Origin of the sequence: Floridaenema flaviceps BLCC-F50, assembly GCF_041929275.2 — a bacterium.
Classification (GTDB): Bacteria; Cyanobacteriota; Cyanobacteriia; order Cyanobacteriales; family Aerosakkonemataceae; genus Floridanema; species Floridanema flaviceps.
This window is the reverse complement of record NZ_JBHFNR020000002.1, coordinates 996,545-1,111,887: the sequence shown is the minus strand read 5'-3', so window position 1 is coordinate 1,111,887 and position 115,343 is coordinate 996,545. Positions and strand designations below refer to the sequence as shown.

General features: G+C 41.2%; 112 protein-coding genes, 1 tRNA gene and 3 pseudogenes (2 of these 116 running past the window's edge). 53 read left to right on the top strand and 63 right to left on the bottom strand.

The window, feature by feature from the left end:
- Window positions 1-185, top strand: the 3' portion of a protein-coding gene (locus ACE1CI_RS25055; protein ID WP_413266262.1) for an RNA-guided endonuclease InsQ/TnpB family protein. 145 nt of this gene lie to the left of the window's left edge; the window shows 185 of its 330 coding nt (coding positions 146-330); the start codon falls outside the window, past its left edge; its stop codon occupies window positions 183-185.
- A gap of 57 nt (window positions 186-242) precedes the next feature.
- On the opposite strand, the gene ACE1CI_RS25050 is transcribed toward ACE1CI_RS25055, so the two are convergent.
- Window positions 243-596: a DUF4058 family protein gene (locus tag ACE1CI_RS25050; protein WP_413266263.1), complete on the bottom strand. Its 354-nt coding sequence runs from the start codon at window positions 594-596 to the stop codon at window positions 243-245.
- A gap of 62 nt (window positions 597-658) precedes the next feature.
- On the opposite strand from ACE1CI_RS25050, the gene ACE1CI_RS25045 reads away from it, so the two are divergent.
- The gene (locus tag ACE1CI_RS25045; protein ID WP_413266264.1) at window positions 659-1,312 is read left to right on the top strand and encodes a Uma2 family endonuclease; all 654 of its coding nucleotides are present in this window, start codon (window positions 659-661) and stop codon (window positions 1,310-1,312) included.
- Between the two features lie 98 nt (window positions 1,313-1,410).
- Here ACE1CI_RS25045 and ACE1CI_RS25040 read toward each other — a convergent pair whose 3' ends face one another.
- From ACE1CI_RS25040 to ACE1CI_RS25030, 3 genes are read right to left on the bottom strand one after another with little or no spacing between them, the layout of a single operon-like run.
- Complete coding sequence (locus tag ACE1CI_RS25040; protein WP_413266265.1) at window positions 1,411-1,767, bottom strand: type II toxin-antitoxin system RelE/ParE family toxin; 357 nt, start codon at window positions 1,765-1,767, stop codon at window positions 1,411-1,413.
- Window positions 1,757-2,002: a type II toxin-antitoxin system RelN family antitoxin gene (locus tag ACE1CI_RS25035; protein WP_413266266.1), complete on the bottom strand. Its 246-nt coding sequence runs from the start codon at window positions 2,000-2,002 to the stop codon at window positions 1,757-1,759. The genes ACE1CI_RS25040 and ACE1CI_RS25035 overlap by 11 nt, the downstream gene beginning before the upstream one ends.
- Complete coding sequence (locus ACE1CI_RS25030; RefSeq protein WP_413266267.1) at window positions 1,999-3,408, bottom strand: ATP-binding protein; 1,410 nt, start codon at window positions 3,406-3,408, stop codon at window positions 1,999-2,001. Before ACE1CI_RS25030 ends, ACE1CI_RS25035 begins: the two co-directional genes overlap by 4 nt.
- A gap of 163 nt (window positions 3,409-3,571) precedes the next feature.
- Here ACE1CI_RS25030 and ACE1CI_RS25025 point away from each other — a divergent pair, with 163 nt between their 5' ends.
- The 5 genes from ACE1CI_RS25025 (at window position 3,572) to ACE1CI_RS25005 (ending at window position 5,825) form a co-directional block, all read left to right on the top strand.
- The gene (locus ACE1CI_RS25025; RefSeq protein ID WP_413266268.1) at window positions 3,572-3,835 is read left to right on the top strand and encodes a hypothetical protein; all 264 of its coding nucleotides are present in this window, start codon (window positions 3,572-3,574) and stop codon (window positions 3,833-3,835) included.
- Window positions 3,836-3,934: 99 nt separating this feature from the next.
- Complete coding sequence (locus tag ACE1CI_RS25020) at window positions 3,935-4,201, top strand: hypothetical protein (protein WP_496615793.1); 267 nt, start codon at window positions 3,935-3,937, stop codon at window positions 4,199-4,201.
- 171 nt (window positions 4,202-4,372) lie between these two features.
- On the top strand, window positions 4,373-4,555 hold the full coding sequence (locus ACE1CI_RS25015; RefSeq protein ID WP_413266270.1) for a hypothetical protein: 183 nt from the start codon (window positions 4,373-4,375) through the stop codon (window positions 4,553-4,555).
- A gap of 170 nt (window positions 4,556-4,725) precedes the next feature.
- The gene (locus ACE1CI_RS25010) at window positions 4,726-5,550 is read left to right on the top strand and encodes a CFI-box-CTERM domain-containing protein (protein ID WP_413266271.1); all 825 of its coding nucleotides are present in this window, start codon (window positions 4,726-4,728) and stop codon (window positions 5,548-5,550) included.
- A 35-nt stretch (window positions 5,551-5,585) separates the two neighbouring features.
- Window positions 5,586-5,825 (top strand): hypothetical protein, encoded by a 240-nt coding sequence (locus ACE1CI_RS25005; protein ID WP_413266272.1) that lies wholly within the window; start codon window positions 5,586-5,588, stop codon window positions 5,823-5,825.
- Window positions 5,826-5,892: 67 nt separating this feature from the next.
- On the opposite strand, the gene ACE1CI_RS25000 is transcribed toward ACE1CI_RS25005, so the two are convergent.
- The 12 genes from ACE1CI_RS25000 to ACE1CI_RS24945 form a co-directional block, all read right to left on the bottom strand.
- Complete coding sequence (locus ACE1CI_RS25000) at window positions 5,893-6,135, bottom strand: type II toxin-antitoxin system RelE family toxin (protein ID WP_413266273.1); 243 nt, start codon at window positions 6,133-6,135, stop codon at window positions 5,893-5,895.
- Window positions 6,136-6,142: 7 nt separating this feature from the next.
- The gene (locus ACE1CI_RS24995; protein ID WP_413266274.1) at window positions 6,143-6,388 is read right to left on the bottom strand and encodes a hypothetical protein; all 246 of its coding nucleotides are present in this window, start codon (window positions 6,386-6,388) and stop codon (window positions 6,143-6,145) included.
- Window positions 6,389-6,422: 34 nt separating this feature from the next.
- Window positions 6,423-6,581 (bottom strand): hypothetical protein, encoded by a 159-nt coding sequence (locus ACE1CI_RS24990; RefSeq protein WP_413266275.1) that lies wholly within the window; start codon window positions 6,579-6,581, stop codon window positions 6,423-6,425.
- Window positions 6,582-6,833: a type II toxin-antitoxin system RelE family toxin gene (locus tag ACE1CI_RS24985; RefSeq protein WP_413266276.1), complete on the bottom strand. Its 252-nt coding sequence runs from the start codon at window positions 6,831-6,833 to the stop codon at window positions 6,582-6,584.
- On the bottom strand, window positions 6,826-7,071 hold the full coding sequence (locus ACE1CI_RS24980; RefSeq protein WP_413266277.1) for a hypothetical protein: 246 nt from the start codon (window positions 7,069-7,071) through the stop codon (window positions 6,826-6,828). The genes ACE1CI_RS24985 and ACE1CI_RS24980 overlap by 8 nt, the downstream gene beginning before the upstream one ends.
- A gap of 583 nt (window positions 7,072-7,654) precedes the next feature.
- Complete coding sequence (gene grxD, locus ACE1CI_RS24975) at window positions 7,655-7,978, bottom strand: Grx4 family monothiol glutaredoxin (protein ID WP_413266278.1); 324 nt, start codon at window positions 7,976-7,978, stop codon at window positions 7,655-7,657.
- Between the two features lie 159 nt (window positions 7,979-8,137).
- On the bottom strand, window positions 8,138-8,374 hold the full coding sequence (locus ACE1CI_RS24970) for a BolA family protein (RefSeq protein WP_413266279.1): 237 nt from the start codon (window positions 8,372-8,374) through the stop codon (window positions 8,138-8,140).
- A gap of 54 nt (window positions 8,375-8,428) precedes the next feature.
- Entirely contained in the window at window positions 8,429-9,052 is a 624-nt protein-coding gene (locus ACE1CI_RS24965) for a hypothetical protein (RefSeq protein WP_413266280.1), read from the bottom strand.
- A 253-nt stretch (window positions 9,053-9,305) separates the two neighbouring features.
- Window positions 9,306-10,031, bottom strand: coding sequence for a lysophospholipid acyltransferase family protein (locus tag ACE1CI_RS24960; protein ID WP_413266281.1), 726 nt, complete (start codon window positions 10,029-10,031; stop codon window positions 9,306-9,308).
- Between the two features lie 179 nt (window positions 10,032-10,210).
- The gene (gene tadA / locus ACE1CI_RS24955) at window positions 10,211-10,696 is read right to left on the bottom strand and encodes a tRNA adenosine(34) deaminase TadA (RefSeq protein WP_413266282.1); all 486 of its coding nucleotides are present in this window, start codon (window positions 10,694-10,696) and stop codon (window positions 10,211-10,213) included.
- 76 nt (window positions 10,697-10,772) lie between these two features.
- Entirely contained in the window at window positions 10,773-11,087 is a 315-nt protein-coding gene (gene grxC, locus ACE1CI_RS24950; RefSeq protein WP_413266283.1) for a glutaredoxin 3, read from the bottom strand.
- A gap of 190 nt (window positions 11,088-11,277) precedes the next feature.
- Window positions 11,278-11,700 carry a VOC family protein gene (locus ACE1CI_RS24945; RefSeq protein ID WP_413266284.1) on the bottom strand — a complete coding sequence of 141 codons (423 nt, stop codon included), beginning with the start codon at window positions 11,698-11,700 and terminating at the stop codon, window positions 11,278-11,280.
- Between the two features lie 138 nt (window positions 11,701-11,838).
- On the opposite strand from ACE1CI_RS24945, the gene ACE1CI_RS24940 reads away from it, so the two are divergent.
- Together ACE1CI_RS24940 and ACE1CI_RS24935 are read left to right on the top strand one after the other, a co-directional pair.
- Entirely contained in the window at window positions 11,839-12,024 is a 186-nt protein-coding gene (locus ACE1CI_RS24940) for a hypothetical protein (RefSeq protein WP_413266285.1), read from the top strand.
- 2 nt (window positions 12,025-12,026) lie between these two features.
- Complete coding sequence (locus ACE1CI_RS24935; protein ID WP_413266286.1) at window positions 12,027-12,284, top strand: hypothetical protein; 258 nt, start codon at window positions 12,027-12,029, stop codon at window positions 12,282-12,284.
- A 231-nt stretch (window positions 12,285-12,515) separates the two neighbouring features.
- Here the strand turns inward: ACE1CI_RS24935 and ACE1CI_RS24930 are convergent, their stop codons facing one another.
- The 3 genes from ACE1CI_RS24930 to ACE1CI_RS24920 all read right to left on the bottom strand — a co-directional run bounded on the left by ACE1CI_RS24930 (window position 12,516) and on the right by ACE1CI_RS24920 (window position 14,072).
- Entirely contained in the window at window positions 12,516-12,815 is a 300-nt protein-coding gene (locus ACE1CI_RS24930) for a PEP-CTERM sorting domain-containing protein (protein WP_413266287.1), read from the bottom strand.
- A 213-nt stretch (window positions 12,816-13,028) separates the two neighbouring features.
- Window positions 13,029-13,703, bottom strand: a complete 675-nt coding sequence (locus ACE1CI_RS24925) for a Uma2 family endonuclease (RefSeq protein WP_413266293.1) — start codon at window positions 13,701-13,703, stop codon at window positions 13,029-13,031.
- Between the two features lie 84 nt (window positions 13,704-13,787).
- Window positions 13,788-14,072 carry a hypothetical protein gene (locus ACE1CI_RS24920; RefSeq protein WP_413266288.1) on the bottom strand — a complete coding sequence of 95 codons (285 nt, stop codon included), beginning with the start codon at window positions 14,070-14,072 and terminating at the stop codon, window positions 13,788-13,790.
- A gap of 251 nt (window positions 14,073-14,323) precedes the next feature.
- On the opposite strand from ACE1CI_RS24920, the gene glpX reads away from it, so the two are divergent.
- From glpX to ACE1CI_RS24905, 3 genes are all read left to right on the top strand, one after another.
- Complete coding sequence (glpX, locus tag ACE1CI_RS24915) at window positions 14,324-15,361, top strand: class II fructose-bisphosphatase (protein ID WP_413266294.1); 1,038 nt, start codon at window positions 14,324-14,326, stop codon at window positions 15,359-15,361.
- A gap of 305 nt (window positions 15,362-15,666) precedes the next feature.
- The gene (locus tag ACE1CI_RS24910) at window positions 15,667-16,962 is read left to right on the top strand and encodes a glutamyl-tRNA reductase (protein ID WP_413266289.1); all 1,296 of its coding nucleotides are present in this window, start codon (window positions 15,667-15,669) and stop codon (window positions 16,960-16,962) included.
- Window positions 16,963-17,597: 635 nt separating this feature from the next.
- The gene (locus ACE1CI_RS24905) at window positions 17,598-20,585 is read left to right on the top strand and encodes a UPF0182 family protein (protein ID WP_413266391.1); all 2,988 of its coding nucleotides are present in this window, start codon (window positions 17,598-17,600) and stop codon (window positions 20,583-20,585) included.
- Between the two features lie 104 nt (window positions 20,586-20,689).
- On the opposite strand, the gene ACE1CI_RS24900 is transcribed toward ACE1CI_RS24905, so the two are convergent.
- The gene (locus tag ACE1CI_RS24900) at window positions 20,690-20,923 is read right to left on the bottom strand and encodes a hypothetical protein (protein WP_413266392.1); all 234 of its coding nucleotides are present in this window, start codon (window positions 20,921-20,923) and stop codon (window positions 20,690-20,692) included.
- 129 nt (window positions 20,924-21,052) lie between these two features.
- Window positions 21,053-22,963, bottom strand: coding sequence for an ATP-binding protein (locus ACE1CI_RS24895; protein ID WP_496615792.1), 1,911 nt, complete (start codon window positions 22,961-22,963; stop codon window positions 21,053-21,055).
- 350 nt (window positions 22,964-23,313) lie between these two features.
- Here ACE1CI_RS24895 and ACE1CI_RS24890 point away from each other — a divergent pair, with 350 nt between their 5' ends.
- Both ACE1CI_RS24890 and ACE1CI_RS24885 read left to right on the top strand, forming a co-directional pair.
- Window positions 23,314-23,511, top strand: a complete 198-nt coding sequence (locus ACE1CI_RS24890) for a hypothetical protein (RefSeq protein WP_413266394.1) — start codon at window positions 23,314-23,316, stop codon at window positions 23,509-23,511.
- Window positions 23,512-23,807: 296 nt separating this feature from the next.
- Window positions 23,808-24,641 carry a cyanophycinase gene (locus ACE1CI_RS24885; protein ID WP_413266395.1) on the top strand — a complete coding sequence of 278 codons (834 nt, stop codon included), beginning with the start codon at window positions 23,808-23,810 and terminating at the stop codon, window positions 24,639-24,641.
- A 51-nt stretch (window positions 24,642-24,692) separates the two neighbouring features.
- On the opposite strand, the gene ACE1CI_RS24880 is transcribed toward ACE1CI_RS24885, so the two are convergent.
- The 6 genes and pseudogenes from ACE1CI_RS24880 to ACE1CI_RS24855 all read right to left on the bottom strand — a co-directional run bounded on the left by ACE1CI_RS24880 (window position 24,693) and on the right by ACE1CI_RS24855 (window position 31,693).
- A complete protein-coding gene (locus ACE1CI_RS24880) occupies window positions 24,693-25,418 on the bottom strand; it encodes an amino acid ABC transporter ATP-binding protein (protein WP_413266453.1) in 726 nt (241 codons plus the stop codon).
- Window positions 25,419-25,452: 34 nt separating this feature from the next.
- Entirely contained in the window at window positions 25,453-26,868 is a 1,416-nt protein-coding gene (locus ACE1CI_RS24875) for an ABC transporter substrate-binding protein/permease (RefSeq protein ID WP_459564118.1), read from the bottom strand.
- 366 nt (window positions 26,869-27,234) lie between these two features.
- A pseudogene (locus ACE1CI_RS24870) lies at window positions 27,235-27,588 on the bottom strand (transporter substrate-binding domain-containing protein); the annotation flags it as partial.
- 285 nt (window positions 27,589-27,873) lie between these two features.
- On the bottom strand, window positions 27,874-29,544 hold the full coding sequence (locus ACE1CI_RS24865; protein ID WP_496615791.1) for an iron uptake porin: 1,671 nt from the start codon (window positions 29,542-29,544) through the stop codon (window positions 27,874-27,876).
- Window positions 29,545-29,694: 150 nt separating this feature from the next.
- Window positions 29,695-30,465, bottom strand: a complete 771-nt coding sequence (locus ACE1CI_RS24860) for an ABC transporter ATP-binding protein (RefSeq protein ID WP_459564119.1) — start codon at window positions 30,463-30,465, stop codon at window positions 29,695-29,697.
- Window positions 30,466-30,556: 91 nt separating this feature from the next.
- Window positions 30,557-31,693 (bottom strand): branched-chain amino acid ABC transporter permease, encoded by a 1,137-nt coding sequence (locus ACE1CI_RS24855; protein ID WP_413266399.1) that lies wholly within the window; start codon window positions 31,691-31,693, stop codon window positions 30,557-30,559.
- Window positions 31,694-31,902: 209 nt separating this feature from the next.
- Here ACE1CI_RS24855 and ACE1CI_RS24850 point away from each other — a divergent pair, with 209 nt between their 5' ends.
- The 3 genes and pseudogenes from ACE1CI_RS24850 to ACE1CI_RS24840 all read left to right on the top strand — a co-directional run.
- On the top strand, window positions 31,903-33,489 hold the full coding sequence (locus ACE1CI_RS24850) for a glucose-6-phosphate isomerase (RefSeq protein ID WP_413266454.1): 1,587 nt from the start codon (window positions 31,903-31,905) through the stop codon (window positions 33,487-33,489).
- Between the two features lie 318 nt (window positions 33,490-33,807).
- A pseudogene (locus ACE1CI_RS24845) lies at window positions 33,808-37,452 on the top strand (DUF4912 domain-containing protein); the annotation flags it as partial.
- A 99-nt stretch (window positions 37,453-37,551) separates the two neighbouring features.
- Window positions 37,552-38,514 (top strand): annotated as a pseudogene (locus ACE1CI_RS24840) (DUF4912 domain-containing protein); the annotation flags it as partial.
- Between the two features lie 151 nt (window positions 38,515-38,665).
- Here ACE1CI_RS24840 and ACE1CI_RS24835 read toward each other — a convergent pair.
- Window positions 38,666-39,337 (bottom strand): 2OG-Fe dioxygenase family protein, encoded by a 672-nt coding sequence (locus ACE1CI_RS24835; RefSeq protein WP_413266401.1) that lies wholly within the window; start codon window positions 39,335-39,337, stop codon window positions 38,666-38,668.
- 154 nt (window positions 39,338-39,491) lie between these two features.
- Window positions 39,492-40,253 (bottom strand): aldolase/citrate lyase family protein, encoded by a 762-nt coding sequence (locus ACE1CI_RS24830; protein ID WP_496615895.1) that lies wholly within the window; start codon window positions 40,251-40,253, stop codon window positions 39,492-39,494.
- Window positions 40,254-40,557: 304 nt separating this feature from the next.
- Between ACE1CI_RS24830 and ACE1CI_RS24825 the strand changes: the two genes are divergently transcribed.
- A complete protein-coding gene (locus ACE1CI_RS24825; protein ID WP_413266402.1) occupies window positions 40,558-41,211 on the top strand; it encodes a response regulator transcription factor in 654 nt (217 codons plus the stop codon).
- A gap of 22 nt (window positions 41,212-41,233) precedes the next feature.
- Here the strand turns inward: ACE1CI_RS24825 and ACE1CI_RS24820 are convergent, their stop codons facing one another.
- The 10 genes from ACE1CI_RS24820 to ffh form a co-directional block, all read right to left on the bottom strand.
- A complete protein-coding gene (locus tag ACE1CI_RS24820; protein ID WP_413266403.1) occupies window positions 41,234-41,719 on the bottom strand; it encodes a low molecular weight protein-tyrosine-phosphatase in 486 nt (161 codons plus the stop codon).
- Between the two features lie 48 nt (window positions 41,720-41,767).
- Window positions 41,768-42,412 (bottom strand): HAD-IA family hydrolase, encoded by a 645-nt coding sequence (locus ACE1CI_RS24815; protein ID WP_413266404.1) that lies wholly within the window; start codon window positions 42,410-42,412, stop codon window positions 41,768-41,770.
- Window positions 42,413-43,033, bottom strand: coding sequence for a serine O-acetyltransferase (locus ACE1CI_RS24810; protein WP_413266405.1), 621 nt, complete (start codon window positions 43,031-43,033; stop codon window positions 42,413-42,415).
- Between the two features lie 28 nt (window positions 43,034-43,061).
- Entirely contained in the window at window positions 43,062-43,871 is an 810-nt protein-coding gene (locus tag ACE1CI_RS24805) for a DUF6816 family protein (RefSeq protein WP_413266406.1), read from the bottom strand.
- Window positions 43,872-43,913: 42 nt separating this feature from the next.
- Window positions 43,914-44,321 carry a ChuX/HutX family heme-like substrate-binding protein gene (locus ACE1CI_RS24800; RefSeq protein ID WP_496615790.1) on the bottom strand — a complete coding sequence of 136 codons (408 nt, stop codon included), beginning with the start codon at window positions 44,319-44,321 and terminating at the stop codon, window positions 43,914-43,916.
- 104 nt (window positions 44,322-44,425) lie between these two features.
- A complete protein-coding gene (locus ACE1CI_RS24795) occupies window positions 44,426-45,382 on the bottom strand; it encodes a PhoH family protein (protein ID WP_413266407.1) in 957 nt (318 codons plus the stop codon).
- 196 nt (window positions 45,383-45,578) lie between these two features.
- Window positions 45,579-45,752, bottom strand: a complete 174-nt coding sequence (rpsU, locus tag ACE1CI_RS24790; RefSeq protein ID WP_496615788.1) for a 30S ribosomal protein S21 — start codon at window positions 45,750-45,752, stop codon at window positions 45,579-45,581.
- A gap of 130 nt (window positions 45,753-45,882) precedes the next feature.
- A complete protein-coding gene (locus tag ACE1CI_RS24785) occupies window positions 45,883-46,311 on the bottom strand; it encodes a KH domain-containing protein (RefSeq protein ID WP_413266408.1) in 429 nt (142 codons plus the stop codon).
- Entirely contained in the window at window positions 46,274-46,534 is a 261-nt protein-coding gene (gene rpsP, locus ACE1CI_RS24780; RefSeq protein ID WP_413266409.1) for a 30S ribosomal protein S16, read from the bottom strand. The genes ACE1CI_RS24785 and rpsP overlap by 38 nt, the downstream gene beginning before the upstream one ends.
- 78 nt (window positions 46,535-46,612) lie before the next feature.
- Window positions 46,613-48,076, bottom strand: coding sequence for a signal recognition particle protein (gene ffh, locus ACE1CI_RS24775; protein ID WP_413266410.1), 1,464 nt, complete (start codon window positions 48,074-48,076; stop codon window positions 46,613-46,615).
- A 222-nt stretch (window positions 48,077-48,298) separates the two neighbouring features.
- Here ffh and hpsL point away from each other — a divergent pair, with 222 nt between their 5' ends.
- The 5 genes from hpsL to hpsP all read left to right on the top strand — a co-directional run bounded on the left by hpsL (window position 48,299) and on the right by hpsP (window position 54,545).
- On the top strand, window positions 48,299-49,966 hold the full coding sequence (hpsL, locus tag ACE1CI_RS24770; RefSeq protein WP_413266411.1) for a hormogonium polysaccharide biosynthesis protein HpsL: 1,668 nt from the start codon (window positions 48,299-48,301) through the stop codon (window positions 49,964-49,966).
- 6 nt (window positions 49,967-49,972) lie between these two features.
- On the top strand, window positions 49,973-51,091 hold the full coding sequence (locus ACE1CI_RS24765) for an acyltransferase family protein (RefSeq protein ID WP_413266412.1): 1,119 nt from the start codon (window positions 49,973-49,975) through the stop codon (window positions 51,089-51,091).
- Window positions 51,092-51,125: 34 nt separating this feature from the next.
- Entirely contained in the window at window positions 51,126-52,121 is a 996-nt protein-coding gene (hpsN, locus tag ACE1CI_RS24760; protein WP_413266413.1) for a hormogonium polysaccharide biosynthesis glycosyltransferase HpsN, read from the top strand.
- 81 nt (window positions 52,122-52,202) lie between these two features.
- Window positions 52,203-53,378 carry a hormogonium polysaccharide biosynthesis glycosyltransferase HpsO gene (gene hpsO, locus ACE1CI_RS24755; protein ID WP_496615786.1) on the top strand — a complete coding sequence of 392 codons (1,176 nt, stop codon included), beginning with the start codon at window positions 52,203-52,205 and terminating at the stop codon, window positions 53,376-53,378.
- Complete coding sequence (gene hpsP / locus ACE1CI_RS24750) at window positions 53,379-54,545, top strand: hormogonium polysaccharide biosynthesis glycosyltransferase HpsP (RefSeq protein WP_413266415.1); 1,167 nt, start codon at window positions 53,379-53,381, stop codon at window positions 54,543-54,545.
- A gap of 137 nt (window positions 54,546-54,682) precedes the next feature.
- Here the strand turns inward: hpsP and ACE1CI_RS24745 are convergent, their stop codons facing one another.
- Window positions 54,683-55,954 (bottom strand): MFS transporter, encoded by a 1,272-nt coding sequence (locus ACE1CI_RS24745; protein ID WP_413266416.1) that lies wholly within the window; start codon window positions 55,952-55,954, stop codon window positions 54,683-54,685.
- A 142-nt stretch (window positions 55,955-56,096) separates the two neighbouring features.
- On the opposite strand from ACE1CI_RS24745, the gene ACE1CI_RS24740 reads away from it, so the two are divergent.
- From ACE1CI_RS24740 to aroF, 7 genes are all read left to right on the top strand, one after another.
- Window positions 56,097-57,092 (top strand): tetratricopeptide repeat protein, encoded by a 996-nt coding sequence (locus ACE1CI_RS24740; RefSeq protein ID WP_496615785.1) that lies wholly within the window; start codon window positions 56,097-56,099, stop codon window positions 57,090-57,092.
- Window positions 57,093-57,199: 107 nt separating this feature from the next.
- On the top strand, window positions 57,200-57,949 hold the full coding sequence (locus ACE1CI_RS24735; RefSeq protein WP_413266418.1) for a sucrose-phosphate phosphatase: 750 nt from the start codon (window positions 57,200-57,202) through the stop codon (window positions 57,947-57,949).
- Window positions 57,946-58,581, top strand: a complete 636-nt coding sequence (gene ruvA, locus ACE1CI_RS24730; RefSeq protein ID WP_413266419.1) for a Holliday junction branch migration protein RuvA — start codon at window positions 57,946-57,948, stop codon at window positions 58,579-58,581. The genes ACE1CI_RS24735 and ruvA overlap by 4 nt, the downstream gene beginning before the upstream one ends.
- Window positions 58,582-58,702: 121 nt before the next feature.
- Window positions 58,703-60,355 (top strand): alpha-amylase family glycosyl hydrolase, encoded by a 1,653-nt coding sequence (locus tag ACE1CI_RS24725; RefSeq protein ID WP_413266420.1) that lies wholly within the window; start codon window positions 58,703-58,705, stop codon window positions 60,353-60,355.
- Between the two features lie 178 nt (window positions 60,356-60,533).
- Window positions 60,534-60,803: a 30S ribosomal protein S15 gene (gene rpsO, locus ACE1CI_RS24720; protein ID WP_413266421.1), complete on the top strand. Its 270-nt coding sequence runs from the start codon at window positions 60,534-60,536 to the stop codon at window positions 60,801-60,803.
- Between the two features lie 5 nt (window positions 60,804-60,808).
- Window positions 60,809-61,318 (top strand): PAM68 family protein, encoded by a 510-nt coding sequence (locus ACE1CI_RS24715; protein ID WP_413266422.1) that lies wholly within the window; start codon window positions 60,809-60,811, stop codon window positions 61,316-61,318.
- A 201-nt stretch (window positions 61,319-61,519) separates the two neighbouring features.
- On the top strand, window positions 61,520-62,578 hold the full coding sequence (aroF, locus tag ACE1CI_RS24710; protein ID WP_413266423.1) for a 3-deoxy-7-phosphoheptulonate synthase: 1,059 nt from the start codon (window positions 61,520-61,522) through the stop codon (window positions 62,576-62,578).
- Between the two features lie 178 nt (window positions 62,579-62,756).
- On the opposite strand, the gene ACE1CI_RS24705 is transcribed toward aroF, so the two are convergent.
- The 3 genes from ACE1CI_RS24705 to ACE1CI_RS24695 all read right to left on the bottom strand — a co-directional run bounded on the left by ACE1CI_RS24705 (window position 62,757) and on the right by ACE1CI_RS24695 (window position 65,197).
- Window positions 62,757-63,110, bottom strand: coding sequence for a DUF1257 domain-containing protein (locus ACE1CI_RS24705; RefSeq protein ID WP_413266424.1), 354 nt, complete (start codon window positions 63,108-63,110; stop codon window positions 62,757-62,759).
- A gap of 107 nt (window positions 63,111-63,217) precedes the next feature.
- Window positions 63,218-64,744, bottom strand: coding sequence for a stress-responsive protein Ycf46 (gene ycf46, locus ACE1CI_RS24700; RefSeq protein WP_413266425.1), 1,527 nt, complete (start codon window positions 64,742-64,744; stop codon window positions 63,218-63,220).
- 96 nt (window positions 64,745-64,840) lie between these two features.
- Window positions 64,841-65,197 (bottom strand): slr0373 family blue light stress response protein, encoded by a 357-nt coding sequence (locus ACE1CI_RS24695; protein WP_413266426.1) that lies wholly within the window; start codon window positions 65,195-65,197, stop codon window positions 64,841-64,843.
- Between the two features lie 355 nt (window positions 65,198-65,552).
- On the opposite strand from ACE1CI_RS24695, the gene ACE1CI_RS24690 reads away from it, so the two are divergent.
- Window positions 65,553-65,624 (top strand) — tRNA-Cys (locus ACE1CI_RS24690).
- Between the two features lie 51 nt (window positions 65,625-65,675).
- Here ACE1CI_RS24690 and ACE1CI_RS24685 read toward each other — a convergent pair.
- Window positions 65,676-66,155 (bottom strand): GNAT family N-acetyltransferase, encoded by a 480-nt coding sequence (locus ACE1CI_RS24685; RefSeq protein WP_413266427.1) that lies wholly within the window; start codon window positions 66,153-66,155, stop codon window positions 65,676-65,678.
- Window positions 66,156-66,349: 194 nt separating this feature from the next.
- Between ACE1CI_RS24685 and rnhA the strand changes: the two genes are divergently transcribed.
- Window positions 66,350-67,204 carry a ribonuclease HI gene (gene rnhA, locus ACE1CI_RS24680; protein ID WP_413266428.1) on the top strand — a complete coding sequence of 285 codons (855 nt, stop codon included), beginning with the start codon at window positions 66,350-66,352 and terminating at the stop codon, window positions 67,202-67,204.
- A gap of 137 nt (window positions 67,205-67,341) precedes the next feature.
- On the opposite strand, the gene ACE1CI_RS24675 is transcribed toward rnhA, so the two are convergent.
- Complete coding sequence (locus ACE1CI_RS24675; protein WP_413266429.1) at window positions 67,342-67,788, bottom strand: DUF29 domain-containing protein; 447 nt, start codon at window positions 67,786-67,788, stop codon at window positions 67,342-67,344.
- 142 nt (window positions 67,789-67,930) lie between these two features.
- On the opposite strand from ACE1CI_RS24675, the gene ACE1CI_RS24670 reads away from it, so the two are divergent.
- On the top strand, window positions 67,931-68,293 hold the full coding sequence (locus ACE1CI_RS24670; protein ID WP_413266430.1) for an SH3 domain-containing protein: 363 nt from the start codon (window positions 67,931-67,933) through the stop codon (window positions 68,291-68,293).
- 223 nt (window positions 68,294-68,516) lie between these two features.
- Here ACE1CI_RS24670 and ACE1CI_RS24665 read toward each other — a convergent pair whose 3' ends face one another.
- The 3 genes from ACE1CI_RS24665 to ACE1CI_RS24655 form a co-directional block, all read right to left on the bottom strand.
- Window positions 68,517-70,445 (bottom strand): alpha-amylase family glycosyl hydrolase, encoded by a 1,929-nt coding sequence (locus tag ACE1CI_RS24665; RefSeq protein WP_413266431.1) that lies wholly within the window; start codon window positions 70,443-70,445, stop codon window positions 68,517-68,519.
- Between the two features lie 384 nt (window positions 70,446-70,829).
- On the bottom strand, window positions 70,830-72,554 hold the full coding sequence (locus ACE1CI_RS24660) for an ABC transporter ATP-binding protein (protein ID WP_413266432.1): 1,725 nt from the start codon (window positions 72,552-72,554) through the stop codon (window positions 70,830-70,832).
- 40 nt (window positions 72,555-72,594) lie between these two features.
- Window positions 72,595-73,644 (bottom strand): YegS/Rv2252/BmrU family lipid kinase, encoded by a 1,050-nt coding sequence (locus tag ACE1CI_RS24655; RefSeq protein WP_459564120.1) that lies wholly within the window; start codon window positions 73,642-73,644, stop codon window positions 72,595-72,597.
- Between the two features lie 298 nt (window positions 73,645-73,942).
- Here ACE1CI_RS24655 and ACE1CI_RS24650 point away from each other — a divergent pair, with 298 nt between their 5' ends.
- Window positions 73,943-74,716, top strand: a complete 774-nt coding sequence (locus tag ACE1CI_RS24650; protein ID WP_413266434.1) for a class II aldolase/adducin family protein — start codon at window positions 73,943-73,945, stop codon at window positions 74,714-74,716.
- A gap of 65 nt (window positions 74,717-74,781) precedes the next feature.
- On the top strand, window positions 74,782-75,435 hold the full coding sequence (locus ACE1CI_RS24645) for a VOC family protein (RefSeq protein ID WP_413266435.1): 654 nt from the start codon (window positions 74,782-74,784) through the stop codon (window positions 75,433-75,435).
- Between the two features lie 173 nt (window positions 75,436-75,608).
- On the opposite strand, the gene ACE1CI_RS24640 is transcribed toward ACE1CI_RS24645, so the two are convergent.
- From ACE1CI_RS24640 to ACE1CI_RS24625, 4 genes are all read right to left on the bottom strand, one after another.
- The gene (locus ACE1CI_RS24640) at window positions 75,609-75,980 is read right to left on the bottom strand and encodes a hypothetical protein (RefSeq protein ID WP_413266436.1); all 372 of its coding nucleotides are present in this window, start codon (window positions 75,978-75,980) and stop codon (window positions 75,609-75,611) included.
- Window positions 75,981-76,189: 209 nt separating this feature from the next.
- The gene (locus ACE1CI_RS24635; protein WP_413266437.1) at window positions 76,190-76,456 is read right to left on the bottom strand and encodes a hypothetical protein; all 267 of its coding nucleotides are present in this window, start codon (window positions 76,454-76,456) and stop codon (window positions 76,190-76,192) included.
- Between the two features lie 291 nt (window positions 76,457-76,747).
- On the bottom strand, window positions 76,748-76,960 hold the full coding sequence (locus ACE1CI_RS24630) for a hypothetical protein (protein WP_413266438.1): 213 nt from the start codon (window positions 76,958-76,960) through the stop codon (window positions 76,748-76,750).
- A 314-nt stretch (window positions 76,961-77,274) separates the two neighbouring features.
- Entirely contained in the window at window positions 77,275-77,877 is a 603-nt protein-coding gene (locus tag ACE1CI_RS24625) for a hypothetical protein (RefSeq protein ID WP_413266439.1), read from the bottom strand.
- A 239-nt stretch (window positions 77,878-78,116) separates the two neighbouring features.
- Between ACE1CI_RS24625 and rpsD the strand changes: the two genes are divergently transcribed.
- Entirely contained in the window at window positions 78,117-78,725 is a 609-nt protein-coding gene (gene rpsD / locus ACE1CI_RS24620; protein ID WP_413266440.1) for a 30S ribosomal protein S4, read from the top strand.
- Between the two features lie 83 nt (window positions 78,726-78,808).
- Here rpsD and moaA read toward each other — a convergent pair whose 3' ends face one another.
- Window positions 78,809-79,795, bottom strand: a complete 987-nt coding sequence (moaA, locus tag ACE1CI_RS24615; protein ID WP_413266441.1) for a GTP 3',8-cyclase MoaA — start codon at window positions 79,793-79,795, stop codon at window positions 78,809-78,811.
- 279 nt (window positions 79,796-80,074) lie between these two features.
- On the opposite strand from moaA, the gene ACE1CI_RS24610 reads away from it, so the two are divergent.
- Together ACE1CI_RS24610 and ACE1CI_RS24605 are read left to right on the top strand one after the other, a co-directional pair.
- On the top strand, window positions 80,075-80,266 hold the full coding sequence (locus tag ACE1CI_RS24610) for a hypothetical protein (RefSeq protein WP_413266442.1): 192 nt from the start codon (window positions 80,075-80,077) through the stop codon (window positions 80,264-80,266).
- Window positions 80,247-80,456: a hypothetical protein gene (locus ACE1CI_RS24605; protein ID WP_496615783.1), complete on the top strand. Its 210-nt coding sequence runs from the start codon at window positions 80,247-80,249 to the stop codon at window positions 80,454-80,456. The genes ACE1CI_RS24610 and ACE1CI_RS24605 overlap by 20 nt, the downstream gene beginning before the upstream one ends.
- A gap of 354 nt (window positions 80,457-80,810) precedes the next feature.
- On the opposite strand, the gene ACE1CI_RS24600 is transcribed toward ACE1CI_RS24605, so the two are convergent.
- Together ACE1CI_RS24600 and ACE1CI_RS24595 are read right to left on the bottom strand one after the other, a co-directional pair.
- Window positions 80,811-82,238, bottom strand: coding sequence for an MFS transporter (locus ACE1CI_RS24600; protein ID WP_413266444.1), 1,428 nt, complete (start codon window positions 82,236-82,238; stop codon window positions 80,811-80,813).
- Window positions 82,239-82,745: 507 nt separating this feature from the next.
- Window positions 82,746-83,081 carry an STAS domain-containing protein gene (locus ACE1CI_RS24595; protein ID WP_413266445.1) on the bottom strand — a complete coding sequence of 112 codons (336 nt, stop codon included), beginning with the start codon at window positions 83,079-83,081 and terminating at the stop codon, window positions 82,746-82,748.
- 497 nt (window positions 83,082-83,578) lie between these two features.
- Here ACE1CI_RS24595 and ACE1CI_RS24590 point away from each other — a divergent pair, with 497 nt between their 5' ends.
- From ACE1CI_RS24590 to guaA, 7 genes are all read left to right on the top strand, one after another.
- Window positions 83,579-83,713, top strand: coding sequence for a hypothetical protein (locus tag ACE1CI_RS24590; RefSeq protein WP_413266446.1), 135 nt, complete (start codon window positions 83,579-83,581; stop codon window positions 83,711-83,713).
- A gap of 153 nt (window positions 83,714-83,866) precedes the next feature.
- Window positions 83,867-88,033: a TIR domain-containing protein gene (locus tag ACE1CI_RS24585; protein WP_413266447.1), complete on the top strand. Its 4,167-nt coding sequence runs from the start codon at window positions 83,867-83,869 to the stop codon at window positions 88,031-88,033.
- Between the two features lie 97 nt (window positions 88,034-88,130).
- Window positions 88,131-89,687: a DUF4231 domain-containing protein gene (locus ACE1CI_RS24580; RefSeq protein ID WP_413266448.1), complete on the top strand. Its 1,557-nt coding sequence runs from the start codon at window positions 88,131-88,133 to the stop codon at window positions 89,685-89,687.
- A gap of 13 nt (window positions 89,688-89,700) precedes the next feature.
- The gene (locus tag ACE1CI_RS24575) at window positions 89,701-90,027 is read left to right on the top strand and encodes a hypothetical protein (RefSeq protein ID WP_413266449.1); all 327 of its coding nucleotides are present in this window, start codon (window positions 89,701-89,703) and stop codon (window positions 90,025-90,027) included.
- A 229-nt stretch (window positions 90,028-90,256) separates the two neighbouring features.
- Entirely contained in the window at window positions 90,257-91,414 is a 1,158-nt protein-coding gene (locus ACE1CI_RS24570; RefSeq protein ID WP_496615781.1) for a hypothetical protein, read from the top strand.
- Window positions 91,415-91,506: 92 nt separating this feature from the next.
- The gene (gene cbiD / locus ACE1CI_RS24565; protein ID WP_413266451.1) at window positions 91,507-92,748 is read left to right on the top strand and encodes a cobalt-precorrin-5B (C(1))-methyltransferase CbiD; all 1,242 of its coding nucleotides are present in this window, start codon (window positions 91,507-91,509) and stop codon (window positions 92,746-92,748) included.
- 235 nt (window positions 92,749-92,983) lie between these two features.
- Window positions 92,984-94,591 (top strand): glutamine-hydrolyzing GMP synthase, encoded by a 1,608-nt coding sequence (gene guaA / locus ACE1CI_RS24560; RefSeq protein WP_413266452.1) that lies wholly within the window; start codon window positions 92,984-92,986, stop codon window positions 94,589-94,591.
- A 163-nt stretch (window positions 94,592-94,754) separates the two neighbouring features.
- Here guaA and ACE1CI_RS24555 read toward each other — a convergent pair whose 3' ends face one another.
- The gene (locus ACE1CI_RS24555) at window positions 94,755-95,120 is read right to left on the bottom strand and encodes a hypothetical protein (RefSeq protein ID WP_413267854.1); all 366 of its coding nucleotides are present in this window, start codon (window positions 95,118-95,120) and stop codon (window positions 94,755-94,757) included.
- A 291-nt stretch (window positions 95,121-95,411) separates the two neighbouring features.
- On the opposite strand from ACE1CI_RS24555, the gene ACE1CI_RS24550 reads away from it, so the two are divergent.
- The 5 genes from ACE1CI_RS24550 to ACE1CI_RS24530 all read left to right on the top strand — a co-directional run bounded on the left by ACE1CI_RS24550 (window position 95,412) and on the right by ACE1CI_RS24530 (window position 101,588).
- Window positions 95,412-96,419, top strand: a complete 1,008-nt coding sequence (locus ACE1CI_RS24550; protein ID WP_413267855.1) for an outer membrane protein — start codon at window positions 95,412-95,414, stop codon at window positions 96,417-96,419.
- Window positions 96,420-96,698: 279 nt separating this feature from the next.
- Complete coding sequence (locus ACE1CI_RS24545; RefSeq protein ID WP_413267856.1) at window positions 96,699-97,457, top strand: MinD/ParA family ATP-binding protein; 759 nt, start codon at window positions 96,699-96,701, stop codon at window positions 97,455-97,457.
- 5 nt (window positions 97,458-97,462) lie between these two features.
- Window positions 97,463-98,494 (top strand): glutaminase A, encoded by a 1,032-nt coding sequence (gene glsA, locus ACE1CI_RS24540; RefSeq protein WP_413267857.1) that lies wholly within the window; start codon window positions 97,463-97,465, stop codon window positions 98,492-98,494.
- Window positions 98,495-98,573: 79 nt separating this feature from the next.
- Window positions 98,574-99,380, top strand: a complete 807-nt coding sequence (locus tag ACE1CI_RS24535; protein WP_413267858.1) for an LCIB family protein — start codon at window positions 98,574-98,576, stop codon at window positions 99,378-99,380.
- Between the two features lie 438 nt (window positions 99,381-99,818).
- Window positions 99,819-101,588: a PAS domain S-box protein gene (locus ACE1CI_RS24530; RefSeq protein WP_413267859.1), complete on the top strand. Its 1,770-nt coding sequence runs from the start codon at window positions 99,819-99,821 to the stop codon at window positions 101,586-101,588.
- 31 nt (window positions 101,589-101,619) lie between these two features.
- On the opposite strand, the gene ACE1CI_RS24525 is transcribed toward ACE1CI_RS24530, so the two are convergent.
- From ACE1CI_RS24525 to sat, 3 genes are all read right to left on the bottom strand, one after another.
- A complete protein-coding gene (locus ACE1CI_RS24525; protein ID WP_413267860.1) occupies window positions 101,620-102,573 on the bottom strand; it encodes a TPR end-of-group domain-containing protein in 954 nt (317 codons plus the stop codon).
- Between the two features lie 4 nt (window positions 102,574-102,577).
- Window positions 102,578-104,848, bottom strand: a complete 2,271-nt coding sequence (locus ACE1CI_RS24520) for a caspase family protein (RefSeq protein WP_413267861.1) — start codon at window positions 104,846-104,848, stop codon at window positions 102,578-102,580.
- 215 nt (window positions 104,849-105,063) lie between these two features.
- Complete coding sequence (gene sat, locus ACE1CI_RS24515; RefSeq protein ID WP_413267862.1) at window positions 105,064-106,242, bottom strand: sulfate adenylyltransferase; 1,179 nt, start codon at window positions 106,240-106,242, stop codon at window positions 105,064-105,066.
- A gap of 198 nt (window positions 106,243-106,440) precedes the next feature.
- Here sat and ACE1CI_RS24510 point away from each other — a divergent pair, with 198 nt between their 5' ends.
- Window positions 106,441-107,271 (top strand): DUF4351 domain-containing protein, encoded by an 831-nt coding sequence (locus ACE1CI_RS24510; RefSeq protein WP_413267863.1) that lies wholly within the window; start codon window positions 106,441-106,443, stop codon window positions 107,269-107,271.
- Between the two features lie 130 nt (window positions 107,272-107,401).
- On the opposite strand, the gene mnmA is transcribed toward ACE1CI_RS24510, so the two are convergent.
- Complete coding sequence (mnmA, locus tag ACE1CI_RS24505; RefSeq protein WP_413267864.1) at window positions 107,402-108,463, bottom strand: tRNA 2-thiouridine(34) synthase MnmA; 1,062 nt, start codon at window positions 108,461-108,463, stop codon at window positions 107,402-107,404.
- Window positions 108,464-108,764: 301 nt separating this feature from the next.
- On the opposite strand from mnmA, the gene ACE1CI_RS24500 reads away from it, so the two are divergent.
- Entirely contained in the window at window positions 108,765-109,931 is a 1,167-nt protein-coding gene (locus tag ACE1CI_RS24500; protein ID WP_413267865.1) for a hypothetical protein, read from the top strand.
- A 27-nt stretch (window positions 109,932-109,958) separates the two neighbouring features.
- Window positions 109,959-111,566, top strand: a complete 1,608-nt coding sequence (locus ACE1CI_RS24495) for an NAD(P)H-hydrate dehydratase (RefSeq protein ID WP_496615780.1) — start codon at window positions 109,959-109,961, stop codon at window positions 111,564-111,566.
- A 352-nt stretch (window positions 111,567-111,918) separates the two neighbouring features.
- On the opposite strand, the gene ACE1CI_RS24490 is transcribed toward ACE1CI_RS24495, so the two are convergent.
- The 3 genes in view from ACE1CI_RS24490 to ACE1CI_RS24480 are tightly spaced (at most 57 nt apart) and all read right to left on the bottom strand, a layout consistent with a single transcriptional unit that may run on beyond the window.
- Window positions 111,919-113,058, bottom strand: coding sequence for a hybrid sensor histidine kinase/response regulator (locus ACE1CI_RS24490; protein WP_413266457.1), 1,140 nt, complete (start codon window positions 113,056-113,058; stop codon window positions 111,919-111,921).
- Window positions 113,059-113,115: 57 nt separating this feature from the next.
- Entirely contained in the window at window positions 113,116-114,924 is a 1,809-nt protein-coding gene (locus ACE1CI_RS24485) for a putative bifunctional diguanylate cyclase/phosphodiesterase (protein WP_413266458.1), read from the bottom strand.
- Window positions 114,857-115,343, bottom strand: the 3' portion of a protein-coding gene (locus ACE1CI_RS24480; protein ID WP_413266459.1) for an ATP-binding response regulator. The gene runs 254 nt beyond the window's last position; the window shows 487 of its 741 coding nt (coding positions 255-741); its start codon lies off the right edge, out of view; its stop codon occupies window positions 114,857-114,859. Before ACE1CI_RS24480 ends, ACE1CI_RS24485 begins: the two co-directional genes overlap by 68 nt.

The window sequence follows — 115,343 nt, the reverse complement described above, 5'->3', positions numbered from 1 at the left end:
GCTGTGGACACATTCAGGAAATGAAACTTTCAGATAGAGTGTTTAATTGCCAGAAATGTGACAGCGTAATAGACAGAGATTTAAACGCCTCAATTAACTTGGAAAATGCCCCACCTGAAAAAGTAAGGTCGGCTCGACCTGAACTTAACGCCTGTGGACAAGTTGGTGCCGACACCCTTGGTTGAAGCAGGAAGAAAACACCAACTCAAATTAACAAGTTTAGTTAGGTTTGGATAGGTTTTTCAGAGCAGTACTTCTACCACCGTTACTACTGTTCCTGTTCCCACTTCTCGAATTTCTAAAAACCGCTCTTGGGTTTCTTCTACAATCGGTACTGTCACAACCAATGGTTCACTCAAAGTGACTACGCTTTGTTGAGGTTCAGTTATCTTAGAGCTTCGCTGAAATACTGCAACATCGGGAATGCCAACCAGCAGCGTATCTGAATAAACTCGTTTTTCCACTGCCGCCCGATATTTAGGTGTAATCACTGCATTTAGCGATCGCGCCAGCACCGAAATCAGCCCGAAATGAACCTCTGACCACAATTGAGGGTTTTCCAGATAGGGATTCATTCCCGGAAATTGGGGCGACATAAACCACACCTCTTGCCGTTAATAAGTCTATTGTAAAAGCAGTCCTGAAAGGAGTTAACTTTATGACGATCGCCACCCCCGTTGTTAAGCCCATTAGCCAGCTTGAATTAGCCCCTGGCAGTATCGCGACGCTCAAAGAGGTGACTTGGCAGGAATTTGAGGAGATTTTGGCGGAGTTAGGTGAACGGCGGAATTCTCGAATTGCTTACAGCGAAGGAAAATTAGAAATCATGGTTCCATTGCCAGAACATGAACGGGCAAAGATCCTGATTGCTGATTTGGTGAAAGCGATATTACGATCGCAGGGACGCAATTGGGAACCTCTGGGATCGAGTACGTTCAAACGGGAAGAAGCAGCGGGAGTTGAGCCTGATGAATGTTTTTATATTCAAAATCAACAGGCAGTAATCGGAAAGGATCGAATTGACTTGACTATCGATCCACCCCCTGATTTAGCGATCGAAAGTGATGTAACCTCTAAAACTCGAACTCAAGCTTATCTTGCTATTAAAGTACCGGAAATTTGGATTTATGATTCCGGCAAACTTATGATTAATTTGTTGCAGGGCGATCGCTATATTGAGTCTGAAACTAGTCCCACAATTCCCAATTTAGCGATTCGAGAGATAATTCCCAAAGCGATAGAACGAGCCAAACAAATTGGCACCAGTCAAGCCTTACTAGAATTTGAAGATTGGCTCAGTCAGCAGAAATAGAGAATAGTTAAACCTGCAATGAGACTGCAAAAACTTAAAATGGAAAGACAGAGAAAGAATGGCACTCAAGTATCTAATGGATGAAAATGTTGAGCCGATTAAATTTCTTGTTCATATTGTGCGATCGCTTCTTCAATTATTTCATTACTCACATCTGAAACATCGGATTTAGAATAAATTGTAGCAAGTATGATTCCTTGCTCAGTTTTCAGATAATACATGACTCGATAGCCTCCACTTTTTCCTTTTTGAATATCGCTATTTTTGAGACGAACTTTGAAAACCTGATATTTAACTCCCGCAATTCTATCTCCAGGGAGTTCACCAGCTTGAAGTTGCTCAATTAATGGTTGGAGATCGCTACGAATTGAACGATAGCGTTTAGCAAGTTCTCGGAGATCCCTTTTAAAGCGAGGAGTAAGAGCAATTTCGATCGCTGATGGTTCACTCTGCATCAATATCTTCCCACATTTCCGATAGGGGTAGAGTTTGTCCTGTTAAAGCTTCATGTAAACCTTGGCGAATTCCTTCTATAACTATTGCTGTTGGTGTTTCATCAGGATCGATTTCGTCTTCTTCGGAAAGTAAAACGATAACACGAACCCGCTGTGGTTTGGTAACTTCTAGGGATTTATCTAGCGTAAGTTCGCCATTTTCATTAATTGTGGCTGTGGTTTCAATTGCTTTCATACATTGGCGATCGGGTTTGGTAGGTAGTTATTGTTTCTTTCAGTATATCGATTTTTAACATACTGTTTCAACACTGGATTTAAACTAAAAAACCTTGTCCGATCGTCTTCTTTCGTATCTAACAACAAACGCATTCCCACTGATTGTATTGCATTTAATAATTCTGAAGTTGGTAAGTTTACATTTTTGATGAGATGTGCTAAAAAAACAGGTTCATTTTCGTTAGATAGCTGAATCATTACGGCGATTTCTGATGATGTTAAACGTTGAAATTGTTGGTCTAATTGTGCTTGCAAAGCTTCGCTTAAAATCAGTGTATCGCATTGCAAAAACTCTGAGACTTTTCCGGCAAATAACTCTTTAATTAGGTTAGCAGTAAATTCTAACCAAAGCGGATTACCTTGATATTGTTCGATCAAAGTTTGCCAACAGTCTTCATCTAATAAGTCTTGTTCTCTAATAATTTCTTTAGCTGCTTCTCCTAAACCTTCTAACAATAAGCAATTTATGGCATTATTTTCTTTTTTTAATTGGACTGCTTCTCTAGGTTTTTCCCAAGTATTTACTATCAAACAACTTTGATGATTAACTTGGGTAATTAGTTGAAAAAATAAGTGATAATTTTCATAACCAGTTTGATATTGTCCGGCAAGTTGTTTGCTGCTGAAAATGGTATGTATATCATCAAGGATAATTAAACAACGATGCTGGCGGAGGTAGTTGATAAGTTGGGAAAGTTGGGTTTCAATGTTTTGGGGAGTTTCTGATTTTGGCGCGAAGATTTGTATTAGGTTGGTGAGGGTTGTTTCTAGGGTTGGGGAAAAGCGCAGACTGCGATAAATTATGTATTCAAAGTTGTGTTTGATTTGTTCAATTAGTTGTAGTGAAAGGGTGGTTTTGCCGATTCCACTAATGCCTAAAATGGCGATGAGGCGAGAGTGTTGTTGTAAGATCCAGGTTTCTAGGGTGGTTAGTTGGGGAGTGCGATCGAAAAAGCTGAAAATTTCCGGTGCGTCGCCTAAGTCGATGTGCGATTTTGGGGTTTGTTGGGGTTGTTGTGTGGGAGTGTGCGATCGGAAATTTTCTGGACAAATGTTAACGTTATTAATTCCTACAAAACTTGTGCCAATAGCTGATGACACATGGTAAGAATTACCTCTTTTCAAGATATAGCGAACATTTGCTTTATTAACATTTTCTCCTAACACATCCGACAGAATTTTCCATAAGTCTGAAGCAACATCCCTGATATGACCTTCACTCAAATGGAATTCTTCCGCAATTTGGGAATATTTCTGATCTTGTATTGCACCCCGGAGTATAGCTTCTTGCAGGTATTCTAAGTGTTTTCCTGTTTTTGCAAAAACTAGCTCGTCAGCAAGTTTTAGAACTGTTTGAATATCCATAGATTAGAGATTTGCTATGGTTTCTGCTATTTTATCCGATCTTTCTGACATTTTCCGATCTTGTCGGGTTGGGAAAGTACCGACAATTCCGACTGACAGAGCTTAATTTGTAAAGATAATCTTGTTGTAGTAGCTACTAATCAACCTAAGTAAGGAATCCTTTATGAGCGGAACGTGGGAGCCAGTAGGAGATGGTGTCCATGAGTACCAACAAGAAACAGGCTCTAAACCGGACGGTACTTACACAATTTCAGTACGTCCAATTGGTCAATCAACTAAATATCCTCATGTAAACTTTGATTACAACCCAATCACTGATGATATAACTTATAACCATAGTTCTATCAGCAAAAGAAAAAGGCTTGGGGGGATGCGAGAAGTTGTACAGATTGCAATAGCATACCTGAAAGATAAGGGATTGCTTTAGTAGAAGTTTGGATTCGTTGATGCAGTTGTGTCCTAAAAGAACAGATTAAAAGTTTTCATCTTTTTAGTTTAAACCTAATTAAAGTAATTAAAGTCTATTATGGCTGATGTAGTAAGATTTAGAACACCTAGTGGTGACGAGATTACAATCAGATTGGTAGATCTTGGCTCAAGTGGAGTCACTATGGAGCTTGTTTCTGGGAATGCTAACCGTGTTCATCATCATGCCTTTGAGGACAAGTACGGAAACTGGAACATATTGATTCGAGATAGCAATAATCAAAACATAGCAGCTTATGTTCTTAACAAAAGATACGGTGGCTGGACTGAAAGACAACTAACAGATGCCGAAAAAAGAGCTAGATAGGCAGGCATCAGAAATCTAACTGTAGGGTGCGTTTAACTTCGTTGACGCACCTCAGTAGACGGAAGTATGGGGAGATGGTTAATAGTGGGCGATCGCTTGATTAAACCTGCTAGTTAGAGTTTAGTTAATCCTGAAATTTAGTTGCATCCTACAAAGATTAAGAGAGTGCTTATGGCTAAAAAGTACATGGGTGAAGTTAAAACGCCAACAGGTTCTGCATACCCTTATTATTGGGACGAAAATACTGGCGAAGTAACTGTTGGCAATGAACCTGCTGGTACAGCCTCTTCCGCTGATGAAGCTTGGCGTAAAGCGAATTTCTATGCAACTACGCTTCAGAAATGGAAGGATTGATGGAGAAAAATTGCGATCGCTTTCTCCAATCGACTATGCAGAAATGTAGGGTGCGTTAAACTTCTTTAACGCACCACAGAAGTGGGAAGGATGGCGAGAGGGTTTAGAGTAGGCGATCGCTTTAGCTCAATCTCTTTGTGCATTTTATACATAAATCAAAGGAGTTTACAATGCCTTCTATATTTGAATTAGAAGAACAGTACAATCAAGGAGCGATTGGGTATTTCCAAAGTGGCGACCGACTTGTAGAACAAGGAAAATTTAAAGCAGCATTGGAAGAATATACCGAATCTCTAGCGTCCATTTGCCTTGCGTGCCACTTTAGTGACTCAATTCAAGAAAAAGGTCTTGGCTACTCATCTGAATTTATAGAAAATCAAATTAGCTATACTATTTTGATTGGCACATTGACTACTCACATAGCGCATTGCTTTAATAAACTTGAAGATTATGATAAAGCCTTAAATTTTCTTGAAAAAAGTCAAAAAGTAGTTGATTCTTTAGCCAATCACGATGCTCTTAAATATTCTACTTATGCACAGTATAAAATTTATTATGAAAAAATTGTTGGAAGTTGCAAAACTTTGGGGGAAACAGCAAGACTAGGAAAACAAATAAATGAAGCTAAGGGGATCGGAAAAGACCTCAGTGAATTGAATGAAGTATTTGAAAAAATGTGTTCTAAGTTTGAAAGATGCTGTTCTAAGAAAAGCTGTCTTGTACCAGGTACAGCCAGTGATACCAAAATTAGTAATAGTAACAGTGATGGCTGTTTCATCACCACAGCAGCTTACTCAACTCCCTTGCACCTAGACTTAGACACATTTCGCAATTTTAGGGATAAAAAACTCTTAACTAATGCTGTTGGTAAAAAGCTAGTTAAGCTCTACTACCAAATCGGCCCTAGCATAGCTAAATATGTGGAAAAACAGCCAGCAATCAAAAGCTTTGTCAGAAAGCAACTAGGACGTTTAGCTGAGTGGATGCGTAAATAAAGAGTTAAAAATTACTAAAGTAGAGAGAAAATAGTATGGAAACTACACCTGTAAAAATGTCAGATATTAGAGTTCCTAAGAGAAGCGAACTCAATGAGGGTAAAATACGCTCAATAGAAAATTCTCCTGACTCTATCGAACGTCTAATTCACAGCAAATCAGATCCGATCGCACTCCGCAAAGGTACACCCCCTTACGAAGTATATAGTGGAAGACACAGAGTTTATGTAGCTGCTCAGAAAGGGATTAAACTAATTCCAGCAGTTTTCACTTGATAAGCGATCGCACACTCCCATCTTTTCTGGAAAAAGCGATAATGCTACGCATCGCTGCGCGATCGCACTATTTATACGCATCACCACGCGGACTAATTTTAGTCACTATATATACTTTGTTTTCATCATCTATCAGAAACAGTATGCGGTAGTCACCCACCCTTAGTCGCCATTCAGGACGACCTTTAAGTGGTTTTATATCTACCATTTGTCGGTCTGCCAATAGTATTTTCAAAGCCCGGACAATACGTTCCTGTTCTGGTAGCGGCAACTTTTTCAAGTAGCGTTTTGGTGAATTTAGAATTGTCAAATTCCATTCAATCAAGTTCCCTCCCAAAAAGTTCTAACTCTAATTCCTTGAGTGAGTTACCGCGATCGCGTCCCGCCAAATAATCTTGCCAAGCAGCTTCGCTTTCGGCTATTTCTTCAGCTGGAATCACTTCCAAATCGCCTTCAACTTCTACCCCCTGATTAAGTATATTTTTCAATTCTTCTGATAACCGCAGTTGCTCAGATATAGAAAGTTGTTGAACTTGATTGAGTACCTCATTATAAGTCAGCATAAATTCGATCTTTAAACATTTAATTTTTGGTCTATTATATACCACTTGAAGCTGCATTCATCCCAAATTCCGCAAATATAAATTTTTGGGTGAAGGGAGTAGCTTTGGCGTAGCCTGCCGGAGGCATATCGCACATCCCCATCTTTTCCCAAAAGCGATCGCACTCTAATTCTCTGCTTTCATGCGATCGCACCTACTTATAAATATCTCCACGAGAACCAATCGCAGTCACAATATATAATTCATTCTCTCTATCTTCTGTAAACAGCACCCGATACTTACCAACTCGCAAACGCGATTCAGTGCGACCTTTAAGTGGCTTGATATCCAGTGCTGTAGGATCTTTAATTAAAGCATCCAAGGCATTAACAATACGCATTTGGTCATCTGGCTGCATCCGTTCTAGATAGCGTTGCGCTGGTTTCAAAAGAATATAATCAGTCAATTTTTTCTCCAAACAGCTTTTGCTTTAGTTCTTTTGAAGATATTCCGCGATCGCGTCCTGCTAAATAATCTTGCCAAGCTGCTTCACTTTCAGCTATTTCTTCAGCTGGAATCACTTCCGAATCGCCTTCAACTTCCACTCCCTGATTAAGTATGTTTTTTAATTCTTCTGATAATCGCAATTTCTCGGATATAGAAAGTTGTTGAACTTGATTGAGTACTTCGTTATAAGTAGGCATAAATTCGCTTTTTAAACATTTAATTTTTGGTCTATTATATACCGCTTTAAGCTCCATTCATAGATCTGCACGGTTAACTAAAGGCATATCGCACTCTAAATTTTCTGCTTTTATGCGTTGGCGTAGCCTGCCAAGATTGCATATCGCACATCTCCATCTTTTTTAGAAAAAGCGTTGGCGTAGCCTGCCAAGATTGCAGCGCGTCCCTATCTTTTCTCAAATGCGATCGCATTTTTAATGTATTTAACACTCAACAAGTCTTCTGAACATTTGATTCGCTGATTTTACCGATTTCTTTTTCACATTAATCGTAGATTACCTTAGCTTGTTCATTGACATCTATTGTTTTTTGAACTGCGGTCATATTAATTTGCTAAAATCAACTACTTATTTATCTAATAGTTAAGATAACATTTTTCCCGATTTTGCAAAAATGCGTTGGTGTAGCCTCCCGGAGACATATCACCTAATAAACGAAATAAAAACGCCTACAACGCAAAAGTTTTAGCAAATGCTTGTAGACGTTTTCATAAGTTAAAACCCAGTTAGTTAAAGGGAATACTGAGTTAATTAATCACAGAATTTACGATGCTAGGGCAACTTCTACCTTTTGTTGTAATTCCCCATTTTGAAAAAGCTCAATCATCACATCTGAACCACCAACGAATTCACCATTGATGTAAACTTGGGGAATAGTAGGCCAGTTAGAATACTCTTTAATTCCTTGACGAATTTCAGGATCGGCTAACACATCTACAGTTTGGTATGGTACTCCCAATGTGTTAAGAATTTGTACTACATTGTTGGAGAAACCGCACTGGGGCATGAGTTTGTTGCCCTTCATGAATACTAAAACCTTATTTTCTTGGATTAACTTATCAATCCGGTCTTTGAGTTCTGGTGTCATAGTTGTTTAGTAAATTCGCGCAACTGACGCTCGCTTGCGATCGCTTTAATTAGAATGTTACAACTTGCTTTGGGTTGCGCCCAAGTGGATGTAAATTCTACTGTAACTTTGTTAGTTTAACGATAACATCCAGCTTGGTCAAGCAAACCAAGCTACAGTTTAAGATTTTGGGGTAGAGGTTTTTAGTGCTAAGGCGTGGATAGCCTCAGTAGACATCGCCTGTTGTAAGGCACCATAAACCATTTGATGCTGTTGAACTAGCCCTTTACCTGCGAACATGGAAGAAACGACACTAACTTGATAGTGATCTCCACCACCAGTCAAGTCTTGCACTTCCACTTTGGCATCAGGCATTTGTGCCACAATCATCGCCTTAACCTGTTCTGGGCTAATCATGCAATTCCTCTCACGTAACAAAGATTTGACAGTTTGTTTTTAGTGTAGATTAAATTATTGGGTTGATGAAGTAGGTTGGCGATCGCTATTACTTCTCGGAAAGGGAGAATCCACAAAACCCAATTCAAATAGTTGCTGATAAGCCTTTTTCCCTAAATCTCGCGTGGGATTTTGCGATCGAATAATTTGCACCAGCAAGGGTACAGCTAATTCTGGCTTATTTTGCGCCCGATGTACCAATGCTAATTGATAGGTTGCTTCATCGCGCATTTGGGCAGTTTCTACCGCTTTTTTTCGTTGACTATCCGCAATGCGGTTGTCTATTCCCGAAAAACTAGCAGCCAGTTCTTGATAAAAATTAGATAACTGGTTAAAAACCTGGCGAGCTTCTTGGAGTTTCTTCACTGCTAAGGCATAATCTTGGGAAGAAACTGCACTACTAGCCTCAGCCATTAGTCGCTGTCCTCCTGGCAAGCTCAGTAAAGTGTTATCTTGATTTAGAGGACGTAGTTGGTTGGCATCTGTCCCTTCCAAAGGCTGAGGTTGGGTGGGAGATGCGGGAGTAGCGGGTGGTTCTGTTTGGGCGCTTACTGATAAAGGCAGACAAAAAGCTGCCATAAGTGCCAGAGAAGTCAAACCGCTAAGGTAAAAGAAGCGAACATTTGCAGGAAACACCATGAACTCAGCTTTTTTTCTTTGCAGAAATCTAGGGTGGATATTAACTTCGGAGTATATTAACATTACCAGGTCGAATAAGGTAGGGCATACGCACTGTAGGCCAAGAAACCCGGTTTTTCGTTACTACCCTGACGCTGAAATAACCCCATTACGTTAAAAAACCGGGAGGCGAGCGTAAGTCGAATAAGGTTGGGATTTGAGTGTAACAGGCTGAACAATTTTTGGTTTGGCGATGAGCAAGCCCTAGTTATGTTTAACTGAGGCTTTGACTCAGAGGGCATTGATAAAGCGAAGTTAGGGAAGCTTGCAAATCTTCTGTTAAACTCTGGGCGCTGCGTTTGACATTATTGCTCCGATAATCAACTACTTTGAGGGGAGAACCGATGTTAATGGCAACGTTGCAACCGCGATGCGGGACTTCTTGACTATACTTGATGGCGATCGGAACTACTTTAATTCCCAAATTACATTTACTAGCTTCTGCTTGCAATGCTATCCGAGCAAAACCAGGTTTGAGTGGTTGAATGCAGTTTTCCCGGAAAATATTGCCTTCGGGAAACATCACCAAAACTTTTTCTTGTTGCAGTAACTCAATGCCGTGACGGATGCTGCTAATTCCGGGATGATCTGTATCTACGGGGAAACCTCCCATGCGACGGATAAACCAGCCTTGAATTCCTAACATTTCATTGGCAGAAACCATAAAATGCAGATCTCGACCTGTAATATCTCGTCCTGCGGCATAGCCTAGCATAAAGGGGTCCCAGCGAGAACGATGGGTAGGAGCAAAAATTAAAGGCCCTTCTTGAGGTAGATTTTCCCGACCTTTTACAGAAATTTGCCCAAAGTAAACCGGAAGAACTATGTATCGTCCGATCGGATAAGCCAAAGATGCTATCCCAGGAGAAACGCTAGAGCTAAGATTTGTCGATGTTATGGTTGCCAATGAACGTGAGGAGGAATCAACTTGAGTCATCATACAAAAGATGGCTAGTAAATATATTTAATCATCCCAATTTTCACCGTAAAGTTTTCTGGCTCAATTGTCTGGTGTGTAGGGACAGTTAAAACGCTGTCATTCGATTTGAAATTTTAGATTTTAGATTTTGGATTGACAATTAAGAGGGAACGGGGAACAGGAGGAGATGGAAAGCTATCTTATCGATCGGCAAAATTCTGTCTTTTTTGCTTAAACCAAGATTGTAGCTGCTGACGACAGGCAGATTCCAAAATTCCGGCAATTACAGTTAAGCGATGATTAGAGCAGGCGCTATCGGGAATGTTGGCTACTGTACGCACTGCGCCTGTTTTGGAATCGTCTGCGCCATAAACTAGCATTCCTAATCTAGCTTGGACGATCGCACCTGCACACATCGGACATGGTTCCAGGGTAACGTAGAGAGTACATTGGTTTAAATGCCAATCTTGCAGAGCTTTTCCCGCTTCTCTCAAAGCCAGAATTTCGGCGTGGGCGGTGGGGTCTTTGTCCCGTTCCTTGCGGTTTTCTGCCTCTGCTAATAAGTTACCATCACCGTCAATAATCACCGCACCTACAGGCACTTCCCCCTCCTCTGCCGCAGTTTGGGCGAGTTCAAGGGCGCGGCTCATCCATTTTTGGTGTGTTTCGTAGGTTAGGGGTATCATTTCGCCGTTAAATACCTCAGACTGAAGTCTGGGGCTATACAAACTAAGTCCGCCTGCGCGGACTAATTTTTTGGTTTTATGTGGCTGATTGGGTTAATAATGGGTCTAGTTTAGCTTCAGTATCTAATTTGTAAATGTCGTCACATCCGCCAATGTGTTGATTGTTAATAAATATTTGGGGAACTGTTCTGCGTCCGTTGGCGCGTTCTGCCATTTTGTTTCTCGCTTCTTCATCCCCATCTATTTTATATTCGGTATAGTTTACGCCTTTCCACCAAAGCAACATTTTGGCACGAATGCAATAAGGGCAAGTTTGCCAGGTGTAAATTTCTACGTTGGCTTTGATCCGTTCTGGATGTCGTCCTAAAATTGGGTTGAGGAAGTCTAACATTTTGGTTTTCCTGAAATTAGAGGGCGTGATTATTTTTTACCACAGATGAACACAGATAAACACGGATGTGGATTTAGATTTATGGTGAGAGATAAGGATTTATGGAATTTAGCGATCGCATTACATTATCGCTGAATTATTAAAGCAAATTTTATGGAAAATATTATCAGGAAAAAACTATCAGTTTGTACTAGACATTCGCTGCTTTTTCCACTGTCAGACCTATTTCTTGCCCGTATGATAGTTCTAGCGTATGACCATCTGGATCTCGCAAGAAAGCCCAATATCCGACAGGATAACCTGAGTCTTTGGGTTCTTCAACTAATATGCCTTCCTGACGAGCTTGGTCACAAAGCACATCCATTGCTTCCCGACTTTTACAGCCTACTCCCAGATGGGCCAATGGAGAGAGAATTGGCTGCACTGAATTGGTTTGAATTAGTACAATTACAAATGGTCGAGTATTGTCACTCAGCCAAGCGACTGCTACCCCTGCGGTTGCATCTATGCGACGGTGAACTACCTGCATTTGAGCATAAGTTGTGTAAAATTCAATACTTTTTTCTATGTTTGAGACGGGAAGTGCAATATGTGTAAATCCAATATCAACCATGTTGGGTTCCTTGCGATCGATTATCTTTATTTAGATTAGATCATCTTTAGGAAGTGGTAAAAATATGGTACTCATTGCCCAGACAAAGTAATTCTCTAAACTGTATAACTGTGGAGTAGAATTTTTAGATTAGTCAATATGGGTAAAAAGAACCATAAAAAGGCAATTCGCAGTTTAAGGCAACGTATTGCTGAACATTTAGAAAAGATTAGAATAGAATCGGAAAAGGATTTTCCCGATCGAGGTTTAATAAGACATTGGGAAAGTGAGATTCGAGCTTTTGAGAAAGGAATTCAGCAAGCTCAAAAACGTTTAGGTAAATAGTTATGCAATTAAGCGATCGCCCCCTTCCAATTAAAAGTCCCACTCTCAACACTTTGATTACGGAGTTGGGTGAAGAATGTACTAAAGTTCAAGCTTTGATTTATCAACTTCAGTTAACTAATCTCAGTGGAAAACAGCAAGCTGAAATTTTGGCGGAGTTGTTGGCTTGTGCTGTACATTTAAATGTTCATTGTGGGGAAGATTTCCAAAATTTGATTGCTGAAGAAATGGAAAGTTTGCCTGATGATGATGAGGCGTGAATGTTTGGCGATCGCACAACATTATCGCAGATTTATAACCTGCTATAATTGGCACTATTTCGCGGGTAATCCTGCCAGTTTTAGCGTTACTAATGTCATCTAACAGTTTAACACTTGCTTATGTGGCAGGATTGCTCTTTGTTATGTAGTTCGCTGTCCGTAATTGGTATGATTATTATCCGTTGAATCAGCAACCTCGTTAATACAATTTTGAGTTATATTTTGATTACTTCATGGTGTTGATTTGGAGGAACCTAGCTTTTTTTGACCTAGCAAAGCAGCACTAAAAATCATGGCTGTCAGCAACCCAACAATCGAAGATGGTTCGGGAACAGATTTACTGGTTGGAACCACTGCTTCTAAACGGATATTGTCGAAGTAAACATCGCCAGCAACTCCCCACGAAGCAACGAAGTCTTCCAAAGTTAACTGAATACTTTTATTCGTAGTAAATGAAATGGAGATGGGTTCCCATTTTCCTGTGTCGGGTAAATCAAAAAAAGTTGATCTTACTACTCTTGCATCTGCCATTTCATCCCGCCCGGAAATCAATTTCCGGGCTAATAGCTCAAGTCCACTTAAGTGGACTAAAAACAAATGAATTGTAAGTTAAATATTCAGTCCTCTTCAGAGGACTTTCGCTATTAGCCTGCGAATTGATAAGGCAGGCGGACGTTGGAACTGGTGGAATATATGAGTACAAAAAATCAGTAGAAGGTAGCATCCGATCGCAAATTTCCCCAATCAAACATCATCAGGATTTATCCCCAAACTTCGCAATCTTTCTGCTAATCTTTCTGCACGTTGGGCTTCTTGTAATGCTCTTTGTTCTGCTAATTCACGTTGTCGATCGATCTCCACATAACTAGCAAACTTTTGCCCATCAGGTCGATAAAGTTGCAACTCATTTTCTACTACTGCAAACCTAATTCCTAAACTAGGACTTACCCAACCTTCCATTGAGTCAATTTCACTTAGTTCTGTACCAGATCGCAACCATCCCTCTAAATTGCCATTCTCAGGGTCATAAACATAGTATTCTTCCACGCCGTAACGTTCGTAAAACCGAAATTTATTTAACATTTTTCCGAAACGATTACCGGGGGAAAGCACTTCAAAAACTACTTGCGGCGCAATATTATTTTCCCGCCATTGTTGATAAGAACCTCGATCGCCTTTTGGTCTACCAAACACTACCATTACATCAGGTGCTTGCCGAATAGTATTATTCCCTTCGACGGGATACCAAAGTAAATCACCAGCAACAAAAACATCGGGATTATCTTTAAATAGCGAGTCTAATCCCCCTTGAATTGTCACGATATAGCGGAATTGTTTAGTATTATCTGCCATTGGCTGACCATCGCTTTCGGGGTAGAAAATCTCTGGCTGACTCAGGGGTTGAATTGGTGCTGTCATGGGATAACGACCAAAAGCCTTACTAAAAATAAAGATAGCAAAATTTACTTGAGATTTATGTTGAGCGATCGCCATCTCTAATTGCTACTCTTTTTCGAGTAGTTCCTCTATAGTTTCCAAATGCCCTGTAATATGAGGAATCGAACCATATTGGAAAGATGCAAAAATTCTTTCTAGCTCTTCTTCTGATTCATTTTGTTCTACGAAACTAATCAATTGACTTGCCAAACGTTCTATGTCTAAATTAATTTCTTCCAAGTTAAACAGTAATTTTTCAAATTGGGTTTTACGCAGTTTAGATTCCAGTTTATCTTGATGTTGCTTAAGAGTATTAATTGCCGATCGCAGAGAGTCTACTTTAGTCTGCATAACTATCACCTAAACAAGTTATTAAAAAGTAACAAAAATATTGGCATTACCTTTTAGAATCAGAAGCCACTACCCAGTCCCCAGTCCCCAGTCCCCAATCCCCAGTCCCCAAGGTCAGGCATTAGCAGCAAAACTTTACAGAGGTATTACAAAGAGGATTCAGCAGAGGTATCCACGCTCTGATAGACTTGAAAACTGTTAGAGCCAGACGAACTATTGCCTAAATAAGCCTTGGGAGGACAGACCCCGTGTTGGAAAGTACGCTCGGATTGGAGATTATTGAAGTTGTGGAACAAGCGGCGATCGCTTCTTCTCACTGGATGGGTAAAGGTGAGAAAAACACCGCTGACGAAGTAGCTGTGGAAGCTATGCGGGAACGGATGAACAAGATACATATGCGGGGTCGCATTGTCATCGGAGAAGGGGAACGTGACGAAGCCCCCATGCTTTACATTGGTGAGGAAGTGGGTATTTGCACCCGTGAAGATGCCAAAGATTTTTGTAACCCTGATGAATTAGTAGAAATTGACATCGCTGTTGACCCCTGCGAAGGCACTAACCTAGTAGCTTATGGGCAACCAGGCTCAATGGCAGTGCTAGCAATTTCGGAAAAAGGTGGTTTATTTGCTGCGCCTGACTTCTACATGAAGAAACTCGCTGCACCTGCGGTAGCGGCTGGTCATGTAGATATTAACAAGTCAGCAACCGAAAACCTCAAGATCCTCTCTGAGTGCATGGATCGGAAGATTGACGAATTGGTAGTGGTAGTGATGGATCGTCCCCGTCACAAGGAGTTAATTCAGGAAATTCGCAACGCAGGCGCAAGAGTTCGTTTAATTAGCGATGGTGACGTTTCTGCTGCTATTTCCTGCGCTTTTGCAGGAACCAATATTCACTGTTTGATGGGTATTGGTGCAGCACCCGAAGGTGTGATCTCTGCGGCTGCTATGCGCTGCTTGGGTGGACACTTCCAAGGACAGCTGATTTACGATCCAGAAGTGGTCAAAACTGGCTTGATTGGCGAAAGCAGAGAAGGCAATATTGCCCGTTTGAAGGAAATGGGAATTACCGATCCTGACAAGGTTTACAATGCCGATGAACTAGCTTCTGGGGACACTGTGTTGTTCGCTGCTTGCGGTATCACTCCCGGAACTTTAATGGAAGGAGTTCGCTTCTTCCACGGCGGCGCAAGAACTCAAAGCTTGGTAATTTCTACTCAGTCGAAGACCGCTCGCTTTGTGGATACAATTCACTTGTTCGACAATCCCAAGAATTTGCAATTGAAATAGTCATCAAGAAAGGGAACAGGGAACAGGGAAGGGGGAACAGTTTTTTCTTTTCCCTGGTTGCCTTTCCTTTATGATGTCTTAGAGGGACAAGGGTGAAGGTAAAGCTAAAAAAGTAAAGATTCTTTTCTAAACTTTACCTATTTCTCTTTTATCTTGTAATATATTTGGGCTTTTGCCTGATTTTCCAGCTGCCTGATTTCAAGATTTATAGGTAATTGGTAATCAGTAATGGATAATAGTAAGAATATCAGCCAATTACCAACTACCAAATTAACAATTAGCCGTTAGCAATTAACCATTAGCAAATGAATATTGCAGTAGTAGGGCTTAGTCACAAAACAGCACCAGTTGAAATTCGTGAAAAACTGAGCATTCCCGAAGCGCAGACGGAAAGTGCGATCGCGCAACTGAAAAATTATCCTCATATTGAAGAAGTTGCCATTCTCAGCACTTGTAACCGTCTGGAAATTTACGTGGTACTCTCAGAAACCGAACAAGGAATCTCTGAAGTACGTCAGTTTCTCTCAGACTACAGCAAGTTACCAATGGGCGAACTTAGGCGACACCTGTTCATTTTGTTGCATGAAGATGCTGTCATGCACTTAATGCGGGTAGCCGCTGGGTTAGATAGCTTAGTCTTGGGAGAAGGACAAATTCTGGCTCAGGTTAAAAACACCCAAAAGGTTTGTCAGCAGTACAAAGGTATCGGACGAATTTTAAATCAATTACTCAAAGCAGCGATCACTGCTGGTAAGCGAGTTCGTACTGAAACTAACATCGGTACTGGCGCTGTTTCCATTAGCTCCGCTGCTGTGGAATTAGCACAAATCAAAGTTTCGGCTTTAACTACCAGTCGGGTAACTATTTTGGGTGCTGGGAAAATGTCGCGCCTTTTGGTACAACATTTGATCGGCAAAGGAGCAACACAAATTTGTATTGTGAATCGCTCTATGCAACGTGCCCAAGAGTTAGCGAGTCAGTTCCAAGAAGTAGAAATTAAGTTACATCCGCTATCAGAAATGATGACGGCAATAGCGTCTGCTGATATCGTTTTTACTAGTACTTCTGCAACTGAGCCAATTTTAAATCGCTCTAAGTTAGAAGCGGTTTTGGATGGTAGTCGCTCTTTGATGTTGTTCGATATTTCTGTACCGCGCAACGTGGCTGCTGATGTTAATGAAATTTCCCATGTTCACGCTTTTAATGTGGATGATTTGAAGGCTGTTGTGGCTCAAAATCAGGAAAGTCGCAGACAAATGGCACAAGAAGCGGAAGCACTTTTAGAGGAAGAAGTTGCAGCTTTTGATATGTGGTGGCGCAGTTTGGAAACTGTTTCTACTATTAGCTGTTTGCGCGATAAAATGGAAACGATTCGCACTCAAGAGTTAGAAAAAGCTCTGTCTCGTTTGGGTACTGAATTCGCAGAAAGACATCAAGAGGTAATTGAAGCGTTGACTAGGGGAATTGTGAATAAAATTCTCCACGATCCAATGGTACAATTACGCGCCCAACAAGATATTGAGGCGAGACGCAGAGCAATGCAATCTTTGCAATTGCTGTTTAATTTGAGTACGGAAGCTCAATCAGGTGAAGCAGTATAATTGAAAACTTCAGTTAGCTGTTTAATAACCAAGTAATTTTAGATTTTGGGTTTCGGGTTTTTGGTTGGAAAATCTGAAATCTGAAATCTAAAATAGTTTTTAGGGGTAGACGGAGATAATTTTAATTAAAATTGGTAGTTACAAAGATTATCGGTTAGATCCCCCCTAACCCCCCTTACCAAGGGGGGAACGAGATTCAAAGTTCCCCTTTGTCAGGTGGGAACGAGATTCAAAGTTCCCCTTTGTCAGGTGGGAACGAGATTCAAAGTCCCCCTTTGTCAGGTGGGAACGAGATTCAAAGTCCCCCTTTGTCAGGTGGGAACGAGATTCAAAGTCCCCCTTTGTCAGGTGGGAACGAGATTCAAAGTCCCCCTTTGTCAGGTGGGAACGAGATTCAAAGTCCCCCTTTGTCAGGTGGGAACGAGATTCAAAGTCCCCCTTTGTCAGGTGGGAACGAGATTCAAAGTCCTCATTAGTAAGGGGGAAAAAGAGATTCAAAGTCCCCCTTTGTCAGGTGGGAACGAGATTCAAAGTCCCCCTTTGTAAGGGGGAAAAAGAGATTCAAAGTCCCCCTTTGTAAGGGGGATTTAGGGGGATCGAAAAGGCTGAAGTTTCATTGATTTGACTGCAATATAATGCAATCTAACATTAAAAAACGAGAGTCGGAACGAGTTTTACCTAGATTTGCCCAAATTATTTTATGGTTATTGGGTTTATGGTTGGGTGTAGAGCTATTATGCCGCTTAATAGCAGAAGCTTTATGGTTTAATGAGGTTAATTATTTATTAGCTTTTTGGGTACGGTTGGGAACTCAGTTAGGTTTATGGACGATCGCACCTTTATCACTAATCTTTTTGCTGTTTAATATAAGTATTGCGGAACGTTATCGTTATCCTGCGCCTAATTCGTCATTTCCTGAACCGAGAAAAACTCCGCTTTTAACTAAAGATAAAACTAAAGATGAGCGGCGAAGTTTTAGTTTCGGTTTATTTTGGCTGTTAACTTGCACAATTGGGTTAAGTTTACTGACAGGATTGCTGGTTTTTCATTATAGTAAAATTGCTTTCACCTATTGGCAGCCAAATGTAGATGTTACAGTTGTATCGAGTACTATTCCCGCGCATTTCGATCCCACATCAATTTGGCAGAACTTGCGAATTTCTCCTATTTGGCAATTAATTTTTATAGCAGTAATTTTCCTAATAGTTCTGATTAAACATAGAGTTGTTTTAAAAGCGATCGCAATTCTAATGAGTCTCTGTTTCGGGCTAGTTTTTTCAGGTGAATGGATCAAATTTTTACAATATTTCCAAGCACAATCTTTTGGAAGTAAAGATCCTTTATTTCATCGAAATATTGGCTTTTATGTTTTTAGTTTACCACTTTGGCAATTATTAGAATTTTGGTTTTTAGGATTATTTTTATTTGCTTTTATAGCTGTAATTTTAATTTATTTACTATCAGGAAATAGCTTAAGTGAAGGGAAATTTTCTGGTTTTAATCAACCGCAGCAAAAGCATTTATTATTACTCGGTGGCGCACTCATGCTGTGCATATCTTATAGCTATTGGTTGCGGCGTTATGAGTTATTATATTCAACTCAAGGCGTAGTTTACGGCGCGAGTTTTACTGATGTTACGGTGCAATTACCAATTTATACTTTGCTCAGTTTGGTGGGATTGGCGATCGCTATTTTACTATTTTGGCGATCGCTTTTTCCTGAATCAGCCACCAAGGGAAAAAAACCACTAGAAAAACGCAGTTTACATTTTTTATTGACTAGCGCTTTTCTGTTACTTTTTTCTAGCTTGTTTGTATTTTCATTTATTCTTCCTCCAGTTGTCCAACAATTAGTTGTTCAACCCAACGAAGTAAGCAGGGAAACTGCTTTTATTGAAAACAGTATTAAATTAACTAGAGAAGCATTTCAACTAGATAAAGTTGAAGTGAAAACTTTTATTCCTCAAGGCGGATTAACTGAGACCGATCTAATCAAGAATAATCAAACTATTCGGAATATTCGCGTTTGGGATACCCAGCCACTTTTAGAAACTAATCGACAATTACAACAGTTTCGACCTTATTATAGATTTCCTAGTGCAGATATAGAGCGCTATACTTTAGCAACTTTAAAGCCTAAAGAAACCGAAAAAAGACAAGTAATTCTAGCTGCTAGAGAGTTAGATTATAATGACGTTCCTGAAGCAGCTAAAACCTGGGTAAACCAACATTTAGTTTATACTCATGGTTATGGATTTACAATGAGTCCAGTAAATATAGCTGCACCAGGAGGATTACCAGATTATTTCGTTAAAGATATAGGCACAGCAACAAATAGTGGTAATTTACAAACATCAAATCCGCTAATTCGCTACAGTATTCCTACTAGTAATCCGCGAATTTATTATGGGGAAATTTCGGATACTTATGTGATGACTAACACCAAAACCAAAGAATTTGATTATCCCAGTGGAGACGATAACGTTTATAACACTTACGATGGTTTTGGGGGAATTAAAATTGGTGCTTGGTGGCGAAAATGGGTGTTTGCCAAATATTTGAATGATTGGCAAATGTTATTAACGGGGAATATTACTGAGCAAACTAAGGTGTTATTTCGTCGCAATATTAACGAAAGAGTTCGAGCGATCGCACCTTTTTTAACTTATGATAAATCTTCTTATTTAGTAGTCACAGATGTTCCTCAAGAATCAGAAATAGCGAAGAATATTAGAAACCATTTGTTCTGGATTATAGATGCTTATACTACTAGCGATCGCTATCCCTATTCTGACCCCGGAAATAATCAATTTAACTATATTAGAAACTCGGTAAAAGTAGTCATTGATGCCTACAACGGCGATGTTGATTTTTATGTTGCTGACCCCAAAGATCCAATTATTAAAAGTTTATCTGCTATCTTTCCGAAGATGTTTCAACCTCTGTCTGCAATGCCAGCTGCACTTCGCAGTCATCTGCGGTATCCGATCGATATTTACAGCATTCAATCGGAAAGATTACTCGCTTATCACATGACAGATCCTAGAGTTTTTTATAATCGAGAAGATTTATGGCAAATTCCTACAGAAATTTATGGGGGTAAACCACAAACAGTCGAACCTTATTATTTAATCATGAAATTGCCTACTGCCAAAGAGGAAGAATTTATTTTATTACTTCCTTTTACACCTAAAGGCAGAACAAATTTAATTGCTTGGTTAGCAGGTCGTTCTGATGGTGCAGAATATGGTAATTTATTACTGTACCAATTCCCTAAACAACAATTAGTTTTTGGGCCAGAACAAATCGAAGCTTTAATTAACCAAGATCCCGTAATTTCTCAGCAAATTTCTCTGTGGAATCGTCAAGGTTCAAAGGCAATTCAAGGTAATTTATTAATTATTCCGATCGAAAAGTCGCTACTTTATGTTGAACCACTTTATTTAGAAGCAGAACAAAATAGCGTGCCAACTTTAGTGCGGGTAATTGTTGCTTATGAAAACCGCATTGTGATGGCAGAAACTTTAGAACAAGCATTAAATGCAATTTTCCAACCTAAACAATCAAATCCCGCACCTATTGTTCGTCCGGTGGAAACTGTACCGTCAGAAAGTGTTCAATAATTAAGTAGGTGTAAATAAATAAAGTAATAATAGTTATTTAAGGATGGGGCAGGCAGGATGCCCGCCCCACAAGAGTTTTCACTTTATTTATATCTACCTACTTATTACTTACTAACAATAATTGTCACGCCACTGACTCCCCAAGCGGTAAAAAATCCGCGAAATAACTCTTCACTAGCAGCACTCATTTCCCCATCTTCACCGATAATTCCTCCGGTAATTAACTTGCCGCGATCGCTCAAAAAAGTCAACCTTTGTTCGCCATTTTCATCCTTCTGGATTAACAAACGACCTTTCGCTAAAATTTGACCAGCACTACTCGAAATTGCACAACGCATTGTTTATTTATTGTTCATAGTTCCTTGCTTATTTTAAATGATTTATGAACCAAGACTAAAGTACGTTGTTGCGCTTTAGCGCTCTTATTTAGCGCTGAAGCGCAACAACGTACCCAGCAACTTGGGTGATTACAAAATAACTCCAATTTGTTTGAGATAAACTGGCGTAAAAGGTTCACCCGATCTCAGTTGGTAATTTTCCATCCAACCTTGACGGCGAATTGAAATATTGTCTCCTTGTTTTTCGACTACGGTAGCATCTTCGTAGGCATTTTGTACCAAAGTTTTTTCCGTTTCAGTGGGGTTATCTAAAACAACGATATCGCTACCTTGGTAAAACATTCCGTCGCTTTCTAAGATATCTCCGCAATATTCAGCTATGAGTAAATCCAGTTTAGGATTACGGAGTAAACTTTGCACGTTAGTATTATAATCCTTGTGCATTACTTTTTCGGAACGGTTCACAAATACCCCTTGCCGACAAACTGCACCGATCGTCCAATTAGGGTATTTTAAGAGGATATGATCGATCGTATCTTCCAATTCTTTCAGCGAAATCCGGTTAAAAGTAATAATCGGAATTTTCGCATCATTTGCAGTTTTAAAGAAAGTTTCAATAATAAAAGATGGCACATCTACACTTTCTCCAAAAGCGGGATTTAAGTGCATATAAATCCCTGGTGCTGCATTAATTTCCAAAATCGCGAAATTTCCTTTTTTCCAAGATTCTGAGAGAGTTTCGCAAATCACATCAATTCCCATGCAAACTAATCGGAAATGCTGGGCAATATCTTGTGCCAAAATGATGTTATCTGGATGAACTGTAGCAGTTGCATCTATACTGACTCCGCCAGCAGAAAGATTCGCAACTTTACGCAAATAAATTGTTTTATCTGCTTCAATTACGCTATCCATCGTCAACTTTTGTTCATCCAAAAACATCTCCATTGCTTCATCAATTTGAATTTTTCCCATTGGTGAAGTCGGAGTATCTAAGCGTTCCGGTTTAGTATTTTCCTTGTCAATTAATTCCGCAATAGTTGAGTGCCCATCACCAACTACCCAAGCGGGACGACGTTCAGTAGCTGCGACAAATTTACCATTGACGCAGAGTAAGCGAAAATCCGATCCGGTGTAACTTTTCTCTACAATAATATCTACAGGTTGGGTTTCGGGAATGGTTTTTAATGCTCGATTAAAAGCGTGTTCTAATTCTTCACCATTCTGCACATTTGCTGTTACTCCAATGCCTTTATGACCCACAACTGGTTTAACTGCTACGGGATAACCAACGATATCCGCTGCATCTAAAGCACCGCTTAAAGTACCAACAATATCACCTTTTGGTACTGGAAAACCAAGGGTGTACAAAAAGTCTTTGCAGTCATCTTTTCGAGTGGTAAAATCAGAGTCTAAATGACTGTCATGGTCAAAGGTTGTAGCCACACCCCGCACTAATTTTTTCCCATAACCATACTGCATTAATCCTTCATCCCACAAGTAAAATACGGGAATGCCTTTTTGGGTTGCGGTGCGGAATAAAGAGTAAACTGTAGGCCCTCCATAAACTGAGGCGCGAAACATTTCTTGCAGGGTTTTAAACTTTTTATAAACCGGGAAATCATCCTTTTGCGTAATCGCTTCTAACCAATCCCAAACAAAGTAAATTACTGCTTTTGTAGTCCGGGCATGGATAGTTTCTACGGCAATTCTATGATAATTTTTATATGGGTTGATGCTCCATTGTTTTGGGTGTAAATTCATTTGGAGTTTTCCCACTTCCATAATTGTTTCAGCTAGTAGATGCCCGTAAGATTCATATTGTCTATCTTTTAATTGGGGGCAAAATTTGCTAATTTCTGTAACATAATCTTCTATAGCCGCTGGTTCGAGATATCCGGTAACTTCAAAATCAAAAACGATCGCAGCTGTGCTTAAATATGGGTTTGGCCCTACATAATGCTGAATGTTAAAGATGTCAAATGCGTCTTCTTCTCTAGCATTAATCCTGGGGTCATCATTAATTTTTTCTCTTATCATCACTATCTCCTTTGGTAGAATGCCTTGAGCGGAGCGATCGCTACTGAAATTACCTAAAATCTTCGCTCACTCTAAGCTTTTCGCACCAATCTACGTTAGTTCGTTTTTGAGAGATTTTCTTCTATCTATAGTTAGTATTCTCTAATCTATCCAACAGCTATTGTTTTTTGCTGTAAAAGTTGTTTGATAAATTATTTTTTATCTCAACATTTAGAATGATTTGATTTTTTACGTCCTACAAAATACTGATAAACTCTGGCTGATAACCTACCCCTTGCGAAAGATGTCTTTAATAACACCACGCCCTAAATTAAATTGTAAATAAGAACACATTTTAGGAGGACAGCAACATGACTGTCACAAAAACTCCTCTAAGAGAAGAAGTTCATCAATTAGCTGAAAAAGCTTTTCATCTTAACTTGATTTCGGGTTATGGAGATGGTGAATATAGCGATGAGTATCAAATTGTTTACCAAGGTAAACCTAGACATCTCCCATTAGAAAAGGCACGTTCTTTTTTAAGCAAATTAATCCAGAAATCACGTTAGAAACTGTTGCTAACATCAAGCATCGAATCTAAATTTCTCTTCTCCTGATTCTCCTCTAGGATTGGGAGGTTTTCTTTTGCAAATAATTTAATAATTCTTGCCAGTAGGACGATATTTTACACTTTTACTGGACAATTGTTTATCTCTCTTAAAGCATAAGCTTTTAGGAGTATACAATATCACAGATGAAAAATTCATTCTGTATTAATATCTACCAAATGACTGTTTAAACTCGATAAACAACCATGCTTTACTTAAATTGCTTACAAATTGAGTAATTTTAAAAGCGAGTTTATATGGCTGACAATCAAGTATCTGGACAATTAATAATTATTGGTGGGGCAGAAGACAGAGAAGGAGATTGTAAAGTACTCCGCGAATTTGTCCGCCGTGCGGGAGGTACAAAAGCTAACATTGTAATTATGACCGCAGCGACAGAATTACCCAGAGAAGTGGGAGAACAATATACAAAAATATTTCAACGTTTTGGGGCAGAAAACGTTCGGATTATTGATACTGTCACCAGAGATGATTCTAGCTCATCGACATATTTAGAAGCTGTAGAAAAGGCTACTGGTATATTTTTTACTGGTGGCGACCAAGCGCGAATTACTAGTATCATTAAAGACACTGAACTTGATGCTTTAATTCACAAACGTTACGCCGAAGGTGCTGTAGTTGGGGGTACTAGTGCAGGGGCAGCAGTTATGCCTGATGTGATGATTGTAGAAGGAGATTCGACGACAAATGCCAGAGCAGAAGTTGTAGAAATGGGTCCCGGAATGGGATTTCTCCCCGGAATTGTCATCGATCAACATTTTTCTCAACGGGGACGTTTAGGACGTTTAGTTGCTGCATTAGCACAGCAACCTGCTGTTTTAGGATTTGGAATTGATGAAGATACAGGGATAATAGTTAGCCAAGATGTAGTTGAAGTAATTGGCAGCGGTTCTGTAACAATTGTCGATGTGGCAGAAATTACTCACAGTAATGTAGATAATCTTTTGAAAGATGAAGTAATGGCAATTTGTAATGCTAGATTGCACCTTCTTCCTGAAGGCTATAGCTACAATTTGAAGAATAGAAAACCAATTTTAGAACGCATTCCTCAAGCAGCGGTAGCAGCATAAACTGAATCTAGATCCCCGACTTCTTCGAGAAGTCGGGGATCTGAATCCTCTTTACAAAATATTATCGAGAAATTGTTTTGCCCGATCGCATTTTGGATTTGAGAAAAACAGTTCCGGGGGAGAATCTTCGGCTAGTTTTCCTTGATCTAAGAATAAAATGCGATCGGCAACTTCTTTGGCAAAACCCATTTCGTGAGTTACAACTGCCATTGTCATGCCAGTTTTTGCTAAGTCTTGCATTACATCTAAAACTTCTTTCACCATTTCTGGATCGAGAGCAGATGTAGGTTCATCAAATAACATGATATCGGGTTTCATTGCTAGGGAACGTGCGATCGCCACCCGTTGTTTTTGTCCTCCCGAAAGTTGAGAAGGATAAGCATTTGCCTTAGCTTCTAAACCCACCTTTTTTAACAAATCCATTCCCACTTTTCGCGCTTCTTCCTCAGAAACGTGCTTCACCTTTAACGGTGCATACATGATATTTTTAATCACCGTCATGTGAGGGAAAAGATTAAAGTGTTGAAACACCATCCCGACATTTTGCCGCACTTTCATAATGTCGGTTCTTGGCGAAGTTATTTCCTTGCCATCAATAAAAACCCTGCCGGAAGTTGGTGTTTCCAGTAAATTCATGCACCGCAAAAAGGTAGATTTTCCCGATCCAGAAGGACCGATTAATGCCACTACTTGCCCTTTATTGATTTCGGTAGAAATCCCTTGCAAAACGTTGAGAGAACCGAAAGATTTATACAGATCTTCAACCTTAATTGCCAAACCTGTTTCCTTGTTTGCTGCCGCAGCATCTTTTTTAAGCGCTACGTTGTAATCGTCGTTCAAGTTTAGAACCTCCCCATGTTAAAAGCATTACCAAAACGTAATAAATTAAACCAGCCACTAACAGTGGTTCAAAATAGATATATTTTTCTGCACCCACAATTTGAGCCCGACGTAGCACATCCACCACACCAATTGTTGATACCAATGATGAATCTTTTAAAAGAGCGATACTTTCATTTACCAAGGAAGGTAAAATATTTTTCACTGCCTGGGGTAGGATAATATCTTTCATCATTGGTTGATAAGGCACTCCTAAAGATAGAGCCGCTTCTCTTTGTCCTTTATCAACTGCGAGAATCCCTCCTCTTATTGTCTCAGAAATATAAGCACCTGAGTTGAGAGTGAAGGTAATTACACCCGCCAACAATGCTGGTATATCGTAACCAGTTAATTGCGGCGTTGCATAATATACTAATGCGATTTGTAGCAGCAATGGTGTACCTCTGAATACAGAAGTATAACCTTTAGCAAACAAATTCAAAGGTTTGATTGTAGAAATCTTAAACAATGCCAGAACAATTCCCCAGAGAAATCCGAAGAATGCAGAAATTAGGGTAAATTGTAATGTGACTATTATTCCTTGAGCGATGAAAGGAATACTAGCCCAAGCTGTTTCAAAACTTGATGGTTTTTTCTGTTCTTCAGCTGCTTGATTTCCGCCTTGGTTTTCAAACCATTTTTTGACTAGTGCATCAATTTCTCCATTTTGTTTCATCTGCTGGAGAACTTTGTTAAATGGTTGCACTAATGGCGAACCTTTGGGAAATGCGATCGCCGATCCCGCTTCTTCCGAACTATTAGGAATAGTCGTAAATTCCAAATCAGGATTATTAGCAATAAATCCCTTGGCAATGGTATCTTCAATGATTGCCGCAACAATGCGATTCGATTTAATCTCTTGAATCAGATCGCCTGTTTTATTCAAAGCAACTATCTTTGCACCTTTGATTTTTTCCTTGGCAAATTTCTCTTGTGTTGAACCCAATTGTACACCGACTTTTTTGCCAGCTAAAGACGCAATTGTTGTCAGATTCGAGCCTTTTTTAGAAACGATCGTGTTTTTTGCTTCGTAGTAAATAGTAGAAAAATCGACATTTTTCAGTCGTTCGGGAGTGGGAGTCATCCCTGCCATTGCAAAATTAGCCCTTCCTGATTGTAAAGCTGGAATAATTCCGCTAAAATCTGTATCTCTAATTTCCAGTTCGTAGCCTAATTCTCTGGTGATATATTTGGCAATATCAACATCAAAACCAATGATTTCACCTCCAGCGCCACCACCCGTTTTTCTAAATTCATAAGGTGGATAGTCTGCGGAAGTCACCATAATTAATTTCCGCCCAGTATTTGGAGCATTTTGGGGATTTGGGGGATTTTGGGCGACTGCGATATTGCTAGGAGTTGCTGCGGTAGCTACATCATTGTTGGCTTGATAACTGCTAAGTTTTTCGCCATCATTCCCAAACCATTTTGTTATCAATTTTTGTAATTCTCCGTTTTGTTTCATTTCCCGGAGAACTTGATTAAAAGAGTTAACTAATGGTGAATTTTTGGGAAATGCGATCGCCGATCCCGCCTCTTCTGAACTAGTAGGAATTGGTTCATAAATCAATTCGGGATTATTAGCAACATATCCCTTGGCAACTGTGTCTTCTAAAATTGCAGCATCCAGGCGTTTTGACTTTAATTCCTGAATGATACTTCCCGGTCTATTTAATGCTACTACTTGGACATCTTTTAGCGATTTAGCCGTTTTTTCTTGAGTCGTTCCTAACTCAACTCCCACTTTTTTACCAGCTAAATCTGCTGGATTTTTCAGGTCACTAGTTTTCTGGGAAACTATGGTATTCTTAGCTTCATAGTAAAGGTCAGAAAAAGCGACATTTTTCTTCCTTTCCGCAGTGGGAGTCATTCCCGACATGGCAAAATCTGCCCTTCCTGACTGCAAAGCGGGAATAATTCCACTAAAATCTACATCCCTAATTTCCAGTTTGTAACCTAATTTTTGAGCGATATATTTGGCAATGTCGATATCAAAACCAACAATTTCGCTGTTTCCGCTATCTGTTTTGCGAAACTGGTAAGGTGGATAGTCGGCTGATGTCACCATGACTAATTTTTTACCAGCATCTTGTGCTGTTACATAGTCACTCCTCAAGTTTCCAACTATCAGAGATATGACTAATGTGGCAATAAATAAAATTGCCATTAACCACTTTTTTCTGAACATGGTTTATGAGTTTCCTCGTTATTTATTCCTAAAAAAAGCCAATTTTTTCAATTTCCGGTTCGATCGGAATTTAATGATATATGGCTTATTATCTGATTTATTGTATTTTTAGTTACAACTTTTTGGAAACCAATCTATCTAAAGATAGATACCAGTTGATTGTAACTAGAATACAAAAGCAGTCCTAATTACGGCGATTACGGCATCAGGATTACGTGCGTCGTGGTTAGGTGCAGTTAGCCACAAAAAGCCGGGAGTAATGGAGATGTAATCATTGAGTTGAATGCGGTAAAATGCTTCAATGTGGTATCCCGTGTCGCGATCGCTTCTCTGCCCTTCTGGTAAACCAATTGCTGCGGCTAAAGCTGCATTACTAGTACTAATTAATTTCGGCTGCATTCCAAACACAATTCCACCATAATTTCCCTTTTTAAGTAAGTCTGGAAAAGCGAAAGTTGCAGCATAATTCAAAACTTCTGCATCCCCTTTTACATCCAAAGCACGCGCTGCTGTATAACCTACCCAGCCGCCTAATTCAAAGCCTTTACTAAAGCGGTAATTAGCTTGAAAACCGTAACTATTGCCCACAACAGGCCCCGCACCAATTACTTTGGCTGCATTGCTACCCGCTAAAGTATCAATACCAAATTCGGGAGAATAGGAATTTAGATAAAGTAAGCCAAACTTTAACCTTTCTCCAAGATAAGTTAACTGTGCCCAAGCACTGTAACCACCATTGAACCAACCTTGTTTATTACCTGGTAAATTGGGAGTTCCACTTTCTCCAAAATAAGCAAAGTCTAAGCTTAAACCTTTAGTAATTAAAACGTTAGCCCCAACTCCTGCTTGATTTCCGATCGGAAAATAAACCGGATTTACTTGACCAAAATTAGTCAAAGCACCAGTAGCAGTGTCAATGAAAGGAATAATTGTATCAGTGACATAAGTGGGATCTGTAGAAGCAGCATCGATAAAGATTTTGATTCTGTCACCAATGGGAAACCGATATTGCAATTGGTTAATTGTTACGTTATTATTCCCAGATAAAGTACTAGGAACAAAACGAGTTTCTCCAGTTTCTCCTGCTGTTTCTGGGGGACCAAAAACTCCCCCATAAATTGCCCCAGTATTAATCAATCTTAAATTAGTCGCTTGCAAACGAGTTCTTAAGCGGTCTTTTCCGGTAAAACTAGTATTAAAATCAATCCTTGTCCGATAACCAAAAGTAGTTTGATTTATGTCATCAGCCCTTTCGCCAAAAGCATCGGAAAGGTAAGTAATAACTTCGACACCGAGTTTAGTAGTTGTGGAAAATTGCTGTGCTTCTACTGTATTTACTCTAGCTTCTAAAGCATCCACACGACCGCGCAAATTACCTAATTCACTGGCAAATTCTTCTTGCAATCTTCGCAAACTGTCTAAATCTTCTTTACTGATTCCTTGAGGTAAAGCGGCGATTAATTCTTGAATTCTATCCAAACAGCTATTTAAACCTGCGGCGAATTCATAGCGAGTCATTGCCCGATTTGGGCGATAAGTTCGGTCTGGATATCCTTCTATACAGCCATATCTTTCCACTAATGATTGTAAAGCTTGAAAAGCCCAATCTGTAGGTTGCACATCTCGTAATTGAGAAACAGATGTTACCTGTTCTGAACTCTGAGAATCTTCCGCTGTTTCTGAAACCGGATTTAACGATTCTGCATATTCAACAATTTGTTCCAGCGAATTAGCATTTTCATTAATTTCTACGCCTAGACAGATGCTAGAAATTAGCCAACCATTAATTAGAAGAGCAATACTTAATGGTAGGGTATTTCCTAAAAGTTTATTCATGATTATCCTCACACCAAAAAATATAGCGTACTCCAGAAACCCGGTTTCTTCAAGAAACCGGGTTTCTGTTTATCTTAGAAAATTTCCAAGCTAATTTGACTTCAATTGTAAAGCCAACATTTTATTTAAATGTTGGCTACGATACAAGTCTTATTGTCCCAGATAAGCTTCTAAAACTTGGGAATTGTTTTGTATTTCTTCGGGAGTACCATTAGCAAGGTTACGTCCTTCAGCTAATACCCAAACCCGATCGCACAAAGACATGATCACATCCATGTTATGCTCAATGATTAAAAAGGTCATGCCTTCGCGATTCCAGGTTAAAATACGATCGCAAATCTGATTAATTAAAGTAGGATTCACCCCCGCCGCAGGTTCATCTAATAAAATTAATTTGGGTTGCGACATTAACGCCCTTCCCATTTCCAAAAGTTTCCGCTGTCCCCCTGATAAAGAACCAGCATAATCATTTGCTTTCTGGGCTAATCCTACTGATTCTAAAATAGCGATCGCCCTTTCTCGCAATTCTTTTTCCTCTTGCTTTACTTCATGGGCGCGAAACCACACATTCCAGAACTTTTCTCCCGTTTGTTTTTGCGCCGCTAACAGCATATTTTCCATTACCGAAAGTCGCGAAAGTACACGCGCCACCTGAAAAGTGCGAATCATTCCCATTTGGGCAATTTGATGAGGTTGTAAACTTTCTACTGGTTCCCCATCAAAAATTACCCGCCCAGAATCAGGGTGAATAAAATTAGAAATTAAATTAAATAAAGTCGTTTTTCCCGCACCATTTGGCCCAATTAATCCAGTAATACTACCTTGACTCACTTCCAAAGTAGCATTTTCCACTGCTTTTAACCCACCAAAACTTTTACTTAAACCATTTGCTGATAACAATAAATTATTACTTGGTTGAATTCGCGGTGGGGCATCTTCTACCTGTTTAAGAATATCTTCTATATCCGTTTCTGGTTCATTCAAAGGTATATTTGAAAGTGAATCTGATGGATTATTTACCAAGGGTTAATTCCTCCTTCTTCCCTAAAATACCTTGCGGTCTAACCATCATCAAAATAATTAGTAAAAAACCAATTACCATAATCCGAAAAGCACCCAAACGGGCATCATCAAAAGGTAATAATCCCGGTAAAACAAACCTGGTTCCTTCAAAATAACCCCAAAAAATTATCGCCCCTAACAAAGTTCCGTAATTATTACCCGCACCGCCTAAAATGATAATTGTCCAAGCATCAAAAGTTATTTGGGGTTGAAAGTTATCTGGGTAAACTGTAGCTAATTGCCAAGCGTAAAAAGCGCCAGCGAATCCAGCGATCGCACCTCCCAACATCAACGATTGTAACTTATACCAAAACACATTTTTTCCCAAAGCTTTTGGTACTTGTTCATCTTCCCGGATTGCCTTTAAAACTCTTCCCCAAGGTGCATTTACTAATCTTTCCCAAGCCCAAAACACTACTGTTAAAACCAACAGTAACACTACCATCAACCCAGTTTTGTAAGTAAAATTATTAGCGTCAATTATGGAGATTAAACCCACAATATAAACAACTAAGCCTAAAATTGCCCCAATAATTCCCATGATTAAAGATGCGATCGGACTAGAACCCCGCATCTTTCCCTGTTGCAATTGTTTTCTCATCCACCGCCACAATTGCCAGCCACCTAACCCAGCAATTCCTGTGAGCACAGCCACCAAAAAAAACTGTAAAAAAGGATTCAAAGTAACATTATTAAATGGTAGAGGAAAACCTTGTAAACCGAACACGCCCGATCGCCATTGACCATTCCCCACAGGCAACTCTTGATTATTCACAATCAAGCGAATCATTTCCGATAAACCAATGGTGACAATTGCCAAATAATCTTCCCGCAATCGTAGGGTTGAAATCCCCACAAACAAACCTAACAACGCAGCCAAAGCCGCACCAACCAAAGCACCAATAAATAGCGGTACTCCCTGTAAACTTAATAATACAGTAGTGTAAGCTCCCACAGCCATGAAAGCCACATGACCAAAGTTAATTAAACCAGTAAAACCCCATTGTAAATTTAGCCCTAAGCCAAATAGAGCATAGATCGATATAAAAATGATTAGCGAAACTAAATAACCGGGAGTAAAATTCATGGGAAGAGGGTTTCTAGAAAACAAGTATCTTACTTTGTTAAGGCATTTTACCCTATAGAGTTCTTAAATGATTCGGAAAATTTCCGCTCGACTGCGACCTGTTCATTAAATCATTGTAAGATTTGCCCAAATTATATAACTAAACTTTCTATCTCCTCTAAACTGTTGGAAGAAAAAGATACTGTTAAACTTTTAGGATGAGAATTGCTATGGATGCAGCGGCGCTCTGGCAACGTTACCAAGACTGGCTTTACTATCACGAAGGGCTAGGATTTTACCTAGATGTGAGTCGGATGGGATTTGATGACAACTTTTTACAAACGTTGCAGCCAAAGTTGGATAAAGCATTTAAAGACCTAGCCGCATTAGAGAATGGTGCGATCGCCAACCCCGACGAAAACCGCATGGTTGGTCACTATTGGCTACGCGATCCAGACAAAGCACCCAGCCTGGAACTCAAACAAGGAATCATCGATACTTTAGAGAAAATCGAAACATTTGTCCACAAAGTTCACGAAGGAGAAATTCGTCCTCCCAAAGCCCCGAAATTTACCGACCTTCTCTCCATTGGCATTGGCGGCTCGGCTTTAGGCCCTGAATTTGTTGCCGAAGCCCTAGCGCCCGATTTTCCCCCGCTGGCGATACATTTTATCGACAATACCGACCCAGCGGGGATCGATCGCATCCTCACCAAAATTAGAGACAGACTCGCCAGCACCTTAGTCTTAGTCATCTCCAAATCAGGAGGTACACCGGAACCGCGCAACGGCATGATTGAAGTGCAAAACGCCTTCGCCGCCCAAGGATTAGACTTTGCCAAACACGCGATCGCCACCACCGGAGTTGGCAGCAACCTCGACAAAACCGCCCATTCCCAAGGTTGGATCGATACCTTCCCGATGGAAGACTGGGTAGGCGGACGCACTTCCGAATTGTCAGCAGTTGGCTTACTCCCCGCAGCATTACAAGGCATCGACATTCGCGCCATGTTAGCAGGTGCCAAAGAAATGGATGCCGCCACCCGCATCCCCGACTTAAAAAATAACCCAGCCGCCTTACTAGCCGTCTCCTGGTACTACGTTGGCAACGGCAAAGGCGAAAAAGACATGGTAATTCTGCCCTACAAAGACAGCTTGCTACTGTTTAGCCGTTACCTACAACAGTTAGTCATGGAATCTTTAGGCAAAGAAAAAGACCTCGACGGCAACATCGTCCATCAAGGCATAGCAGTTTATGGTAACAAAGGCTCAACCGATCAACACGCCTACGTTCAACAGTTACGCGAAGGAGTCGCCAATTTCTTCGCCACTTTCATTGAAGTATTAAAAGACCGCGAAGGTTCATCCCCCGAAATAGATCCCGGAATTACATCAGGAGATTATCTTTCCGGTTTCTTACAAGGAACGCGCAAAGCACTTTACGAAAATAAGCGCCAATCAATCACCGTCACCATTCCCCAAGTCAATCCTTACACAGTCGGAGCCCTAATCGCTCTTTACGAACGCGCCGTCAGTATCTACGGTTTCCTAGTCAACGTTAACGCCTACCATCAACCCGGAGTCGAAGCTGGGAAAAAAGCTGCCGCTGAAATTTTGGATCTGCAAACCAAAGTAGTCCAGTTAATTCAGCAAGAAGGCAAACCCATGTATTTGAGCCAAATTGCCGAAAAATTAGGCGCAACTGAAGATATAGAGGCAATTTATAAGATTGTCCGTCATCTCGCAGCTAACGATCGCGGCATCACCCTACACGGCAACTTAGGCAAACCCAACAGTTTAACCGTTTCCACCACTTAGGGGACTGGGGGCAGAGGGGCAGAGGGGCAGAGGGGCAGAGGGGCAGGGGGGCAGAGGGGCAGGGGGGCAGGGGGGCAGAGGGGCAGAGGGGCAGAGGGGCAGAGGGGCAGAGGGGCAGAGGGGCAGAGGGGCAGAGGGGCAGAGGGGCTCTCGGAGAATTTAAAACTCAAAACTCTCTAACTCTTCCTAACTCAAAACTCAAAACTCAAAACTCAAAACTTCCCCAATCCCCCTATCTTCTTCTCTCCTTGGGAGCTATATAATTAGCTCATATTTGGGAAAAATTAACTTCAATTGAAGCTACTGAGCGATTTTATAATGTTACAAAAAAAAGACACTTCAATAGCTACTTTAGCTTTACTGCTGGCCCTGGCTGTGGTTCCTAAACCCGCGATCGCATCTCAAAAAAACCAGCTTATTTTAGCTCAATCTCCAACTTCTCCTAATACAATTACCCTACCAAAGTCAGTCAAATCTGGCACGAGAGTAAGAATTGATGGCTCTAGTAGTGTAGCTAAATTCAACCAAGCTCTCAAAGAACGTTTTGAAAAAGAATACCCCGGTACAAAAGTAAATGTTGGTTATCGGGGAACAACGGCTGCTTTAAAATCATTACTTAAAGGAAATATAGATATAGCTGCTATTGGTCGTCCTTTAACCGATCATGAAAGATCGCAAGGTTTGGTTGCTGTTGCTCTACCTAGAACTAAAATTGCGGTTATAGTTGGGCCAAAAAATACTTTTAAAGGAAGTCTTACAGACGCTCAATTTGCCAGAATCTTTCGCGGCGAAATTCGCGATTGGTCAAAAGTTGGGGGCAAACGTGGTCGAATTCGCTTGATCGATCGACCCAGAAATAGCGATACTCGTCAAGCTTTACAAAATTACCCAGTTTTCCGCAATCGTCCCTTTCGCTCAGGCTCCAACGCTCTGAGGCTATCACAAGACAGCACCAATGCAGTCATCAATCAATTGGGAACTAATGGCATTGGCTACGCTATTTCTAACCAAGTAGTCGAACGCCCAAATGTGCGGATCGTCTCGATGCACAAAGTTTTACCCAACGATCCCAAGTATCCTTTTTCACAACCAGTTTATTACGTATACAGACGCAAAAACCCGACTCCGGCTGCTTTGGCATTCTTGGGTTTTGCTAGCGCACCCGCAGGTCAACAAGTAGTAAAAGCTGCGACTGGAGTTCCCGTTGCTACCACTGCGCCCTCAGCGATCGCACAAACACCACCACTACCACCCGCACCAAGGCCCACTACCCCAAGCCCAACTCCCGCACCCGTTGCCGAAACACAACCTACAAATACTCGTGGTGGACTTGGTTGGCTGTGGTGGTTGATACCTTTATTAGCTTTGTTAGGAATCCCGATTTGGTGGCTACTGAGAAATCGCCGCACCTCAACAATCGCACCCGGTAGCCAAACACCAACACCACCTTTAGCAGGCGGTACCACTACCGAAGCACCCAGCCAACCTATAGTTCCCCCTGCTACCAGTACTACGGAACAGATCGGAATTCCCCCCACTGCGCCACAAGAAACGATTAACACCACAGAACCACTTTGGGGAGAAGAATTATTACCCACAACAGATACCACTAGCGAAACCGCTACCCCAGCACCAGCTACACCCGATTGGTTAGGAGGTGCTGGTATAGTAGGTGGAGCAGTTTTAGGCGCAGCAGCTGCCATACCAAGAGACTGGGGTAGCAGCATTACCCTAAGAGCAGAAAATAGCCAACAAGTCCTTGCAGCTTGGCAAGTCTCAGAAGCCCACAAGCAAGAAGTGTTAGAACAAGGTGGGAGAGGGCTGGCTATTAGGCTTTATGACATTAGTGACATCGATCAAATCCAAACAGAAGGTTGGCAGATTTTCCAACAGTTTAATGTAGAGGAACAAGCTAACGAGATATTATTGCCGATATTGGTTGGCGATCGCGACTATAACGCAGAAATTGGCTACTTAACAGAAGACGAACGCTGGTTGCCCCTAGCCAAATCTAATCCGATCTACATACCCGCATCTGTACCACCTGTCACGGAAGTTATCCCTCCCGCCCCAGCACCATTAACTCCCACCACACCCGCAGACTGGGGTAGCAGCATCACTTTGACACCAGAACGCAATCAACTCGCCCTTGCAGCTTGGCAAGTATCCCCTAGACACAAACAAGCATTGCAACAACAAGGCGGCAGACAATTAGTATTGCGGCTTCATGATGTCACTGTAGAGACGTTGCCTGCAACGTCTCTACTAGATGAGCAAATACCAGCGAACTTTCCGCAATTTGCTGTAGATGAACAAGCTACTCAAATGTTAGTAGCCATACCGGAAAGTAATCGCGATTATCTCGCAGAAATTGGCTACTTAACTGATGATAATCGCTGGTTATTGTTAGCCAGATCTGCTCGGGTACGCATACTTCCATCCATACCAACCGTTGCCCCAATTGTTGCTACTATTCCTACCCTGACTGTCAGCACAACACCTACTACCAGCAGCATTAACTTGACACCATTTAATAATCATCAAGCTATTGCCGCTTGGCAAATCTCAGAAGAACATAAACAAACACTGCAACAACAAGGCGGTAGGCAGTTAGCATTAAGGATTTATGATGTGACGGAAATCGCTGCCCAACCTGGTACAGAAAATTGGGCAATTTTTCAACAATTTGATCTGGATGAACAAATTAACCAGATGTTAGTGCCGATATTAGTTAGCGATCGCAACTATGCCACAGAAATCGGTTATTTAACAGAAGACGAACGCTGGTTATTATTAGCTAGATCCGCACCAATAACAATTAGTAGCGATACACCGCCCAGCACAGAAATTGACTTAGCCCCCGGAGTCGTCGCCGCACTAGGCTCAACTCCCACTACTAGCACCATTTCCCTAGCACCAGAAACCGCCAACCAAGTAATTGCTAATTGGCAAGTTTCATCTAACCATAAACAAGCACTGCAACAACAGGGCGCAAGACATTTAGTATTGCGCCTTTATGATGTCACCGAAATTGACTTAACTGGGCAAGAACCGCCAATTTTCCAACAATTTGCCGTAGATGAACTGGAAGACCAAAAGTTACTGGAAATACCTGTTGGCGAGCGTAATTACGCCGCAGAAATTGGCTATTTAACAGATGATAATCGCTGGTTATTATTGGCAAGATCGGCACCAATACACATAGTTTCCTCAGTCTCACCAGTAACAGAAATCATCCCGGAAATAGAAGAAGTTCCCCCAGTCTCGCCAGTAGCAGAAATTAGCCCGGAAATAGACGAAGTTCCCTCAGTCTCGCCAGTAGCAGAAATTATCCCGGAAATAGACGAAGTTCCCTCAGTCTCACCAGTAACAGAAGCTATACCGGAAATAGAAGAAGTTCCCCCAGTCTCGCCAGTAGCAGAAATTAGCCCGGAAATAGACGAAGTTCCCTCAGTCTCGCCAGTAGCAGAAATTATCCCGGAAATAGACGAAGTTCCCTCAGTCTCACCAGTAACAGAAGCTATACCGGAAATAGAAGAAGTTCCCCCAGTCTCACCAGTAGCAGAAATTATCCCAGAAATAGACGAAGTTCCCTCAGTCTCACCAGTAAATGAAATTGTCGAAGTTCCGCAACAATTAGATACTACGCTCATAGACCCGAACAGCACGATCGCCCTGACAGTAGAAAATGCTCGTCAAGCCCTTGCTAATTGGCAAGTTTCCGATCGGCATAAACAAGCGTTGCAGCAACAAGGTGGCAGACAATTAGCACTCAGACTTTATGATGTGACCGAAATTGATTTGAGTCAGGACAACCCGCAAATTTTCCAACAATTTTCTATAGACGAACAAGTTAACCAAACATTACTGCCCATACCACTCATTGACCGAGATTATGTGGCAGAAATTGGCTATCTGACTGATGATGAAAATTGGTTAATGGCAGCTAGATCGATACCATTGAGAATTGTCTCTGATGTTTTGCTTTTCACAGAAATTGATTTAGGTAATTTAGGTGCTGTCATTACCGAAGTAAGTGATATCCCGTCAATTGTTGATGATAGCAACCGCACTCAGTCCGAAATAGAAGCCGCTAAATTTAATCTGGGATTAGAAGAATTCACCCCAGAAGTCTTAGCCGCAGTAGACGAAGGACTTCCTGACTTACCATCTGGCTATGATGAAAGTCGCATCGTTTTAATGCCTCGCGATCCTCAATGGGCTTACACTTATTGGGATATCCCTAAACGACATAAAGAAGAATTGCGGCAACAGGGCGGTTCTAAATTAGCTTTGCGATTCTATGATGTCACTGATGTAGATATGGATTACCAAAATCCTCACAGTGTACAGGAATTTGAGTGCGATGAAATGGGGCGGCAATGGTATTTGCCTGTTCCGGTGAGCGATCGCGACTACATCGTAGAAATCGGCTACCTTACTAATGATGGTCGCTGGCTAATGTTAGCTAGATCGAACTCCATCCACGTCCCTCCCCTTTATCCCTCCACTTGGTCAAATGACCAATTCATCACCGTTCGTTGGGAAGAAGAACTAGAAAACAAACAATTTGTAGATTTAGGTTCTCCCACTCCAGAAGCAACTACCACAGCAGGTAACGGCTTCTCTGACTCCTTTTTTGGCGCGATGCCAATTCCAAATTTAGCAGCACAAACAGTTAGCTCTTATATTTTCCCTTCTGGCATCGGTCAATGGGCATCAGGAGTCGGTTTTGCCTCGGAAGTACCAGAACGTTCCCGTCAATTTTGGTTAATGGCAGATGCAGAACTAGTAGTTTATGGTGCAACAGAACCCGATGCAGTAATTACGATCGGAGGTCGTCCGATTAAAGCAAATTCAGACGGCACTTTCCGCTTTCAGCTATCCTTCCAAGATGGGATGCTTGATTTTCCGATCGAAGCTTTTGCACCCGACGGCGAACAAACTCGTTCCATTCACCTACAATTCAACCGCGAAACTCCCCTGCGGAATACCAATACTAAAGAGGAAGCACAGGAGGAGTAAAGCAGAGGGGCAGAGGGGCAGAGGGGCAGAGGGGCAGGGGAGATGCGGGGATGGGGGGATGAGGAGATGGGGAAAGTTTATTAACTCAAAACTTTCTCACTCCCCCCACCTCCCTACCTCCCCACCTCCCCACCTCTTTCTCCCAGTCCCCTCAATCTTCAATCAAACTGGGGCAAGTTAACACAAAGACATCTCTGGTGCCGATGGCTTCGGTTACGGGTTTGATGGGGGTGGTGTAGTGGAAGAATTCGCGATCGTTCACTAGTAGTAATTCACCCGGATTTAAAACTTGTTTGAAAACTGGGTCTTGCCTGCGAGTTTTATATAAATGAGTTTCGCCGCCCTGAACGTTTTCTCTATCTACTGCGAAAATCCCAATTAAATCAGTGCCATCTCTATGAATGCCTTCTGGTGCTGGGTTGCCGAAATTATCTGGGGAACAAGTAGTGCGAATTTGATGCACTCCTACTTCTAAGGCGACTGAGTTTAATTTGCAAAAATCGCTGAAGGCAAATAACAGTTTTTTAAATTCAACTAATTCGATTAACCGATCGTCTAATTCAGCATATTCTCGTTTCACATCGCCTACTAACGGGTTGTAATTTTTACTTTGAAATAAATGACCATGAGGTAGTTTTACTACTTCATCAGAGGAGACTTTAAACCGCGACAATCTTCTTTGGCGGTATTTACCTTTAATGTAAGGATCTACAGGCAGATCGTTAAAGAATGGTTTGAAATCTTCTAAACGGATGCGCTCGACTCTTTGCAATGTAAACATCATTGCATATTGCAATTCCGTAGAACCTAATAACGTTTGCATAGTAATTTCCCTTGCTATGATTGATCCCCTAATATTTTTCGGGGCTTTTTCTTTTCATTATAAAAGCTGCTTAAAAAAATGTTGTCAAATGGACAACAAAAAATCGCAACTTATGATATGAGAAAATTTTGCTAAGTAATCATACTCAATGTAACTAACTTCTGACTGCTTTGACTAGAGCCTGACAAGCGCGAAGGAAGATCGCCACATCCACGCCCAAAGCAATGTACTGCACCCCAGCATCAATCCATAACTTAGCCATCTCTGGGTTATCAGCAAATGTACCCACAGCTTTTTGACTCAGGCGGATTTTGGTGACACATTGTTTCATCAATTCAATTACACGGGCATCGCCCACCTGTCCGGGAATCCCCAAAGACTGCGACAAATCATAAGGGCCAAGAAAAACCACATCAATGTGAGGAACGCTGACAATCTCTTCTAAGTTTTCTACGCCCTTTTTGCCCTCTACATGAACCACCACTAAAGATTCTGCGTTCAATTTGCTGATAATTTCTGTACCTGCGGCAGTGTACATTCCAGCACGGGTATTTAAAGAAAGACCACGAGTACCCAATGGGTAATATTTGGCACTGCGGACAACTGCTTCGGCATCGGATAAGGTTTCAATTTGTGGGACTTGGACACCTGCGCTGCCGATATCGAGGGCGCGTTGAATTTGTGGAGGGTCATTTTTGCGAACTCGGACGATCGCACTAAACCCCACACAATCAGCCGCCCGACAGAGATCTTCTGCTCCCAGAGTGTGTATTGGCCCATGTTCCATGTCAATAATCGCGAAGTCAAAGCCAGCATATCCACAAATTTCGATGAACGCAGGATAAGCACAATTAATAAATGGCCCGATTACCACTTCGCCTTGCTGAAGTTTCCGTTTAACTTGGTTTTCGCCCATTGATTCAGTAGTCAGCAACATATTTAACTAAAATATTAGTAGTGCAGCGGGGCCTAGAGGTAGGGGAGAGGAAAACTCTGTACGGGCAATTCATGAATTACCCCTACAACTCAAAACTTTCCCTGTTCCCTACTCGATCCTTCTGCCCTCTTGCAGTAGTTATAAAAGCTATCTCATTAAGTTTTGCCTAAGCATTTTCTGCAAGGGAGAAACGTTATCCTAGAAAAGAACTGATGATAGCCGTAACTTTTAATTTAGACTTAGCCTATTCTATGGGTTAAGTTTCCTAGCCACCTGTACCCTCATGTCCTTGATAATCGTAGTTGCAGATGACGATCTGCCAATGCGTCTTTTTGTAAGTGAATATTTAGAGATGTGTGGCTACTCAGTAATAGCGGCTGAGGATGGTCAATTGGCGCTGGAGTTGGTGGAAAAGTATCATCCTCATTTATTGGTAACAGATATCATGATGCCGCGAATGGACGGCTATGAATTAGTGCGTCAAGTTCGTCAACGTCCCGAATTTCGTTTGTTGCCAGTGGTATTTTTAAGTGAAAAAAATTCTACTGAAGAACGAATTCGTGGCTATAAGTTGGGTTGTGATTCTTATCTACCCAAACCTTTTGAAATTCACGAATTAGGAGCAATTATTCGCAATTTGCTAGAGCGATCGCAAATCATGCAAACCGAGTGGCATTTACGAATGCACACACCCCCATTATCAGGAAATGTTAACACAACTGCCCAAACAGCCCTGACTATTTTGAATTTGAGTAAAAGAGAGAAAGAAGTCCTAGAATTAATTACTCGTGGGTTATCAAATATAGAAATTGGCGATCGCCTACATTTAAGTGGGAGAACGATCGAAAAATACGTCAGTAATTTGCTCAGAAAAACCGAAACTAGCAACCGAGCGGAGCTAGTACGGATTGCTATTGAACAGCGTTTAATCGATTAATAAATTTCCCGGTTGGTTAACTTTAATTAGCTAAGTTTTGCTGACTAATAACATAGTTAAGCAACCCTTCACAGGCATCTAATAAAAGATCGATTACCTGATTAAATCCTTCTGAGCCACCATAATAAGGATCGGGTACTTCTTTGAGGTTATGCCTGGTACAAAAATCACACATTAGTTTTACTTTATCTTTGTATTGTTGGGAGCGATCGAGCGACAAAATATCCCGATAATTCTCTTTATCCATTGCCAAAATTAAATCGAACTTTTCCAAGTCCGATCGCTGAAACTGACGCGCTTCCCCTACTAATTCAATTCCTCTAAGTTTAGCCGCAGCACTCATCCGCCGATCGGGAGGACTACCAATATGATAACTAGAAGTTCCCGCCGAATCACAAATAATTTCCTTGCTTAAACCAGCTTGGTTAACCAAGTGTTTCATAATGTTTTCTGCCGAAGGAGAACGACAGATATTACCTAAACAAACAAACAGTAATTTGTATGCCATTACTCAATTGATTTACGTTTTAGATTTTCGATGATCTAATTTACACCTTTAGTTGCGATTTAGCCATATCGCTCTTAAACCAGCGGCTTTTGCTCCTTCATAATCTTCTTTAAAACTATCACCAATATGCCAAGCTGCATCAGCAGAGCAATCATGTTTTGCTAAAGCGGCAGAAAAAATTTCCACTTCCGGTTTTGCTGCACCCACTTCCGTAGAAATAGTGACAGAAGATAAAAACTGGGTTAACTCTAAAGCTTCTAAAACCGGGTAAAGACGAGAATCAAAATTAGACAACACGCCTAAAGTGATGCCCAAATTTTGCCAATGTTCCAAAGCGGGAATTACATCAGGATAAATAAACCAAGGTTCAGCTGTGGCAAAATAATCGTAAAGTTCCCCAAAGAAACTCGCAAAATCAGTAAACTTTTCCCAAACTCCTGCTTCTTGAAAAGTGTTAATTGCCACTGCTTCCCACCATTCAAATTCTCGCAAGGGAATTTCTTCTGGGGGTACTCCGGGAAAAGCCATTTTCTCGCTTTTTTTAAAGCTGTTGTAGAAAGCGCGATCTAACTCTTCTAGGGAAACTTCTACACCAAACTTTTGAGCAATTTTCCCGTAGACTTCTCCTACGCTACCTTTGATTCCAAATAAAGTGCCAACGGCATCTAAAAAAATTACTTTTGGTTGCTGCATTTAAACTAATTCTTCTTTTACTTTCAAACCATCTCTTTTAATAATATAAGCAGGAACACCGACAACTACGCAATTATCAGGAACATTTTTAGTGACAACTGCATTTGCTCCTACGGTGACATTATTACCCAAATTGATATTTCCCAATACCTTTGCTCCCGCAGTGATTCTAACATTATTCCCGATTTTCGGACGACCTGTTTTATCTTTGTAACCAATAGAAACTTGTTGATTTACCCAACAATTATCGCCCATATCTGCCATAATAATTGTGCTAAAACCATGTTGAATGAATAATCCTTCCCCAATATTACAAGAGGGATCGATAAACAGCGAGGTACATTCTGGATAAAATATTTTGATGATTTTCATTAAAACTCTAGCTGATAAATTACCTTTGCTTATTCGATAATAATAAAGATTGCGAAACTCTTGATTTCGAGAGATTAAAGTTAGTAAATTTACTAGATTAGACGGTTCTTTCCATTCAAATACACTCACCCATTTTTGGACATCATTAACAATAATTTCCTTTTGCGTACTCAGGTAAAATAAGAGTAATTGGGGAAAGACAAAACTCAATTCTAAAAATGTAAAAACTTGATTTATAATATCTTTCACAATCTCAACTCCTAAAGCTTAAATTCAATTAATTATCATCTTGTTTTTGTGTGGAAAGCTCTAAATGGTAACGATAAAGAGCGACTGGTTTTTCATTAGCCCTAAAATAATTAGGGTCTTGAGGAGATAAATAAATAGCAGTTATTTGGTCTGCTGTAATAGGTGCTTTAGAATTTATTTGCCGTTGATACAAAGTAGTAGTTTCTACTTCATTTAAATAAACTTGTGCTGCACTGCGAAATATTTGTTGAGAGATTTCTGTAGCAATAAATTGCTCTGAATTAGGTTGTTCAGTGGCACGATTAGTAACTAGAGAAATTAGTTGCCGTTCTCCTGGTAAATAAGTAATCTGACGATTTGGGTTATTCCGATCGACATTCACAGAAAGAACAAATCGATCGCCCAAAGTAGCCCTAGCTATATTTAAGCCGTTAAAAGAGCGATCGGCAACCACTGTAACAGTTTTAAGTTTTGAGTTTTGAGTTTTAAGTTGAGAAAAAGGATAACCTATTACTTCCGGTTGTTGTTCATTTACACCGACAAAACGCACTAAAAAATTGATAGGTTTATTTAAAAACTGTCGATTACCCTCAAACCCCGGAGTCACAAAATCAGGAGCCAAAGGTGCTACCATTTCCACCAAAGTACTGCTAACATTCCAAGTACCCATCATCCAATCTGGATAAACCAAATCCTCACTTGCTTTCACCGCCGAAATCACAGGTTTACTATCCCAATTAGGGAATTGTGATAAGCGATCGTTTAGTGTACCCGCCCTCACCTCAGCACACCAAAAAAAACCCAACAAAACCAAACAAAAAACCCAAAAACCTCTCACAACTCCTCTCTGCGTTCTCTGCGTCTCTGCGGTTCAAAAAAATTAAATTGCCTCCACAGGAACAGGTTCCCAAACCTCCCCATACTTCTCTTTTAAACCTTGCCAAGCTTCCACCTGTCCCGGTTCATATTCTCCCGGTTTTCCCCACTGCAAAAAAGCACTAAAAGCAGGTTCTTGCTGTTCATCCAAAAAGCGAATTGCATAAGTAGTAAAATTACCCCGTTTCGACTCAGCAGTTTCAAATTTTACCTGAGTAATTTTGTCCATATTCAAGTGAAATTCAAAATCATCAGCGTGCATATTGGCATACTTACCTTTAGGAAGTTCCGCATAAAAAAGCTTTTTAATCGGACTACGGACTTCCAAAACTCCGGCACTGCTAGTTACAATTAAACGCAGAGTACCTAAATTTTCGCAAGCTTCCAGAAACTCTTTCAAATTAGCAGACATAATGATTTTGGTAGTTGGTAGTTGGTATTAAGTTTGTTGTGACGACTTTAGTCGTTCTTTGCTGAAATTAGGAAACACTAAAGTGTTTACAACGAACCATTTTTTTAACTGTTTTCGTACTTTTCGTAAGCAAAGACGATTCTTTGTACTAAGGGATGGCGCACGACATCTGCTTGGGAGAGATGACAAAAAGCAATTCCTTCTACGTTTTGCAGAATTTTTTGAGCTAATGCTAAACCAGAGGTTTGATTAGCTGGTAAATCTGTTTGGGTAATATCGCCAGTCACCACCATTTTTGAGCGAAAACCTAAGCGTGTCAATACCATTTTCATTTGTGCTGCTGTGGTATTTTGCGCTTCATCGACTATTACGAAAGAGTTGTTGAGAGTGCGTCCCCGCATATAAGCTAAAGGAGCGACTTCTATCACGCCTCTTTCCATTAAATTGGTGATTTTTTCCGGGTCAATTAATTCATGTAATGCGTCATACAAAGGACGTAGGTAAGGGTTAACTTTTTGCTGTAAATCTCCTGGTAAAAATCCTAACTTTTCTCCTGCTTCGACTGCGGGACGAGTTAAGATTAACCGTTCATATTGATTAGCTAAAAGTGCTTGAACTGCTAAAACAGCTGCTAAAAAAGTTTTACCAGTACCAGCAGGCCCTATGCAAATGGTAAGGTCGTGGGTGCGAACAGATTGGATATATTGACGCTGACGAAAAGTTTTAGCGCGTATTTCTTCACCGCGACGAGTTCGGGCGAGGACATCTCGCTGTAAGTCTTGTAACTCTTCAGTGCGCTGAGTGTCTAGGGCGTGACGGGCGGTGAGGATATCGACGTTAGTGATAGTTTTACCATGTTTCCAGAAGTCTTCTAACGATCGCACTAACCTACCACAAAGCTCTACTTGATTCGCCGTTCCCGAAATCAGTAAATCTTGTCCGCGCAACACCACTGTCGCACCAGTTTGTCGCGCCAAAGTCTTCAAATTTTCTTCTTGATTTCCGCTTAATGCGATCGCACTTTCTATTGTAGGTAGCTGAATTGTCGCTGACTCCGGCATTGTGGAAAAATCTTCTAGCAGTTTAAAATCACCTTATCTTTCTACAATACTTAATCCCCAACAAAGCAAAAAGACGCTGCACCCGAAAAGCCAGCCACCACAGATGTCCAATCTGAGATAACTAAAGATGTGGTTGAGCGTCATTTTTGCCTTTCTGGAAATTAAGAATTTATCGTTTTATTTCCGGCAAATATAATTAATATCTGCGCTTGCGTGAAGCTTCAGCTTTCCGCTTACGACGGAGGTCGGGCTTCTCGTACCGTTCACGGCGTTTAACTTCCGATAAAATTCCCGCTTTTTGAATCTTTTTTTTGAAGCGTCTCAACGCCGAGTCAATAGACTCATTTTCTCCCAAACGGACTTCTGCCACTTTTTAAGTTTCACCTCCTTCAGGTTTTCCAATTTACTACTACTAAGGCAATTGTATTCCTTTACTTTTGACAATGCCTCAATATTACATAGTAAGCTTACTCCCGGCTGAAGCGCGGTTCAAGCTAACTTTAGCGCGGTCGGAGTCGATGAGAATTTCTCGACGGACCAGGGGGACGGGGAGAAGGTCTTCGCCCCATATCTCTATCTCTGGTTGGTGGGCCATGATCGTGTTCGGCTGGTGTACCGCCGTAAATATCCAGGTAAACCGATTGTCCGGCTAATTTCGCTGCTGCGGCAATTACCGTTCGGATTGCCTGAATATTACGTCCACCACGACCAAAAACCCGCCCTTTATCTTCCCCTTCAAAAGCCAAGCGAATCCAAACTTTCGGTCTAGTCGCTGAAATTTCGCAGTCTACCTTCAAAGAATTAGGTGACTCCAAAAACGGCAGAAGAAGGAATTTCACAAGTCCGGGATAATCTGGTGGACTTGTGGTGGAAAAGGGCTGGGCAGAACCATTATTCGGTAACTGGGGTACGTAGCTGCTCGAAGACATTAGCTTTTTGGAGGATGCTGCGAACGGTTTCGGTAGGTTGAGCGCCTTCTTTGAGTCGTTTGACGATCGCTTCTACATTCAGCTTAGTTTCGTCGGTACGAGGATTATAAAACCCTAATTCTTCAATGGGACGGCCTTCTCGACGAGATGTACTCAGCGCAGCTACTATCCGATAGCTGGCTTCCCGCTTTTTGCCGTATCGCTTTAATCGCAATTTGATCATTTTGGAAAACTAATTTGCACAATTCTGACTAATCTACAATTGTACTTCTCTAAGCGAGGTAATTGGCTAAATCAATCCTTATAATTGACCAAAACCTTTTTTCTTTTTATCTTTTTTCGGTTTCTTTTTGCCACCGCCCCCACCGTGACCGCGCCAGCCCGGAGGTGGTTGCCGATTTCCGAAAGGACTCATCCCACCGCCCATTCCCGGCATACCCATTCCCGGCATTCCCATTCCGGGCATTCCACCTTGTCCCATTTGCTGCATCAAAGTTCGCATTTTTTGGAAATCAGCTACCAACTTAGAAACTTCTGTTTCTCGATAACCTGAACCTTGAGCAATGCGTTTGCGGCGACTGGGAGAAGAAGCTAATAATTCCGGTTCCCGGCGTTCTTGGGGAGTCATGGAATTAATCATCGCCTCAGTTTGTTTGAGTTTTACCTCAGCTTCCCGCAACTGCTGATCGGAAATTTTCGGCATTCCGGGCAACATTTTTAATAGCCCGCCGAAAGATCCCATATTTTTCATCAACCGCATTTGCTTGAGGAAGTCGGTAAAGTCAAACTTAGCCGAGAGGATTTTTTCCTGCATCTTCTCAGCATCGGTGAAATCGATCGCTTCCTGCGCCTTCTCCACCAACGTCAACACATCACCCATCCCCAAAATCCGGGAAGCCATCCGGTCAGGGTAAAAAGGTTGTAAAGCATCGACTTTCTCGCCCACACCGATAAACTTAATCGGTTGACCGGAAACTTGCCTTACCGAAAGTGCCGCCCCACCTCTAGTATCCCCATCCATTTTGGTGAGAATGGCACCTGTTACCCCAATTTGTTCGTGGAAAGTCCGAGTCAGAGTCGCCGCCTCTTGTCCCGTCATCGCATCCACAACTAGCAGAGTTTCATCAGGTTGGACGGTTTGTTTAATCCGGGCTAACTCCGCCATCATGTCTTGGTCAATTTGTAAGCGTCCGGCAGTATCGATAATTACCGTATCAAAACCTTCCGCTTTCGCCTTTTCCACCCCTTGACGGGCAATTTCTACGGGGTTGGCATCTTTCCCCAGTTCAAAAACTGGGACTTCAATTTGTTGACCTAATGTTACCAACTGATCGATCGCCGCCGGACGATAAACGTCTGTTGCCACCAGCAAAGCAGAACGATTCTCTTTCTTTAAATGTAAAGCTAACTTAGCCGTAGCTGTAGTTTTACCCGTTCCCTGCAACCCCGCCATTAACACAACAGTCGGTTTGGTCTTCGCCTCTGCCAAGGGGACATTGCTTTCCCCCATCACACTTACCAGTTCGTCATAGACGATTTTGATAAACTGTTGGTCAGGGCGTACCCCAGTAATTACTTCTGCGCCTTGGGCTTTGGTTTTTACTTGGGCGACAAAATCTTTGACTACTTGCAGGTTGACATCTGCTTCTAGCAAGGCGCGGCGCACTTCCTGTAAAGCTTCTTGAATGTTGCTTTCGGAAATGCGGTCTTGTCCTCGTAACTTTTTCCAGGCACTCTCTAAACGATCGGCTAGCGCATCAAACATAAATTTATTAATTCTCAGTTATTTATTAGGTTATCAATTGATGATTCTCGATTGTAATTTGGGCAGTCTTAATTAGGGACTGTTGCCAGCATCAGGGTTCCCAATGCTATAACAGTGTCCGCAGGTGCATTGTTCAGCTTATAGGAACTCTTTAACTATTTTGCGATCTTTTGATTAGCGATCGTACTCCCAAGCCAAAAAGCAGTCTATTTCACTGCCATTATGCCCAAGCCCAAATCTAAGCGAAAATCTAAACAAAATACTGCTAATCCTGAAACTCCCCAACTTAGTTTAAAGGAGCAACTAGCACTCAAGCGCCAAGCTGCCAAAGCCAAACAGGAGTTTATTAGTTTTACCAGTTCTGTGCTTGGTGGCTCATTGTTCTTGGGATTGTTACTTTTTCCCGTTGGTGGGATCAAAGCCACTATTAGTGTTCCCGTAGCTATTACCGCTCTTGCCCTGTCCTTTAAATATCCCCTGCAAGCACTTTGGGCTTTCCTGATTTATATGCCTTTTGGCGGTACGGTGGTGTACGCTGTTGCAGGTGGTAATGCGCTCTTTCAATTGGCTAAGGATGTTTTCTTTATTCCCGCAGCCTTCACATTTTTTCAAGAGTATAAGCGCAAAGGAAAGCCTTTCATTTTTCCACCAGCGATCAGATCCGCTTTTTTTGTGGTGTTGGGTGTTGCCATACTCACATTCGTAGCCGTAAACGTTCTTCAGCAATTTGCCATTCCCTGTGAAAAAGTGCCTCGGGGAGCGAATATAAGTTGCAAAAATGGACAACCTATAATTATGGGGTTGTTGGGGCTCAAAGTGCTCATCGGATACATTCCTCTGATTACCTGTGCCTACAAACTGATCCGTACCAAGGGAGAGTTAATCTTTTTTACCAGACTACAGTTAGTTTTAGCACTCATCTGCTGTGTATTAGGTTTAATGCAATACCAATTTCTCAGCAGTGGTAGGTGTGAAGGAACTCGCGGTAAGTCGGGAGATGAATTGTTTAAAGCTACTTTAGACGCTAGGTGTTTAGTCGGTGGTTCGCTGGTTTTTAGCCCCGATGTGGGGATGATTCGCTTGCCCGGTACTTTTGTCTCTCCTTGGCACTGGGCTTGGTTCCTAATTTCTAATGCCTTTTTTACCTACGCCAGTGCTTTTAGTGACCCTTCTCCAATCTGGCGGAGCGCTGGTTTAGTTGGTATGGCACTCGTTTTTATCAATGCGATCATCTCTGGTCAAAGAATTGCCTTGGCGCTGGTTCCGGTGGTAACAATTATCCTGCTGATACTTACTGGTCAAGTAGCTAACCTGAAACGATTTATCCCCATTGCAGCAGGACTGGGTGTAGTGGCAGCTATAGGATCAGCAATGTTCCCTGAACTGGTACAAGAACGGGTAGATAGCTTTGTCGGTCGTTGGAATGCTGCTCCTCCTACCGAATTTATTGCCAATCAAGCCGAGTTTACTTCTAAAGGACAAAGCGGAATTTTCGGTGCTGGTATCGGTCGGGCTACTAACTCCGCCCGCGCCTATGGTGCAGATGCTTTAATCGAAACTTATTACCCAAAATTACTTTTTGAACTGGGGCCATTGGGAGTAGTCGCGTTTTTGGCACTTGTCACCACGATCACTTGGATAACTTTTAAAACTTATCGCTCTGTGAAGGAGCAAAGTTTACGCAGTTTTGCCGCGAGTTTTTGGGTTTTCATTTTGGTGATTAGCTATAACACTTATTGGTATCCATTAGATACAGACCCAGTATCAGTTTATTACTGGTTTCTGATTGGTGTCATTTTAAAATTGCCGGAAATAGAACGTCAGGAACAGGAAAAGCTGCCCCCGGAAGAACGAACTAAAGGTAAAAAGAAAAAACGTAGTAAATCGTAAAATATTATGTCAAATAATGATTCAGCAAAAAAACGATTGGATTGGATCGACTATACGAAAGGGTTAGCTATTCTCGGTATTCTTTTGTTCCATTTCTTTCAAAACTATCCCGATCGCTTCCCTTTAATTTCCCTGTTAGATAAAAGCGGTGCTAAGGTAGGTTATGCGGCTGTTGATATCTTCTTCGTGATGGCTGGCTTTAATACTAGTTATGCCCTAGCGATGAGCGCAAAAAAAAATCAACTAAGTCAAATCACTACTAATTGGATTTCTTGGTTGCAAAAGCGCTTACTCCGACTTTACCCAACCTATATCTTGGCAGTATTAGTTACTTTATTAGTTTATTCTTTGTTTGGCAATATCCATATTAAATCGATCGCCGATGGTATCCTAATTTTTTTGGGAGTAGCCAGCTATAAAATATTTCGGGAATTCAATCCCGGATTTTGGTTTTTCTTTGTGATTTTGCAAGCTTATTTAGTCACGCCGCTCATCTTTAAAGTTTGCCAAAATAACCCAACTATAATCTTAATCCTGGGAATTGGGTTAGGCACATTCTACAAGTTGCTTTGTTTGGTTTTAATCCAAGATCCCGGAACTTTTATGATGTTGCTGCAAAATAACTTCTTAGGTAGTTATTTTTTCCCACTTTGTTTAGGCTTGTATTGGGGATTTATTTACGCTAACCATCACTCCTTTAGGAAGGTAGACTTTACCGTTGCAACAATTACTTTTGCCATTAGCTTAGGTCTTTACGCTGCTTTGACTGTTGCCGGAGTAGATATAATATATATGCTGGGCTTTGATATGTTGTTTACTCCCTTTTTCTTCATTAGCTGCTATTGGTTATTTGACAATTTAAGCCAGCAAAAATTGTTAATGGGAGGGTTATCTTTACTTTCTTTGATGGGAGTGTATTCCTATCAAATTTATCTGGTACACCAACCTTTTTATTTTCTGTTACTGCCTTATTTAACTAAACAAATTCATCTCAGTTATTATCTGCGAATTTTACCAGTAATGCTGATTACGATAACTGGATTAACAGTTTATGTATTTGCCTTTATCCATTTGGATAATTTCTTAAGCAAATTTTCTGGTAAATTGCTGAGTAAAAGAGCTTAAATGAATTATGAAAAACTAAAAGGAAAACAAAAAGATGAATTTACCTTCAATTTCTGTAGTTATTCCTACTTACGAACGTGAAGAAGCTTTGCGGGGAACGATCGCAGATGTACTAAAACAAGATTACCCAAATTTTGAAGTAATTGTAGTCGATCAAACTAAAACCCATCAACCAGAAACTCAAGCTTATTTAGAAGAGTTAGCCACCTCTGGGAAAATTCGCTGGTATCGTTTAGATTGGGCGAGTTTACCAGGGGCAAGAAATTACGCAGTTCGGCGGGCAACTGGAGATATTATTTACTTTATTGATGATGATGTGGAAATGCCCGTTGATTGTTTAAAAAACCATGCCCGTAACTATATGGAAAACCCGGAAGTTGGGGCAGTAGCGGGGAGAGTTTTCGATCGCATGAAATTGGCAGATGCCCAAAGGGAAAAACCGGGGGATAATTACACAATTGAATATTTACCACCACAAGCAATGGACCCTGGAATTGCTTGGTATTACATTGATTTAGTGCATACAACAAAACCGCAACAAGTGATTACGGCGAGAGGTTGTAATATGTCTTTTCGCCGGGAAATTTTCAGCAAACATGGGTTGTATTTTGATGAAAGATTTCGCGGTAGTGCGGTGCGAGAAGAGTCAGATTTTTGTTTAAGATTGCGAAAAACGGGTTATAAAATTTGGTATGACCCAGAGGCTTTTTTGGTACATTTGGGTGAAGAAACGGGTGGGTGTCATGATATCAGTACGCGATCGCTAAAATACCAAATAACCTTCTACCACAATCACTTTTTGATGGGTATGAAAAATCTCACCATTGACCAACAATTGAGATTATTTTACCGTTTATTTGACTGTCACGTACTCGGTCGTCCACCCTGTCACAAAAGCGGTTCACCATTAAAAATTATTACCCGCGCCGGATTTTACAGTTTGGGATTTTTCAAAGCTTTAGGTACAGTAATTCAGTCTAGTTGGAATAATGGGCAAGTTTACACTAAACAAGATTTAGTTAAGGAGTAAGCTGTAAGGGCTTAAGTTTTTTTTGAGGAAAGTACGACTAAAGTCGTCACAACGAACTAATCATAATAATTAGCCAAAAAAATGAGAATTCTAGTTGCTAGTCATACTTATATTGTTGACCTGAACCGCGAGAAATTAAGAGAATTATCTCGATTAGAATCAGGGATTGAAGTTACAGTGGTTACTCCTCGAATTTGGCAACCTGGAGGAGTCCAAAATAAAACAATTGAAACTCAACCTTTACAAGAAGGTTCTTTCCGGGTAGTGCCAGTTTCTAATTTTAGCAAAAACAACCAAGGTTTATTGACTTTTGGCGCAGATTTGATTCCTTTGTTACGCCAGTTTAACCCAGATATTATTCAGGTTGAACAAGGTTCTAAAGCTTTAGCTTATGCCGAATTTATTACTTTGAATAAGCTTTTAGGATTAAAAGCAAAAAATGTCTTTTTTACTTGGTGGAATCTGCCTTATAACTTAAAGTTTCCCATTTCATTACTAGAATCTTACAATCTCAGTAATACTCATGGCATAGTTGTAGGAAATAAAGATGGAGTAGATATATTACGGGAAAGAGGCTACAAAGGGCCAATGGTAATTATGCCGCAATTGGGTGTTGATGAAAGTTTATTTAAGCCGCAAACTCAACCCGAATTAGCTAGGCAATTGGGAATTGGAGAAAGTGATTTTGTTGTGGGTTTTGTGGGCAGATTTGTTGAAGAAAAAGGCTTACTTACTTTGGTGGAAGCTTTGGCAGGTTTAGCAGAGAAGCCTTGTAAATTATTATTATTAGGACGTGGGCTATTGGAGTCAACTTTGTTGGCAATGGCGGCGGAAAAAGGGATTAAAGAAAAGTTGATTTTGGTGGAAAGTGTGCCGCACGATCGCGTATATCAATACATCAATTTAATGCACACTTTGGTATTACCATCACAAACAACTTATCAGTTTAAAACTTTGACTGCGGCTGGTTGGAAAGAACAATTTGGTCATGTTTTAATTGAAGCAATGGTTTGCAGAGTTCCGGTGATTGGTTCTGATTCGGGAGAAATTCCTAATGTAATTGGTGAAGCTGGTTTAGTATTTCCTGAAGGCAATGTAGAGGAGTTGCGAAAATGTTTAATGCAGGTAATGGAAAACCCAGAATTAAAAGATAAATTGGCAAATTTGGGTTATCAAAAAGCAATGAATCAGTACACTAATAAAGCTTTGGCAAAGCAAGTATTAGATTTTTATAAGCAAATTACTGGCAATAATTAAATGCGAATTCTCCAAATTGTTCCCTCTATTTCTCTAGTTTATGGTGGCCCTAGTCAGATGGTCTTGGGGCTGTCTGCTGCTTTAGCAAAAGCAGGAATTGACATCACAATTTTGACTACAAATAGTAATGGAGATGCGGGACAACCGCCTTTAGATGTTCCTTTAAATTGTCCAGTAGAACAAGATGGTTATCAGATTCGTTACTTTCGTTGTTCTCCATTTCGCAGATATAAATTTTCTTTGGATTTGTTGCAATGGTTAAATAATAATGCCAAAAATTATGATTTGGCGCATATTCATGCTTTATTTTCGCCTGTGTCTTCAGTAGCAGCAACCGTTGCCAGATACCAAAAATTACCTTACATTTTGCGTCCTCTGGGAACTCTCGATCCTGCTGATTTACAGAAGAAAAAGTTACTCAAAAAAGTTTATGCAGCTTTGTTAGAAAGACCTAATATAGCTGGGGCATCTGCGATTCATTTTACTAGTTTGGAAGAAGCGAAAGTTTCGGAAAGATTTGGGGCAAAAACTAAAGATTTAGTGATTCCTTTGGGGGTGAGTTTGCCAACGCTGGAGAAGGAAGAAAGCGAATTTGCTAATCTGCCATTTCCAGTAATTTTATTCATGTCCAGAGTCGATCCGAAAAAAGGGTTAGATTTATTGATTCCGGCTTTGCAAAATCTGGCAAACTTAGGGATAGATTTTCATTTTGTGTTAGCGGGATCGAATCCGCAAGATCCAGAATATGAAGAGAAAATCCGATCGCAAATCTCCACCACACTACCAGACAAAGTAACGATAACAGGTTTTGTCAGAGGCGATCGCAAACTTTCCCTCTTACAAAAAGCCGACTTATTCCTATTGCCATCTTATTATGAAAACTTCGGTATTGCTGTAGCCGAAGCAATGGCAGCAGGAACACCAGTTTGTATTACTCGCGGAGTTTATATTTGGGAAGATATTCTGAATGCAGAAGCTGGCTGGGTATGCGATCGAACTGTAGAATCTCTCACAGAAACATTGCGATTAGCACTTCAAGATCCAGCAGAAATTAAACGCAGAGGATTAAACGCAAAAGAATTAACAATCAAAAATTATAGTTGGGAAGCAATAGCCGAACAAACAATCCAAGCTTATCAACAAATAATCTCTGACTCACCCAATTAAATCCTCTATTTCATCTGTGTAAATCTCGTGTTTATCTGTGGTTAAAAAATCCCTGACTTTAACTAAGATCTTACACCTAGAGGCAGAGCCTCTATTTTCGTTCCCAGGTTGAACCTGGGAACGAGATTTGGGAGGTTCTACCTCCTCTCCTGCGTCTGATTATAACGCCTGAATATGTGATTTAAATACTGCAAAATAGCAATTAAACCACTGACACTAAAAGCCAAAACCAACCAAAAACTATTAGTTAATCCGGGGCTTTGATCCATTGCCCAACCGCCTAAAGGGGGGCCGATCGCATAACCGATCGCCCAACAAAGAGAATTAATTGAAAGGTAAACACCTCGTAAAGTGACAGGGGCAATATCAGCCACAAAAGCTGCTGCCGAAGGAGTATAAGAAACCGTAGCGATCGCTAAAATTCCCATCCCCAATATTGCCCAAATTAATTGAAAATTTGGTACACCACCAATAAACCAAATTAAACTAAAACCTATCCCCCAAAGTAAAGCCGAAATCATTAAAGCTTGGGGATGATTGAAGCGTTTGAAAAAACGAGATACAGGAATCATGGTTAAAATAGCTAAAACCATGTGCCAACTGAAAAGGATACTAATTATTTGCGAAGAAAACCTGCTGCTAAAATATAAACCAAGCGTACTGTGTAGCTGGGAAATGTAAGTAGTAAAAATGATATTGATGACCACAAAAACTAAAAGTAAGCGATCGCTTAAAGCAGTTTGCCAGGAATTAGGCAAAAATCCCCTATTTTTCCTGGTGGTAGAGGAAGTTTCGCCATTGCCTTTGTTAGTTTCGGCTATAGCTAAATAAACTACTCCAAAGAAAACTATAAAAGAAATACCATCAATAATAAACAAAGTTCGATAATTACCAGTACTGCTGATTAAAATACCCCCTAAAATAATTCCTAAACCTAAACCAAGGTTATCGGCTAACCTCACTACAGCATAAGCTTCTTGTCTTACTTGACCTTCAGTTAAATCGGCTACGGCTGCTTCTGTAGCAGGCCAATATAAACCAATACCAAATCCCGCCAATAAATTAGCTAAAACAAAGGTAAAAAAGTTATTTGTTGCCGCTAATGCAAAAGAAGCTATTGCCGAAATAGCTGCCGAAAGTAACAAAGTACGACGACGACCCCAAAATTGAGAATCACTAAATGAACCACCAATAATTCGCCCCAAAACGCCAGAAATAGAAGCACTACCTAAACCTAAACCTACTTCCGTAGCAGATAAACCAACACCTTTAGCAAAAAAAATAGGCGCATAAAAAAGCGTGAAACCAGTGCCTACTTCGGATAAAAATCTACCCGTAGCTAGAATCCAAACTTGCGAATTTAAGCGGGGGAACCAAGAAAGTAATTTAGATTGTAAATAAGATTTCATTAGCAAAGCGTCCCAAAAGAGCAAAACTTTTTGGCAAACATTACTAAAATAACGTGCTAAACCCTGATATCCTATTTGGCAACAATGTTAATTTCTTTGAAGTCTAAGCTTATACTGACTACCAAGCCGATTGGTTACACACATGAAAATCATTCACCAATCAATCACAATTTTAAGTATTGTCACTCTACTGGGTAGCGTCTCTGTTTTAGATGTTAACGCACAGTCAAAACCTGGGCAGACAGATTCCAAGCCAACCCAGGAAGAGTCGGAAAAGCCTTCGCCTTCTCCTAGTCCCACACCTGGGGAAACCCAAATTGTTCCCGCAACACCAGAAGTTCCGGCAACTCCGACTCCGAGTGATTCAACTCCGGGTGAAACTCCGTCCACAACTCCTACAGACAAGCCAACTCCGGGTGAAACTCCGGGTACTACTCAGACAACTCCTACGGACAAGCCAACTCCGGGTACTACTCAGACAACTCCTACGGACAAGCCAACTCCGGGTACTACTCAGACAACGCCCAAGCCTGGGGAAAGGCAGTTAACTGCGGAGGAATACTACCGTCAAGGTGCTATTAAGGCGGAACAACGTAATTATGAAGGAGCGATCGCAGATTATACTCAGGCAATTAAGTTAAAACCTGATTATGCCGAAGCTCATCTGAGGCGAGGAATTGCCCGTTACTTTTTAAAAGATTACCAAGGGGCGATCGAAGATAGCACCGCAGCATTAAAGATAGAGCCCAATAATGCTAGGGCTTTGACTAATCGTGGCAATGCTTATGATGATTTAGGTCAACATGAAAAAGCTCTTGCTGATTACAATGAAGCAGCACGCATTGACCCTAAAGATCCTAAAGTCTTTTACAATCGGGGCATTGCTCATAATAAAATGAAAAATGATCAAGCTGCGATTCAAGATTATACTCAGGCAATCCAACTGAGAGCAGATTTTGCAGAAGCATTCTTTAATCGCGGTGTGAGTTATTACAATGTGAAAAATAATCAAGCCGCCATTAAGGATTTTCAACAAGCAGCAGAACTGTTTAAACAACAGGGAAATACTAAATCTGCTAATCAAGCACTAGAGGCAGTGCGATCGCTTCAACAACTGCGTCCCCAAACCCGTAGCTAAAGAAACATGAAAAATCAAAATGAAAAATTAAAAATTGAGGCGGAAAACTCTTTTTTAATTTTTCATTTTGTATGTTTGATTTAGGTAATATTTGCACAGAGGTCTTTATGGCTAAATTTTTATTTGTTACCGATTTGGATAATACTCTAGTCGGTGATGACCAAGCTTTAGAAGAACTTAACCAAAAGTTAAAGCAACATCGTCAAGAATATGATACCAAGATTGTTTACACCACAGGGCGATCGCTTACCCTATACCAACAACTAAGAGACGAAAAGCATTTGTTGACACCAGATGCTTTAGTTACTGCTGTAGGTACAGAAATTTATTACCATGTCGGTGATGACCCAGACCCCACTTGGTCAGAACAAATGGCGATCGGTTGGGATCGGGAAATAGTAATTAACACAGGTTCTCATTTCGCTGATTTAACTCCTCAACCAGAAACCGAACAACGCCCTTTTAAAGTTAGTTATTTTCTCTCGGAAGTTGTAGCAGCAGATGTGCTTTTTGAGCTAGAAGATTTATTACAAAAAAGGGGCTTAAGTGTAAGATTAATTTACAGTGGCAGCAAAGATTTAGACATTATCCCCCGACGTGGCAATAAAGGTGCGGCAATGCAATTCCTCCGGCAAAATTGGGGAATTGAGGCTACCCAAACCGTAGTTTGTGGTGATTCAGGAAACGATATTGCTTTGTTTAGTGTTGATACAGAAAGGGGTATAATCGTCGGTAATGCCCTACCAGAATTGCTGCGCTGGTGTGAAATTAATCCAGCCGATCATCGTTACTTAGCAAAATCACATTACGCTGCCGGAATTTTGGAAGGTTTGTATTATTTTGGTTTCTTTAAATGATTGCCTATCTTAAAGGCACGATCGCAGGCATCTACAAAACTAGTGGTAATCGCTGGACGCTAATATTAGAGGTAAATCAGATCGGTTACGAGTTACAAATTCCGCCTCTGTTAGCCCAGCAATTGCCCGAAATTGGCGCGACAACCCAAGTTTTTACTCATTTCCAAATCAAAGAAGACCAAGCGGTTTTATATGGTTTTGGTTCGACTGCGGAAAGAGATTTGTTTCGCCAATTAATTAGTGTTAGTGGCATTGGTGCAGCTTTAGCGATCGCACTTCTAGATACATTAGGATTACCAGATTTAGTGCAAGCAATTGTCACCGGAAATATTCGCGCCTTAACTAAAACTCCCGGTGTCGGCACGAAAACCGCTGAACGTATCGCCTTAGAATTAAAAACAAAACTATCTCAATGGCGCACAGAAACCGGACTTTCCAAAGCTATTCCATCTAGCCCTGACGCAGCAATCATCGAAGATGTAGAAATGACTTTATTAGCATTAGGATACACTAACAACGAAGTAGCAAAAGCAATCAAAGCTGTCAGTGAAGATGGGTTAATAGCTAAAAGTAAAAATGCCGAAGATTGGATTAGAAGTGCGATTTCTTGGTTAAGTCAAGCAATTGAATAAACAATTAATTCTGTCTTTAGGAAGATGAGCAACAAGCAAACTTATCTCTTACGACCGATCCGAAAAAAGAGATTGTAATTAGAGAATAACCTTGTAAGCATTCTCTAACCAAATAATTACTATGACCAGTTTAATTGAATTTAAATTATTTGCCCCTTATAACAAAGGTGCAGCTTTAATGGGTTCCTTTTCCGACTGGAAAGAAATCCCAATGGAAAAAGGCAAAGATGGATTCTTTCGCACCAAAGTAGAACTAAAAGATGGGACTTATCAGTATAAATTCCGCGTCCAATCTAAATCATGGTTTTTAGAAGAAGACCAATGGGTAGATGTCGTCGATCCTTACGCCACAGACATTGACGACCCTACCCAAAACGGTGTAATTCGGATTAAAGATGGGGAAAAAATTGTTGATACTTATGTTTGGCAACATGATGATAAACCTTTACCCCCAGACCATGCCTTAGTAATTTATGAAATGCACATTGCAGACTTTTCTGGTGGAGAACCCGATCGTTATGTTAGGGGTAAATATAAGCACGTAATTGAGAAATTAGATTACCTTTGTGATTTGGGGATAAATGCGATCGAATTAATGCCAGTTAAAGAATATCCTGGTGATTATAGCTGGGGATACAACCCCCGTTACTTCTTCGCCACAGAATCTAGTTATGGCACAAGCGCAGAACTAAAAGCCTTAATAGATGAATGTCATGCTAGAGGAATTCGAGTATTAATGGACGGGATTTATAATCATTCCGAAGCATCAAGTCCTCTAACACAAATTGACCACGATTATTGGTATCATCATTCACCACGCGACCCCGGTAATAACTGGGGCCCAGAATTTAATTACGAACATTTTGACGAAAATTACCAATCCTATCCCGCCCGTTGGTTCATGGGTGATGTCGTGCGATATTGGGTAAGAGAATATCATCTTGACGGCATTCGTTACGACGCAGCAAGGCAAATTGCCAACTACGATTTCATGCACTGGATTACCCAAGAAGCCAAAAAAACAGCTGGTGCAAAACCATTTATTAACATTGCCGAACACATCCCCGAAACTACCAGCATTACCAACATAGATGGCCCAATGGATTCTTGTTGGCATGATAGTTTTCGCGCTTGTATTGTCGAACATATTTGTGGCGATACCTTCGATTTAGAACGCCTCAAAGATGCCTTAGATGGCAAACGCCAAGGTTTCATGGGTGCAACAAATGTGGTTAATTATCTCACCAATCATGACCACAATCATGTAATGGCAGAGTTAGCAGACAGAGAAATATTTGATGAAGCAGCATTTCAACGCAGAAAGTTAGGTGCAGTTTTGGTAATGACTGCTGTCGGGATACCGATGTTGTGGATGGGAGAAGAATTTGGCGAGTACAAATACAAAACTATTGAACCCGCAAAAATTGAGTGGAGTTTATTGGGTAATGATTTGAACAAAAACCTATTTCATTACATGAAAGGTTTGATTCATTTACGCAAAAATAATCATGCCCTTTACACAGAAAACATCGACTTTTTCTATGAAAATGCTGATGATAAAGTGTTAGCTTACTGTCGTTGGAATGACGAAGGTTCTCGCGTAGTTGTGGTTGCCAATTTCTCTGACAATTTCCTGGGTGGGTATCAAATTCCTAACTTCCCAGCTACCGGAACTTGGCATGAATGGACTTACGACTACGATGTAGAAGTTGGCGAAGAAGGTTTAATTACCGACTTAGGCGAATACGAAGCAAAAGTCTTCGTTTGGCATTAAAGCATTAGGTTCGTTGTAAGCACTTCAGTGCTTTAACGCTAAAGCGTTTACAACGAACCTGCGTCTGTTGTAAGCACTTCAGTGCTTCAGCGCTAAAGCGCTTACAACGAACGTGCGATCGATCGCAAAGCTGTGATAATATAATAGACTGCTGAATTAATAAAAATAGATTTCATTCATGGCCCTGACTCAAGAGCGTAAGCACCAACTAATTACTGATTACCAAGTCCACGAAACTGACACAGGTTCTGCAGAAGTGCAAATTGCTATCATGACGGAACGAATCAACCGTCTTAGCGAACACCTGAAAAGTAATCAGAAAGACCATTCCTCCAGAAGAGGATTGTTAAAACTGATCGGTCAACGCAAACGCCTCCTGTCTTATGTTGCCGAACAGGATCAACAACGCTATCAAGCTTTAATCGGTCGCTTGGGCATTCGTGGTTAAAAAATATGTCTGGGGAATCTAAATCCAATCAAGAATCTGGTCAGAATCCGCAGAATGCTTCATCAGGTAAGGAACGCTTACCTTTTGAGCCGAAAAAGAATCGCAAGAAAACGCCAAAAAAACCACCCGTAAATCCGGTGGAAGCGAAAAGCCAAGCTTCTAAAAAAACTCTTTCTAAAGAGGAAACGGCAATCCCAGCTGTTGTTAGTGAAAGAATGCTGCGGCGGATAGGATTATTTTCTGGCATTCCCGCAGTTTTTGGCATTTCCACGTTCATTATTAGTTATTTTGTGATTACTCATGCTTGGTTCCCACTGCCGAATAGTGCAGTGGTACTGGTTAGCATGGGTTTTTTCGGTTTGAGCGTTTTGGGATTAAGCTATGGGGCAATCTCGGCATCTTGGGATGAAGACAGACCAGGAGGCATTTTCGGTTGGCAAGAGTTTACCACTAATTTTGGACGTTTGACGGAAGCATGGCGATCGGCAAAACAGAAAAACCAATCTGAAAATTAGCCCAGCCAAACGGAAATTTTCCTTAAAATCGAGTAATTTGCAGGATTATAAATGATAAGCCGTACAGTAAGGATGAAGTGTGCTGCTACAGCTTAGTGAGTAAAAACTCGATTTTTCTCTTAACAACTTTAGCCTCTTCATCCAAACTAGCGGCTGCCTAAGTTTAATTAAAACCCAAGTGAGTTAACAGGGAATTTTCAAATGATCGTAGTAATGAAAGTCGGCTCACCAGAAGGTGAAATTGCCCGCATTAGTGAAGAATTACGCAAATCGGGACTGACACCAGAACCAATTTTTGGTAAGCATAAGGTAGTAATTGGTTTAGTTGGTGATACAGCTGACCTAGACCCTTTACAAATGCAGGAACTCAGCCCTTGGATTGAACAAGTCCTGCGGGTAGAACAACCTTTCAAACGGGCTAGTATCGAGTACCGTCACGGAGAGGCTAGTGAAGTACCAGTATCAACTCCCAATGGTGTTGTTTACTTTGGGTTGCAGCATCCTTTGGTAGTGGTGGCTGGGCCTTGCTCGGTAGAAAATGAAGAAATGATTGTTGAAACTGCACGGCGAGTTAAAGCTGCTGGGGCGCAGTTTCTCCGGGGTGGTGCTTATAAACCTCGGACTTCTCCTTATGCTTTCCAAGGTCACGGGGAAAGTGCTTTAGAATTATTGGCACTTGCTAGAAAAGAAACTGGTTTAGGGATCATTACTGAAGTCATGGATGCTGCGGAACTAGACATCATCGCAGAAGTGGCTGATGTGATCCAAATTGGTGCCCGCAATATGCAAAACTTCTCTTTACTCAAGAAAGTGGGGGCTCAAGAAAAACCAGTATTGTTGAAACGGGGAATGTCAGCTACCGTTGAAGATTGGTTAATGGCAGCTGAGTATGTGTTAGCCGCTGGTAATCCGAATGTGATTCTTTGCGAAAGAGGGATTCGGACTTTCGATCGTCAATACACCCGCAATACTTTAGATTTGGCAGTGGTGCCAGTGTTGAGGAAGTTATCTCACTTACCAATTATGGTCGATCCCAGTCATGGTACTGGTTGGGCGGCTTATGTACCGGATACGGCGAAAGCTGCGATCGCGATCGGTGCTGACTCCCTAATGATTGAAGTTCACCCCAACCCCGCCAAAGCTTTATCCGATGGGCCACAATCTCTCACGCCCGATCGTTTTGATTCTTTAATGCAAGAACTCTCCGTTGTTGGCAAAGCAATGGGTCGTTGGCCTCAAGCTGTTGCCGCTGTAGCTTAATAAAGTACGTTGTTGCGCTGTCTTCGCTAAAGCGCAACAACGTACCTTAACGAGAAAGGCCAGCTTTTCGCTGGCCTTTTTAATCCACAATATAATTCCATCTATCCGATAGGCTGTTGAGTAGAGAAACGGGCTAACATCAGCAGTTAACCCGTGAGCTTGGGAACGCGCAGAGCAATTATTTTTGCACTACTAGTTTGACGTTGGCGTTTTGCAAACCACGTTGCTTAACTTCAGCCAAGGTCTTGTTCACAGCATATTTTTGGTTGATAGAATTGATTAGTTCGGTTTGGTTGTGCTTCTTAGCAACGCCCCACAGGTCAGCAATCAGGTCAAAGGTACCATCGCTGTTGCGAGACCAACCAAGGTCATATTCGCCTTCGAGAACTGCAACCAAGTCAGCACGAACACGCTGTCCATTGTAACCACGAACATCTGCATTGCTCTTAACAGAGATGCCCAGGTCGCGCAAAGAAGTTTTCAGGATTTCAGCGTCGGTGATTTTGGTACGCAGTGTGCTAAAGTGAGACATTGGGATTCCTCCTAGAGAAACTAGAAACAAACAACAACATTTTGTTTTTGGTCAGAAACTGCTAGCTTAAGCTAGCCTTTCCTCCTGTTGGGAGCAGGAGAAAGCTTTTAAAACTCCATTCGCTGATATTCAGCAACGGAGGCGGCAGCTGGTCTGGCACGCTGTCTCGCCCAATCTCTCAAGGCTGTAACTTGTTCAGTCATAGTCCGAGATAAGGGTTGCGTAGCCTTAATTGCGGCGATAATGTCCAACTGCGTGAATTCTCTGTCTTGGGCAAACGCTTCATACATTGCAGCGACTAGCGCTTGCTCAATTTCCGCACCGGAAAAACCATCGGAAACTTTTGCCAACTGATCGAGGTCAAAGCGTGCGACTTCTCGACGGCGTTTGGTGAGGTGAATTTTGAAAATCTCTTGACGTTCCTCTGCATTTGGCAGGTCTACAAAGAAAATCTCGTCAAAACGTCCCTTTCTTAAAAACTCTCCCGGTAATCTTTCTACTCGGTTTGCTGTTGCCATCACAAAGACTGGAGAACTTTTCTCTTGCATCCAAGTGAGGAACGAACCAAAAATCCGACTAGAAGTACCACCATCTGAATCAGCAGAACCCGCACTTCCGGCGAAAGCTTTGTCTAATTCATCAATAAATAGAATGGCTGGAGAAACCGATTCTGCGGTCTTTAAAGCGTTCCTGAGATTGGCTTCCGATCGCCCTACCATTGAGCCGTCGTACACTCTACCCATGTCTAGGCGCAATAGTGGCAAACCCCAAAGACGAGAGGTAGTCTTAGCGATTAGGGACTTTCCACAACCGGGTACACCCAGAATTAACATCCCTTTTGGTTGGGGTAAACCATACTCTCTCGCTCTCTCGGTGAAAGCATTAGAGCGCTGCATCAGCCATTTCTTCAGTTCTTCTAAGCCGCCTACCGCATCGATCGTTTCATCTTCTTCGATATACTCCAGAATCCCGTTGCGGCGGATAATTTGCTTTTTCTCAGAGAGTACGATGTCAACTTCGGCTTCGGTCAGGCGACCTGCTGTAACTTGAGCTTTGCGGTAAACTTTTTCGGCTTCGTCTTTAGTCAGACCCAAGGCTGCACGTAATAGCTTTTCTCTGCCTTCCGTACTTACCTTTCTTCCCCGTCCACCTTGCTCTAGCTGCTGGGTTAATACCTGATTCAGTTCTGCCATGTCCGGTAGCGCGAAGTCTAGAACTACAACTTCCTTTTCCAGCTCGAGTGGAATCGTCTGCACCGGGGACATCAGGATGATCGATTTCTGAGTGCCCTTAAAGCTGGCGATCGCATCCCGCAACCATCTGATTGTCTGTGGATCGGTGAAAAACGGATGCAGATCTTTGAAGATGAAAATACTAGAATCTCGCTGGGGGTCTCGCTGCTGCCGATTCATTGCCCACTCAATCGCCGCTTGGGGTGAGACTGTATTGTGTTGCACGCTACGTGGCTGTCCATATTCGACCATACCCTGCGTTACTGTCCACACAAACACCCTTCTTTGGGGTCTCATCTGCGCGATTGTCGAAATCGCCTGCTCTGCCCGCTCTTCCTCGGAGGTTACGAGATAGATCAGAGGATATTGAGCTTGTACTAGGATGCTGAGCTCTTCTTTCATTTCGCCACGACCTACTTATATCAACCGAATTAAAGAGACGATACAGACAGTACCAGAGTTTTCATTTCCTGCTATATCAGTTGCTTACTTATTTAGCTACTTTAGCAAGGGAACTAATTCTTCGGCCTCTCCCTGTTGAGTAGATTCCGTCACCGTTACCTTCTCAACCGATGAAAGCTGCTCTTCTGGCAATATACCTGGCTGCTTTTTCAGGGAAGCTAATTCCCCTTGTTTCATAACCAGCGAACCCGTACACTCCGGACAACTGTAAACCCGATGCGTTTGCCCGTAAGCTGCTTCTATTTCTCCCACAATCTCTGGATTGTCCAGGTAGAAGATAATAGCTCTTTCAGCAATCGCTGACATCGGTTCTGAGTCAATAGCGGCTTTTATTTTGAGTTGACGGTGCAGCTCTGGTGAAAGATACAACGTAACCTTTTGTTTGTCTTGCATAATTGACTCATTTCAGTTGTTCTACCCGGGTATGTGTATCAGACTATCGCTTGATTTTCGGGATGTCAAGACATCAAGCTGCTATGACAGCAATATTGTTACATTTGTTCACAATCATTTGATTAGCTGGTATGGTTACGAGGTAGTTCAACAGCCAGAAGATAGATTCCATATAGTCCTTAAGTGTGATTGAGAAAGGGTTGGGAAAGAGCGATCGGGATTTACAGATTTACCAGATTTCTTGATTAATCCTCTTGATTAATCCTACTCATTATGTAAATCCATAAATCCCGCTCCAGGTTTAATAGAGTTGCTAAAGAAATAGTAGTTTGATAAGATGGTAATTCTGAAAGACGGCGGCATAGCCAAGTGGTAAGGCAGAGGTCTGCAAAACCTTCATCCCCCAGTTCGAATCTGGGTGCCGCCTTTTAAAAGTAACTTACCAATTACTTAACTTTGTTCCGGTACATTGGGATTGTTATACAACAACACTTCTCAGTACCTTGCGGAAAATGATTTTGTCCTCTCCCGCTTTGTAAAATTCTCGAATCCTCGCTTCCTCTTCATAACCGTTCTTTCGGTAAAATGCACGAACGTATTCAAATTCCTCCAGCCCAGAGGTTTCCACTAGTAGAATACGCTCACCATTTTGGGCCAGCATTTGCTCGACGTGACCTAACAAAACGGCTCCGCGTCCCTGCCTTTGCCAGTTGGGATGAATAGCGATTAGATAGAGATTCCATGTCCCCTCGGTCATTCGTTCTGGTGCAACGTAGGCAACACCCACTGGCTCACGATCGTAATCGGTAAACCATACACCTTCGCTGTCTGCTTTGTCACCCAAATGCTGATTGAGCATTTGAGCGAGTTCTTCAATTTGGTTGGACTCGAAAAGTCCTGTCGCTTCTGCCAAAGCAAGTAATGCGTTCGTGTCATCGGGCGTGGTCAAACGAATCATCGCGAGTTACAGTTAAGGCTTGTACATTTGCTTCCATATATTCAAGCACCAACATTAGAATTTCCCATCGCCTGAATAATAAATTCCTGAGATACTTGTAACTAGTGCGATCGCACCAGCTTGAGGAAAACAATTCTCAGTTTTTAGGTATGCTCAAATAGCGATCGCATAGAAGAGAATTACACAAAATTTTGATGTCTTCCTTTCCTCAAATCAAAAGCATATACACTGATGGAGCCTGTAGCGGAAATCCTGGCCCTGGCGGTTGGGGTGTGGTAGTTTATTTTGCAGATGACTCCGTTTACGAAATGGGGGGCGCAGAAGCTCTCACTACTAATAATCGGATGGAATTACAAGCTGCGATCGCAGCCTTAGAATTCCTGAGTAAAACAGGACAAAAAGAACCCGTCACTCTCTACACTGATAGTGAATACGTGAAAAAAGGGATTACCATCTGGGTGAAAGGTTGGAAAAACAAAGGCTGGAAAACCGCTCAAGGTAAAGCTGTCCTCAATCAAGACCTTTGGGAAACACTCGATAAACTAAACTCAGGCAAAATTAACTGGCAGTATGTTCCAGGTCATGCTGGTAACGTGGGTAATGAACGCTGCGACGAAATAGCCCGGAACTTTTCTCTTAGTCGCCCGCAAACACTCAAACAACTGCCAACATTAGAGACATTTAGTTCGGAAACAACAGTCCAATCTGGTTACATAACGTTACAATCCAGTGAAGTACGCTCTGACCTTTCTACATTCAAAATAGCTATGACTGATGCGACTATTTCTTCTTCGGCTGAAACTTTGAATAGTTTGTCTAGTGAAGCTAGGGTGACGCAATTACGTAATTTAGTAGAAGTTCTGCATATTGCTGATGATATTGCCGCCAAAGGCTACCTAATCACCAGTTCTGAATTAGCAGATTTAATGGATATTCATACCAGCGCCGTCACTAGTCGCGGAGACAACTGGGTGTGGCGTAACTGGGTAGTGTCGCGAGTCCGGCGAGAGGGTAATCAAATTCTCTGGCAATTAGAACGGGTAGACTAGTGCGAGAAGGCAGAAGGCTTTTATGGCTTTTTACCTGTTTCAACTGCTCGATCGTTTCTGCTGCACTGCACTAGATTTAAAGAAGTGAAATTGCGGATTTTTTCTGCAATTTCACTTTGGAATGTACACAAAATCAATCATTCCCAATCAAAATCAAGTAAGTTTTCAAGAGTATAATCACTAGGACGCATTTCAGGGAAGTTAACAGAATATCCAGTTTTCCTTTTTACAGACCCAACTGCACGCTCATAAACTAAATCTAAATTTTCTTCTAAATAGTTTCGTAGGTTTGTAGTAAGCTCCCGATCTAATTCATCGCGCCAATTATAAATCTCTTCTCTCCATCCATTAGCATTATATTCTCTTTCGCTCTCCCAATATTGCAGCAGTAACAAATGTGCAACTATATTTTTTAATTTACTAAATACTTTGCTTTTTTCACTCCTGCCCAAATACTCTAACTCCTCAATTAAATTCTCTACATCCAAAGCATTAAATTGACGATTTTTTAGTAATTCTATAGTGGCTGACAACCACTCTAAATCGTCAGTTTCATAGAGAGTTTTTAAGTCAATAACACTCATGTTTCCGCCCTTTAGGTTGTTATGCGAGAGAAACCGGAACCGTTAACTAGATTTGGCTCTTACCTACTACACTAGCATAGCTTTTTTACTGGTAAACTATTAATAGAGTTCCGGGAAAACCCTTGTTATATAAATCATCACTATGAAAATTAATGAGATTGGAATTGCTGCTATTGTCAGTACTCTAATACTCTCAACATCAATTAAAGTTTTGAGTCAGCATAACTTTGGTAATCAACGATCGCAATGTGAAGCAACACTGACTGCTATAGATAAGAATACTCGCATTACTCTGCGTCAAGGGCCAGGAACGAATTACCCCAGTAATGGTTATGGCTTTGTTGGCGATCGCGTTTATATACTAACAGTAATTCCGCCAGATATTGATTACAAAAAAGACAGACAGGGGTACGGTTGGTATCGAGTTGGCTTCCCAAAAAGTGGGTTTTCGGGATGGATTCAGGAAGATTTATTGCGAATGAAATGTTCTCAAATTAATGATTGATATCATGCCCGTTTGATTATCAATAATGTAGAGACGTTATATATAACGTCTCTACATTGTTTTGCAATATGATATGAATTTATACCATTTCTCTGTAACAATGCAATTAATTTTTGCCTCTCATCCCTTATGGTGCTTGGGTTCATCAAGCTGTATTAAGCGCATCTTCACAGAGAATTGGTATTAGATCCCCGACTTCTTGAAGAAGTCGGGGATCTGTGGGCTAAGATTCCCTTCCACTCGCCCACATATCACGCCATTTCACAGTTCCTTCGCTAGCAACTACCCAACGCCGACAAACTAAATTTTCCCGCAAAGGAGATTGACCTTCGCGCAACAATACATACTTGTAACTAATCAATCTGCCAGCACTTTCATCGAAAGGAATTTCGCCAAACCAAGTATTAGTATTGATGTATTCCAAGGGATAACCTTTAGCGATATCCCAATTTCCTAATTCGGGACAATCACCAATTACTACAATTCTTTCACCTGGTTGAGTATTTACGCCGTTAAGTTGGGCGCGAATAATTGTTTGAGCTTTCACTCTTTCGCCAACGTGACTGATAACAATTACATCTCGCGTTTCTAAGGGTAAATCGATTAATTTACCTTCGACAACTTGGAATTTGCGACGAGTGACAACGCAAGTATGTTCGCCATCAGGTAAGTCTGTTAGTACTTCGGGAACTGTGGTTGCTGCGCCACGATTTAAGGCAACAAAACAAATTGAATCCCGATATTTTCGCACGTAACAATATACATCAGGTGTGATGAATCGCTGCCATTGTCCACCCATTGAAACAGCAGGATTTAAGCGTCGCAAACCAGAAAGTAACCGAATATAACGGTAAAGTTCTGATTCTGTATCCCAATTATTCATCATTGGGCGATTATAGGGATCGTTACCGCCATTAGTATCATCATGCAAATATTGTTCTGTACCGTAATAAATGCAAGGAATACCGCGACAAGTCATGACTAAAGAAATTGCCACTTTTAACATTTCAGGATCGGGATTGAAACTTTGAAAGCGTGGCATATCGTGATTATCAATAAATGTTACCAATTCATTGGCACTTTTATATCGATGATCTAGGTCAAAAATATTCTGAATTTCATGGAATCCTCCCTCTGCGCCTTTTCCTAATGCTTGGCGAATTGCTACACAAAGTCCAAAGTCCAGAATTGACATTCCCGACTCGTTGGCAAATTCTACGGATCGATCGTCAAACGGACTACTATAAATCCATTCTCCGAAAATGAAAACATCTGGTCTATGTCTTTGAATATCAGCATTAAATTCTTGCCAAAACCAGATCGGCATGTGTTTAACAGTGTCAACCCGCAAGGCATCTACACCTCGATCTAACCACTGTTTGATCGCAGATTTAATGTAATTGCGATAATCAATATTGTTCTCGTTGAAAGTAGCTAAACCGGAAAGTTCGCAGTTTTGCACTTGCCATTCGTCTTCCCAATTAGTAACTGGGCCATAATGGTGATACCAGTTATTTTTATCATCGTTAAAGTCAGCAATTTTTACTCCATCGTCGTACAATTCGCCTTTTTTACCGCTAAAATCTGGGTTGCTATGATTGCAAACAATGTCGAGAATTAACTTCATGTTTCGCTTGTGCATTTCGGCAATTAAGCGATCGAAAGTTGTATCTCTAGTCTCTTGGGTTTGGTTAAGCGATGGGTTTTCTCCTTGGCGAATAAACCGGGGATTTAAACGTTTAAAATCCTTCGTCCAATAACCGTGAATTGCTGCTTGTTCGACAAATAAATCTTCGACTTGTTCAAACAAAGGAGTTAACCAAATTGCTGTGACTCCCAAGTTTTTTAAATAATCGAGTTTGTCAATTATTCCTTGTAAATCTCCACCCCAATATTTACCCCAATCTTTCGCTTCAGGATCGTATAATTCGGGATTTGGCCCTTCGCTATTTTCAGGATCTCCATCAAAAAAACGGTCTACAACAAGAAAATAAATTGTCTCTTGGCGAAACTCAATATCTCGCGTATAAAGGAACTCTAAATCAATTTCTGTATCCGGTTTTTGTTGGGATACTAATTCAGCAACTTTTGCAGGTGCGTCTGTTACTTCGTACTGTTGCGAAGTAGATTTGGGCGGCGGAGTGGCGACCATAGTTATGTTTTTTAGTTAAGTTTGTGACAAAATAATGTAGCAGTCATATTTGATTTATGAACTCTCGATTTTTTTGAACCGCTCCAGGTGCAGAGGTCACAGAGAGATCAGAAAGAATTTCTTACTCAAATAGGATTGCTATATATTAGACTTTAATCAGTAGAGTCTGCTTTTGTATATCTATCGATGGGTAGAAGCTAGTAAGTGAAGGGATGGGGAATTATTAGTTTAACTTTCAAAATCCAAAATAGTACAAACAATTTCAGCTAAAGATATAGACTTACGTTACTTAATTTCGTAATCCGGGGAATGAATTGTACGCTGTTCTTAGCATACTAGAACGTCTCAGCCAATTAGCATTAACTTAACATGAAAGTTAATCAATTACTGAAATTGTTGGGCGTAAAAGCCTGCATAACGTCCGCCTTTTTTGAGTAATTCTTCGTGAGTTCCTGATTCGACTATTTCCCCATTTTCTAATACTAAAATTCTGGTTGCACGGCGTACAGTGGCTAATCTGTGAGCGATGACAAATACAGTTCGATCGCGCATTACCCTTTCCAATGCTTCCTGTACCAAAGCTTCTGATTCCGAATCTAACGCCGAGGTTGCTTCATCTAAAATCAAAATTCTGGGATTATTAAATACGGCGCGTGCGATCGCAATTCTTTGTCTTTGTCCCCCAGATAAATTAACACCTCGTTCCCCTACCCAAGTTTGATAACCTTGTGGTAACTTAATAATAAACTCATGAGCATTGGCAATTTCTGCGGCTTTTCTTACCGCATTCATATCAAATTCATTGTGTCCATAAGCAATGTTTTCTGCAATGTTTCCTGAAAATAAAACAATATCTTGGGGAACAAGTCCGATTTGCCGACGCAAACTTTTTAATGTTACCTTTTGGATATCAATGGTATCAATAGAAATCTGTCCTCCTTGAGGATCGTAAAAGCGCAACAGCAAATTTATTAAAGTAGTTTTTCCCGCGCCGGAAGTACCAACTAAAGCAATCATTTCTCCCGGTTTAGCAGTTAAACTGAGGTTTTGTAAAACTGGTTTATCTGCCAAATATGCAAAAGAAACATCCTGATATTCCACCTTGCCACGAGTAGAAAATAACTTAATAGCTTGTTGATTTTCCACAATTGATGGTTGAATTGCCATCAGTTCAAAAATGCGCTCCACAGATGCTTCTGTTTGTTTAAATTGGTTGTAATTAGTGGTACTAAAAGATATCGGATCGATTAGCATTGCTACCGCAGCTATATAACTTACAAAACCTGGGCCAGTTAAATTTCCTTGGGAAATTTGCCAACCACCTAACAAAAATAGAATTAATACGCTAATTCCCTGTAAAACACCCACAATAAAAAACTGTAGTGCTCTAATTTGTTCCGATCGATATCGAGCAATTCTATGCTGTTCTGCTTCTACAGAAAACCGTTTGATTTCATAATCTTGAGCGCTAAAAGCTTGCACCAAACGAATACCGCTAAAAACTTCCGTTAGTAATGCAGATAAATTAGAAATTCTGGTTTGACTGCGCCGGGAAAAATACAGCATTTTTTCCCCAAACCAAGCGATTAAAATTGCCATTAAAGGCGCTACAATTAAAGCAGCTAAAGTTAACTGCCAATTCAACCAAATCATGTAACCTAAAACGACGATTAACTGCAAAATGCAGGGAACGAATTCATGAAAGAATTTATTTATTACTTCGCCAATTCGATCGATATCTTCCGTTAACCGATAAGATAAATCTCCGGTTTTCGCTGTTTCAAAGAAATCGAGATTCAAATGTTGTAAATGCGCGTAAACTTGTCTGCGTAATTTCAGAGAAATCTTTAATGCAGCTTTCGCCATTAAAGCATTTTGACCATACTGCACTATTCCCCTAATTAAGAAAATTATCGCACCAACACCCGCGAGTTGGGCGATCGCTCCCAAATTACCCTCACCAATATATTTGGCAAACTGACCAGCCAAACTCGCCAAAATCGGCCAAAATATGGTAAATGCTAGAGTGCAAGCTAACGCTAGTGCGATCGTTTTCCACTCAGGAACAATATAAGGAATCAGTAACTCGTAATTAGAACGCTTTTTCAATCTCAAACTTCCAAAAAATAGCCTGCTGAACTTTAGGTTATCAGCTTTCCGGGTACTCGCTGTCACTATTGGACAAATTGTGATTTTCTTTTGGCTCTATAGTTAGATCGGGTAATCCATCCAACTTCTCAACGGGTGCAGCGGCTTGACTCTGCGGTATCATCACAATTAAACTGTTCGGAATTGCTTCCACAAACACAGGCGTAGTTCCAATCACTTCCCCATCCACCACAACTTTTTGCGGGGGGTCAGTATCAATTAAGGCTTTTTTCACTCGCAAATAACCAATATCGTTGCGTTCTGTTGGCGTACCGCTAAAAGCAGTTTGTAACAAATGGTAGGATGCTGCGATCGCATTTAGCATACTTACCGGAGCAAAAATTGTTACATCCAAAAACTCATCATCAGGAATCAAACTAGCAGGCCCTTGAGCCAAAATAGAAGTAGGCGGCGCAACATTAGCAACCGTCACTCCCACAGCCGAAAAACTAATAACTTCATCTTCCCTTTCTAAGCGAGCATCAAAAGATTTTAAATCTCTTAATTGATTAATTGCTGCTAGAATATAAGCCAAAATTCCTAATCTATTTTTAGCTGTCCTGTCTGCTTTAGCAATAGTTTCTGCCTCCAAACCAATACCTGCCAAAAGTAACATTGGTTGCCCATTACAAAGCGCAGTACTAATTACTCTGGTTTCTCCTTCCAAGATTGCCTGACAAGCAGCTTCAATATTCGTAGGAATTCCCATACTCACAGCAAAAGCATTTGCCGTGCCACGAGGAATTACAGCTAACGGTACATTACTATTAATTAAAGCAGCAGCCACAGCAGAAACAGTGCCATCACCACCAGATGCAATTACTAATTCTGCATCGCCTTCCAAAGCTTCACGCGCCAACTGTGTAGCACTTACTTCTTCGCTAGTTAACTGAATATCTAACTGTAATTCTGGCTCTAAAATTGACTTAATTAATTCTAAGTCTCTTTCATTGTTTCCTCTGCCTGAAACAGGATTGAAAATCAGGCAAGCGGAAGTATATTTTCGTGTTTGTTGAAGGTTCTCTGTTTCAATTAAATTGTTTTTTGACATCATAAGTGGTAGTTGAGGCTTAAAATATATCTTTCGATAGTTGTGGATATTGTCTGAAATTGATTAACACATTGGTGTGATGCAAATAAATTAATCACTTCCTCTAATTCCAATTCTGACAAATTTTTTAATTGTCAATCTGTTTACCAATAGTACCCCATCAAAAATTTCTGGAAGTTATTACCCAAGAGGTATTTAGCTTTTAATTCGCCTACTTGGAAAAATAAAAATCACCTAGTTAAACTAAGTACAGACGTTTCATGAAACGTTTCTACTGTACCCAAAAAAAAGCAAACTTATGGTTAATGTTAGAGTTCCCAAAGTTATCCCTCAACCGCCCACATTTACATCATTTGAAGCAGAACGTTTGTACCGCAAACAACGTCTTGCAGCCGCTTTTCGTCTGTTCGCCAAATTCGGCTTCAGTGAAGGTATCGCCGGACACATTACTGCCCGCGACCCGGAAAACCCGCATCATTTTTGGGTTAACCCTTTTGGAATGCACTTTCGGCTAATTCGCGCCAGCGACTTGATTTTAGTTAACCACCGAGGCGAAGTTATTGCCGGAAATAAACCCGTCAACGAAGCGGCTTTCGCTATTCATTCCCAAGTCCACGCCGCCCGCCCAGATGTGGTAGCTGCCGCCCATGCCCATTCCACTTACGGCAAAGCTTGGTCTAGTTTAGGTCGTCTCCTCGATCCTTTGACTCAGGATGCTTGTTCGTTTTACGGAGATCACGGTTTATTCGATGACTATACCGGGGTAGTGCTGGAAATTGAGGAGGCGCGAAGAATTGCTGGGACGTTAGGCGATCGCAAAGCCCTCATCCTCCGCAATCACGGACTGCTCACAGTAGGTCATACTATAGATGAAGCAGCCTGGTGGTTCATCACAATGGAGCGTTCTTGTCAAGTACAACTAATGGCAGAAGCCGCTGGCAAACCAATCTTGATAGAACCGGAATATGCCAGTTTAACCGCTAAACAAGTTGGGTCACATCGCATGGGTTGGTTTAGTTTCCAACCACTTTACGACCTGATTGTACAAGAACAACCAGACTTACTCGATTAATTTCCCTATTCGTAGGGTGCGTTAGTAACGCACCATTCGATCGCAAATTAACACTAGCGAAAACCATGAAACAACTAGAGACTAGCAAAGGAAAATTTTCCCCTGGGGAATCACCTTTTTGGGAAAAATCAGGCTTACTGGAATTTAAACCCGGTTATGCCACGGCAGAATTTTTTGCTCAGTGGTCTTTTCAGACTAAAATTTATGGCGAAGCAGTAGAAGTAGACCATTTAGTTGTCAGTTTCCCTGACTTCACCAGCTTGGAAAATTACGCCGCTGCTTTGGCTAAATTCCAAGGTAAAATTGTCGAAGGGCCAGGAGTTTTCCCCTTGGAATTCTGTCCCCAAAATTATAGTCTGACCGATGATTTGTGGATACATTTAGAAACCATATTAATGCCTTCCGGTGGTTTAGTTGTTTTACAAGCACCGCACGCGGAAGGCGATCGCACCGATCGCTTTATCCAAGAACGAGGAATAGCAGCTGTGCATCACGTAGCCATTAAAGTTGATGACCTGCAAACAGCAGCTTTAAATTGGCAAGAAAAAGGCTTTATTCCCTTATCTTTAGAACCTGTAATGGGTGACTCTCTCACACAATGGTTCTTAAGAAATTCTGCCGGACAAATCATCGAACTAATTAACCGCAGTCCCGAAAATCAAGCCACTTTCTTCTGCCAAAATATCGGCGGACTTAGGATGTCGGAAACTAAGGTTTAGTAGACTGAGATCTGACACCTTGAGGCAGAGCCTCTGTTTTTCGTTACCAGGTTGAACCTGGTAACGAGACAATATTGTAGAGACGTTGTATACAACGTCTCTACTTTTGCAGATGCAAAAAAAAGTAGGACGAAAAGCCCTACCACCACCCAAAGGAGAAACTTAATTAGTATTTAAAAACCTGCAAATTCTCGTGATTCTAACCCAGAAAGTTGTTGGGCAATCATCAACCTCGCTTCTAGTTTAGCGACACTAAACTGATTTCTCAGATATTCTAAATGAGCAACAGCATTACTTTTTTCGGTTGCTAATTTTGCTGAGAGTTCTTGAGCTTTTTGGTATTCTTGATTAACTTCGAGTAATTCAAATCTTCGGGCTTTCCGTTGGCTATCATTTTTTAGGTTAGAATCAGTTGCAACTATCATCTCTGCTTTGCCTTCAAAAGCAGAAATTACTTGACGTAACGCAGACAATTCATAGTCTAATTCGACGATCGCTTGGTTAGTTCTAGCGATCGCTACCGGATAATCACTCAGCTTGAGCATTAAAACTTATCCTCTCAAACAGTAGCCAGCAAAAATTACATAACTAGCAACAACTAATCTAGTGCAGCGTGGCAGGAGAACAAGGGGAAATTAATTAACTCAAAACTGGAGCAGGATTTATTGATTTACATTCTGGAGCAGGATTTTAATTAAGAAATCTGGTCGATCTGTAAACCCTGGTCAAACTCTCCCCCTTCTGCCGTTTTACACTAAGCAACCAATTCCTGTGGATGAGAATTAACAGAAATTTCCGGCAAACTAAGAGTTAATTGCTCAGATTGTGGCAAACCTGCTTTATCCAAAACTTCAACTTCAATCTGCACAGAAACTAAGTAAGAACCTGGTTTTCCTCCCACCGCTTCTGCAATTAATTTAGCCAAATCTGGACGCTTAGCTGTTAGCGGATCTCTCAAGGTACAACGATCCCACTCCTGCTTCGCGTGAGGATTGAGATTGAGAATATAATGCTTATTCATAAACAAAACCCGCATCCATGCTCTACAACATTTTTCATTAGCCAGTTCCTAGAAAAGGTCGGCTTAATGAATCAACTTCACTATATTATAGTACAAAAGTACTAAAGTGTCTACCCCAATCCTTATAAACACTAAAAAAACCTGTGCTAGTCACTAACTAGACAGGCGGAGAGAGATTGTATATCTTTAGTTTGTCATAGGAATAGCTAATTAGGAAGTAGCTATTTAAATATCTAATACAGGTACAACTAATAATCATTAATTTAGAGCGACTTCAACCCGTAGAAATCACTAATAAGTACTAGAAATTTCATCTACAACCGCTAACTTTTTCCTGTATATGGCACGAATAATCCGATTTACAGCCATTCTTTCTTCTTCATCCAAAGATTCATCTAATACAGCTGCCATTAATCCATAGCGATCGGCCAAAGTAACTTGTCCAGAATTACTGACTTGAGCGTATAACTCAGAAATAGCATTGGGGAGGAGTTGGACTTGCATGATCGACACTTGAACTCGATAGTTATAATATCCTCCAAAAAAATAAGCTTCAGGGTGATTCAACCGAGTAATAAATGTGATTAATGGAAATTAAAGATGGTGAGAAAAAACAATTTTTCACTGTGAGCGAAATGAACCTGAAACTGTGATACATATCACTAAGGTTAATAACTCACAATTCCTAGTTATAAAGATGGCGGTTGGTAATAGGTAGTAGGTAGTAGGAATCGCACTACCCACTACCAAGGAGTAAATATGCGAATAAAAAAGCCGTCCCAAAAATGGAGACGGAGAATCAACAAGTCAAAATTTGGTTATTGCAGCGGAGGAATTGGGGATGGTGGTGGTAGTACGGGATTAGTTGGGATGGGAACAATCAATGGTTGCTGCGGGGGTGCTTCTCGCAACGGAAATCTTCCCGGTGGGTAGAAATCCTGTGGGCGATCGCTACCATCAATGCAATCTGCCATCACCCCACTCACCGCCAAATTTAACGACTGAACTAAACCCACAACACACTTACCAAAACGCACTGGTAACAAACTACGACGGCAATTATCCAAAATTGCGCCTGGATTACCCCCGCGAGTATTCACACTGATATTAACCACACAATTACCTAAATCGCGAGGTCGTCGCACTTGTCTACAAGTAGCCAGCGCAGCACCAGGAGAAATATCCGTTTGCTTGTAAATAGTTAAAACGCAAGTGGTTAAATCTCTGGGATAAAGTGTGGCGGAACAGGAGTCTGCTGCCACAGATGCCGGAATACCCGCACGCGCCAACTCTTGTCCACAAACCTTGAAATCATAATCAAACGCATTCGATTCCACCGCCAGAGATTCACTGGGAATGGCAACCGTCAACAACAACAGGGTAGCCCAAGAAGGGGCAAAAGAACGAAACAGCATTCTCATGCTAGTTCTAGTAAAAAATATAGGTACTTGGAAACATACAGAACTATAGTTAGTCTGCAAGGAATTGACAATCTTTTTTCCCCTATGTGCAAAGAAACTCAAATCAACAGAAACTCGATCTCCGTTTTGTTGGTAAATTACGGTAAAATTTATAAGCGCCCAGTTAAACAAATTGTTAATTTAACTATATACTAGAAATTCTGGGTAAAATTTGATCTGGATACTAGAGAGGAAGCGAGATGTCGCGATACAGAGGCCCACGCCTCAGAGTGGTTCGTCGCCTGGGAGACCTCCCCGGCTTAACTCGTAAGTCAGCGAGAAAAACCAGCCCTCCAGGGCAACACGGTGCAAACCGGAAGAAACGTTCTGAATATGCGATTCGTTTAGAAGAAAAACAAAAACTGCGCTTTAACTATGGTGTGTCGGAAAGGCAACTCCTGCGTTATGTGCGGAAAGCTCGTCGCGCCACTGGTTCCACCGGACAAGTGTTGCTGCAATTACTAGAAATGCGTTTAGACAACACTGTTTTCCGTTTGGGTTTGGCTCCTACCATTCCAGCAGCTAGACAAATGGTAAATCATGGTCACATTACAGTTAATGGTCGGAAAGTTACGATCGCTAGCTATCAGTGCAAACCAGGTGAAGTAATTAGCGTTAGAGACCGGGACAATTCTCGTCAGTTAGCGCAAGCAAACCTGCAATATCCCGGTTTGGCTAACTTACCAAGCCATCTAGAATTCGACAAAACTAAGATGGTTGGTAAAGTTAACGGCGTGGTTGAGCGGGAATGGGTAGCGCTACAGATTAACGAACTACTGGTTGTTGAGTACTACTCACGGCAAGCTTAAGGATTTTAGATTTAGGATTTTAGATTTTGGATTGCAGTTAAAATCTAAAATCTAAAATCTAAAATCTGAAATCTAAAATTGTCTCAGCCGCCAATTTGTGACATAGTGCGCGTATAAACGCCTGTGGTTCCAGAGTTACGTTCTTTAAAGTTAATCTCTGGTTTAATTGTTAGTAATTCTCGGACTCGCTCTCTTAATTGGGCAAGGTTAACACCATTGCGGAGGGCGGTTTTTAAGTCGATTTCTCCGGTTTCATTCAACAGACAAGGGCGCAACCAACCATCAGCAGAAAGCCGCATTCGGTTACACCGATCGCAAAAACACTCCGACATCTGACTGATAAACCCCAGCGTTCCCTTAGATCCCGGAATTTTAAATACATCAGCAGGGCCATTACCACGCACTTGCGATTCTGTCAAGCCCCAACGTAAGCGAATCTGTTGGCGCAACTCTTGGGAAGCCACCCAACCGCGATCGCCAAACAAATCAGAATTCCCGATCGGCATAAACTCAATAAACCGGACGTGCCATTCCCGGTCGATCGACAAAGCAGCTAAATCTAAAACCTCTTGGTCATTTACCCCCGGAATCACCACCACATTAAGTTTGAGGGGATTAAAACCAACCTGGTAAGCAGCTTGAATACCTTGCCAAACTTGTTCCCAGCGAGAACGTCCTCGATTACCAATAATTTTGTCAAAAGTCTCAGGATTGAGAGAATCCAAACTAATATTAATTCGCCGTAGACCTGCATCATAGAGACTTTGCGCCAAGGGTGCGAGTAAAAATCCGTTGGTTGTCATTGATAGATCTTGAGTTTGGGGTAGAGATGCGATCGCCCCCACCAACTCCACCACCCTTGGACGCAACAAAGGTTCACCCCCAGTCAACCGGAAACGAGTAAACCCTACAGGAATGAACACTTCCTCAATCAGCGTCAGCAGTTCCTCATAAGTAAGTAATTGTTGTTGCAAAATATAGTCCAGTTCCGCACCTTCCGGCATACAGTACTGACAACGAAAATTGCAGCGATCGATTAAACTAATCCGCAAATAATCAACTTGGTTCATTCGCCTGTGGGATTTCCAATAGGACTACATCTAGTGTACGAAGGCGAGAGGGAAGTGGTTACTAATGAGATTTTTTTCTTTGTAAGGCTTATATGGCAGGCTTTCCCAACCATTTATTAGGTTTTCTTCTCACCTCAAGTACGGGAAAGCCGTTTTCCTAGACAGCACACAAAACCCAAGCCTTTTGGTTATAATACGGATGTAGCCCCTTACAGCAACAATTTTGGAGAAAACAAATGTTTATACAACAACTACTGTCAATAAACCAAAAATACGCCTATGCCGAACATAAAAATAAACTTAGGGGATAATGAAAACGCTCCTGAGATTATAATGGTCGATCCAGATATTGAAACTAAATTCATAAAAGAAGCATTGCTCTTGATTGCTAATAATCAAGATTTATTACTAGAGAAATGGAGAAGTATACATGACAAAAAAGAAATGGACGATGAAGGAACTGACGGATGAGAAAATAGACGCACAAATTGCTAAAGCTAAAGATGCTTGGATTCAAGCATCTTTAGTCGAACCTCGTGCTAAGTCAGTTGTATACAACCAATCTGAAGATAAAATCGTCATCACACTAACCAATGGTGATTATGTTGGGTTAAGCCCCAAGTTAATTGAGGGGCTGGGGAAGCATCACCTAAAGAATTAGAAAACGTTCATTTATCTGGACGCGGCGATAGTGTTCACTGGGAAGATTTAGATGTTGACTATAGCATTCCTGGGCTTGTATCAGGAATTTTGGGAACAAAAGCTTGGATGGCTGAACTAGGAAGAAAAGGTGGCAAAAAGACCTCTGTTACTAAAGCAGTTGCTGCCAGAGAAAATGGAAAAAAAGGCGGTCGTCCTAGAAAGTCGTCTACATCAACACCTACTTAAATATTGAATAAGTTTGGGAGATGAAGCGACAAAAACCCACCGCTCAACTTTAGTAGCGGTGGGTACTTCATCTGAGCGGAACGGGTAGCAAAAAAGAAATCTAGGTTTTAAGCCATAATCTCTTTTCTCAACCAACCACTTTTGACTGCATTCGCCAACTTTGCAGCATTGCTCTTAAAGAGTGACTGCGTTGTTCCCAAACTAGCACCAAGGGAAGTAAAGCTAATAATCGCAATCCGCTAGTTAGGGCAAACAAACCAGGTAAACCGCCAAAAATTGGTTGTTCGGCTAGAAAACCGCCGACTGTTGCCCCGAAAGCGCCACAGATTCCGGCGACGGCAGAAGCGATCGCAAAATAAGTAGCTTGATTGTGACGAGGTGCTATACTCATTTGGATATTATTGCTGCATAGATCGATCGCCGCCCAAACTCCACCACTGAATAAATGTAAAAGTGGCAATCCCACCCACAGACAAAGCGGATTATAACCAGTTCCCAACCAAAGTAAAGGTATTAACGCCGCTACAACTCCCAGCAAAATTAACAGAGGGCGATTGCCAATTTTGTCTGCTAGTCTTCCCCAGAAAACTAACATGAGTAAATTCGCTCCAGCAGACAAGCTGTTATACACCGTTACCCAAGTAACATTGATATTTAAGTTGTCCAACAGGTAAAGATTGAAAAAGGGATTGCTGATATTAATAGCAAAAGCCCAAAAACCGAAATAAAGTAAGAATCTGAAAAAATTATGGGAAATTAAAGATTGAAAATTGCTAATCAAAGATTGGTTATCTTTCTCTTCTAATGACTCAGCCACCGTGATTAATTCTACTTTTGGGTTAACATCAGCCATAAACTTTTGACAGATTAAGCTGATCGAGCCACAAATCACAGCCAAAAAGATTAGTAAACTATAGCCTTGTAGCATTCCTCCCGGCCAAGCTGATATTATTATACTGATTAATGGGACACCAATTAGTGTCACAAAACTAGCAGCACTATTGCGAATCCCAAAATATCTACCTCGCAATTTTTCGGGAACTAACTTCGCCATCCAGCTTAACCAAGAAGCAGATCCAAATGCGCCTAATAAATTACTGGCAAAAACGATTACCAGTGTCAATTGAACCAAATTGTAATTAATAGTATTGTTTACCTTGGGGAAGGCAATAGCGATCGCTAAAATTAACCACAGCGATCGGGAAATCCCAAACACCCAGAAACCATACCGTTGACGACTAGTAGTGAATCCAGAAAGATATGCTCCCAAAGGTTGTAGTAAATTTACCACCATCGGAACTGAAGACAACATCCCAATTTGTGTTGGAGTAGCACCCAATTGTAGCAGCAAATTACTCAACAAAACTCCACCAGTAATGCTCGAAAAGATTGCAGCAAAAATCCCATCGCAGGTAGATGCTTTTAAACTTGTCCGAATTTCTTCTTTAGTAAACTTAGCCGGAGTCGTTGGTGTTATTACCATTTCTGGTACCATCTGACTCTCGGTAATTACTTCGCTCTCTACCGGACTCAATAAATTGGAATTGGCAACCACTTATTTCCTCATGCTTGTTAAATAAAATCCTGTAGAATTGGCTCTCAGGTTGGTAATAACTGAACAATAAACATCAAGCTGCTCAGCTGACAGCACGCTACAGGAATAAGAATTGTTTAAACTTGCGAGATTTAAATCTCATCTTTAGATAGTTGTCTATCACCTTAAGCAGTTTTTTGGTCAAAGCATAATTACCCAAATAGGTTTCTAATTTAGAGTATTCCCTTCTGACTTCAATATATTAACTCGCTCTATCAATTTTTTTATTACTCGTTATCTACTTAACCACAAAGGTGAGCCATTGACCGGAAACAATATTAACCACTTTTACCAGATTAGGCAACCCACAATAGCTCTATTTTTGACATACTCTCAGGAAAAAACTTAAGTATGAAGCAGAGTTTTTCCAGCTATAAACAATCAGCCTCACCTACTTAAAAGTAGATGAGGTGAAATTGATTACTAGTTAAAAGCTCAGGTGTAGTGGTTATTTAGGGGAGAAAAACTTTAGACGCACTGACGATTGTACGCAGCTTCAACTGCTGCTTGCGTCGTTACATCCATAAATCGCAAAGAGAGAGTTTTACCTAAAGCAGAGGCTTGTTTCAAGCCTGCAATTAAGCAAGAAATTCCCTCAGCTTCCACAAAATCTACCCATAAAAGATCTATAACTACAGTATCAGTAGTTAGCTCTAGAGCTTGTTCGAGAGCCTTAGTGAAAGTTGGACTACTCACACTATCAAGACAACCATTAGGTCTGAGAACAACAGTACGAGGGCGTTTTTCTTCCCAGCTGTTGCCTGAGTGAGAGAAGTTGGGGATCAAGTCCATGAGAGGTTGCATGGGAATCTCCAATGAGTACGCAGAACGAATCAAAGGTAAAATTTATGCCTCGTAAAAAAACAGCTTATTATTCCTTCTACTATACAGCGTGAACTAAAATAACTTTTATGGGTTGCTTTTTAATCACAATAGACCTGTGTTTTGAATCACAATGATGGGCATTTAGAGTTAGCAAAGGTACACTCAATTGATATAGAGAGCGATCGCTGGTATGAGGGATAAAAGTGCTGACCTAATATGTTTGCCAGCTTGTGATCCGATCGCAGCCCAACGCAAACAAGCCTACCAACCTAAAACGGAACTTTCAGTTGCATCTTTTAGTAGAGAGCTTGTATCTAACGTCTGTACAGATAACCGCATAAATTTCTCTGTCTCCTACCCTAACCCAACTGTCTGAGCGCCAGAACGATAGCCGCATACCATCAAAGCTGAGTTTTAGGTATTTGTAACCAGGAGAATGTTTTGCTTTTTCCAATTTATTCGCGATCGTAACCTGATTGCAAAGTAGCCGGAGTGAGAAATATAGCCCCTTTGCGATCGCCTTCCGTAACAATAGCGATCGCCGCAACCGATGGGGCATTCCTGAAATCATCTTGATTTACATAATTATTATGTGGTATCGTTTCAATTAAGACAAATTTAAAATTACATCTATCTAAGGGGTTAATTTTTTAACCTTAGTAAGAAATTCTTTATCGTTTTTGATAGTGCATCTACCCTAATAATGAATATCATGAGCAATATCAGGGTAATTATTCTATCTATATCAACCTCAACAGAGAGTAATGAATAATAATTTTTGTGATGCTTTCATCTCCTACGGTCGAGCCGATAGTAAAGCTTTTGCGACAAAACTGCATTCTCGATTGGTAGAACAAGAGTTAAAAGTCTGGTTTGACCAAAATGATATCCCGCTGGGTGTAGACTTTCAAAATCAAATTGATGATGGTATTGAAAAGGCGCATAACTTTCTATACATCATCGCCCCCCATTCAGTCAACTCCCCCTATTGTGGCAAAGAAATCGAACTCGCCCTCAAGCGCCACAAGCGGATTATCCCCTTGCTGCACGTCGAAAAGATTAGTCGTGACACCTGGCAGGAGCGCTACCCTCAAGGAACAGATGCCGACTGGGAAGCTTATCAAGCTAAGGGACTACATTCGAGTTTTACCAATATGCACCCAGAAATTGGCAAAATTAACTGGGTCTATTTCCGTGAAGGCATTGATGATTTTGATAAGTCACTGGTAGGACTGCTAAGTATTTTAGCAAGGCACAAAGATTATGTAGAAAAACATAGCTTCTTTTTAGCCAAAGCCTTAGACTGGGAGAGAAATCAGAAACAGTCGCGTTACTTGCTAGTAGGGGAAGAACGCCAGCAGGCAGAAGAATGGTTAAAAGTCCGCTTCAAGGGAGAACAAGCGCCCTGCACCCCCACCGACTTACATTGCGAGTACATCACCGAAAGTATTAAGAACGGTCAAAACCTGATGACTCAGGTGTTCCTCGCCTACGCCCACCAAGATAAAGAGGTGATGGAGAAAATTCGCAACAGTTTAAGGCGTGAGAGCATTACAGTCTGGACAAATACCACCGACATCCAAACCGGAGAAGCTTATGATAAAGCCATTCGGCGCGGCATTGAACAAGCTGATAATGTTGTCTATCTGCTATCACCAGAGGCATTAAAGTCAGAATTTTCTGTGCAGGAACTCAACTATGCTCTTTCCCTCAACAAGCGGATCATCCCAGTGTTGGTAAAAGAAACTCCACCAGAAGAGCTCCCAGATACCTTACGTTATTTACAGTATATTAACCTAACGGACAATGTAAAAGAAAACGATTACAAACTTGATGAAAGCCAACTATTGAAGATTCTGCATCAGGATGAAGCTTACTACAACGAGTATAAAATTCTGTTGACGAAAGCGCTGAAGTGGAAGCAGCAAAATGATAACCAAAGTATACTCCTGAGAGGATATAACTTACGCAGTGCGGAAGCATGGTTAAAGATAGCAAACAAGAGAGCGCTACATCCGCCGATACCATTAATAGAAGAATTTATTACCGAAAGTCAGCGGCAACCACCTGTAACCTCGTTAGATGTGTTTGTTTCCTACTCCCGCTCTGACTCGGAGTTTGCCCGCAGGCTGAATGATGCGTTGCAGATGCAAGGGAAAACCACTTGGTTTGACCAGGAAAGCATTGCTTCGGGTACAGACTTTCAGCAGGAAATTTATCGGGGGATTGAAATTTCCGACAACTTTTTATTCATTGTCTCACCTCGATCGATAAATTCCCCCTACTGTGCGGATGAAGTGGAATATGCTGCCAAGCTGAACAAACGGTTTGTGACAGTACTTTACCAACCAGTGAACCCAGCCCAGTTGCATCCAGAATTAGCCAAAATTCAGTGGATCGACTTTAGTCAGAAGACTGCTGATGCCGCTACATTTGGCGAACTGATCAGAACCCTGGATACCGATCGCGAGCACGTCCGCAGTCACACCAAATGGTCGCAGCGGGCAATGGAGTGGGAGGAAAAAGGCAAAAATGACGACTTGCTACTGCGAGGGAGTGAATTTGTCATTGCCCAAAATTGGTTGCAAACTGCATTAGAAGAAAACAAACAACCTCCACCTACCGCCTTACAGCAAACATATATAGAGGAAAGTCAAAAAGCGATCCTCGCTGCCGAGGAAGCTGAAAAGCGGCGACAAGCTGAACTGCTGCGCTTACAGCAAGAAAAGACCAAAGAAGCCGAAGCCAGACTGATAGAAGAGAAAAAAAGCGCCAGACGGCAAAAAATGTTCCTTGGCGCGGTGAGTGTAGGTTTTGTCATTGCTACCATCTTGGGAGTAGTGTCTTTCTTTCTGTTTAATGAAGCCACCAAAAAAGAGCGTGAGGCAAAGATAGCCACAGCTGATGCCTTGGCGGACAATTCGGATGCCCTGTTTGCTGCCAATAAAAAATTAGATGCCCTGGTAGAAGCACTCAAGGCAAAGCGAGTACTACAACAAATTTCCGGGGCAAGTCCTGAACTGAAACAAGATGTTGAGGGCGTACTTCAGCAAGCAGTTTTTGCGGGGAGACAAAAAAACCTCCTTTCTGGACATAAAGCAGCAGTGCTGGCTGTTGCCGTCAGCCCCGATGGGAAAACGATCGCTTCTGGTGGTGAAGATAATACGATAAATCTCTGGAGTCAGGATGGCAAACTCCTGAAAAGTCTCACAGACCATAAAGGTTCAGTCAATCACCTAGCTTTTAGCCCTGATGGGAAACTGATTGCTTCAGCGAGTGTAGACAACACGATCAAACTGTGGCAGCCAGATGGCACTTTACTGAAAACCTTAGCAGGACACGCTAAATCGGTGGAAGCTGTCGCTTTCAGCCCTGACGGTAAGCTGATTGCTTCCGCTAGTAATGATGGAACAGTGAAACTGTGGAATTCAGATGGTGTTCTACTCAAAACCTTGACAGGACACACCGATCAGGTAAAAGCTGTCGCTTTCAGCCCAGATAGTAAAGTGATTGCGTCAGGCAGTAACGATCGAACAGTGAAACTGTGGAGCACAGATGGTACTTTACTCAAAACCTTGACTGGACACACGAATGAATTGAACGCGATCGCTTTGAGTCCCAATGGTCAGCTGATTGCTTCCGCTAGTGATGACAACACCATTAAACTGTGGAAAACAGATGGCACGTTGCTGAAAACCTTCACTGGAAACCGCGACTCAGTAACGGCAGTGGCTTTCAGTCCAGATAGTCAAACGATTGTCTCTGGTAGTGGCGATCGAACTATCAAACTGTGGAACCTGAATGGCGATGTGTTGTTAACTTTGCTCGGACATGGCGATCGAGTCAGAGATGTAGTGTTTAGTCCAGATGGGAATACAATTATTTCCGCCAGCGAAGACAACACGCTGAGACTCTGGAGACGTGACACACCCTTCTTGAAGATCCTCTATGGGCATCAAAAAGCCGTAACCGCAGTTGCTTACAGTCCTGACAAGGACAAGAAAAACCAGTTAATTGCTTCTGCCAGTTACGACAATACTGTAAAACTGTGGTCGCCAGATGGGAGATTGCAAGCGACCATTGAGCAAACTGACAAAGTTAATGATGTATCGTTTAGCCCGGATGGTCAAATGATTGTCACAGGGGGTCGAGACAGGAAAATCACCCTCTGGAATCGCAATGGCATTCGGGTACAAAAACCTTTCATTGACAATGACAAGGTAAATCGGGTGTTATTTAGCCCAGATGGTAAAGAGATTGCCTCAGCAAGCGACGACGGTACTGTTAAACTTTGGCGGCGAGATGGTCAAGGGGTAAAAGTCCTCAAAGGACATACCGATAGAGTGAAAAGTGTTGCCTTTAGCCCAGATGGTAAACTGATTGTTACCGGAAGTGCGGATAATACTATCAAGCTCTGGAATCGGGACGGTGTGTTGCTCTCAAGTATGACCGCCCATAAAGGTACGATTAACTATCTGTCGTTTAGTCCTGATGGGAAACAGATTGTCTCAGGTAGTGTAGACAACTTGATTAAACGCTGGAAACTCGATGGGATTAAACTAATCTTTGTGGACTCTCAGAAACGCGATGAGTCAGTAAATGCTGTGACTTTTAGCCCTGATGGTAAGATGATAGCCTCAGCAAGTGCCGATCAAACTATCTTGCTCCAGACTCTAGATGGCAGCAGACCACCAATTCCTTTTTACGTTCATAACGATGGGGTTAACGATCTCGCTTTCAGTGCAGATAATCAAACCTTCGCCTCAGCTAGCAGCGATCAAACGGTGATAGTGTGGAATTTAGATACAATTCAACAGTCAGATAAGCTAGAGGTTGAGGCGTGTAATTTGCTGGGTGATTATCTACGGACGAGTCCAGATTTAGACGATAAAACTCGCCAGATATGCAATAACATTAGTTCCACTAAATAAGTGATTGAATTGATTATCTGTAAACGCTGCCAGCCAATTATATCCAAATAATTGGCTGGCAGGGAAAAAATATTAGCACAGGGGAAATTTAAAACTCATGGCAAAGAAAAACGACTATCGTCAATACCTGAAACAGACTTTGGGTGGACTGATAGACCAACTGGACTTATCAGAGTTGCGAAAAGACTTTCTCAAGCAGCGCTGGCTTGACCAAGTATTGTGGTTGGAGGGAAGAGCCACGAAAAACCGCGATCGCCATTACGCCCTCAGATTGACTACTATCATTGGTGGGGTAATTATTCCAGCTTTAGTTGGTTTAGGGAAAGGTGATGAGCGCTGGCAAATATATTTGGGTTGGACGGCTTTTGGTGTCAGTCAAGCCGTAGCGATATCCGCTGCATTAGAAGAATTTTTTGGTTATGGTGAGAACTACCGCACCTACCGTAACACTGCCGAAAGCTTAAAAATTGAGGGTTGGGAGTACTTTCAACTAACTGGAAATTATCGTGACTATGAAGACCATACTGATGCTTACAGTACCTTTGCTGAGCGCGTCGAGCAGTATATTAAGCAAGATGTAGAAGGCTTTATAACTAACTTAGAGCAAAGGCAAAAAGATAGCAAAAAGAAAACCGAAGAAGAAGCCGAACAGAATGCCGAAAGAGCCAGGGAATTTCTCAACAAGCAGTTAGAGCTACAGGCGCAGTATGAAGCACAACGTCAACAGATAGAGGCAGAGAAGCGCCGGATCGAAGAAGAAAGGCAGCGGTTGGAACAACAGCAGTTGGAACAACAGCAAGCAGCTCAAGCTCAGAACGCACAGGAGGAAAACCCAGCAGACCAAGTTGTGGAAGTTACAGCAGAAAAGCTACCTGACGCCAATAATTTGCTGATGGATTTCCATGACGGTCAAGAAGATCACGACAGCACGACTGTCAAAGCTGAAACAGTAGAGTACCTCAGCGCTAACGAGATTCTAACTAAGGTGACGAACAATCCCATACGTGCGCTCAATAATTCAAATCAGCCACCGTCAGGTACGACATCAACCACAACGACAACGACAATTAGTACAACAACTACAACAACCAGTACCCCAGCAAACAAAGTAGACCCAGCTAAGGTAGCCGCTGTTTTAAGCGTAGTACCAAAAGAATTAAAGCCTTATGCAGAAAAGTCCGTTCCCCTAATTCTTAAGGAATGTGCGGAGTGTGGAGTTACCGATCCCGGACAAATCGCTTATGTTTTTGCGACATCGGAACATGAGTCGCATTTAGGGCAGTGGATGGTTGAGTTCGCCAGCGGCAAGGCTTACGAAGGACGCAGAGATTTAGGAAACACCCAGCCTGGAGACGGTGTAAGGTTTAAGGGTCGCGGATTCTGTCAAGTCACTGGCAGAGTTAACTACAAGATGTGGTCTCAGAAATTGGGCATTGACTTGGTGAGCAGTCCAGAAAAAGCCGCAGACATGGAGATCGCTGCCAGAATCATGGTCATGGGAATGCGAGATGGCACATTCACTGGGAAGAAGCTATCTCATTACATCTCAGGCAGCACCCGCGACTTTCGCAATGCACGCCGCATTATCAACGCTCTAGACAGAGCTGATAAAATTGCTGGACACGCACAGAGATATTACAGTGCATTAGCATAAGGAAACAAAATTTATGATTCGTAACAACAAAAAGTACTCGATCGAAGTAAACAAAATTGGGCAAGATATTTCGATCAGCATCTCCCTAGAAATGGAACTTAGTCCCGATCTAGCTGAGTTGGTATTGCGTGACCTAAGTACCGATATCAAAGACTTCAATGAAGCGCGTATCCTGGCTGAAATTGTCCGCGATCCCATCATCATCTATAGCCTCTGCCAACAGATAGAAGAAGTTAAAAATCAAGAGGTGCGATATCCAGAATTGCGATCGGACATGAGGCATCAAGATAATAGAAGAGAGGCACCAGACTGGAACTTAGAGCTTGACAGCACAAGCTAACAACATTTCACCTAATTGATAGAGTTGCAAGAGGAACGCAAAAATGACTAATACTGTAACTATTCTGGACAAGTATACCGAATTGTGGCAAAACTGCAAAATCCAGTCCAATCTTATCCCCGACCTAGAGAAAATTGCTGAGAAGCTGTGTTACGATCGCGGCTTTTACGAAAAAATTGAGTGCTACTATCCCAACATACCCTGGTACTGGGTAGGCATCTTGCACGCATTGACGCACTTCGAGGGTTCTAGCCAATTCTTAGAGCAAGTCACCCGCAAGCTGAGTGCGATTCAAGCTGACCAAATATCAGCCAATTCCGCCGCTCGCTTACTCGCCTTCGATAAATTCAACGACTTCAAGGGCAAAGATGACCAGGGAATTACGCCCTTTGTTTGGTCTGGAACTAATCAGACCAAGACTTATGATACCGATCCAGGTTGTGCGGCAATTCTGTACTTTCTAGAAGCACTCGGACTCAAGGACGATCAGACAGAACAGGGTGATTTTAGTCTGACGGTAGCTTCAGACACAGTGTTTAAGAACTGCTCGTTTCCCTCCACCAAGCTGTTAGCAAACGAAAAAATCAGTGTCAAAGCTGGGACGCAGTTGCAGATCACTCAGATAGCGCTTGCAGACTCTCACCACGTCCGAGTCACGCTGAAATCTCCATTCCAGGATAAGCAAGTTTGGTTTATCTATGGTGAGCACGTCCAAATTCAAGGCTCTAAACTCGCAGCTGCCCCAACCAAGCCCAAGACTCTGGTCGAGAAAATCATTGCTTATTGCCAGAAGAAGGGTTACAGAATTGACAGAGAACCTGGACACAAGAATATTGTCTACATTGAAGGCATGAACCCAGACGGAACGCTCAATAACAATGCCCTCAATGTCTGGAACGACCTTCGCACCGTTATTGAGTTCAAAGATGGCAAGCCTGTAATGATCGGCTGTTGGGAAGCGACGACTAACCCCGGTAAGTACTATGTAAAGAATCCCATGAACCCCAAAGGTGCGGCAATTATCGCATTTGGGCAATACACTTCATGGCGCGTCGGAATGCACGGACACGCTAGCCGCCATGAGGCTCTGGTGCAATGCAATCCGGTTACTGTCCATCGTGATACAAATCGTAATGGTTCCCGTGACGCTGGTGAACCGATAGACTCAGGTGTATTCGCCATTAACCAACATTGGGGAGGTGACAACCCTCATTCAGACATCGGAAAATGGAGTGCAGGCTGTCAGGTAGGTAGGACGAAACAGGGACATCGGGAGTTTATGGCGATCGTTAAGTCAGACCCCCGCTATCTAGCCGATCGCAATTTCGTCTTCACTGCCACCATCATTGACGGCAAAGACCTCTTAGCACACTTCCCAGCTAGCTGAGGTTGAGACTTGAGCGGCGCTATTAAACCTTACCTAAAATCTGGGTGTTTTTCGATTATTTTTAGGTAAGGAGTTCTGAGTTTTTGTTAATAATGATTAACGAGAAACCTCGTTCTGGCTATACGTTACCAGTTTTTGCTGCTGCCAGTGCGATCGCTGCTTTGCAATGGTTAAAACAACGCCAAGCGATCGCATCTGTAATGGTAGATTTAATTAATCCTGCCGAAACTGTGGAAATTGCGATCGAACAAGTCAGCGGCATTGGTGAAACAACAGCCTTAGCCATTACTCGCAGCGATCCTGGCGATAATCTCGATCTCACACGCAATACGCCTATTTGGGCAATGGTAGAGTTAAGCAGAGGAGCAGGGGAGATGGGGGGATGGGGGGATGGGGGGATGGGGGGAATCCCAAATCTACATAAACAACTCTCCCCACCTCCCTATCTCCCCACCTCCCTACCTCCCCACCCCCCCAGTCAAGAGTCCCCCATAACTTTGAAAGGTGGCGAAGGAATTGGGAGAATAGTTGAGACTGAGGGAAAGGCGGCGATTTATGCTTATGCAAGGCAGCTTTTACAGGGGAATTTGGCGCGGTTGCTGACTCCAGAGGAGAGAATTACTGTTACGATTATTTTGCCAGAGGGAAGACAATTAGCCCTTCGCACATCAAACGCGGCTTTCGGAGTCGTCGAAGGACTCTCCCTACTTGGCACCAGCGGCATTTCTCAACCCCTGAGTGCCTCCGGTCAACTAGACATCTCCCTCGAAGAACTCAAAGAAAAAATTAAACAACTCAATAACTCACCTGCGATCGTTTTCTGCATTGGGGAAAATGGTTTAAACTTTGCTTTGAAGCTGGGCATTTCACCAGAAAGATTGGTAAAAACTGCCAATTGGTTAGGGCCTATGCTGGTAGAAGCCGGAACACAAGGGTTGAGGGAAATTTTGCTGTTTGGTTATCACGGTAAACTGATCAAGTTAGCGGGGGGAATTTTTCACACTCACCATCACCTCGCTGATGGGAGGCAAGAGATTTTTACGGCGCATTGTGCCAAAGTAGGTTTACCGACTCCGGTGTTACAGCGGGTTTTTGCCCAGTCAACTGCTGATGCAGCTTTAAATTATCTGCGGGCTTTGGACGCGGAAAATGGTAGTAATTGGGTAGAACAGGTTTATGACTCCATTGCTCAAGCAATTGACGATCGCTCCCAAACTTATATCTATAATCAGATTCAACAGCAAGTGAGTGTGGGTTCGGTTTTGTTCGATCGCCAACGCCAAATAATCGTTAAAAGTAAAATTGGTACTAAGCTACTCAATCAGATGTGTTAAATTGGTGAGAATACCTATAAGATATTAGGTAAGATGTAATTCTCTGACATCAAGCTTGTAAAATCTATATACGTTTTTAGGAATTTTTAACAAAAATATAAGAAGACAAACTTTTAGCTTTGTACAAGGGGAAGGGGAAAAGGGGAATGAGCAAAGTTAGATTCAAACCTTTAACCTTGTAACCTTTAACCTTTTCCCTTCTTGACACTCTATCTTTAACTTTTTGGATTTATCAGTGACAGTACAGACATCTCAACCGCTTTCTCCCCAGTCTTTGGGTGAACTGAACCGCCAAATAATCGTGATTTTGGACTTTGGTTCTCAGTACTCCGAGTTAATAGCTCGTCGAATTCGCGAAACTCAAGTTTATTCTGAAGTTCTTTCCTATCGCACTACTGCCGAACAACTTAAACAACTCAATCCCAAAGGGATCATTCTTTCTGGTGGCCCTAATTCAGTTTATGACCCAGGCGCACCCCATTGTGACCCAGAAATTTGGGAGTTAGGCATTCCGATTTTAGGAGTTTGCTACGGAATGCAGTTAATGGTGCAGCAACTTGGCGGCGAAGTTAAACGCGCCGAACGAGGTGAGTATGGCAAAGCATCACTAGTTATTGACGATCCCACAGATTTGTTGACCAATGTGGAAGATGGTTCGACAATGTGGATGAGTCACGGAGATTCTTGCACAGCTTTGCCAGAAGGGTTTGCAATTTTGGCACACACGGCGAATACTCCCGTAGCAGCGATCGCTAATCACCAGAAAAAACTCTACGGTGTACAATTTCACCCAGAAGTAGTTCACTCGGTTTGTGGTTTAGCTTTAATCCGTAATTTTGTTTATCACATTTGCGACTGTGAACCAACCTGGACAACTGCGGCTTTTGTAGAACAATCTGTGCGGGAAATTCGGGCAAAAGTTGGCGATAAACGAGTATTATTGGCGCTTTCGGGCGGTGTAGATTCTTCTACTTTAGCTTTTTTGCTGCACAAAGCGATCGGGGATCAGCTAACTTGTATGTTTATCGACCAAGGCTTTATGCGGAAATATGAGCCAGAACGGTTGGTAAAATTGTTTCACGAACAATTTCATATTCCGGTAGAGTATGTTAACGCACGCGATCGCTTTTTACAAGCAATAGCCGGAGTTACCGATCCCGAAGAAAAGCGCCGTCGCATCGGACACGAGTTTATTCGCGTTTTTGAAGAAGAATCAAGAAGACTTGGGCCTTTTGATTACCTCGCCCAAGGTACACTTTATCCAGACGTAATCGAATCTGCTGATACTAACGTCGATCCCAAAACTGGGGAACGGGTAGCAGTGAAAATTAAGAGTCACCACAACGTTGGGGGTTTACCGAAAGATTTACGATTTAAGTTGATTGAACCGCTGCGGAAACTCTTTAAAGATGAAGTGCGGAAAGTGGGAAGATCGATCGGTCTACCAGAAGAGATCGTCAACAGACATCCTTTTCCAGGTCCGGGACTCGCTATTCGCATTTTAGGCGAAGTTACCGAAGAAAGGTTAGATATTCTCCGCGATGCAGATTTAATCGTGCGTCAAGAAATCAACCGTCACGAAATGTATAGCGAGTTATGGCAAGCTTTCGCCGTTCTCCTACCCATTCGTAGCGTTGGTGTAATGGGCGATCAACGTACTTATGCTTATCCTATTGTCCTCCGCTTCGTGAAAAGCGAAGATGGCATGACAGCAGACTGGGCAAGAGTACCCTACGATTTGTTAGAACTGATTGCTAATCGCATTGTCAATGAAGTTCCTGGAGTTAACCGAGTGGTTTACGATATTACTTCTAAACCACCAGGAACGATCGAATGGGAATAAGCTAGCAGGGGAGCAGGGGAGCAGGGGAGCAGGGGAGCAGGGGAGCAGGGGAGCAGGGGAGCAGGGGAGCAGGGGAGCAGGGGAGCAGGGGAGCAGGGGAGCAGGGGAGTTTTTCCCTACCCCCTACCCCCTAACCCCTAAACCCTCCCTAGTCCCCTAGTCCCTAATACTCCCACTCCAGTTCACCGTTGCTAATTTTGTTGTAAATCATGGTGCGGCATAACTCCAATTCTTCAGGGGTAATTTTGCCATCTGCCCACATAATTCCTTTAATTCTCTCGCACTCTGCCTTACTGACTTTGCCATTAGCAATTACTTGCTCAATAGCTGTTTTGAGTCTTGCTAAATCTTGCAATTCTTCAGGGGTGGGCGAATTTGCGTTTGGTCGTTCTATTTTCATCAGTAACACCTCCTGACAAAGGTTATCACCAAGCAAACTGAAGAGAATATTTGATACCCGGATATTTATCTTTGGCTGACTATTCGTAACTGTATTTACCTTAAAAGTATCACCTATAATTGAAGTCATTAGTTTGCCAATATACAAAATTTAGATAAATATTTAAAATTTATGGATAAACTTTAAATATTATCAGGATATTTGAATTTATTGTAACTTTTGCCTAAAAACATTCCGCAGTGACGAATAGATGTAGAGTTTGTTTGGCGATTATTGAGAATCAGCCAAACTAATTTTTTTGATTAATTATTTCTAGAAAATAGCTTTTTTGCCTTGGTAAACAAATCAAATTTTATCCTTTAATCATCAACAGCTTTTCAACAATTTAAAAAGGCTGAAAAGCTGCTATGGGTATTGACAATGGAATATTTACTGATATATATTCTGCTAGGTGTAGTTATGGTAGTGAGGATGTTTAACTTGAAGCAGAAATTTTACTACAACTTATTACTGGGAATAACTACCTCTTTAGTTGTTCCCACTTTGATAAGAATCCCAGCAGTTCACGCAGAAGAAAATAGCACTAATATTCAAAATTTAGAAGCTATCAATCCGTCATTTTCCTTCATAGATTTAGCAAATTTCAGTGTTAGTCAAGAGCAAAATCAAGAAGATTTCCAAAAGAGAAAGCAGAGAATAACTGAAGTACCAGAACTCAACCTCAGCGGAGCTACTGCTAGGGAATTAAAAGCTAATTCTACGCAAGCTCAGGATTTAAGTGGTACTGAGGCTCAATCATTACCTAATACGCAAAATCAACCAGTATTTTTCAGTCAAGCAACCAAACAAACAATAATTCCCGATCGCGGATTTTATATTTCTATCACCCCCGGACTGATGTTTGGATATAATATTGACACTGTTTCCTCTGTAACAGAACCTAGCACAATTAAAACTGATACAGGATTTAGTGTTAGTGGAGCTTTAGGTTATAAGTTACGGGATTTCCGCGTTGAAGCAGAATTTACTTATGGAAGAAATGATGCGAAGGAAATAGAGTTGGAGAATGGAACTTCTACCAGGATAGGCGGTTATTTTCAAACTTTTGCCTATATGCTGAATGCTTATTATGACATCCCTTTGACTAGGAGGATTCGACCTTACATTGGTGGAGGTTTAGGTGCTGCTACGTTCTCAGCTGAGGATATTGTGCAGGCTAATACACCAACATTATCCGGTTCAAACACCGCTTTTGCTTATCAATTTAAAGTAGGTATTGGCTACCAACTAACTGATAATGTTAATGTTTTTGTGGGATATCGATTACTTGGTATCAGTGGACAAGATTTTGAGCGAGGTACTCAACGGGTTGAAGGTGATAGTTTCACAACTAATTCTTTACAATTTGGGGCGCGGATTGTGTTTTAATGTTGTTTGAATTTTAAGAGATGTGGAGACGTTTCATGAAACGTCTCTACAGTAAATGATGTTTATATCGTCCCTACCCTAACCAACAGACTTATTCAGCAAGCCCTAATTATTTATATCCAAAGTCCAAGCCGATCTTTTAAACTTGCGTCTAAAAGTATACAAACTATACAGTTTGGGACAACCAGACATGGTATCACTAATTGTAATTTTGCTATTGACATAAAGATGCCAGCTGATATATCACTTGTTGTAATTTTGCTATTGACATGAATAAAGATGCCTAAAGTCGTTTCGATTCACTCTTATCGGGGTGGTACGGGCAAGTCTAACTTTACAGCCAACTTAGCAACGACTGTTGCCTTACAAGGGAATCGGGTTGGTGTGGTAGATACAGATGTTCCCTCGCCCGGTATTCATAATCTGTTTTGCTTAGAACCCGAACAGATGGGTAAAACTCTGAATAACTACCTCTGGGGTGATAGTCCGATCGAAGATGCAGCTTACGATGTCAGCGCCAATGTTGGGTTAACCCAATCGGGTAAGCTTTATCTAGTTCCCTCTAGTGTGAAAGCGGATGATATTGCCCGCATTCTCAAAGATGGCTATGATGTCAGGCTGATGAATGATGGGTTTCGCAGCTTAGTTAAGTCGCTGCAATTGGATTATTTGTTTATTGATACTCACCCTGGATTGTCAAAAGAAACGTTTTTGTCGATCGCTATTTCCCACTTTCTCATCTTAATCTTGCGTCCTGACAAGCAAGACTATCAGGGAACTGCTGTAACTGTCGATGTGGCACGGCAATTGAAAGTTCGCAAAATGCTACTAGCTATTAATAAAGTCCATAGTAAGCTCAACCCAGAAGCGTTGAAACAGAAAGTTGAGGAAACTTACCAGGAGAAAGTTGCTGGAGTTTTTCCGCTTTCGGAAGATGTGGTTCAACTAGCGAGTGAAGGTGTTTTTTGTGTAACCTACCCAGAACACCCGATGAGTCAAGAGTTTCGTAAGGTAGCGCAGCAAATCATTGAGGGTTGAGCATCATGTCTAACTTTGGAGATTTACAGTCCCTTGCTAGTTCCATCACAGCCGTCACTTCACCTTTTCGGAATTATTTGACAGACTTGTACCAAAAGTATCGTAAGCTCAACGATGGAGCCGTCGCGGACTACATTCCCGAACTGGCGCTAGCAAAGCCGGAATGGTTTGGCATCTGTGTGGTGACAAAGGATGGACAGGTGTTTGAGGTCGGAGATTGCGACCAGCTATTTACGATTCAATCGATTTCTAAAGCTTTTGTTTTCGGGTTAGCCCTAGAGGATCACGGGCGCGAGTATGTCAACAGCAAGGTGAGTGTGGAACCTACGGGGGAAGCATTTAATTCCATTGTGCTCGATGAAGCAACCAACCGTCCCTATAACCCGATGGTAAATGCGGGAGCCATTGCTACAGCTGACTTGATCGAAGGTCAAAACGGCACTGAGCGCCTGAAACGACTGCTGGAAATGTTTAAACGCTACACTGGGCGGGAGCATGACATCAATGTTCCCGTTTTTTTGTCAGAAAAGGCAACAGGCTTCCGCAATCGCGCAATGGCATACCTAATGCGAAATTTCGGTATGATCAGCGACAAAATTGATGAAACCTTGGATCTCTACTTTCAGCAATGTTCGATTTTGGTGAATGCGAAGGATTTGGCAATGCTGGCGGCAACTCTGGCGAATGGCGGTGTGAATCCCGTTACGGGGGTAAGAGCGATCGATGAACGCTACGTGCAGGATGTGATCAGCGTGATGCTTACCTGTGGAATGTATGACGCATCTGGCGAGTGGTGTTATCGAGTGGGAATGCCTGCCAAGAGTGGTGTAGGCGGTGGGATTACAGCAGTTGTTCCGGGAAAACTGGGTATTGGCACCTTTTCACCCCTCTTAGATGCAAAAGGAAATAGCGTCCGGGGCATCAAAGTTTGTCAAGACTTGTCGCAGGATTTTGGCTTGCACTTGTTTAACGTGGCAAAATCAGAACGGGATTTACAGCAATGGATTGCCGGAGGTAGTGGTATTAATGATTGGTAGACAGAGTGTTTAGCTAAAAATCCTCAATGCTTGAAAGAAAGTAAAAAAACCAACTTTAGTAATTCAAAATTTAACATTTATGGAATTCAATTACTTTGATAAGCTGCGGGATGAAATTTTTCAAGCAATAGATGGATATGCACCTAGCAGTAATCCAGTTTTCTACGAAACTCTGCAAACTCATTTTCCCGGCAGTTTGCCAATGGCAGACTACATTAAAAACACTTACAAAACTCTAAATTCTTATGGCTTTGATAAGGGTAAAACGATCGGAATGGTGGCAATTTGTCGGGACGAAATCACTGACGTTTTAATTGATGAAGTAATTAAATATTGGGGAAAAACATTCAATTGTTGCAGTTTAGCAGGCTTTGTGATGATGGGGAAAACAGGTTTAGCCGCAGCAACAGACCACACTCCGATCGTTGATGGCACAAGGCGATTTACTTTTTATGCAATGCCCCACATTGCTATTTCCCGACATGGTGAAATTGGCAAAGTTTACCGAGATGGTATTCAAAAAGCTTCCCATGCTTGTGGGGCGCTGGAAGCAATAGTTAAAGAACTACAATCTGGTCATGTTCAGCTAATGACCGATATGCAGGATATTGAACAATCAATTATCCGCCAAAAAATTCTTTCAACAATTAAATATGGCGATAAACCCGATTTGGTGGAAATCACTAAATTGGCTAGTCAGATTATTTCTCAAGATGTTGAGCAACTCTTAAGTTCTTTGGATAGTTCTATTTTCAATTATGCAGTGATGACCGGAATTCAAATTCACGGCCCTCATGACACGCATTGGATTTATCCTCAAGATTTTTATGTGGTAGGTTCTGATATTCCTGGTGGTAAGCAAAATTTGAATGAAGATAGTTACTAGAGAATTAATGAAAGCTCGGAAAGAATCGCCATAGAATAAAATGAGTATGGCTGTTTAGAACCTTGACAAATGAAATTACAACTGTTAAGAAGCAAGAAAGTTTGATCTTGACCAAAAAAATGGGATACAAGCCCCGTCCTTGCAGCAAAGCCTCTATCCGTAGGGTGCGTTAATGCTAATGTAACGCACCATTCCACCATATTTAGGGTTAGTGCGTAAGTCCTGTAGCCGTGATTTCTAATCGCCAGGTATTTTTGCTCAAAAAAGATGGACAGTTTGAAATTGTTTGGAAATATATAAACCTATTTATCCTGTACCTATCCTATTTTTCGTTCTAAAGTTGAATGGGATATGTTTTTAAATTTTCTCGATCGGCGGTGGAACAAAAATTGGGCTAATCTAGGTTGATGAATACTGGAAAAATAGGAGGCAAGGTAGATGAAGAGTAAAAAAATTGTTAATAAACTACTGCTCTGGTTTTTATTTATCGCTTTGGTTCCGCTAACTTCAGTGACGGCAATTACTTACTTTATTACCAGAACTTCTCAAACAAAAGAAGTTAAGAATAATTTAGTTTATATTGCACAAAGTAAGGTTTTTGACGGTCAAACAATTGCCGCAGATTGGAGATATTTACCTTTTTTGAATAGAAGTATTTTATTACAAATTAATACTTCTGAAGCCTTGTCTTATTTAATAGCATTAAAAATAATAGTCATTGTTTTCGGGTTTGTTACTTTGTTGGTGGTGATTTTAGCAGCATTTTTAGTGGCGAAATCTATTCTCTTGCCTGTTGTTAAACTGACTCAAGTTGTACAAGAATTGGCTGGCGGTAATCTGAATCAACAAGCACCTGTTCTTACCCGTGAGGAAATCGATCGATTAGCCCAATCATTTAACTTCATGGGCACACAACTGCAAGAATCTTTTCAAACTATTCAAGCAAGGGAGCAAGAACTAGCTAGTGCGAAAGAACAACTAAAGGCGGTTTTAGATGCCGTTCCGGGTTCTATTTCTTGGATTGATTCGGAGGGTACTTACATGGGGGTAAATCGCCATTTAGCTGCAAAATTTAACTTGTCTCCAGAAGCTTTTGTTGGTAAAAAATTAGGGTTTATCCAAGAAAATGATAAGTTATCAAGCTTCTTGCGCGAGTTTATTAACAGTCCTGAAAATTCCGCATCTTCTATTATTGATTTTGAGATTAATCAGCAAAAGCGATATTATATAATCGCAGCCCAAAAATACCAACAAGGTAGTGCTACCGTATCTGTAGGAATTGATATTACCGATCGCAAACAAACCGAAGAAGCGCTAAAACAAAGTGAAGCAACAAACCGTGCTTTGATTGAAGCTATTCCTGACTTATTGTTACGAGTTCGCGGCGATGGGGTTTATCTGGATGATGCAGTCGGTGCGGGAAGGGTGAAGCGTTTCTCAGGAGATAATATTGCTTTAAACGCAACCACAGTTTACGATTCTCTACCACCCGCCCAAGCACAACAGCGTATGGATGCCATTAAACGGGCACTGGAGACGAAAACACTACAGATGTATGAACATCAATTGCTGATTGATGGGCAGTTAATTGATGAAGAGGTGCGGGTGATAGTTATAGGAGAAAATGAGGTGCTGGTGATGGTGCGCGATATTAGCGATCGCAAACGAGCAGAAGAGGCACTACGAATAGCAGAAGAAAACTATCGCAGCATTTTTGAAAATGCTTTAGAAGGGATTTTTCAGTCTAGTCCTGAAGGGTATTATATCAACATCAATTCAGCAATGGCAAGAATATATGGGTATGATTCACCCCAAGAAATGATTGAAACTATTAAAGATATTGGTACGCAAATTTATGTCGATCCTCTAGATCAAGCAGAGTTTAAACGTCAATTAGAAGAAAACGATCAGGTCAAGGATTTTGAATATCGGGTTTATCAAAAAGATGGTAATATCATCTGGATTCAAGAGGACACCCGTGCTGTTCGCGATCATACAGGTCAACTATTATATTACGAAGGTATGATTCAAGATATTACAGACCGGAAACGCCGTGAGGATGAATTGAGAAGACAATTAGAAGAATTGAAAATTGAAATCGATCATAAGAAACGGGAAAAGGAAGTAGCTATGCTTACTGGAAGTAGCTATTTTCAAGAGGTGCAACAGGAGATAGCAGAAGTGAACCTAGACGAATTTTGGAGTTAAGTTATAACTGAACTTTCGAGGGAAGTTTTTGTTAATCATTAACTAATTGTTGAAACTGTTCATCATTGCGGATGTAAGCAAAAGCTGGATCAGTTTGGGCAATTTGTTTGTATTGGGGATCGAGATCGATCGCCCATTGCAAATTACCAATAGCGGGATTGATACTACCTCTTAAAGCATAAGCTTTAGCATTTTGATATCTGACTTCTGGCAAATTGCGATCTAATTTCAAGGCAGCATTGTAAGCGTCTATCGCCTCTTGATAACGACTTCTCGCCAAATAACTATTACCTAAATTTAAATAATCTTCAACAGTCAAAACTTCTGTTTGGCTGTGATTTAATTCTGGTTCTATTGGCTCATTGTGAGTTAAGTTAGAGATTTCATATTGATCTTGTGCCATTAAAATTTGAGTTTCTCCGGTCATAAAATCCTGGGTTCCCGAATTAACAAATTGCTGATTTTCCGAAGTTTCAGTAACCAAGTTATCTGCCACATCAGGATAATAATTTGCTCCGGTTTGTAATGGCGAATAATAATTAATATATTCGCTTTGTAATTGTTCCATTTCCTGTTTAAAAGTAGCAGTTTGCTTTGCTACTTCTGTTTGTAATTCTTGTTGAATTTCACCAATTAACTGATTAATGATACTACGACGCAACAACCAAAGCCCCAGCGCCATAGCTACAGGAAATAAAATTATTACCAACAGGAGAATAGTAATTAAAGTGGTTGTGCGACTAAAAGCGCGATCGACTTCTGTTTGAACTAAATTGCGAATTTGGGTTTCTTGCTGAAATTTTTGCCTTTCTTGTCGTAATATTTGCAGTTCTCGACGTTCCAGAGGCGACAATTTTTGGGCGATAATTTGCCCTGTTGAAACTGTTAGTGTAACTAGCTGAGGTTTTGGTTGTGCAGTTGCATCAACAGTAATCAGCGCCATTCCTAAAAGGGTTAATTTAGCCAGAAATAGATGATTTTTCATCTTCCTAAACTACTTGGTAAATAAAGCTGAGAGTTGCCCAATTATTCACATCCAAAACCCAGGTATCTGGAGATGTGGCGATCGCTTCAGTCATATTACCACTAGCTTGATGTAAATCATTTAAAATTGACCGAGCCACTTCTAAAGGATTTGCTAAAGTAGTTAAACGACCAAAAGCAGAACTTTTGGCATTTTCCCAAGTTTCTAAAGTTTGGTTAAAAGGCGCACGACTGAAGATTAATTGAATTTCTACCACACCTGGAGGCCCTTGGACAACCCATTTAAAAGGGCTATTAGCTGAGGGAATAATAGTAGTTTCACCGGGATTAATTACTGGAGACGCAAAAGATTTGCTACCTTGTTCATTAAGATTAGTTGTGGATCTAGTAGGAAGCAGAGCGATCGGACAACCATTAGCATCTATTCCCAATAAAATAAAGTAAATTGGCGCATTCCCATAATTATGTATTTTGTACTGAATTGAACTGCTAATGGGTAAATTAACGATCGCTTCTTTTGGTGCAGTTGATGATAGACTAGCCGTAGGAGTAGGCCAAGGTGCCCTAACTGTACTGCGTTGCATCAAGACTTGTTCGCTTGGTGCGATCGTTTCTAAAACAGCTTGTACTCCCAACCGCGAAGAACCCTCATTTGCAGTTAAGCGTAACAACTTCGCCGCCAACAAAGTTTGCAATTTTGGTACTAAACGATTAACAGCTGTTTTTACTGCTTCTCCTGCTTCTCCAGAAGTATTAGGAATTGGCGACAAACCAGGAGAAAATAAACCATAGCTACTCTTAGGTAAAGGCGCAGATATTCCTCCTAGTGAATCCGACTCTGCACGCGCCAAAAGTGACTCAGTAGTAGAAACTCGACCTAACAAACAATCAACAGACTGTTCTCCTGCTACTACTGATGTTACATGAGGAATCCCCGAAAAAGCACTAGTAGCATCTACCCTTTCAATTCTGGCTAAACAACTATCTAATGCCACAGTCAAACTAATATTATGAGGTAGTACTCGTACAGCTTCTTGTACTAATTGTCCGACTTGTAGTTTACTAATTTCATTAGGATTAGAAGAATTAACCCGCGCCTTAGCTTTTAAACCTTCATGAGAACGAATAGCTAGTTGCAAAGGAGGCGTATTTTGATTGGTCTCATTCGCTGGTGTTACAGTAGTAAACAAAGAATTAAGGCTATATTGCAGCACTTTTGCAGGTAATCCTGCTAACCACAATTGGGCAGTTTTCCCATTTTCCTCCACCGCCATTACTACACCATCAGCACCTACCATTTCTTCAGATAAAACATGATAAGTGAGTAACTTTTGTTTCGGATTAGTTTGGCTACAAATTTGCGGTTGTTGTTTATTTCCGACTAATTGTTCAACAGTTCCCGCCACTCGATTTAAGCTAATTTGCACAGTAGTAGCGGGAGTAGCTTGCCAAAGGTGCTGAGTTAAAGCATAAGTAAAAAATCCACTACTAAAACCATCTATTTGCCCTTCCGTCGCCACTTGTTCTGGTTTCGCTGCGACTAAAACAATACCGGGATTTGGGCTAATTATTTGCGAATTTTGTTTAAGTTGGTCTTGTACAGCCAACTCTTCTTGGGTAATTTCTCCTGTAAGAATTGATGGTCTAGACCTAACGCGCAGATTGCCTTGTAAGATAATCCCACCGTCAGTATAACTAGTATCTAACACCGAAGTTACTAAGTCAGTGGGGAGCGATCGCAACAACAACCACAAAGTATCTTCCGTCAAAGCATTAACCACAGGCTGGTTTTTAATTTGAATAATCCCATCAACAGGCAATAACAAATTAGTTACCGGAGATTCTTTCTGATTCTTTTGTTCCCCTAAATTGCTGCTTTCCGGTAATGTTGCTTTTCCGAAACGGCTACCATAACCGCTAAAGTGAAAAACCACCACATCACCAGGTTTTACCTGCTTGGTGAGATGTTCCAAAAAAGCGGTTTCAATATTTTGTCGAGTCGCTTGTAAATCTGTAATAGTCAGGATATCGCTAGGATGAAAACCGAAACGGTGAATTAAAAGTTCCCGTTGCAATTCCACATCAGTAACACAACCTGTTAATGGTGTACTGAATAAATATTGATTAATCCCAACTAGCAAAGCCAACTGGCGCGGACTAGACTGTGCTAAAGCTTGATAGTAGCGATCGCTAAAAAACGACAATCCAGCCTGACTCAAGCCCAACGCACCCAGCACTATACCAGATTTTTGCAAAAAAGTCCTGCGCTTCATCATGTTGTTAATTATTTAAATTCTTAGACGCAACGACGTTATTTGGTGGTTGGTAGTTGCTAGTTAGTAGTTGGTAGTTGGTAATTAGTAATTAGTAATCGGAAAAAGTTAAACATTCAAGAGCTTTCATTAAAGTTCCAATCCTTTTCCCCTTACCCTTTCCCCTTTAAGCAAAAAGAATTGTACCCACTACCCACTACCCACTACCTAACAACCAATTAAGCTTCTACTGGCACTCGCATTGCCTTTGCCAATTCTGCTGCTACCTCTGGACGGGAAAATTCTGGTGGTGGAAGTTCACCCCGACGCAGCAACTCTCGGACTTTAGTTCCTGAAAGATGAACCCGCTGTTCTGGCGTACTCGGACTCGTTTTCGTCGTTGCCATACCTTGAGTCACAGTGCAGTAAAAAGCGTGTTCAAACTTCATTGGCACAATGCCCAACTCCCCAGGCTCAAACTCATCAAAGATATACTGAGCATCATAAGTGCCATAATAGTCACCCACACCAGCATGATCTCGTCCCACGATGAAGTGAGTACAGCCATAGTTTTTGCGAACTAAAGCGTGGAAAATCGCTTCCCTTGGCCCAGCATAACGCATTGAAGACGGATTAATTGCCAAAATTACTCGGTCTTTCGGGAAATAATGTTCCAGCATAATCTCATAACAGCGCATCCGCACATCAGCCGGAATATCATCTTCCTTAGTCGCGCCAACTAAAGGATGTAAGAATAGCCCATCTACAACTTCTAAAGCACATTTTTGAATATACTCATGGGCGCGATGGATGGGGTTACGAGTTTGGAAACCTACAATTGTTTTCCAACCTTTATCTTTAAACAGTTGACGAGATTCAGCAGGGTCAATTTGGTATTTAGGAAAATTAGGATGGGCATCGCGTTGTAATAGCCAAACTGGGCCAGCTAAATTAATTGCCCCTTGGTTATAAACAACTTGTACGCCTGGATGTTTAATATCGTCAGTGCGATAAACATTAATAGCTTCATGGGCTTTGTTGTAGCGATATTTCTGGGTTAATTCCAACACACCCACAAACCGCCCATCAGGATCGTCCAAACGTACCCAATTTCCTTCTTTTAACGGTTCTGCGACTTCTTCTGATACTGACAAAGTGACAGGAATTGACCAAGGTAGTCCATTCACCAAGCGCATATCAGTAACCACTTGTTCGTAGTCTGCTTGCTGCATGAAACCATTCAGGGGACTAAAGCCACCAATGGCAATCATTACTAGGTCACTATAGCTACGTTCGTCGAGTTGGACGCGGGGTAAAACATCTGCTTGGGCGAGAAATTCTGCTTTTTCCTGTGCTGTAGCAATGCGATTGATTAAATGACCACCATGAGGGGCTATGCCATCGGTCGTATGACTCATAATTAATTTAGGTTTTCCGATTGTTGCTCCAAGAAATGATCCTACCAAGCTATGTGAACATTGTGAGCAGTTTTAATTTAGTAGAGTCTGGCGAATGGGGAAGGGATCAAGGTTAGAAAAAATATCATGCAGAATTAATTTAACCACCAAATCACATTAAAAATGTACAATTTTTCTTGACCTATAATTTATTTAATTTTGGCATACGACAATCTTTGTAAATATCTAGCGGAAACTTATGCCTCAAATTTCGTTCGCTGGTTGCTGGATATTAATCCAACTAACGTGCGCGTCCTGAAAACGGAAATTATTCCTGAACCAATCCGTTCTGATGCTTTGATTTTATTGCAAACGGACAATCAAATTCTACACTTAGAATTCCAAACTTTACCTTATTCTGAGCCTCCTCTTCCTTACCGGATGCTCAAATATTGGGTACTTTTGTATGGACAATACAACTGTGACATTGAGCAAGTGGTAATCTTTCTCAAAGAAACTACGTCAGAACAAGTTTTTGTTAACCGATTTGAGAGGCAGAATACGCAACACAGTTATCGGATAATTCGCTTATGGGAACAAGACCCTACACCTTTTTTAGCTGAACCAGCTTTATTACCTTTGGCACCTTTAACCCGTAGCAATAATCCTACCAACTTATTAGAACAAGTTGCCCAACAAGTCGCTATGCTAGAAGAGCCAGCACAAAAGCAAAGTCTAGCAGCGGCAGCTGAAATTATAGCAGGTTTGCGATTTGAAAAAAGTTTAATTCGGAGATTATTTCGGGAGGAACTGATGCAAGAATCTGTAATTTACCAAGATATTCTGGAGCGAGGTTTACAAAGAGGATTACAACGAGGGGAAGCGATCGCACTTCTCCGCATCCTAACACGACGCTTCGGAGAAATACCCCTGGAATTAGCAGAAAAAATTCGCTCTTTACCAATCCCTCAATTAGAAGCCTTAATCGATGCCCAAATAGACTTTTCCAGTTTAGATGATTTAGTCAATTGGTTAGAACAGCAAAGTTAAAAAGCAGGAGGGCAGAGGAGACAAGGGAGAAAATTTAAAACTGAAAACTTTCTCCCTAACTGAAAAATCTGTACGGGCAATTCATGAAATGCCCCTATTCAAAAATTTCCCAGTCCCCAGTCCCCAATCACTAGTCCCCAACACCCTTCTCAATAACTCCCCCACCTAACACCATATCTCCGTCGTACCAAACCGCAGCTTGTCCGGGAGTAATGCTAAATTGGGGTTCGTCAAAAACTAATTTGACGCGGGAATTTTCCAGAGGAATTACTGTTACTGGAGTTGCTGAAGAACGATAACGAATTTGCACTTCGGCGCGAATAGGTGCAGCTGGTTCAGTAATGGAAACCCAATTAACTCGTTGTACAACACATTCTGTTTTGTTAGCACTATCACGAGTACCGACAATCACACGATTTTTGACAGCATCCAAACCGATCACATACAAAGGTTCTGCCGCTGCAATTCCTAAACCTCGGCGTTGTCCAATTGTATAGTGATGTACGCCATCATGCTGTCCTAAAACATTGCCGGACTGGTCAACAATTTCTCCTTTTTGGGGTGTAATGTACTTATCCAAAAACGCCCGCATGGAACCATTGCTTTCTACCAAGCACAAATCCATACTTTCCGGCTTACTAGCAGTTTTTAAACCGTATTCTGCTGCAATTTTTCTAGTTTCTGTCTTCAGTTTCTCGCCCAAAGGAAAAATAGTCGCTGCTAACAATTCTTGGGGCAGGTCATATAAAAAGTAGGATTGATCTTTGCTTAAATCAACTGCCCGTCGCAACTGATAGCGATCGCTTTCCTCATTGTAAGTAATTCGCGCATAGTGACCTGTGGCAATTTTATTAATGCCCAATTTTTCTTGAGCATATTGCAGCATCGGGCCAAATTTTACTGCTTTGTTGCATTGGGAACAAGGCAGAGGGGTAATACCGTCACTATACCCTGCCACCAAATAATCAACTATATGGGCTTGAAAAACTTCCCGGCTATCGACAATATGGTGAGGAATGCCCAGCTGTTCGCAAATGAAAGCAGCATCGACCATCCCCTCAGAACAACATTGACCCTTGCCTTTCATCAACCAAAGGGTCAACCCTGCTACTTCATATCCTTGATTATGAAGCAGGGCTGCTGCAACAGAACTATCTACACCACCGGAGAGGCCAACTACTACTTTGTTCATAAGCATACTAAGACTTTGCCCAATTGTTTCGGGGCTTTCTCTAAGGTAACATTCTTTCCAAAAATCTTTCTATTAAGGATTTCCAGAGCCCAGGGAAGGGAACAGGCAACAGGCAACAGGCGACAGGGAACATATATTTCTGTTACTTTGTCCCGGCTTGGGTTACTAGCCGCAATTACTAGCCACAAATTTATTAATAACTATTCCAGTTAGGAATCAATGTTATATCCTCTGGGTTAGATTAATTACTAAGTTTGTGGCTAGGGTGCGGGAAACTAAGACGAAAGGAGTAAAAACGAGTATGACTACAAATCGGAGACATGAATTGCGGGGAATTGGCGAGTTGCAGTTTTGGTCATTGGGTAAACTGATGAGCAATTTTTCGGCGCTGCTATCTCTGTTACCTTTGTTGATGGGAGGATTTTTTACTGTAGTTACTGAAGGTAAAGCCGAAGCAAGACATACAACGAGATCTTCTGAGGAATGCTGTGTAGTTACTCAAACTTTTACCCAAAGGTATGTTGAGAATTTTAAGGTAGACTTAATCAGCCAAGCTGATGCTAATAGTATAGAATTGGCACAATTTCCAGACAGATTTAATCCTCGACTTTATCGAGTTTATGTGCCTGCTTATAGTGATGAACTTTTAGTATTTGTCCAACAAGAAGTAACACGCTCTGCTTTCCCATTACTGATTTCCAGAGGAAGACGAGTGATTGTAGTTACGCAGAGTGATTTGCGTGGTGCCCGCCGTGCTGTTGTGGCATTACAGGAAAAAGGTCTTCCTGTGGAAATGGATGTGATTCGGTCTAATCAGCCTCTGCGCGATGAATCGGGTAATGTAGTTCCAGACAACCGCTATCTTGTATATGTGCGAATTAGACGTGGTGATGATAGAATTGCACTTTTAGATCAGGTGCAGTCTTTAGAACCAGATGCTACAGTGGGGCAAATTGGTAGGCGAAATGTAATTTTGGTAAGACGATTTGACAATCTTACTGAAGCGCAAAGTCTGGTTAATGAATTGCGGAGTAATGGTTTGAGGGGTGGAATTTATGAAAGTCCAGTAAGACAATTGGAACCAAGAATAACAAGAAATCAGAATCGTTTTGCTGGAGTGGAATTAGAATCAGATATATCAAATAATGTCGATCGCGTTAATCGAGTTCAAAATAATGTCGATCGCATTACGCCAGTTCAAACTCGACCAGTTGCTGTTACTTCTGCACCTCAAACTTCCTATAGGTTGGTAATTCCCATCCGTCCAGATGAATTGGCTGCTATTGAAGCCCTAGCGCGGCAAATGGCTACAGATAGGGGCACAGAAAATCAAGTGATCATCGAAGCTAATGCTAATAAATCCCAATTGATAGTTGGCCCTTTCAATAATTTGCAAGTAGCGCAACAATGGGTAGCTTCTTTGCAAGATTATGGGGTTGGGAGTGTCATAATTAATAATGCCAATTAAAATTCGCAAATCTTCTACTTTGAGTCAATGAACAGGTATGAAAGAATTCAGCAAATAGCTGTTACCGCAGCCCAAATGCGGGAAATTGAAGGGCGCATCTTTGCGGGGGGAATGCCTGTAGCAGCTTTAATGGAAAAAGTGGCTGGGTTAATTTCTCAACGGGTGCAGTCGCTTTTTCCATTGTTGTTAAACCCCACCCCCAACCCCTCCCCGTCTAACGGGGAGGGGAGAAGAGATTTTTCTGAATTTTTGGTGCGAGTTGGGGTTTTGGTGGGGCCGGGTCATAATGGTGGTGATGCGCTAGTTGTGGCGCGGGAGTTGCATTTTCGCGGTTATCAAGTTAAGATTTATCGCCCTTTTTCTAAGTTAAAAGATTTGACGGCACAACATGATTTATATGCCCAAAGTTTAGGGATTTGTTATGTAGAAGATATTGCTGATTTACAAGATTGCGACCTAATTATTGATGGCTTATTTGGGTTTGGGTTAGAAAGAGAAATTAAAGATAATCTTGCAGAAACAATTAATGGGTTAAATGAATGGTCTAAACTCGTTATAAGTATTGATTTACCTTCGGGTTTACATACGGATACGGGGGAGGTTTTAGGAACAGCTATTAAGGCTAATCATACTCTTTGTTTGGGTTTGTGGAAGTTGGGATTATTGCAAGATCAAGCTTTAGAATATGTTGGTAAGGCGGAGTTAATTGATTTTGATATTCCCTTGGCAGATGTTACGGCAATTTTGGGAGAAATGCCGCAAATTCAGCGAGTCACTAAAGGGTTTATTAAGGAACATTTGCCGCTATCTCGTCCGGCGGTTACGCATAAGTATAAACAAGGGCATTTACTGTTAATTTGTGGTTCGCGGAAGTATGCTGGAGGGGCAATTTTAACTGGTTTAGGCGCGAGAGGAAGCGGTGTAGGAATGCTTTCTATTGCTGTTCCTGAATCTTTGAAATCTTTGTTGGTTTCCCATTTGCCGGAAGCGTTAATTATTGGTTGTGAGGAAACGGAGAGTGGTGCGATCGCTAGTTTACCACAAGCAGTGGATTTGGGGAGTTATGATGCGATCGCCTGTGGTCCCGGTATCACAACAGAAGCAACTACAATTGTAGAGGAAGTTTTAGCTAACAATAAACCTGTAATTTTAGATGCTGATGGTTTGAATATTTTAGCTCAATTGGGAACGATTTCGACTTTACAAAACCGCCAAGTCACAACTGTTTTAACTCCTCATGCTGGAGAATTTAAACGGTTATTTCCTGATATTGAAAATGTGCAACAAAATCGAGTTGAGGCAGTGAAAAAAGCGGCAGAATTAACTGGCTCAATTGTATTATTAAAAGGAGCAAGAACGGCAATAGGAAATGCTTCTGGTAAGGTTTGGATTATTCCCGAAAGTACGCCAGCTTTGGCGCGTGGTGGTAGTGGAGATGTATTAACCGGATTGATTGGTGGATTGTTGGCGCAAGGGGTTGCTGCTAATATTAATTCTCTGGTTGAAAGAGTGGTAATTGCAGCTTGGTGGCACGCGCAAGCTGGTATTTTAGCGGCGAAGGAAAGGACAGAATTAGGTGTGGATGCGTTTACTTTGACGCAGTTTTTAAATCCTGTATTGTCCGGTCTGTTGTGAGGACTTCAGTCCTATTATGTAGGGAGAGAACGACTGAAGTCGTCACAACGAACTTGAGCGGGAAAATTAACTAATACTGAGATCTTGCACCTGCGGTTGCGAGCCCACCCGGAAATCAATTTCCGGGCTAATAGCTCAAGTCCATTAAAATGGACTGAAAGCCTTTGAATTCTAAATAAATATTTAGTCCTATGAAAGAGGAGTTTTGCTATTAAGTAGGTGTAAATAAATAAAGTGATAATAGTTATTTAAGGATGGGGCGGGCAGGATGCCCACCCCACAAGAGTTCCAGCTTTCTTGTGGGGTGGGCATCCTGCCCGCCCCAGTTTTCACTTTATTTATATCTACCTACTTAGCCTGCGAATTGATTCGCAGGCGGATTTTGGCACTGGTGCAAGATCTGAGTAATAGGAAGGATAACTTTAACGGTTGTTTGTTCATCAGGAATACTTTCTATAGCTAAGCTTCCTCCATGTAGTTCAGCTATTCGTTTAACAATTACTAATCCTAATCCCGATCCTTGTTGTTCATAAAGTTTACGTTCAAACTGCATATAAGCACCTAAATTGTCGATTTGTTCGGTTTTCATTCCCCTACCTTTGTCATTTACAGATAAGATAAATGAGTTATTGATTACCTGGCTGACGATATTAATTGGGGTTCCCGAAACTGAGAATTTGCAAGCGTTATCTACTAATTCTTCTACCATTTTTTGCAAGCGGTTGGGAGAAATATTTAGTTGAGCATCTTCTAGCTGTAAGTGTAAATCAGCTTGTCTTTGTGCTTGTTTTGCTTGCTGAGTTGCTTGATGGGAAATTAAAGAATCGACACGATCTGTCTGGTAATTTTTTAACGCTTTGATGCGTTCTGAATTGGTTGCAATTAATTCTAATTCGGCATAGAGTAAAAAGTTTTGAATCAGTCGATATAAGCGTTTACCTGATGTTTGAATTTGTTCGACCATCTCCTTAATTTCTTGTGGTTCTAGTGTATCTAGTTCAGTTAATAAAAGTTCGGAAAAGCCTAAAATTCCATTTAGTGGGGTTCTGAGTTCGTGAGGTAAGGAGAAGGTGATGCTACTACGTAATTCTTCTAATTTTTGGCTTTGTTGCTGATTAATGGTTGCTTGTTTTTTGAGGCGAGTGTCGATCGCATTTAGCAGTTCTACAGGTTTACAAGGTTTAGTTAAATAATCATCTGCGCCTAGTTCCATTCCCTTGCGATTATTAGCTTTGTCCGCTAAAGCTGTGAGGAAAATGAAGGGAATCATTGCGGTATCAGGTTCACTTCTCAATGCCTCTAAAACACCATAGCCATCTAATTCTGGCATGGATATATCACAAATAATTAAATCTGGTCTTTTTTCTTTAGCTAATTGAACGCCTTTAGAACCATTTTCTACCGCAAAAGCGTCAAATTTTTTGGCATTTAAGAGTTCTAAAATATTTTCTCTGATTGCTTCTTCGTCTTCGATAACTAAAATCTTGGTCATGATTATTCCGTCCTATCAAAATTAATGTTTGTTTGTTAATCAAGTGGGAACAGCACTTTACTCCCTAATGTATTGGAGCAAAGTTAAGGTTTTTCCCGATACCAATAAATTGGTAAAATCCTTAACGCTGAGAGGTTGACTAAAAAGAAAACCTTGGATTTCATCACAATCATTTTGATATAAGAAATCTAATTCTGTTTTGGTTTCGACTCCTTCTGCTATTATTTTTAAGTTGAGTTCGTGTCCCATTTTGATAATAGAACTGGTAATAGTTTTAGTTTTGGCATTCTTGTTTAATTGATGAATAAAAGATTTGTCAATTTTTAAAGTATCAAAGGGAAACTGTTGCAAATAGCTTAATGAAGAATAACCTGTTCCGAAGTCATCGATCGCAATTTGCACACCCAACTCTTTAAAAGCAGTTAATTTCTCATTAACGATCTCTAAATTTTCCATAAGTACGGTTTCTGTTAACTCTAATTCTAAATATTCGGTAGCAAAGTCAGTTTCTTTTAATATTTGAATTAGCCGTAAATCAAAGTTACTTTGACTGAATTGCCGACCAGATATGTTAACAGCTATTTGTAATTCAGGGAAACCTGACTTTTGCCATAACTTTGTTTGCTGACAAGCCATTTTAAAAACCCATTCACCCAGAGGAATAATTAAATTTGTCTCTTCTGCGATGGGAATAAATTTAAGTGGGGAAATTATTCCTTGTTCTGGATGAAACCACCTTAAAAGTGCTTCTGCACCAACAATTTTGCCTGTTTTTAAACTTACTTTTGGTTGATAATAAATTTCCAATTCGTTGCGTTCTAAAGCATAACTTAAGCTGGTTTCTAAATTTAAGCGATCGCAACTTGTCACATTAAGAGTTGGTTGATAAAACGCATAAGTATTTCCTCCTTGTTGTTTAACATAGTTCATCGCTTTATGAGCTAATTGCAGCATTTTCTCTAGTTCACTGTCATCCCCAGCATATAGAGAAATTCCGATGCTAGCTGTAATTAAAATTTCAATATTGTTTTCTAAAATTACAGGTTTTGCTAAACTTTCTAATAGGTTTTGGACAAATTCAATCACTATTTTTCTCTGATTATCCGTTATCATAATTATGGCGAATTCATCAGTAGCTAACCGCGCTATAGTATGACACTTACTGCTGTAAGCTTTTAAACGTTCCGCTACAATTTGAATTAGTGTATCTGCTGGCGAATGTCCTAAAACTTCAACAATTCGATTGAATCTGTCTAAACTGAGATAAATAATTGATAGCAGTTGCTCTGAGTTAGAGTTGCGCTTATTTACAGTTAAATAATTGATAATTTGCGATAATTTTTCTTGTAACAATAAGCGATTTGGTAAATTAGTTAAACTGTCATAGTGCAGAGATTTATTTAGTTGTTGTGATGCTTGTTTTAAAGCTGTAGTGTAAGGGTCAGTAATAGCCGTTTTTTTGCTTAAGCGTATGGCGATCGCTTTTAACAATTCCACAGGTTTACAAGGCTTAGTAATATAGTCATCTGCGCCTAATTCCATTCCCTTGCGATTATGATCTCTATCTGCTAAAGCCGTTAGGAAAATAAAAGGAATTACTGCTGTTAAAGGCTCTTGGCGTAACTCTGCTAGCACATCATAGCCATCTAATTCTGGCATCATAATGTCACAAATAATTAGATCGGGAATAATTTTTCGCGCCAAACGGATACCTAAGCGACCATTTTTTGCGCCAATTGCTCTAATATTTTGTCCTGTTAAAATTTCTAAAATGTTTTCGCGAATATTTTCATCGTCTTCAATCACTAGAATCTTGGTCTGAGGTTTGATCGTTAGAGGTTTTAAAGCGTTGTAAGAGTTTGACATTTTCTGGTACTAAAACTTCTTGGATATCAGACAATTGATTAATAATGGCTATTTCACGAGCGCATTCTTGTTGCAAAATTTTCAAATAATGTGCTTGTGCTTTTTCTGTAGGTGCTAACTTTAGCATTTGGATTGCCATTGTGATATTAGACAAAGGATCGCGCAATTCTTGGGTAAGTCTTTGCAACAAATCTGCTCTGTTTTTGCTTAACTTTTGTAATTCTTGAACTCTTGCTTGTAATCCTTTGGCTTTGTTACGTTCGGTTTCAAATTGCTGGCTATATATAGCTTGTTTTTTTAGCCTGATGGTAATTGCACTTAGTAATTCAGTCACAGTACATGGTTTGGTGATATAGTCATCTGCACCTAATTCCATTGCTAAACGTAAGTCGTCTCGCTCAGTTTTTGCTGTCAAGAAA

Bases quoted from the DNA above. Each gene is read 5' to 3' on its own strand.
- ACE1CI_RS24855 (WP_413266399.1), bottom strand. From the start codon at position 31,693: ATGAATTTTACTCCCGGTTATTTAGTTTCGCTAATCATTTTTATATCG.
- ACE1CI_RS24795 (WP_413266407.1), bottom strand. From the start codon at position 45,382: ATGCCGGAGTCAGCGACAATTCAGCTACCTACAATAGAAAGTGCGATC.
- ACE1CI_RS24500 (WP_413267865.1), top strand. From the start codon at position 108,765: ATGACTACAAATCGGAGACATGAATTGCGGGGAATTGGCGAGTTGCAG.
- ACE1CI_RS24905 (WP_413266391.1), top strand. From the start codon at position 17,598: ATGCAATCTAACATTAAAAAACGAGAGTCGGAACGAGTTTTACCTAGA.
- ACE1CI_RS24800 (WP_496615790.1), bottom strand. From the start codon at position 44,321: ATGTCTGCTAATTTGAAAGAGTTTCTGGAAGCTTGCGAAAATTTAGGT.
- hpsN (WP_413266413.1), top strand. From the start codon at position 51,126: ATGAATTTACCTTCAATTTCTGTAGTTATTCCTACTTACGAACGTGAA.
- ACE1CI_RS24965 (WP_413266280.1), bottom strand. From the start codon at position 9,052: ATGGTGTTTCCTGCAAATGTTCGCTTCTTTTACCTTAGCGGTTTGACT.
- ACE1CI_RS24675 (WP_413266429.1), bottom strand. From the start codon at position 67,788: ATGAGTGTTATTGACTTAAAAACTCTCTATGAAACTGACGATTTAGAG.
- moaA (WP_413266441.1), bottom strand. From the start codon at position 79,795: ATGAACCAAGTTGATTATTTGCGGATTAGTTTAATCGATCGCTGCAAT.
- ACE1CI_RS24735 (WP_413266418.1), top strand. From the start codon at position 57,200: ATGGCTAAATTTTTATTTGTTACCGATTTGGATAATACTCTAGTCGGT.
- ACE1CI_RS24820 (WP_413266403.1), bottom strand. From the start codon at position 41,719: ATGGCATACAAATTACTGTTTGTTTGTTTAGGTAATATCTGTCGTTCT.
- ACE1CI_RS24485 (WP_413266458.1), bottom strand. From the start codon at position 114,924: ATGTCAAACTCTTACAACGCTTTAAAACCTCTAACGATCAAACCTCAG.
- ACE1CI_RS24715 (WP_413266422.1), top strand. From the start codon at position 60,809: ATGTCTGGGGAATCTAAATCCAATCAAGAATCTGGTCAGAATCCGCAG.
- ACE1CI_RS24825 (WP_413266402.1), top strand. From the start codon at position 40,558: ATGTCCTTGATAATCGTAGTTGCAGATGACGATCTGCCAATGCGTCTT.
- ACE1CI_RS24665 (WP_413266431.1), bottom strand. From the start codon at position 70,445: ATGGTCGCCACTCCGCCGCCCAAATCTACTTCGCAACAGTACGAAGTA.
- ACE1CI_RS25040 (WP_413266265.1), bottom strand. From the start codon at position 1,767: ATGCAGAGTGAACCATCAGCGATCGAAATTGCTCTTACTCCTCGCTTT.
- ACE1CI_RS24740 (WP_496615785.1), top strand. From the start codon at position 56,097: ATGAAAATCATTCACCAATCAATCACAATTTTAAGTATTGTCACTCTA.
- ACE1CI_RS24705 (WP_413266424.1), bottom strand. From the start codon at position 63,110: ATGTCTCACTTTAGCACACTGCGTACCAAAATCACCGACGCTGAAATC.
- ACE1CI_RS24920 (WP_413266288.1), bottom strand. From the start codon at position 14,072: ATGCAGACTAAAGTAGACTCTCTGCGATCGGCAATTAATACTCTTAAG.
- mnmA (WP_413267864.1), bottom strand. From the start codon at position 108,463: ATGAACAAAGTAGTAGTTGGCCTCTCCGGTGGTGTAGATAGTTCTGTT.
- ACE1CI_RS24630 (WP_413266438.1), bottom strand. From the start codon at position 76,960: ATGCAAGTCCAACTCCTCCCCAATGCTATTTCTGAGTTATACGCTCAA.
- ACE1CI_RS24695 (WP_413266426.1), bottom strand. From the start codon at position 65,197: ATGCAAGACAAACAAAAGGTTACGTTGTATCTTTCACCAGAGCTGCAC.
- ACE1CI_RS24545 (WP_413267856.1), top strand. From the start codon at position 96,699: ATGCCTAAAGTCGTTTCGATTCACTCTTATCGGGGTGGTACGGGCAAG.
- sat (WP_413267862.1), bottom strand. From the start codon at position 106,242: ATGAGTCATACGACCGATGGCATAGCCCCTCATGGTGGTCATTTAATC.
- ACE1CI_RS24650 (WP_413266434.1), top strand. From the start codon at position 73,943: ATGGTTAATGTTAGAGTTCCCAAAGTTATCCCTCAACCGCCCACATTT.
- ACE1CI_RS24635 (WP_413266437.1), bottom strand. From the start codon at position 76,456: ATGAATAAGCATTATATTCTCAATCTCAATCCTCACGCGAAGCAGGAG.
- ACE1CI_RS24725 (WP_413266420.1), top strand. From the start codon at position 58,703: ATGACCAGTTTAATTGAATTTAAATTATTTGCCCCTTATAACAAAGGT.
- ACE1CI_RS24595 (WP_413266445.1), bottom strand. From the start codon at position 83,081: ATGCAACCTCTCATGGACTTGATCCCCAACTTCTCTCACTCAGGCAAC.
- ACE1CI_RS25050 (WP_413266263.1), bottom strand. From the start codon at position 596: ATGTCGCCCCAATTTCCGGGAATGAATCCCTATCTGGAAAACCCTCAA.
- ACE1CI_RS24745 (WP_413266416.1), bottom strand. From the start codon at position 55,954: ATGAAATCTTATTTACAATCTAAATTACTTTCTTGGTTCCCCCGCTTA.
- ACE1CI_RS24980 (WP_413266277.1), bottom strand. From the start codon at position 7,071: ATGCCTACTTATAACGAAGTACTCAATCAAGTTCAACAACTTTCTATA.
- aroF (WP_413266423.1), top strand. From the start codon at position 61,520: ATGATCGTAGTAATGAAAGTCGGCTCACCAGAAGGTGAAATTGCCCGC.
- tadA (WP_413266282.1), bottom strand. From the start codon at position 10,696: ATGATACCCCTAACCTACGAAACACACCAAAAATGGATGAGCCGCGCC.
- ACE1CI_RS24685 (WP_413266427.1), bottom strand. From the start codon at position 66,155: ATGATTCGTTTGACCACGCCCGATGACACGAACGCATTACTTGCTTTG.
- ACE1CI_RS24605 (WP_496615783.1), top strand. From the start codon at position 80,247: ATGAAGGAACTGACGGATGAGAAAATAGACGCACAAATTGCTAAAGCT.
- ACE1CI_RS25025 (WP_413266268.1), top strand. From the start codon at position 3,572: ATGAGCGGAACGTGGGAGCCAGTAGGAGATGGTGTCCATGAGTACCAA.
- ACE1CI_RS24850 (WP_413266454.1), top strand. From the start codon at position 31,903: ATGGATGCAGCGGCGCTCTGGCAACGTTACCAAGACTGGCTTTACTAT.
- cbiD (WP_413266451.1), top strand. From the start codon at position 91,507: ATGATTAACGAGAAACCTCGTTCTGGCTATACGTTACCAGTTTTTGCT.
- ACE1CI_RS24900 (WP_413266392.1), bottom strand. From the start codon at position 20,923: ATGCGTTGTGCAATTTCGAGTAGTGCTGGTCAAATTTTAGCGAAAGGT.
- ACE1CI_RS24555 (WP_413267854.1), bottom strand. From the start codon at position 95,120: ATGACTTCAATTATAGGTGATACTTTTAAGGTAAATACAGTTACGAAT.
- ruvA (WP_413266419.1), top strand. From the start codon at position 57,946: ATGATTGCCTATCTTAAAGGCACGATCGCAGGCATCTACAAAACTAGT.
- ycf46 (WP_413266425.1), bottom strand. From the start codon at position 64,744: ATGAAAGAAGAGCTCAGCATCCTAGTACAAGCTCAATATCCTCTGATC.
- ACE1CI_RS24970 (WP_413266279.1), bottom strand. From the start codon at position 8,374: ATGATTAGCCCAGAACAGGTTAAGGCGATGATTGTGGCACAAATGCCT.
- ACE1CI_RS24655 (WP_459564120.1), bottom strand. From the start codon at position 73,644: ATGTCAAAAAACAATTTAATTGAAACAGAGAACCTTCAACAAACACGA.
- ACE1CI_RS24995 (WP_413266274.1), bottom strand. From the start codon at position 6,388: ATGCTGACTTATAATGAGGTACTCAATCAAGTTCAACAACTTTCTATA.
- hpsL (WP_413266411.1), top strand. From the start codon at position 48,299: ATGCCCAAGCCCAAATCTAAGCGAAAATCTAAACAAAATACTGCTAAT.
- grxC (WP_413266283.1), bottom strand. From the start codon at position 11,087: ATGTTAGACTTCCTCAACCCAATTTTAGGACGACATCCAGAACGGATC.
- ACE1CI_RS24640 (WP_413266436.1), bottom strand. From the start codon at position 75,980: ATGCTCAAGCTGAGTGATTATCCGGTAGCGATCGCTAGAACTAACCAA.
- ACE1CI_RS24935 (WP_413266286.1), top strand. From the start codon at position 12,027: ATGCAATTAAGCGATCGCCCCCTTCCAATTAAAAGTCCCACTCTCAAC.
- ffh (WP_413266410.1), bottom strand. From the start codon at position 48,076: ATGTTTGATGCGCTAGCCGATCGTTTAGAGAGTGCCTGGAAAAAGTTA.
- ACE1CI_RS24960 (WP_413266281.1), bottom strand. From the start codon at position 10,031: ATGATGACTCAAGTTGATTCCTCCTCACGTTCATTGGCAACCATAACA.
- ACE1CI_RS25020 (WP_496615793.1), top strand. From the start codon at position 3,935: ATGGCTGATGTAGTAAGATTTAGAACACCTAGTGGTGACGAGATTACA.
- hpsO (WP_496615786.1), top strand. From the start codon at position 52,203: ATGAGAATTCTAGTTGCTAGTCATACTTATATTGTTGACCTGAACCGC.
- ACE1CI_RS25010 (WP_413266271.1), top strand. From the start codon at position 4,726: ATGCCTTCTATATTTGAATTAGAAGAACAGTACAATCAAGGAGCGATT.
- rpsD (WP_413266440.1), top strand. From the start codon at position 78,117: ATGTCGCGATACAGAGGCCCACGCCTCAGAGTGGTTCGTCGCCTGGGA.
- ACE1CI_RS24550 (WP_413267855.1), top strand. From the start codon at position 95,412: ATGGAATATTTACTGATATATATTCTGCTAGGTGTAGTTATGGTAGTG.
- rnhA (WP_413266428.1), top strand. From the start codon at position 66,350: ATGTCTTCCTTTCCTCAAATCAAAAGCATATACACTGATGGAGCCTGT.
- ACE1CI_RS24610 (WP_413266442.1), top strand. From the start codon at position 80,075: ATGCCGAACATAAAAATAAACTTAGGGGATAATGAAAACGCTCCTGAG.
- ACE1CI_RS24890 (WP_413266394.1), top strand. From the start codon at position 23,314: ATGACTGTCACAAAAACTCCTCTAAGAGAAGAAGTTCATCAATTAGCT.
- ACE1CI_RS24945 (WP_413266284.1), bottom strand. From the start codon at position 11,700: ATGGTTGATATTGGATTTACACATATTGCACTTCCCGTCTCAAACATA.
- ACE1CI_RS24785 (WP_413266408.1), bottom strand. From the start codon at position 46,311: ATGTCTTCGAGCAGCTACGTACCCCAGTTACCGAATAATGGTTCTGCC.
- ACE1CI_RS24520 (WP_413267861.1), bottom strand. From the start codon at position 104,848: ATGATGAAGCGCAGGACTTTTTTGCAAAAATCTGGTATAGTGCTGGGT.
- grxD (WP_413266278.1), bottom strand. From the start codon at position 7,978: ATGACACCAGAACTCAAAGACCGGATTGATAAGTTAATCCAAGAAAAT.
- ACE1CI_RS24645 (WP_413266435.1), top strand. From the start codon at position 74,782: ATGAAACAACTAGAGACTAGCAAAGGAAAATTTTCCCCTGGGGAATCA.
- ACE1CI_RS24865 (WP_496615791.1), bottom strand. From the start codon at position 29,544: ATGAATAAACTTTTAGGAAATACCCTACCATTAAGTATTGCTCTTCTA.
- ACE1CI_RS24830 (WP_496615895.1), bottom strand. From the start codon at position 40,253: ATGGGCGAAAACCAAGTTAAACGGAAACTTCAGCAAGGCGAAGTGGTA.
- ACE1CI_RS24530 (WP_413267859.1), top strand. From the start codon at position 99,819: ATGAAGAGTAAAAAAATTGTTAATAAACTACTGCTCTGGTTTTTATTT.
- ACE1CI_RS24670 (WP_413266430.1), top strand. From the start codon at position 67,931: ATGAAAATTAATGAGATTGGAATTGCTGCTATTGTCAGTACTCTAATA.
- ACE1CI_RS24895 (WP_496615792.1), bottom strand. From the start codon at position 22,963: ATGATAAGAGAAAAAATTAATGATGACCCCAGGATTAATGCTAGAGAA.
- ACE1CI_RS25045 (WP_413266264.1), top strand. From the start codon at position 659: ATGACGATCGCCACCCCCGTTGTTAAGCCCATTAGCCAGCTTGAATTA.
- ACE1CI_RS24495 (WP_496615780.1), top strand. From the start codon at position 109,959: ATGAACAGGTATGAAAGAATTCAGCAAATAGCTGTTACCGCAGCCCAA.
- ACE1CI_RS24585 (WP_413266447.1), top strand. From the start codon at position 83,867: ATGAATAATAATTTTTGTGATGCTTTCATCTCCTACGGTCGAGCCGAT.
- ACE1CI_RS25005 (WP_413266272.1), top strand. From the start codon at position 5,586: ATGGAAACTACACCTGTAAAAATGTCAGATATTAGAGTTCCTAAGAGA.
- ACE1CI_RS25030 (WP_413266267.1), bottom strand. From the start codon at position 3,408: ATGGATATTCAAACAGTTCTAAAACTTGCTGACGAGCTAGTTTTTGCA.
- ACE1CI_RS25015 (WP_413266270.1), top strand. From the start codon at position 4,373: ATGGCTAAAAAGTACATGGGTGAAGTTAAAACGCCAACAGGTTCTGCA.
- ACE1CI_RS24625 (WP_413266439.1), bottom strand. From the start codon at position 77,877: ATGAGAATGCTGTTTCGTTCTTTTGCCCCTTCTTGGGCTACCCTGTTG.
- ACE1CI_RS24490 (WP_413266457.1), bottom strand. From the start codon at position 113,058: ATGACCAAGATTTTAGTTATCGAAGACGAAGAAGCAATCAGAGAAAAT.
- ACE1CI_RS24765 (WP_413266412.1), top strand. From the start codon at position 49,973: ATGTCAAATAATGATTCAGCAAAAAAACGATTGGATTGGATCGACTAT.
- ACE1CI_RS25035 (WP_413266266.1), bottom strand. From the start codon at position 2,002: ATGAAAGCAATTGAAACCACAGCCACAATTAATGAAAATGGCGAACTT.
- ACE1CI_RS24815 (WP_413266404.1), bottom strand. From the start codon at position 42,412: ATGCAGCAACCAAAAGTAATTTTTTTAGATGCCGTTGGCACTTTATTT.
- ACE1CI_RS24835 (WP_413266401.1), bottom strand. From the start codon at position 39,337: ATGCAAACGTTATTAGGTTCTACGGAATTGCAATATGCAATGATGTTT.
- ACE1CI_RS24925 (WP_413266293.1), bottom strand. From the start codon at position 13,703: ATGACAGCACCAATTCAACCCCTGAGTCAGCCAGAGATTTTCTACCCC.
- ACE1CI_RS24575 (WP_413266449.1), top strand. From the start codon at position 89,701: ATGATTCGTAACAACAAAAAGTACTCGATCGAAGTAAACAAAATTGGG.
- ACE1CI_RS24885 (WP_413266395.1), top strand. From the start codon at position 23,808: ATGGCTGACAATCAAGTATCTGGACAATTAATAATTATTGGTGGGGCA.
- ACE1CI_RS24580 (WP_413266448.1), top strand. From the start codon at position 88,131: ATGGCAAAGAAAAACGACTATCGTCAATACCTGAAACAGACTTTGGGT.
- ACE1CI_RS24940 (WP_413266285.1), top strand. From the start codon at position 11,839: ATGGGTAAAAAGAACCATAAAAAGGCAATTCGCAGTTTAAGGCAACGT.
- rpsP (WP_413266409.1), bottom strand. From the start codon at position 46,534: ATGATCAAATTGCGATTAAAGCGATACGGCAAAAAGCGGGAAGCCAGC.
- ACE1CI_RS24525 (WP_413267860.1), bottom strand. From the start codon at position 102,573: ATGAAAAATCATCTATTTCTGGCTAAATTAACCCTTTTAGGAATGGCG.
- ACE1CI_RS24910 (WP_413266289.1), top strand. From the start codon at position 15,667: ATGAATATTGCAGTAGTAGGGCTTAGTCACAAAACAGCACCAGTTGAA.
- ACE1CI_RS24535 (WP_413267858.1), top strand. From the start codon at position 98,574: ATGGAATTCAATTACTTTGATAAGCTGCGGGATGAAATTTTTCAAGCA.
- glsA (WP_413267857.1), top strand. From the start codon at position 97,463: ATGTCTAACTTTGGAGATTTACAGTCCCTTGCTAGTTCCATCACAGCC.
- hpsP (WP_413266415.1), top strand. From the start codon at position 53,379: ATGCGAATTCTCCAAATTGTTCCCTCTATTTCTCTAGTTTATGGTGGC.
- ACE1CI_RS24930 (WP_413266287.1), bottom strand. From the start codon at position 12,815: ATGGCAGATGCAAGAGTAGTAAGATCAACTTTTTTTGATTTACCCGAC.
- rpsO (WP_413266421.1), top strand. From the start codon at position 60,534: ATGGCCCTGACTCAAGAGCGTAAGCACCAACTAATTACTGATTACCAA.